Raw genomic sequence first — 110,409 nt, 5'->3', positions numbered from 1 at the left:
GGGGTGAGAACAGCGGCGACGATGAAGGCAACGACAATGAAGTACTTGCGCTTGTCGGCCAGCCACTTGCTTTCGATGATGCCGACACGCACCAGAAGCGTTGTGATCACGGGAAGCTGGAAGACGAGGCCGAAGGAGAAGACCAGCGTCATGATCAGGCTCAGATATTCCGAGACCTTGGGCAGCAGTGAAATCGCCACCTCGCCCTCGCCCGGGCTCTGCTGCATAGCGAGGAAGAACCACATGACCATGGGCGTGAAGAAGAAGTAGACGAGCGAGGCGCCCAGCAGGAAGAGCACCGGCGAGGCAATCAGAAACGGCAGGAAGGCCGCGCGCTCGTTCTTGTAGAGGCCGGGGGCCACGAACTTGTAGATCTGCGAGGCGATCACCGGAAAGGCGATGACCATGGCGCCAAAGGCTGCGACCTTCACCTGGGTGAAAAAGAACTCCTGCGGTGCCGTGTAGATCAGCTCCGCCTTCGTCACGTCGAGACCGGCCCAGACCACCGCCATCTTGTAGGGCACGACCAGCAGGTTGAAGAGCGGCTTGGCAAAATAGAAACAGACGAGGAAGGCGACGAAAAACGCGCCGAGCGCCCAGATCAGCCGGGTGCGCAGCTCGATCAGATGTTCGATCAGCGGCTGCGGCTTGTCGTCGATATCGCCGCTCATGCGCGATCCTCACTCTTCTTCGGGCGCGGCTTGCGCGTGACCGGTGCCGCAGCCTGCGGCTCGGCGACGGGGGCGGCTGGCGACGCCGTCTTGGCAGACGCGGTTTTGGTGGCCGCCGTCTTGGTGGATGGAGCCTTCACGGTTGTCGCCTTCGGCTGGCGGGCCTTGGCTGCCACGGGCACTGGAAGAACCTCGGGGGCCGCAACCACAGCCTTGGACGCGCCGGCCCTCGGCTGCGTCGCTTTCACGGGGGCCGAGACCGGTGCTGCTTCGGTCACGGCCGCCTTCTTCGCTGGCGCCTTGCGGGGCTTGCTCGCAGAGGCGGGCACCGGTGTTACGGACGCGGGCTCCCTTTGCGCTGCCGCTGTCGCTGGCGGAGCAACGGGCGCGAGATCCGGCGGAACCGTGGCTGCTCCTGTCGGCAGATCGGGAAGGATCGAGTTTTCCGTGGGTGCCACACCGGCGGCAGCTGCCGCCATCGACGAGGAGGCGGGCGTCGGATTGTCCATCCGCGTCGCCTTCTGCAGATCGGACTTGATGTCCTGCCCCATCTGGCGAAGCGGGTTCAGCGTTTCGCGGATTGAATTGGTCGGGTTCATCGAGCGCAGGTCGTTGACCGAGTTCTTCAGGTCATCGAGCTCCGCCTCGCGCAGCGCCTCGTCGAACTGCGCTCGAAACTCTCCGGCCGTCTGGCGCAGGCGCTTCGTCATCTTGCCGAAGGCGCGGATCATGGGCGGAAGGTCCTTGGGACCGACCACCACGATCAGGATCACGGCGATCACCAATAGCTCGGTCCAGCCAATATCCAGCATTCCAACGGGCTCCTGATGCCGCGCCGTATCGTCCCCGAGGACGCCTGCGGCCTATCCCATACCAATGAGGGCGGCCCGGAGGGCCACCCTTTCGTCGTTCAACGAATATCGTTTACTTGGTTTCGTCGAGCTTGTGGTCGACGGTCTTGGCCGAAGTCGAGGTCGAGGCAACATCATTGTCATCCTCGTCGCTCATGCCCTTCTTGAAGCTCTTGATGCCCTTGGCGACGTCACCCATCAGTTCGGGGATCTTGCCACGACCGAAGAGAAGCAGGACGATCGCCAGGACGATGATCCAGTGCCAAATGCTAAACGAACCCATGCCTGCCACTCCTTAGATTTTCGTTTCCCCGATGTAGGGGGTTTCCGTTGTCTTTTCAAACACCAAAATATCCTTGGGCTCAACCGCAATCGTTACATCACGGGCGCCCGGCGACAAGATGTCCGCCTTGATCCGTGCACGGACAGGTGTCTCCGTGCCGGGAACGGCAAGATCGAGAAGTTCTACCACGCCGAGGAAGCGCCGCGCGACGATGCGGGCGGGGATCGGACCGCCGGTCTCGCGGACGGACAGGCCCGACAGACGTACGGCCACGGAGACCTCGCAGCCATCGCGCATCCCGGCCGCTTCCGCCCTTCCGAGCGGGGTTTCGACCGCGCCGCCGGACACCCGACCGGCGAACTCGTTGATCTCGGAGAAGAAGGCGGCGGCGAAGATATCGCGCGGCCGGCGATAGAGATCGTCCGAACTGCCGACCTGAACGAGGCGCCCGTCCTTCAGAAGCGCAATGCGGTCCGCCATGCGCATGGCCTCTTCCGCATCATGGGTGACAACCACAGCGGTCGCGCGGGTCTCACGCAAAATTGCAAGCGTGTCAGCCCTGACCGTATCCTTCAGCCGCGAATCAAGGCCGGAGAACGGCTCGTCCATCAGGAGTACGCTCGGCCGGGGAGCCAGTGCCCGGGCAAGCGCCACGCGCTGCTGCTCGCCGCCGGACAGCGCGTGCGGATACTTGTCAGCATAATGCGACAGCCCTACCCGCTCCAGCGCAACTCCAGCCTCGGCGATCGCTTCCTTGGCCGGCAGTGCAGTCAGGCCAAAGCGGACATTGTCGAGCACGCTCATATGGGGAAAGAGGGCGAAATCCTGAAACATCAGACCAATGCCACGCTTCTCCGGCGGCAGGAACCCTGCGGGACCAGCCACTTCCCGGTCGTTGATCACGACACGGCCGCTGGTCTGCGCCTCGATGCCGGCGGCAATGCGCAAGAGGGTCGTCTTTCCCGAGCCGGAGGGGCCGAGCAGGCAGAGCACCTCGCCCGGTTCTGCCGTCAGCGACAGGCCGCGAATTGTTTCCTTGCCGTGATAGCGGTGGCGGATATCCTCGAAGGTGAGACGGGCGGCGAATGTCACGCCCGCCGTCCGCTGACCGTTTCCGTGCCTGGTCTTCGCTGGGTTCATTCCATCGTCCGAGCGGCCGCTTTGCCCTCACCGCGCCGGTCATGCCGGACTTCGAGGGTCCGGAAGGGGCCGGTTACCAGTTAAAAGCTGACCCTATTCCTCTGCTTCACCGCCCGGAGTCAAGAGGCCGAGTTCCTCCAGATCGAGCTGGGTGATCGGGTCCTCCTCCTCTGTCAGGTCATCGGAGCCGAGTGGCATCGGAATATTGAAGTTGGCGGGGATCCGGCCGGAGAGCAGCCCTGCCCCCTTCAACTCTTCCAGGCCCGGTAGATCGCGCAGTTCCTCAAGCCCGAAATGGTCGAGGAAATCCCGGGTCGTGCCGAGCGTCACGGGGCGCCCGGGTGAGCGGCGGCGACCGCGAAAACGCACCCAGCCGGCTTCCATCAACACGTCGAGCGTACCCTTCGATGTCTGGACGCCTCTGATATCCTCGATTTCGGCACGCGTGACCGGCTGGTGATAGGCGATGATCGCCAGCACCTCGAGGGCGGCGCGCGACAGCTTCCTGACCTCTGTCTCGTCCTTGCGAATGGCGAAGGACAGGTCGGCTGCCGTGCGAAAGGCCCAGTGATCATCGACCTGGACGAGGTTCACGCCACGGCCGGCATAGTCATCCTTCAGTTTGTGCAGAATGGCGCGGGCATCGATACCGCGCGGCAGGCGTTCCTCGATGAAACCGGTTGAGACCGGCTGGGCCGAGGCAAAAACCAAAGCTTCGGCGATCCTGAGCGCCTCTCCTTCCAGCCGGGCAAGGACCGCCTCGTCGACGATCGGCTCGTCGTCTTCATTGATCCCGTCATCCATGGGGGCTGCATCAATCTCGCTCATGGCCTTTACTCAACCGCATGGAGCGCTTCGGCCTTCGGGCCGCCGCGCATATAGATCGGCTGGAAGGCGCCCTCCTGACGGATCTCGAGCCGGCCTTCACGAACAAGCTCCAGAGAGGCTGCAAAGGCGCTGGCAATGGCGGTGACCCGGTCTTCGGGCGACGCCAGGAAGCGAATCAGGAACTGGTCGAGTGCGGTCCAGTCGGCGATCTCGCCGATCATTCTGGTCAGGATGCCGCGAGCATCGGCGAGCGACCAGACGCGGCGGCGCTCGATCGTGACCTGGGTGACCGCCTGGCGCTGGCGAAGCGATGCATAGGCCGAGAGCAGGTCGTAAAGGCTTGCCTCGAAGGCGCTGTCGGCGCGGGCCGGCACGTGTTCGGGTGCGCCACGAGCGAAAACGTCGCGGCCGAGCCGGTTGCGGTTTATCAGACGCGAGGCCGCGTCGCGCATGGCCTCCAGACGCTTCAGGCGGAAAGCAAGCGTTGCTGCCATTTCCTCGCCGGAGGGACCATCGTCCTTCGCCTGTTGCGGGATCAGAAGCCGGGATTTCAGATAGGCCAGCCAGGCGGCCATCACCAGATAGTCGGCGGCGAGTTCCAGCCGGATGCGCCGGGCGCTTTCGACGAATTCCAGATATTGCTCCGCCAGCGCCAGAACGGAAATCCGAGCCAGATCGACCTTCTGATTGCGCGCAAGGAACAGCAACAGATCGAGCGGGCCTTCGAAACCGGCGACATCGATCAGAAGCGCGGGGTCACTCGCGGCCCTTTCCTCGGCATTGTCCTGCCAGAGGCTGTCCATCGGCGTCGGCGCCGGCGTCTCGGCATTCGAAGGCCGGTTGATCACCGTTGGATGGACGGGGCCGCGCACCATCAGGCGACCGCCATCAAGCTCTGGAACTCGTCGCGCAGCGCCTGCTCGTCGGCATGGTCGGGTGCGGCAAAAGCGGCTTCCACGGCGTCGGCACGGCTCCGGGCCTTGCCCGACAGTTCCGAAACGGCAGCCGCCACCGCCTGCATCTCGTCCATATGGCCGTGGCAATGCAGGACAATGTCGAGCGCCGCTGCTATGCGGACGGCCCGCTCGCCGATCGTGCCCTGCAATGCGTTCATTGAAATATCGTCCGACATCAGGAGCCCTTCGAAGCCGATGGCCTTGCGGATGATTTCCTCAGTCACGATGCGTGACGTCGAGGCCGGATGATCCGGGTCGATATCCGTATACACGACATGGCAGCTCATGCCCATGAGTTCATTGGCAAGCGCCTTGAACGGAACGAAGTCATGCGTCTCCAGTTCGGCGCGCGGCACCGGGACAACGGGCAGCTCGTGATGGCTGTCAGCCATGCCGCGACCATGGCCTGGAATATGCTTCATGACGGGCAGTACACCGCCTGCCTTCAAGCCATCGGCTGCCGCCTGCCCCATCCGGGCTACAACATGCGGATCGTTGGAATAGGCGCGATTGCCGATCACATTGCTGGCGCCTGCAATCGGCACGTCAAGCACCGGCAGACAGTCGACATTGATGCCGAGGCGATAGAGATCGAAGGCATGCAGGCGCGACATCAGCCAGGCAGCGCGAAGGCCCTTCTCGGCATCGACGTCATAGAGCGCACCAAGTTCGGCGCCCGAGGGATAACGTGGTGCGATCGGCTCGCGAATGCGCTGGACGCGTCCGCCTTCCTGATCGATCAGCACCGGCACCTGCGCACTTCCTCCAACCGTGTCGCGCATTTCCGCAACCAGATCCTTCACCTGTTCGGCCTCGCCGATATTGCGGCCGAAGAGGATGAACCCCCAAGGCCGCTCGTCGCGATAGAAGGCCTTCTCGTCCGCCGTCAGGCGCTGGCCGAGGCAACCGAGGATCATGGCTTTGGATGGGGAACGGGTCTGGGTCATGGGCGAATCATACCGGGGGTGAGAGGAAAGCCGAAGGTGTCGGCGGATGACGGAGGGGGGTCATGCACAAGAAAAAAGGCGGAACACCGGGTTCCGCCTCGTTTTTCTTCAAAGAATGGGTTTCCGCTTACTTGGAGACCAAGCAAGTGCCGCCAGCCGAGCGATACTGTTCGCAGAGCGCAACGGCGGCATCCTTGGTGCCGGCGACGATCCGAACACGGTAATAGATGCCCTTGCCGGGGATGTCGGCCTGACGGATTTCGTAGGGTTTGCCGCCCAGCAGGCCACCGAACTTGGATGACAGGCTGCGATAGCTGCGCTGCGCTTCGGCTTCCGACGGCAGCGATGCGATCTGGATGCCGTAGCTTCCAGCCGGTGCTGCAGCGGGTGCTGCGGCCGGGCTTGCGGCTGCCGTTTGCGTCGGGGCGGCTACCTCAGCCGAAGCAGGCTTGGCCGGACGCAGATTGCCCTGATCGGTCACGGTGCCGACCACATTGACCGGCTGTTCAGCGGGCCGTGTCTTCGGGATCGGCGCAAAGACAGCTGCCGGTGCCGAATTGTCTTCGACCGCTGATGCGGCTGCGATCTCTGCCACCGATTGCGGCGCGGGCTCGGTCGCACCGGGTGCCGGTGTCGTGGTGGCCGCAGCCGTTGGTGCCGGAGGTGTAGCCGGTGCCGAAGCCGCTGGGGTCGCCGCAGCCGTCTCGATCGGCGCGTTCGGGTTGACGACGCGGGTCTCGACCGTCTTCACCGCATCACCAGTTGCCGACGGCACGCTGGGTGCTGCGAGCACAGCCGGGCTTGCTGCCGGGGCCGTCGCGGCAGTGGTCGCGGCTGGCGCCGGCTCGGCCGGTCCGTCCTGCGCCACGAGGGTGCCATCAGGACGAACGATCATGGTGCGCACCTTGCGCGGCGTGATCGTTGCCGGGTCTTCTTCCGCTGCCGCGGTTTCCTGTGGCTGGTTGTCCGGCAGGAGGCGCGGATCTTCGGTTTCGCCGACCGGCGTTGCCGCAGCGTCATTTTCACCTTCGAGGGGCATGGTCTCCGGAATGAGCGTCCGCTGCACCACGTCGACCGGCTCCTCTTCCGAGGAAATCAGGCTCGGCTGCTTCGGATCATCGACACCGTTGCCGGCAACGCGATCATAAACCGCCTTGTCCTGGTTGGGGACCGACTTGCCGCCCGGATCTTCGGGCACAATCTTCACCGGCGTCTTGTCCGCTGCGATGATCTGCGGCTCGCCACCGGTCAGGCTGCCGACTGTGCCATTGCCGAGCCAGGCATAGAGGCCACCGGCACCTGCGAGAAGCAGGAGGACGGCCGTGCCGGTCATCAGATAGGGCTTGATGCGGCGGAAGCGGAAACCCTGGGCCTCGCCGGCAATCTTGATGTGGCCACGGCTTTCCGGATCGGCGGTACGGGCCGAGGTCAGCGAGCTGCGCAGATCCTCTTCCAGCGCCTTCTCGAAAGCATCGAAATCATCGAGCGGCGCAGCGGGTGCACGAGCGACCACCGGTTCGGCAGCGACGCGGCTGGCGCCGAGGGTCCGCACTTGCGGCTGCGGCGGTTGCGCCGGTTCCTCGAAGAGCGTTGCAAGTTCCGCATCGATGTCGATGTCATAATCGGATTGAACGGGTGCTGCCGGGCGGCTTTCGGTGACCGGCACCTCGGGCACGTCGAGCGCACTGACACTTTCGAGATGGTCTTCCTGCTCCGAGATCTCAGACGGATCGAAGCCGAAACCGTCATCGACGGAATAGGCCGGCGGCACATAGGCCTCTGCCTGCGGCGCAATGGCCTGGGGCCGCGGCGCGATCGGCTGCGAACGTACAGGCGCTGCCGGCTGGCTCGCGACAGGGGCATAGCTGCGCGGTTCAGCCGCGAAGCGGACATTCGGCTCGATACGAGGCTCAACTGCGACCGGAGCGACAGGCTCGGACCGCACCGGCTGGGACAGCCATGCGTCGACAGCCGGAGTAGAAACAGCCGCCACATTGATCGCCGGATAGGGCGATGCAGACGGCGCCACGGCGGAAGCGTTGGGAGCTTCGACTGCTACTGCCGGTACCATCGGCGCTGCCGGCTCGACGTCCGACAGGTCGAGGGCAAGATCTAGCTCGTCGAGCTTCAAATCAAAATCATGATCGGCGAAGGGATCGAAGTCCTCATCCTTGGCCTGTACCGTGGGCGCCTTTGCTGCAACCACCGGTGCGGCGGGCGCCGTCACGGGCTCCGGCGTGACATCCAATTCGTCATCCAACGAGAAGTCGGCAGAAAAATCGAAGGCAAAATCCGGCTCTGCGCGGGCAGAAACCTCAGGCGCCGGCTCGGCCTTTGGCTCCAGACGCGAATGCGGCGCGACGCGCTCGGCCTCTGCCGGGAAATCGTCCAGCTCCGGCACGACGATCGGCGGTGCATTGACCTGCGGCTGCCCAAAGGAGAAGGCGCCCGTCGCCCATTCAAAGACTGGCTCCTGGGTGGCTGCCGGAGAATAAGCCGGCTCCACAGCAAGGGGAGCAGACGCAGCGCCGCCGGCAACCGACACGGATTGCGCGGGCGCCGGCATGATCGGTTCGGCCGCTTCGGCGCGGGGCGCGAGTTCCGGTTCGGCACGGCGAGCTGGCTGGACCTGAGCGGAGAAATTGGCGAGCGGAAGCCGCAGGCGCGGCGGCTCGGGCTGAACCACCGGCGCCGGACGGATATCGGCATCGGCCACGGCCAGTTCGAGTTCATCAGCAAGATCGTAGGAAATACGGGCCTCATAGGAAGGCACCGGCTCCGGCGCAGATATCACCGGCTCCTCATACTGCTCGACCTCGAATGCCGAGATCTGCGGGACATAGGTCTCCGCTTCCGGCTCGTCAGCAGGTGTCGCCGCCGGCGCATAGGACGGCATCTCCAGGTGATAGGCAGTCGCCGCCGGCTCGAAACTCGGCTCCTCGCGGAAAGCGGCCGGCGCCGGGGCATCGTTCATCGGCGCCCGCACCACAACCGGCTCGGGCGCGCGCATGTCCGGCGCCGCATGCACGGGCTGCTCATAGCCTTCGAATTCGCGCATCAGCTCGTCTTCGAGATTGAACTCTGCGGACGACATGTCAGGTGCTGGCGGCAGCGACATGACAGGTTCGCGTTTCAGCGGCTGGTCGAACCCGACAATGCGGGCGAGCTCCGCCAACGGATCGTCATCCGCGAAGCCATCGCCCTGCGACCTGATGCTGTTTGCAGCGTGCTGCTGTGCCATACCCTGTTTTCCACTCACTTACGCGACCATACGCCTGCCAGCGCAATGTGGGGAAACGGTGACACGCCTATCGCATTTCATCCGGTGCTTCGGTGCCAGTAATGGCCAGTCCCGACTTCAACACGGAGGCGACAGCATGCACCAGCCCAAGCCTGGCGATGGTTAATTCTCTATGTTTATCGTTAACAAAGCGTAATTCGGGCGAATCCTTGCCCTTGTTCCAGTGCGCATGCAGCGAGCTTGCCAGATCATGCAGGTAAAATGCAAGTCGATGCGGCTCCTGCGACTGGGCAGACGCTTCGATCATTCTGGGATATTCGGCGAGCTTTGCCACCAGCTGCAGCTCCGTCGGGTCCTGAATATGACCCATAACGGCACTGGCGAGATCGATATTGGTTAGATCGAGATCCGGATATACTTCATGCGCCTGACGCAGGATCGACATGCAGCGCGCATGGGCATACTGCACGTAGAAGACCGGATTGTCCTTGGACTGCTCCGTTACCTTGGCGAAATCGAAGTCAAGCGGCTCTGAGCTCTTGCGATAGAGCATCATGAAGCGGACCGAATCACGACCCACTTCTTCCACCACTTCGCGCAGCGTGACGAAATCGCCCGAACGCTTCGACATCTTCACAGGCTCGCCGTCGCGGTAGAGCTTGACAAGCTGGCAGAGCAGCACGGTCAGTTTCGACTTGCCTTCCGACACGGCGCGGTTAACCGCTTCGAGGCGCTTCACATAGCCACCATGGTCGGCGCCGAGCACATAGATCATCTCGGTATAGCCGCGATCGAACTTGTCCTTAAAATAGGCGACGTCGGCGGCGAAATAGGTATAGGAGCCGTCCGACTTCATCAGCGGCCGGTCGATATCGTCACCGACCTCAGTGGAGCGGAACAGCGTCTGCTCGCGATCCTCCCAGTCTTCCGGCAACTGCCCCTTTGGCGGCGGTAGCGTACCGCGATAAACGTGGCCCTTGAAGGTCAGGTCGTTGATCGCCGTGCGGATCTTCGCGGCATTGTTCGCATGCAGCGTGCGCTCGGAGAAGAAGATGTCGTGATGGACGCCAAGGGTCGCCAGATCGTCGCGGATCATCGCCATCATTGCGGCGATTGCCTTTTCCTTGACGGTGGCCAGCATCTCGTCTTCGGGCATGGTCAGAAGCTTCGTGCCGTAGTCGGCCGCGAGGTCCTTCCCAACAGGCACCAGATAATCTCCGGGATAGAGCCCGGCGGGAATCTCGCCGATATCCTCGCCCAGCGCTTCCCGGTAGCGCAGGAAGGCAGAGCGGGCGAGCACGTCGATCTGGGCGCCGGCGTCGTTGATGTAATATTCCTTGCTCACTTCGTATCCGGCAAAACCTAGAAGGTTCGCCAGTGCATCACCGACCACGGCGCCGCGGCAATGGCCGACATGCATCGGGCCGGTCGGATTGGCCGAGACGTATTCGACATTGACCTTGTGGCCGGCACCAACAGACGAGCGACCGAAATCGGTCCCCTGCCTGATCATGGTGGCGAGCAGCTGCTGCCAATAGGCAACCGAGAGGCGGATGTTGATGAAGCCAGGACCGGCGACGCCGACTTCGGCCACGTCCTTGTCCTGCTTCAGCTTCTCGCCGATGATTTCGGCAAGCGCGCGCGGGTTCATGCCCATGCCCTTGGCCAGCACCATGGCGGCATTTGTCGCGGCATCGCCATGGCTCGGATCGCGCGGCGGTTCGACCACGATGCGGCTGAAATCGAGGCTGTCGCGCTTTTCGCGCACGGCCTCGATCTCTTCCAGAGCGGCTTTGATCCGGGTTTCGAAATCGGCGAAGAGGTTCATGGCATATCCCTGCACACGGGCGTGTTTCAGCCTGCGCTCGTTCAGAATTTGTCGGCTGACTAGCGCAATTCGGGAGTCCGGTCAAACAGCTCCCGGTGGGTGCGCACCGCATAGGTGTCGGTCATGCCGGCCAGATAGTCGGCAACATGGCGAGCCTTTTGGCCGTCATTCAGGCCGGAGATATGGTTGACCCAGAAGTGGCTCTTCATCAGCGTCGGGTCGTTCATATAGGCCTTGAACAGATCGGTCAGGATCTCGGCGGCGGCAGCCCGGATGCGCATGATATCAGGGTGGCGATAGATGCGGCTGAACAGCAGCTTCTTGATCGCCTTGTCCGTCTGCGCCATCTCGTCGGAAAAGGTGGCAATCGTCATCGATGCAGCCCGGACATCTTCCACGCTCTGCGGCTCGACGATCTTCAGCCGATCCTGTGCCACGCCAATCACATCTTCAACCATGCGGGTGATCTGCCGGCGCATAATCTCGTGGGTGAAGCGATCCGCATCGAGATGCGGATACCGATCACGCACCTCCTTCATCAGGCCGGCGAGGAACGGCACGTCTTCCAGCATGTCAAAATCGAGATAGCCGGATCGCAGCCCGTCATCGATGTCGTGCGTGTTATAGGCGATATCATCGGCAATGGCCGCGACCTGGGCCTCCAGTCCGGCAAAGCTTGCGAGTTCCAGGTCGTGAATTTCGCAATAATCGAGGATGGGCTGCGGGACCGGCCCGCGCGTCCCCTGCCCGTCCTTGGTCAACAGCGGACCATTGTGCTTGACCAGACCTTCGAGCGCCTCCCATGTCAGGTTCAGGCCGTCGAAATCCGCGTAACGCCGTTCCAGCTTGGTGACGATGCGCAGCGACTGGGCATTGTGGTCGAACCCACCGAAGGGGGCGAGCACCTCCTGCAGCGCATCTTCGCCGGTATGACCGAAAGGCGTGTGGCCGAAGTCGTGGACGAGTGCCACGCCTTCCGCCAGATCCTCGTCGAGCTTCAGCGCACGAGCAAGCGCGCGGCCGATCTGTGCGACTTCGATCGTGTGGGTGAGACGGGTACGATAGTGATCGCCATCCGGCCCGATGAAGACCTGGGTCTTGTGCTTGAGCCGCCGAAAGGCGGTCGTATGAACGATGCGGTCACGGTCGCGCTGGAAATCGGACCGGGTCAGGCTTGCGCCTTCGGCAAAGAGGCGGCCGCGGCTCTTCCACGGGCTGGTCGCGTAGATCGCCCTCTCGCCGGTGCCAAAACCCAGTGCTGCTTGATCGATCGTCATGCGCGTGCCGCTTGCTCCCCATTGACGCAACTCTTGTGCCTTCATACCTATAGCGGACAAAGCCGCAAGGCGATGCGGGTCGCGAACGCCTTTCGACCCGCCCGTCTCAGTAAAAATCGCGCATTTGCGCGACACTGCGGTGATTTGCGCCGAACTTTCCCGTTTTCACCGGGCCTTGAACCCGGCAGGAGGCCGAATGAGCACCGAAACCGTCACCCTTTCCGAAGCGGCTGCGAAGCGAATCGCAGCCATCGTCGCCGCCGATACCGACAAGCAGGCGCTGCGCGTCTCCGTCGAAGGCGGCGGCTGTTCCGGCTTTTCCTACAAGTTCGACCTCGACAAGCAGCCGGCGAGCGACGACATCGTCATCACCCGCGATGGCGCGACTGTCCTCATCGACCCGATGTCGCTCATCTACATGGCCGGCTCCGAAATCGATTTCGTCGACAACCTGCTCGGCCAGTCCTTCCAGATCAAAAACCCCAATGCGGTGGCGAGCTGCGGCTGCGGCACTAGCTTCTCCGTGTGAGTGATGATGAAAATAGCCACCTGGAACATCAACGGCGTCAAGGCGCGCATCGAGAACCTGTGCCAGTGGCTGAAGGACAGTGGGCCCGACATCGTCTGCCTGCAGGAAATCAAGTCGGTCGACGAGGGGTTCCCGCGCCTCGAGATCGAAGCGCTCGGCTATCACATTGAGACGCATGGCCAGAAAGGCTTCAACGGGGTTGCCCTGCTCTCCAAGATCAAGCCGGACGAAGTCAACCGCGGCCTTCCCGGCGACGACACGGACGAACAGGCCCGCTTCATCGAGGGTGTGTTCAGCGTCGAAGGCGGTGTCCTACGCGTCTGCTCGCTCTATCTGCCCAACGGCAATCCGTCTGCCGATCCGGTCAAATATCCTTACAAGCTCGCCTGGATGGCACGCCTCGAAGCCTTTGCGCGCGAGCGCATGGCGCTTGAAGAACCGCTGATCCTTGCCGGCGACTACAACGTCATCCCCGAACCGCATGATGCGAAGGATGCAAGCCAGTGGGTGACCGACGCGCTGTTCCTGCCGCAGACGCGATCTGCCTTCCGCCGGCTGGAAAATCTCGGTTTCATCGACGCGGTGCGCGCCACCACCGACGAAACGCCGCTCTTTTCCTTCTGGGACTATCAGGCCGGCGCCTGGCAGAAGAACAATGGCATCCGCATCGATCACCTGATGTTGTCGCCGGAAGCCTCCGACCGGCTGCGCTCGACAGATATCGAGAAGCAGGTCCGGGCCTGGGAGAAGCCGTCGGACCATGTGCCCGTGGTCGGCTATTTCAACTTCTGACGTCTCGGCCGGCCAGGGCTGACCTGGAAATGCAAAAGGACGCCGCGATGGCGTCCTTTTTCTTGTTAGGTTCTGATTGGAACAGTCCATGAGCCGGTTTCTGCCCGGCTGCCGCACTCAATCACCCTGTTCGTAAACCTTCGGCGCCAGTACCACGGCGACGCGGCGGTCTTCTTCGGAAGCAAGGGAGAAGGCCCGTTCCTGCAGGTCCTGCATCCAGGGACAGTCCTTGGGGCTGCACCGCTCCAGCGCCGCGGTTAGGAATGCGAGACCGCGCACGGTCTGACCTTCTTCGAAAAGCACGTTGCCGAAGACCGACATGGCACCGGCATGGCCGCTCTTGCGGGCCAGGTTCAGCCACTTCTTGGCCTGCTGGACGTTGACGCTTCCGCCCTCGCCCGCCAGGATCATGCGGGCCAGCTGGAACTGCGCCTCCGGCACGCCGAAGGTGGAGGCGACCTGGAAGTAGATCTGGCGCGCCTGAGCGAGATCGGCCTTCACCGGCGTTTCCGGAATGCCCTGGCGATAATAGCGGGCAAGCGACAGTAGCGCGTTGACGAAAAAGCCGGTGTCTTCCGATCCCGGTTCGATGCCCTGGTTGGCGATCTCGGCATAGATCTTGAAGGCTTCGAAGTCGTTCTCGACGACGCCGTCACCGGCGGCATACATGTTGGCCAGTGCCCAGCGCGAGCCAGTATGGCCCTTTTCCGCCGCATAGCGATAGGCTTCCACAGCCTCCTGCTTCTGGCCCTTCTTGTAGGCGTTGAAGCCGAACTTGAAGAGATCGAAGGGGCCAGATTCCTTGCTGACGCCGGCATTGATATCGAAGGCACGCGCGGAAGGGCTAAACGACAGCAACATCGCGGTTGCTGTCAGAAGTAGAGCCGAAGACTTCCAGTCCCTGATGCGCATGGGTGCGTCGTTCTTCCAAGACATGACTGACATCAGAGCACCCGCCCCGCCGCCATGGCCAGACCAAATGCGTCCGATGTGAAGATAACATTCAATCCGTGAACGGACGGTTCATGACCGTGCCCATCACCCCGGCGACCAAAGCGCCGTCGTTGCTTTCCGTTTTGCATGCCAGAGAGAGTAGAACCGATTTCCGGCAAGACTGGGACGCTCAATATTTTCCGCGTCCGCTCGTCTTCCAGAACCACCGACCGCTCCCCGAAAGCGACCGAAACCATTTGTATTCGAACCCTATTTTCGCCCCTGAGGCTCATTCTCAACTCGCACACTACCCGAAGGTCACCCGCCTGAAACAGCGCCCCGCCATCTCTGTAGACGAGAGGTGCTCTCCGTTTGTGGCGGGAAGTGGACAAATTGGGCGCAACCAAGCCTACCCTTCAAGGATAGAGTCTCTGTTGCAGAATCATCACATTCCGGAAAGCTGAAACACGGCATGGGGCAGTTAAACGAAAGAAGCCCGGAAAAACCGGGCTTCCATCAGACTTGTGGCGATCGAAGATCAGAAGGAGATCTTGTAGGAGGCGCTGACGGCATAGGCCCAATCGCCGCCAACGGTGGCATTGAAGTCGGCGCCATCGGACGTCGACTGCTCACCCTCGGTCAGGTAGATAGCTGCGGCACCGAGACGGACCACGCCGGGGCCGGCCTTGATCTGTGTACCGGCGCCAATCGTCCAAGTATCAGTCATGATGTCGGCACCAGTGCCGACGCCGCGGTCCCAGGTCACTGTAACAGCGCCAGATACTGTGTCCGTAAAGGTGTGACCAATGCCGCCCATGATCGTCCAGCCATCACGCCAGAAGAAGTTCTTCTCCGAGTCACCAAGGACGTCGATGGTATAGTTCAGGGTCTGCAAGACACTCCAATCAGTCCATTTGACGGAACCGAAGGCGAGCCAACCCGGAGCGATACCGCTCTGGAGGCTGAGCTCAAGAGACTGAGGCAGAGAGCCGCTACCAACAGACGCGAACTCTGTTCCAACGGGGAACGGGCCAATCGCGACCGCAGATGTAAATTCACCAGAGGCGTCATGGTCGATCTGCGACCGATACATCAGCTCTGCACGGAGAGCATATTCCTTGATCTCGTAAGCTGCGCCGAGACGGTAACCCATGGCACTGTCGTCTTCGAGGTGCAGGGTGCCCAGCGTCTTGGTTTCTGTGTAATCAAAGCTCTGGGTGAACACACCACCAAGAATGTACACGTCGCCCGGACCCGCATCGAAATTCACCGCGCAGGTCCCACCGAATTCGTCAGTCGTAAACTTCGAAGATTCTACGGCGTTTGTCGTTCTGGCCGCGGCAATGTCGGCTAGAATATCTGCAAGCTGCGCATCAGCACCGTATTCCGACTTCGCACCGAACGGCTGCGTGTAGGTCAGAGCGCAAGAAAAATTGTCCGAGGCGCGGAACTTGGCGGCGAAACTGGGAACGCTATAGTTCTGAGTGAAATCCGCATCATCGGTCGAGGCGCCACTGATCGTCTCATATCCGCGCTGCGGCATAACGAAAGTGTAGCCGCCACGGGCAGCCACTTCGCCATCCTCATAAAGGATGTCCGTATCCGCTTCCCCGCGCGAAAAGCCACCTGCATGCGCTCCTCCCACAAAGGCACAAGCAGCGATCAGTCCGAGGGCGGTTGTCTTTTTTAGGTTGTTCGCCATGTCTCTCCCCAATTCAGGCAAAACTGTGATTTGCCATAGTAGACATGTCAGCCCGAATGACAATCGGGTGACGAATGTCACACACGGCTTCCGATGCCGAAATTTTTACGTAATATTTTTGACGAGCACGTCAAAATGCCGCAGCTGTGGATGATTTTTGCTCAGCTTGGCTAAGTTTTAGTCAGGAACGGAATTATCTTCCATCCGCGACCCGCCCTGTTGCGGAGCCGCCACATCGGCAGGCTTCGTCTGAGAAACGCTTGATGGCAGCGTGACGGCACTGTTTCTGTAAAAAAGCTAGCATCTGTATCTACTTATCGTCCGGAATCGATATCCGCCTGGCGCCTTCCCGCTGCCGGCCGCAGCCTCCCCAAAAAGGAGGGTCGGGCGTTGCTGCCCGACCCTTGGAATATCATTCCCGTGAGACTGAAGCTCAGACCGCTTCCAGAACCCGCTTCAGCGCCGTTTCCAGGCTTGCCTTCTGCACTTCCAGTTCCTGGTAACGCTCGCGTTCGGCAGCGACGACCTCCGGATTGGCATTGGCAACGAATTTCTCGTTGTTCAACTTTCCGGCGATCCGGGCCATCTCCTGGTCGACCTTAGCGATCGCCTTTTCGATGCGCGCCTTTTCGGCGTTCAGATCGATCAGGGCGCCGAGCGGCAGGCAGGCCGTCGCTTCGCCGACCACGATCTGGGCGGCGCCCTTCGGTGCGACATCGGCCACGCTGATCGTCTCGACGCGGGCCAGTCGCTTGATCGAGGCTTCGTGACGAGCCAACCGTTCCTGGGTGACGCCATTGGCGCCAACCATGACCAGCGGGGCCACGGCACCCGGGGGCACGTTCATTTCAGAGCGAGCCGAGCGGATGCCGGTCACAAGATCGATCAACCAGTTGATGTCGGCCGCCGAATTGTCGTCGGAGAATCCTGGCGCCGGCCAGTCTGCGTGGCAGAGCAGTTGGTCGCGGCTCGTACCTTCCGACGCCGTATGCGCCCACAGCTCTTCGGTGATGAAGGGCATGAAGGGATGCAGCAGCTTGTAGGTCTCTTCCAGCACATAGGCCGCACAAGCCTGCGCCTCCCTCTTCGCCATCTCGTCCTCGCCCATGAAGACGGGCTTCAGGAGCTCGAGATACCAGTCGCAGAACTGGTTCCAGACGAAGCGGTAGAGCGTGCCGGCCGCATCGTTGAAGCGGTAGCTCTCGATCGCCTCTGTCACGTCGCGCTCGGTCCGGGCGAGCTCCGTCAGTATCCAGCGGTTGATGGCAAGCGATGTCGTTTCCGGCAAGAAGCTCGGGTCGGCCTTCACGCCGTTCATCTCGGCAAACCGCGTCGCGTTCCACAGCTTGGTGCCGAAGTTGCGGTAGCCCGCGATGCGGGCCGGGTCGAGCTTCACGTCCCGGCCCTGGGCCGCCATGATCGCGAGCGTGAAGCGCAGGGCGTCCGCACCATATTCGTCGATCAGGTCCAGCGGGTCGATGACATTGCCCTTCGACTTCGACATCTTCTGGCCGTTCTTGTCGCGAACCAGCGCGTGAACGTAGACCGTGTGGAACGGCTCGACGGGTGTGCCCTCCTCATCCTTCATGAAGTGCAGGCCCATCATCATCATCCGGGCGACCCAGAAGAAGATGATGTCGAAGCCGGTGACGAGCACGTCGGTCTGGTAGTACTTCGCCAGTTCCGGCGTATTGTCCGGCCAGCCAAGCGTCGAGAAGGGCCAGAGCGCCGACGAGAACCATGTGTCGAGCACGTCCTCGTCGCGGGTCAGGATCTCGCCGGGCTGAAAATTCTCAAGCTTTTCCTCGACCCAGGCCTTCCACGGACCTTCATGGGCGATGTAATGCTGGATCGCCGAATGCAGCGCTTCCTCTTCAGTCTTTTCGACGAAAACCTGGCCGTCAGGGCCATACCAGGCCGGAATCTGATGGCCCCACCAGAGCTGGCGCGAAATGCACCAGGGCTCAATGTTTTCCATCCATTCGAAATAGGTCTTTTCCCAGTTCTTCGGCACAAAGTTGGTGCGGCCCTCGCGAACGGAAGCGATCGCCGGTTCGGCCAGCGTCTTGGCGTCCGCAAACCACTGGTCCGTCAGCATCGGCTCGATGACGACGCCGGAGCGGTCGCCGAAGGGCTGCATGATCTTCTTCGATTCGACGTAAGGCACGTCATTGCCTTCCGCGTCTTTCGTGGTGACCGCCAGACCTTCCGCATTGATCGCGTCGACGATCCGCTTGCGGGCTTCATAGCGGTCGAGGCCGCGATACTCTTCCGGCACCAGATTGATGTCGTCGACCTCCGCCTCGTTCGGCAGATGGCCGGACTTGGCGATCTCATGGGCCCGCGCGGCATAGACGGCATAATCCTCGCCGTCGTCACGCATTTTCGCCTGGGTATCCATCAGGCGGTAAAGCGGGATCTTGTTGCGGCGGGCTACCTGATAGTCGTTGAAATCGTGGGCGCCGGTGATCTTGACCGCGCCAGAGCCGAATTTCGGATCCGGATATTCGTCGGTGATGATCGGGATCAGACGGCGATGCTCCTTCGGCCCGACCGGAATCTCGCAAAGCTTGCCGACGATCGGCGCATAGCGCTCATCCGACGGGTGAACAGCAACGGCGCCGTCGCCCAGCATGGTCTCAGGCCGGGTCGTCGCGATCGCGATATAGTTGCGCTCTTCCTGGAAGGTGACGTTGCCGTCCTCGTCCTTCTCGACATAAGTATAGGTCTGGCCGTCCGCGAGCGGATATTTGAAGTGCCACATATGGCCCTCAACTTCCTTGTTCTCGACTTCGAGGTCGGAAATCGCCGTTTCGAACTTCGGGTCCCAGTTGACCAGCCGCTTGCCGCGATAGATCAGGCCTTCCTTGTAGAGCGTGACGAAGACTTCGAGGACAGCCTGAGACAGGCCTTCATCCATGGTGAAGCGTTCGCGCGACCAGTCACAGGAGGCGCCGAGACGCTTCAACTGGTTGAAGATCAGGCCGCCCGATTCTTCCTTCCACTCCCAGACCTTCTCGATGAAGGCTTCGCGGCCCATGTCGCGGCGCGTGACGTTCTGGCCGTTTTCGGCAAGCTTGCGCTCGACGACCATCTGGGTCGCGATACCGGCATGGTCCATGCCCGGCTGCCACAGCACGTCCTTGCCGCGCATGCGCTCGAAGCGGACCATGATGTCCTGCAGCGTGTTGTTCAGCGCGTGGCCCATATGGAGCGAACCGGTCACGTTCGGCGGCGGGATCACGATGGTGAAGGTGTCCTCGCCCGGCTTCGCGTTGGCGCCCGCACGGAAGGCATCAGCCTCCTCCCAGGCTTTCGCGATCTTGGGTTCGACGGCGGCTGAATCATAGGTCTTTTCGAGCATTTTCCGACCGGATTTTCGAGTTCTGGATGTGGCTTGGTAAATAGGACTGACAAAACCAAGTCAATAAAAAAGGCCGCTCTTGCGAGCGGCCCATGATCCCTGAGGATACGTTGATCAGCGTCGCGGGCCGCGGGCGACGCGCTCGATCTCTTCGCGCACGAGGCGTTCGACGAGCGTCGGCAGGTTATCGTCCAGCCAGTCCTTCAGCATCGGGCGCAGCATTTCCTCGGCCATCTCGTCGAGCGAGCGGCGCTCCTGGCCGTCGATCGCAGCGGCGAGATCCGAGAAGGACCGCGAGACGTGCTCGACGGTGGCGGCCGAAATCAGCGCCGTCAGGTCGGTCCCGGTGGAGGCCGTCGCCTGATTTTCCGTCGCCGGTTCTGCAGCCCGATCGGCCGCCAGATGCATGGCGATGGCGTCGAAGGACGGCGCACGCGGCTCCTCGGTGCGGGTCTCGATCCGAACCTGCGGACCGTCTCGACGCTCGGGCTCGATTGCGGGTGCCTGTACCGCCGCCGGCATCGCGACCTGCTCGGGCACGGGCGGTGCAACCTGGCGGGTTTCGGCAACAGCAGGGGCTACCTGCGGTGCATCGGCCGCCGGACGCGAGACCGTCGCCTGAGCCGGTTGGACTTCGATCGAAATCGAGGGGCGCAGTTGTGGGGCGCGCAGTTCCGCCAGACGGGCGGTCATCAGCGGGCTGTCACCGCGCGGCGCAGCTTCCGATGAGGCGCTCGTGGTCGAAGCAGCAGGCGCGCTGGGCATAGGGGCAGAGACGGACACCGTCTGCTGCACCGGCCGTTCGGTGCGTTCGGAGGCCGAGCGGACGCGAGCGGCAAGATCGGCAAGCGAGACGCTACGGGTGATTTCCGGCTGCGGCTGTTGCTGCGGCTGGCTCTCAACGCGCGGCTGCAAAGGAGCGGCGGGCGTGGCTGGACCCGGATCATTGGCGGGGGTGAAGTCCACGCTTTCATAGCTGAAGTCGACCTCGGTCTCGCGGACCAGCGGCGCGCGCCCGGCCTCTTCGGCGTCGTCGGCATCGCTCGCGAAGGTTTCGCCCGAGACCGGGTCATTGCTTTCGATGATCCGGCGGATGGATGCCAGGATCTCTTCCATGGACGGTTCACGCGCTACGCTTGGCTGAGCCATACTAATCCCCGTTGTCCTCAAGATCTTCGGCGACGCTCTTGTCGCCAGCCGATTCGCGGTCACCCTAGGATACGCGCCTGCGGAAAAAAATCACGCAGGCTCCTGCAATTGCCGTGATGCACAGCTTTGTTGGTGGAAAACGCAAGAGGCCCGCACAGAGCGGGCCTCGCGTAGATCATCAAATCATATGTCGCATCAGAAGACGAATTCGGCAGCCTTGCGGAAGCCCGGCAGCGGCTTCACGGAGGTGTTGAAATATTCGGTGAAAGACACCGTGCCGCCGGCCTTGACGTACAGGCGGGCACGCGAGGCGTTACCATATCCGACAACGGCGACCAGACGACCGCCCTCGCGGAGCTGGCCGAGCAGTGCTTCCGGCAGATGTTCGACGGCGCCGTTGACGAAGATGACATCGTAAGGTGCTTCGGCCGGGTAACCGGCTTCGAGGCTTCCGGCGACAACTGCGACATTGTCATAGCCGAGCGACGAGAGCTTTTCCGTTGCGCGCAGAACCAGGGCCTCGTCGGATTCGACCGCCACAACCGAGCCTGCAAGCAACGACAGCAGCGCTGCGGCATAGCCTGCGCCACAGCCGATCTCGAGCACGAGGTCATCCTTGGTGATCGCTGCGAGCTGCAGAAGCTTGGCGAGCGGCGACGGCTCCATGATGTAGCGGGCCGGATTGCCGTTCGCCGCCGGCGCGACCTTCATATCCTCGTCGATATAGGCAAGCGGCTTCAGTTCCGCCGGAACGAATGCTTCGCGGGGCACCGAAAGGAAGGCCGTCAGGACCGAATGGGACGTGACGTCCGTGGTTCTGATCTGGTTGTCCACCATCTTGGTGCGTGCTGCTGCGTAATCCATCATGTCCTGTCGCCCCATTTCGGCCGCTCGGGTTTCTCCCCGTGTCTTAATTGCAGGGCGTTCTGCTTTCAAGTCACGGGTGGGCGTCGAAAACAGATTATCGCGCCCACCCGGCACGAAGCCGTGCCAAAGCTTCAGTCGTCGATCGTGTAGGTGCCCGTTTCGCAGAAGTCGACCTTGTCGCGGACATCTTCGAAGCTGTCGTCCTCGAAGACCAGCCGCAGCTTATAGACACAGGCATCGCTGCCGTCATCGATGGTGAGCTGACGCGACTTTCCGCCAAAAAGCCCCTTCTTGTGCAGGAGTTCAATGCTCTTGCCGCCATCGGCTGGCGAGACAAAAGCCTGGACGACCATGTTGGGGGTCTTGTTCTCGAGCGTGAAGCTCAGCGTCTCGGCAGAAGCGGCAAGCGGTGTAGCGAGAAGCAAGGCGGAGGCGAAAGTGAAAGTGGTGGCGCGCATGGCAGCAATCTCCCCGATTGGATTAGGAGTTCTGACCTGCGCCAGGCCAACTTTACGAGCAAGGGGACCGATCGGCCAGTTTCGGGCGCATCTGGGCCAGACGGCTGATCAGCACAGATTTGGCCGATCGATGCTGTCGACCCATGGCGGAATCGAATGGAGGAACATTCAGTCGCAAACGCGACGATCAGCAAAGACTGCTGACCAATTAAATCTCGATAAGGCTTGGAAAAGATTGGAGGCCTCGCCCGGAATCGAACCGGGGTGCAAGGATTTGCAGTCCTCTGCGTAACCACTCCGCCACGAGGCCGTCCAGGTAGAAAAGAGCGTGTGGTGGCGCGGATTTAGACGCGATCTAAAAAAACCGCAAGAGGCATTTTCGGGAATCGGATGTTTTTCCGGCGGAGAACCCCGCCGGCTATCGGCAAGGCTGGCTGAGAGAAGCTCGCCTCAGCGCCTGCGATCGAGAAGGCGGGTTGCCGCCATGATGCCGGCGGCTTCCGCCAGCTTGGCCGGGTCAGTGACACCCGCCGTATAGAGCCGGATGACAGCCTTGCCGACTGCCTCGCGGTGGCCGTCGCGTTCACTTTCTATGCCGATGGAGCCCACGCCGCGCATCGCCTGTTCCATTACACTAAAATCCTGCGGCGTGAGTATCATCGGGATCTCCGCCGGCTGGAGGTTGGTCATTCCACCTCACTTTTCTCCGGAACGGATCGGCAGGAGCGCCGTTTGGTGTCCCGGTTCGGTGTGATTCTTTTACGCCTCCCGATAAGATTGCGCATTACACTATGACATGTCGGGTGAAATGCGCGGCGCCTCAATCGCTGGCCGGGGGGCGGCGCTGCGCTTTGCGGCGGCTCCACCAGACCGAGGCGCGGCGACGACGACGGCGGACATAAGCCAGATCATGCGAGAGGACGACGAGGCCGAGGGGAACCATCCAGAACCCAAGCACCGGCAGGAAACCGAGGAAACCACCGCCGACCAGCGCCAGGCCGGTTGCGATCCGCCCTGCCTTGGAGCGCGGCACGGGAATTTCGAAGCGGCCGAGGATGAGCCTGCCTCTTGCCGTGTCGATGCGATAACGTCTCTCAGCCAAGGATAAAAACTCCAGCAAATACGGCCTCTCGCGGCATCCCGGCCGCCTGAGGGAGATGGGTGGTCCACATATAAAAACAAGGCGATGACATTTTTTTTGAAAAACCGCTTGGCAAACGGAGCGAGCATCAGTATTACCCCGCTCACACCGCGCCAAGCGGCTGTTCCCTGGTAGCTCAGCGGTAGAGCATTCGACTGTTAATCGACAGGTCGCCGGTTCGAATCCGGCCCGGGGAGCCATCTATTCAAAAAAGGCCTGCGCGGATAACCGCAGCAGGCCTTTTCTTTTCGTCCGCACCTTCCGACACCGCCTTGACCCTCACGAGGGCCAGACTTAGCCTCTTCGAGAGGTCGGAAGGCGGGGTGCGATGGACTGGAAAGGCATGTTCACCGAAGCCCGGGATATCCTGTGGGGCGATGTTCGGCAGAGCCTTTCGCACGTCAATTCCTGGGCCACTCCCATCCTCACCCTGCCTTTTGTTCTGCTCGGGTTCTACAGCCTGAACAACCTGGTCGCGATGGCGATCAGCGGCGTGATTCTCCTCAGCGGCATATCCTGGCTGCGCGTTCAAATCGCAGGACAGATCAGGCCCGGACATTCGATCGCCCTGGTTCTTGAGGCCGCAATCGGTGCGATCCTCTATTTTGGAGCCGGATGGCTTGCGGCAACGCTGGTGGATGCGATCGCCTGACGCCCGAGAGGCGTGGGGTCCGCAGGGCGATGCCGCCGTCGCGAAAGTCGCCTCCCCCTTCCGACGATTCTGTGTGTGTCCGGTCACGCCGTGGTGCGGATCGACCCTCCCGGTGAAACCCCCTCTTCACCTTTGACTGCTATCTCCTTGGATCAACAGAATGGCATTCAGGAGATTAGGCAGATGTGGCTCCAGCTTCATGACGGGGATGGCTTCCCCCTCTTCGTGAACATGGACAATGTGGTGGACTTCCGCTGGTACGAGCGCGAGGGCTATACCTGCCTGCTCACCACCGCCCCCGTCGCCGAAAAGCTGCATCGGCTCTATGTGCGCGAAAATGCCGAGAAGATCATGGCGCTTTTGCGCGCCGAGCAGGAGCGGATGCGGGCCGGAGGTCGAGGCGCTGCCTGATCTTGGCGGCTGTGTTTTTCTGCTGAGAATGCTCTGACACGTCAAAATTGCATGATGCGCGCGTGATCTTTTCGGGCTCTTGCATCGTATGGCTTTGAACAAGCCAACGACAAGAAGAGTGCCCATGCCCGCTGATGCCGCGACCGCCCGCCCGAAAACCGTGCTTTTGTGGTTCCGCAAGGATTTGCGTCTGGCAGACCATGCAGCGCTTGCCACTGCCGTTGACGCTGGGGCCGCCGTCATCCCCGTCTACATCCTCGAACCCCGGGAGGCCGGCACCGGACCGCTGGGAGCCGCGCAGGAATGGTGGCTGCACCATTCGCTTGAGGCTCTATCAACCTCGCTCAAAGAGCGTGGCAGCGATCTTGTCCTGCGCCGTGGGCCGGCGACCGAGGTGCTCAACGCGCTGATCGCCGAAACCGGCGCCGATGCCGTCTTCTGGAACCGCCGCTACGATCCGCCGGGCATCGGCGTGGACAAGGCGATCAAGTCCGACCTGACCGCACGGGGCCTGACGGTCCGCAGCTTTGCCGGCCAGATCCTGCATGAGCCGACCAAACTCAAGACCGGCGCCGGCGGCCATTTCCGCGTCTATACACCGTTCTGGAAGGCGCTGGACGGATCGGGAGAGCCGCCGGAGCCAATCCCCGCGCCCAAGCGCATCCCCTCGCCCGCCTCATGGCCGAAGAGCGAGGCGCTCTCGGACTGGTCGCTGCTGCCCACCAAGCCGAACTGGGCGAAGGGTTTTGCCGATCATTTCCAGCCCGGCGAGGCAGGCGCGCATGCCCGGCTCGAAGCCTTCATCGAGACGGGTCTCAAAGGTTATCGCGAGCGCCGGGACTTTCCTGCGGAACCGCATGTCTCCATGCTCTCGCCACACTTGGCGCAGGGCGAGATTTCGCCGGCCAGCGTCTGGCATGCAACGCGCGGCCTCGACGACGACATCCCGATGGACGATCGCATCCATTTCCGCAAGGAACTCGCCTGGCGCGATTTCTCCTATCACCTGCTGTTCCATTTCCCCTGCCTTTCGGAACGCAACTGGAACCCGAAATTCGACGCCTTTCCCTGGCGCGACGCGCCGGACCTTCTGGAAAAGTGGCAAAAGGGCCAGACCGGCTATCCGATCGTCGATGCCGGCATGCGCCAGCTCTGGCAGACCGGCTTCATGCACAACCGCGTGCGCATGATCACCGCCTCCTTCCTGATCAAGGACCTGCTTGTCGACTGGCGCGAAGGCGAACGATGGTTCCGCGACACCCTCGTCGATGCCGACCCGGCGTCGAATGCCGCCAGCTGGCAATGGGTCGCCGGCTCCGGCGCCGACGCTGCCCCCTTCTTCCGCATCTTCAATCCGGTGAGCCAGGGCGAGAAATTCGACCCGGAGGGCGAATACGTTCGCCGCTTCGTGCCGGAGCTGAAGGACATGCCGGATAAATTCATCCACAAGCCATCGGAGGCGCCACTGACGGTGCTGAAGGAGGCGGGGGTGAGCCTCGGCAAGACCTATCCGCTGCCGATCGTCGATCACGGCAAGGCCAGGGATGCGGCGATGGCGGCGTTTCAGGGATTGCGAGGGGAGTGAGAGTGGGGGCGTGAGCGGTATGTTGAAATCACCCCGCGCATCGCCGAAATGGGCGTGCATCCCCTTCTTAAATCGTCATTGACGATTGTTCGTATCAAAGGCCCCCGAAGCCAAAGAATTCGCAAAGGGGTTTTCTGTTTTGATTGTTCCAAAACGTTGTCCATCAAGACGTTGGCTGTAGTAATCCGGTAGCCAAGGCAATAGCGCGCTCACAATCCCCTCTGTTACCGGCTCGTCCGTAATCGACAAGGTGATCGCGTTCAGCCGATAGCCAGAACCAAAGCTTCCCGATAGATCGCCCGGATCGATACGGCGGACACTGGCGGGGTCATGGATGTCATCGAAGGTCACAAGCAGCGGATAGTTTTTGCGCGCAAGCTCGCGGGTCTGACCAGTGCTCGCCACCATCAGGTCAAGATAAGACCCCATCTCCTTTTTCGACAGCGTTTTCCCCTCTAACTCCGGGAAGAAGGCGGTATAGGCAGTCCACTCGGTATAGCCTTGGAGTAGGGCGAACACATAGCGGCCCTCGCCGAGGTCGACCACAACAGCCTCGCCGGTGACGCCGCCCTGCTGCATGCCGGCCGCATCGCCCACGCCGGTCCATTTCAGCGGAAACGCGATCCGTGCCGATGTCACCGCGCTGCCAATCTTCATCCCCTCCGGCGTCATCACGGACACCGTCAGTTTCTGATTCCACCGCCATTTCGGGGTTTTGAAGAGCATGTCGCAACCGACAAGCGCCAGACACAGAGTCAAAGCCGCAAGAACCCTCAGCATTCCCTCTCCTCACACAACCTTGAGCCGCGTGATTGCAGACTCCCCGGTCAGGCATAAAGATCCGGTGAAGAGAATGCTGAAAACCTGTAACGATCGGCACACTTCCCGGCCCGCCCGCAAACTCCCGCTTGCCCGATCCTCTGCTAAGCATTAAATTGACCACATATAGTCATTTTCAGAGGTGAGCATGTCCAGCATGAGTGTTGCCGATGCCAAGGCAGGATTCGCCAGTCTGGTGGATAATGCCGCCAATGGCGAATTCGTCACGATCACCCGCCACGGCAAGCCAGCCGCCATGCTGGTCAGCGTCGAAGCGGGCGAGGCGGCGAAACGGGCGATGGCGAAGCCGAGGCCGAATTTTGGCGAATTCCTGATGTCCTATCCCGGCCCCGCCGATCTCGACCGCAACCCATCCCCCATGCGGGATGCCGAGCTTGAGTAGCGGGTTTCTCATCGACACCAATATCATCTCGCTCTTTTCGCCTGACCGGAAGCAGGCGCCATCCGAGGCGACGGGGATGTGGTTCCGGGAGCGGGGAGACGCAATCTATCTGTCCACAATCACGCTCGCTGAAATCGAAAAGGGCTTGCGCCGCCTCCATCGTCGCGGCGGCCTTGAGCGGGCCAAGCGATTGAGTGTCTGGCTCGATTCCATCACCGAAACCTTCGGCGACCGCATCCTGCCCGTCGACCCTGTCGTCGCCCGGATCGCCGGCGCACTTGGCGATGTCGCAACGGCCAGCGGCATGCATCCCGGGCTCGGCGACATCCTCGTCGCCGCCACCGCCAAGGCCTATGGGCTGACCGTGATCACCGCCAATCTGAAGCACTTTATGCCTCTGGGCGTGGCCTGTGATTTTCCAGAAGCTCTCAGAACGTAACACTCCCCCGAACGCATTTTCCCTCCCCTCGCCTCACGGCGAAAAGCCATTCCTTGCCTTTGCCTGCCCCTGGGCTGAAAACACCGTTTCATTCCCGCGTCGACCGATTTGCTCGCATAATCTTGTCCAGAAGGACAAAATTGCAGAGCGTTCCGGTTTTCTTCCCCGCGCATTTGGTTCTAGTGTCCGCGTCAGACGAAAAGGCACCTATCATGGCATTTCATCCTTCCGTTCTCGAAGCGATCGGCAATACGCCCCTGATCCGGCTGAAAGGCGCCTCGCAGGCGACAGGCTGCACCATTCTCGGCAAGGCCGAATTCCTCAATCCCGGCCAGTCGGTGAAGGATCGCGCAGCCCTCTTCATCATCCGTGATGCCGAGCGGCGCGGGTTGCTTCGCCCCGGTGGCGTGATCGTCGAGGGCACGGCCGGCAATACCGGCATCGGGCTGACGCTGGTTGCCAAGGCACTCGGCTATCGCACCGTGATCGTCATCCCGGAGACCCAGAGCCAGGAGAAGAAGGACGCGCTGAAACTGCTCGGCGCCGAACTCGTCGAAGTGCCGGCCGTGCCCTACAAGAACCCGAACAACTACGTGAAGATTTCCGGCCGGCTCGCAGCGCAACTCGCAAAGACTGAGCCGAATGGCGCGATCTGGGCCAACCAGTTCGACAACACCGTCAACCGCGACGCCCATATCGAGACGACGGCGAAGGAAATCTTCGAGCAGACCGGCGGCGCCGTCGACGGCTTCATCTGCGCGGTCGGCTCGGGCGGCACACTCGCCGGCACCGGCATCGGCCTTCGCAACCGCAAGCCCGGCGTGAAGATCGGCATCGCCGATCCGGAGGGTGCAGCCCTTTACGAATACTACAAGAACGGCGAGCTCAAATCCTCGGGCTCTTCGATCACCGAGGGCATCGGCCAGGGCCGCATCACGGCCAACCTCGAAGGCTTCAAGCCCGATTACGCCTATCAGATCCCGGACTCGGAAGCGCTGGACATCGTCTTCGATCTCGTCGAGAACGAAGGCCTCTGCCTCGGCGGCTCCTCGGGCATCAACATCGCCGGCGCGATCCGCCTCGCCAAAGATCTCGGCCCCGGCCACACGATCGTGACGATCCTTTGCGACTATGGCAATCGCTACCAGTCCAAGCTCTTCAGCCCGGACTTCCTGCGCTCCAAGAGCCTGCCGGTCCCGGCCTGGCTTGAGAAGCGCGCCGATTTCGATCTGCCCTTCGAGACCGTCTGACATTTTTTGAAAGCACTGCCATGACCACCATCGCCCTCTACCGCGACGATTTCTATCTCTCGACGGCGGAGGCGGTGGTGACATCAGTTCATGAGGACGGCGCGGTCGAACTTGACCAGACCTGCTTTTATGCGGCTTCCGGCGGCCAGCCGGGCGATACCGGCTTCTTCGAGCGGCAAGACGGCAGCCGGATCCAGCTTTCGGAGACGCGCCACGGCGCCACCAAGGATATCATCCTTCATCGCCCAGCCGACGGCGAGCCCCTGCCCCTGGTCGGTGAAACGCTCGTGCTGCATGTCGACTGGGCCCGCCGCTACAAGCTCATGCGCATGCATACCGCCTGCCACCTGCTGTCGGTCGTCTGTTCCTATCCGATCACGGGGGCCGCCGTCGGCGAGGACGAGAGCCGGGTCGATTTCGACATGTCCGAGACGATCGACAAGGATCAGGTGACGGCAGACCTGATGAAGCTCGTCGGCGAAAACCATCCGATTTATCTCCAGTGGATCACCGACGAGGAGCTTGCCGCCAACCCCGGCATCGTCAAGTCGAAGAATGTCCGGCCGCCCGTCGGCCTCGGCCGCGTTAGCCTTGTCTGTATTGGCGAGAACTCCGCCGTTGACAGCCAGCCCTGTGGCGGCACACATGTTTCCGAGACCCAGGAGGTCGGCGCGATTCATATCGCCAAGATCGAAAAGAAGGGCAAGGAGAACCGCCGGTTCCGTATACGCTTTGGAGCCCCGGACCCTTCCCCCTGACAGTAAGGCACGGGAGAACAGCATGTCCGGAGAGAGAAGCCGCTTCGTCGTTTCGGCGGATTGGGTCGAAAAACAACTGGGCGCGCCCGACTTTAAGATCGTCAACGCCTCGTGGTATCTGCCGGCGCAAAACCGCAACGGTGCCGTCGAATATGCCGCCGGCCATATCCCCGGCGCGGTCTTCTTCGATCAGGATGTGATTGCAGACACCACGACCGGCCTTCCCCATTCGCTCCCTTCGCCGTCCTTCTTTGCGCAGGCCGTCGGTCAACTGGGCATTTCCGCTGAGGATACGATCGTCGTCTATGACGGTCCCGGCTTCTTCTCCGCGCCGCGTGTCTGGTGGATGTTCCGGGTCATGGGCGCGCGCCGGGTCTATGTGCTCGATGGCGGCCTGGATGGCTGGAAGGCCGAGGGCCGGCCGCTTGAGACCGATCTGCCGGAGCCGGCGCCCGTTACCTTCGAAGCCCGCTTCGATCGCTCAAAGCTCACCTCCTTCGACCAGATGTCTGCGATTGCCGACACTGGCGAGAAGCAGATTGCCGATGCCCGTCCCGCCGGCCGCTTTACCGGCGAGGAGCCGGAACCGCGCGCCGGCATGCGCTCTGGCCATATGCCGGGTGCGCGCAGCGTGCCTGCCGCCTCGCTGTCGGAAAACGGCCGCCTGAAGGATCTCGCCACCCTGCGCTCGATCTTCACCAATGCCGGCATTGACCTCAACAATCCCGTCGTCACCAGCTGTGGCTCAGGTGTCACCGCCGCCGTCGTGACGCTTGCGCTCGAAAGCCTGGGGCATAGCGACAATTCGCTTTATGACGGCTCCTGGTCGGAGTGGGGTTCAAAGAGCGATACGCCTGTTGTGACGGGCGCTGCCGAGCCAATCGCCTCCAAGGCGACCGCGCCGCTCACCGCCCATGTGACGCGTCTCGAAATGACGTCACCACCGAAGTCCAGCCTGCCGGTGCCGGTCAATATTCAGACGGCGATCATGCGCACGCATGAAATCCCGCTTGCCTTCTACCGCTTCCTGCATCGCCAGGTCGGCGCCCGCTGGCACTGGTACGAGCGGCTGCGCATGACGGACGAACAGTTGAAGGCGATCATCCACCATCCGAAGGTGTCGATCTCGGTGCTTTATGTCGATGGCGCGCCTTGCGGCTTCTACGAGCTGTCGCAGGAAAGCGATGACCTGGTCGAGCTCTCCTATTTCGGCCTGTTCGAACACGGGCTGGGGCTCGGCATCGGCAAGTGGTTCCTGCTGCAGGCGCTTTATTCCGCCTGGACGAGCAATCCGAAGCGGGTCACCGTCACCACCAATTCGCTCGACCATCCGCGCGCGCTGCAGCTCTATCAGCAGTTCGGCTTCTCGCCGGTCGCGACCTATAACGCACTCATCGATCCGATGACCGAACAGGAGCTGATGGCGCTGATGAAGCGGGACGGCTGAGCCGCCCCGCTGATCCCGTTCAGTTCTTCAATTTCAGTTTTACCGTATTGGCGTTGGCCTCGGCTTCCGGCGTTGGCGCGTCGGCCTGTTCCGCCGAAGCGTCGGCCGGGGCGTCCTGGTTGGAGAAGTAGTTGACCATCAGGGCGGCGTGGTAGGCGGCCATCTCGTAGCAATAGGTAATCTCGCGGGTACTCTCCTGCCAGAAGGCATTTTCCGTGCCGCAGGTCTTGCCGGTCACCTTGATGCCGTCGGGAATGTCATAGCCCTCGCCATAGGTCGCCTCAATCGCCTCCAGCACCTGGTTTTCCTGCAGAAGATCGGCGAAAGGCTGCAGGTCAGGATTGTTGGCCGGCTCATAGGTCACGGTGAACTTCGTCTTCTTGGCTTCGTCCTGGTGCTGTTCCAAAAGCCCGAACCAGCTGTCGCGGGTCTTGGCATATTCGCCACCACATTCCTCGCGGCGCTCGGCGGGAAAATCGAGCGAGTCGATAAAGGTCTTGAAATATTCCGGATCGGCGCCCGACATCATGCAGACGATCGAATAGGCGCGCTGGCGGTCGAGACCATGGGTGTCGATGAAGTCGCTCTCCTGCGGCCCCTCGCCCTTCGCCTCGTCGATCAGGAACCAGCCGTCGGCCGCATCCTGCATCGCTGCCTTCAGATCCTCGTCCTCGCTTTCGAGCAGCATGACGGAGGACAGACCGTCGACGGCATCCTCCTCACGCCCCAGAACCGGCAGTCCCAGCTCGGACACCAGCATATGTCCGGATTCGTGGAAGAGGATGAACAGCGCATTGTTGACGATGAACTTCTGCCCCTCCTCGATCTGCTCGGCCGTCAGGTCGGCAGCACGCATGGGCGTGGGCACCACGGCGAGTGCGGTGGTGAGTGAAACGAGAGCGGCCGCAAAAGCGGTCCTGAATGCAGTCATGATCGAGCCCCTAACCCGGTTTGTCATCGCAAGCCTAGCGGAGCGACGGTTTACAAAGAACCACCATTTTTGCGCTTTTCGCCCGGCCCGACGCGCGTCCACACATTGAGACCACCTCGAAGCAACCGGCAAACGAAAGTGGCCCTGCCGCTCTCCCTCCGGTCGCGCCTCGTTTCCAACTGCACGCTTGAACCTCGAACAACAGGAGGTTCAGTTGCAATTCACAGCGGCCGTGCAAATCTGGTTCTGTCGATGGTTCAATAAGGGAGGACAGACATGGACAGACGCAGGTTTCTGGCAGGCATGGGCGCACTACTCGCGATCCCTTCTCTCGGCTTCGCCCAGGACGCGCCGAGCGAGGAGATGATCCTCAGGCGGTTGGATGCGGCGCCGCAGCGCCCGGTGCCGCCGCAAAACAGGGTGACGTTGAACGAGTTCAAGCGCCGGCCGGACTTGCGTCGTGCTGCGCCGTCCATCGATATCCAGGCGATCAACTTCGCCACCGGATCCGCCGAGATTCCGCGCTCCGAATACCGCAAGGTGCTGCAGATCGCCCGCGCCATGGAGCAGATCCTGAGGCGCCGGCGCGGCGTGCGCTTCCTGATCGAAGGCCATACCGATGCGGTCGGCTCGGCCATGTCGAACCAGATCCTCTCGGAGCGCCGGGCAGCGGCACTCCGAATCGTTCTCGTGCGCGAATTCGGCATTCCGCCCCGCCTCCTGGAAACGGTGGGTTATGGGGAGGAATATCTTCTCGTGCCGACGGAAGCGCCGGAATGGCGAAACCGCCGGGTGACGCTCCGCCGGATCGACGATTTCATCCGCTGACATCCAACGGCTCTTGCCCCAGCGGGGACTGGCACCTCCGGTTCCCGCCGGCGCGCATCCGGGCCTTGCCCGATTACCGCACCGGAACATGCCGCCTGGCGTCGCGTTCCCTCCGCTGGAATAATCCGAACGGAGAACCCGATGCTGCAGCCGAACCCGCCGATCCCTTACCGCGCCGATCTTGAGACGCCCGACGCCGACGAACAGGTCGCCATCGACGACATCAAGGAGAGCATGCTCTACATCATCGGAAAGACGCATGAGGATCTCGGCCATGCCCAGCGCAGCGTTCACGCCAAGAGCCATGCGCTTCTCGAAGCCAGTGTCACCGTTCATCCTGATCTGCCGGCCGAATTGCGCCAGGGGATCTTTGCCGAACCGGGCCGCATATATCCGGCGATCGTCCGCATCTCGACCATCCCCGGCGATCCGTTGCGTGACAGCGTCTCCCTGCCACGTGGGCTCGCCATCAAGCTGTTCGACGTCGAGGGCGTACGCCTTCCCGGCAGCGAAGACGATGCCACGCAGGACTTCCTCTTTGCCTCGGCACCAGCCTTTGCTGCCCCCGATGCCGCAGGCTTTGCGAAGAACCTGAAACTGATCTCGCGCACGACCGACCGGGTGGAATGGGCTAAGGGCGCGCTCAGCTGGATTCTGAGGCCCATCGTCAAAGGATTGGAGGCGATGGGCGCCGATGCCGGTGCGCTCAAAGCCATGGGCGGCTATCCCGAAACCCACCCGCTCGGCGAACGCTATTACACCCAGGTGCCGCTGCGCTTCGGCGATTATGTCGCCAAGCTAGACATCGTCCCGCGCTCGGAGAGTTTTCGCGCCTTGACCGATCTCAGGATCGACCTGTCGGAGGGACCCGATATTCTGCGCGAAGAAGTGGCCGGGGTGATGACGCGGTTCGGTGGCGAATGGACCCTGCGCGCCCAGCTCTGTCGCAACCTTGAGACCCAGCCAATCGAGGACGCCTCGGTGGTCTGGCCGGAGGAAGACAGCCCTTACCTGGAGATTGCCACCATCCGCGTTGGGCCGCAAACCTCATGGTCCGAAGGCCGCTCGCGTGCGGTCGACGACGGCCTCACCTTCCGCCCCTGGCGCGGCGTTGAGGTGCACCGGCCGCTCGGCAATGTGATGCGGGCTCGCCGAGAGGTCTATCCGGTGGCGCAGCAGCGCCGGAGCGAACTGATCGGCTGTCCCATGCATGAGCCGAGGACACGACCAGACCTGCCTTGAGGGATCAGCCCCATCTGATCTCTGAATTCAAATAAAAACGGGCCGGCCGATGGGATGGCCGGCCCGGATCGTCCGCGTTACAGAGTACGATTGCGGACCTGACGCAACGTAAGGCGACCGGAGAGTGCGACCTTACGCTACGTTCAGAACGGCCTCCGGCGCATGCGCCGGGTAGCCCAGTGCATCGGCCACCGGTTTGTTGGTGATGCGGCCCTTGTGGACATTGAGGCCATTGCGCAGGTGCCGGTCCTCGGCAATCGCGCGCAGGCCACGATCGGCAAGCGCCAGACCATGCACCAGCGTCGCATTGTTGAGCGCATGCGCCGACGTGATCGGAACGGCACCCGGCATGTTAGCAACGCAGTAATGCACGATCCCATCAACGACATAGGTCGGATCTGAATGGGTCGTGGCATGCGAGGTCTCGAAGCAGCCGCCCTGGTCGATGGCGACGTCGACGATGACGGCCCCCTTCTTCATGCCGGACAGCATTTCGCGGGTGACGAGCTTTGGCGCCGCAGCGCCCGGGATCAGCACAGCGCCGATGACGAGATCGGCGGAGAAGCATTCCTGCTCCAGCGCATCGATGGTCGAATAGAGAGTATGCACGCGGCCAGCGAAGATGTCGTCGAGCTGGCGAAGGCGGGGCAGAGAACGGTCAAGGATGGTGACATCAGCGCCGAGGCCGATGGCCATCTTGGCCGCATGCAGGCCGACCACGCCACCGCCGATGACGGTGACCTTGGCGGGAAGAACGCCCGGCACACCGCCGAGCAGGATGCCGCGGCCGCCATGGGCCTTCTGCAGCGCCGTTGCACCCGCCTGGATCGCGAGGCGTCCAGCGACTTCCGACATCGGCGCCAAGAGCGGCAGGCCGCCACGCTCGTCTGTCACGGTCTCATAAGCAACGGCTGTGACACCGGAGTCGATCAGACCCTTGGTCTGCTCCGGATCGGGGGCGAGATGAAGATAGGTATAGAGGATCTGGCCCTCGCGCAGCTGCACCCATTCGGAGGGCTGCGGCTCCTTGACCTTGACGATCATGTCGGACTTTTCGAACACGTCCTTGGCCGAGGCTGCGATTTTCGCGCCAGCGGCGATATAGGCGTGGTCATCGGCGCCGATGCCGGCGCCCGCACCCGTCTCAATCAGGACATCATGGCCATGCGCCACATATTCCCTGACGGCTCCCGGGGTCAGACCGACACGATATTCATGGTTTTTGATTTCCTTCGGGCAACCGACACGCATGAAGCGTTCCTCTCTTTTATGCGCGGCCTGAGCCGCTTCGTTTCAGATACGGAAATTCAAACATTCCCGGCACAAAATGTCCTTGCAAAGTGACGGCTGCCGCGTGAGACAATTCGCAGCTTCTTGCGTGGAAGCGACCTCAAACGGAGATTTCTGCGAATGGCGGAACTGGATGCCATCGATCGTGCCATTCTGAAAGCCCTGCAGGAGAACGGCCGCATGACCAATGCGGAGCTTGCCGAGAAGGTCGGCCTGTCCCCCTCGGCCTGCTCGCGCCGGCACGACATGCTGGAGAAATCGGGCGTGATCAGCGGCTATCATGCGCGCCTGTCGCACAAGGCGATCGACTACAAGATGATGGTCATCGTCCACATCTCGCTGTCCGGCCAGTTTGCAAAAACGCTGACCGATTTCGAAGCGGCCGTCAAACGCTGTCCGAACGTTTTGGTCTGTTACCTGATGTCCGGCGAATACGACTACATCCTTCGCATCGCGGCCAAGGATCTTGAAGACTACGAGCGCATCCACCGCGACTGGCTGTCGGCGCTGCCGCATGTCGTGAAGATCAATTCGAGCTTTGCGCTGCGGGAAATCATCGAGCGTCCCAATGTGGGGCTCTGACCCGATCCCCGTAGCTTCAGAATTGGCCTCGGCTTGGGCCACAGGGAGTGGCGAACCCACGCCACAGCGCGTCCCCGCCGTTGAAACATGAATCCTGAAAATTCTAATGATTTGTTTTAACGGGATCTAACGCACGGGTTGTAAGGTCTCGTCATTGTTTTCATTAGGACGAACCCATGAGCAACAATCTCGGAATGGATGGTCGCAAGGCGCCGCGCAGCCGCGTGCGCATGGACAGCAAGGTCCGCCATCTGCAGCAGGAAGCCGATGGCCGCGTCATCAACATCTCGCGTACCGGTCTGGCACTCGAACTGGCCAGCAAGCTGCACGCCGCAGCCGGCAGTTCGGTGGTGATCCAAAATGAGGATATCGGGCTTCTCGAGGGCGTGGTGCGCTGGAATTATGGCGGCCGTCTCGGCGTGATGTTCAAGCCGAACAGCAATTCGATCGCCAAGGTCGCAGCCTACTTCCGCAACTTCCACCAGGAAGTCCGGCCGGTTCTCAGCCGCTGAGGCATCACTCGCCACCCCCTCCGTTTAACGGTAAACTGGGGATAGGACCTCCCAATACCTGAAATATGCCGGGGTGATCCACGGCATCTTAATCAACTCGGTCAGGCGCTATTAAGGCGCCGGGCCGAGGTTTTCTGCGTTTCTTTCATTGTTTTTCGATGGAGCGCAGTTTTCATGCTTGCCATTCAACAGACCGCCGACGGTCGTCGGGCCCAGCGCATCCGCTGCCACATCCGGGCCTCCCTGCAATTCCTCACCCAGAAACTCGATTGTCGCATCATCGACATTTCCCGCACGGGAATGGCGGTGCAACTGCATGGCTGGATCGAAGCCAAGCGCGGCAGCACGGTGACGCTGACCTGCGCCGAACTTGGCCACGTCGAATGCAGCGTGCGATGGTATCGCGCGGGCAAGATGGGGCTGGAGTTCGAGCAGACGAGCAATATGGTGGCGCAGATCACCGCCTATTTCCGCAACTTCCACCGCGACCCCAAAAACCTTCGTCCATCGTGACCGTTCTCACGCCAACGTCTCACCCCTGTCATTTTACAGGTGCAACTGTCGAGAAAGCGACCTAACATCGGTCGCTTTCAGCACCTGTCCATCGTCAGGAGACATGTCATGACGTCGTTGGTCGACCTTTATCCTCTTACCCGCCGCTCCTTTCTTGGAGGTCTCACGGCCTCCGCCACGCTGATCGCGCTCCATCCCTTTGCGGCGCGGGCAGCCGGCAATCAGGCACATCTCAGGCTGATGGAAACGACCGACATCCACGTCAACGTGATGCCCTACGACTATTATGCCGACAAGCCGAACGACACGATGGGGCTTGCGCGCACCGCGAGCCTGATCGACGGCATTCGTGCCGAGGCCGGCAATTCGATGCTGATCGACAATGGCGACTTCCTGCAGGGCAATCCGATGGGCGACTACATGGCCTATCAGAAGGGCATGAAGCCCGGCGACGTGCATCCTGTCATCAAGGCGATGAACACGCTCGGCTATGACTGCGGCACGCTGGGAAATCATGAATTCAACTACGGCCTCGAATTCATGTTCAACACGCTCTCCGGCGCGCAATTTCCCTTTGTCTGCGCCAACCTGACCAAGGGCGAGCTCGCTTCGGATCCGAAGCAGGACCAGCTTTATTTCAAGCCCTATCACATCATCGAAAAGCAGATCCGCGACGGCTCGGGCGCGACGAGCCCCATCAAGGTCGGCTTCATCGGCTTCGTGCCGCCGCAGATCATGCTCTGGGATGCGAAGAACCTTGAAGGCAAGGCGCAGACCCGAGACATCCTGCAGGCGGCGCGCGCCTGGGTGCCACAGATGAAAGAGGAAGGTGCGGACATCGTGATTGCACTTTCCCATTCCGGCATCGACGGCCATGGCGAGAGCGAGCGCATGGAAAACGCCTCGCTCTATCTCGCAGGCGTCGAGGGGATCGACGCGATCTTCACCGGGCACCAGCACCTCGTCTTCCCCGGGCCGAAGGACTTCGAAGACGTGCCGGGCGCCGACGCCGTCAAAGGCACACTGCTCGGCAAGCCAGCGGTCATGGCCGGCTTCTGGGGGTCACACATGGGCCTGATCGACCTCTTGCTCGAGAAGGACGGATCGCGCTGGAAGATCATCGACTTCACCTGCGAAGCGCGGCCAATCTATCACCGCGACGACAAGCGCAAGGTGGTGGCCGACACGACCGACAAGGCGGAAGTCGTCGCATCGGTCGCGACCGAGCATCAGGCGACGCTCGATTATGTGCGCACCCCTGTCGGCAAGACCTCGGCGCCGCTCTATTCCTATTTCGCGCTGGTCGCCGACGATCCCTCGGTGCAGATCGTCTCGCTCGCCCAGACCTGGTACATCCGCGACATGCTGAAGGACAGTCCCTACAAGGATCTGGCCGTGCTCTCGGCGGCTGCCCCCTTCAAGGCCGGCGGGCGTGGCGGGGCTGACTATTTCACCGATGTACCGGCCGGCGATATCGCCATCAAGAATGTTGCGGATCTCTATCTCTATCCGAACACGATCCAGGCGGTGGCGATCACCGGCGAGCAGGTGAAGAACTGGCTGGAAATGTCGGCCGGAATCTTCAACACAATCGAGCCAGGTGCCAAGGATGCGGCCCTGATCAACACCGACTTCCCGTCCTATAATTTCGATGTGATCGACGGCGTCACCTATCAGATCGACCTCACCAAACCGCCGCGATTCGACAAGGACGGGAAAGCGGTCAATCCGGACTCGAGCCGTATCGTCAACCTTCAGTTCGCCGGCAAGGCGATCGATCCCGGCCAGACCTTCATCGTCGCAACCAATAATTACCGCGCCGGCGGCGGCGGCAAGTTCCCGGAGATCGACTCGAGCAAGGTGGTCTTCGTCGGCCCCGATACCAACCGCGACATCATCGTGCGCTACATCGTCGACCAGGGCACGATCAATCCGTCAGCCGACGGCAACTGGTCACTCGCCCCCATCCCCGGCACCACCGTCACCTTCGAGACGGGTCCGCGCGCCCGCAACCTGCTGGCCGATTTCAAGGGCGGCAAGATCGAGGATGCCGGCGACGGTGCGGACGGTTTTGCCAAGTTCCGGCTGACGCTCTGACCCTGAGACCTTCTGGCCTTGTTGGGTGATAGGGAATTGATTCAAGGGTTTGAATCGATTCCTTAAATCGCTTCGGCAAGGGGAAAATCCGTAAAGTCGGCGGGGCAGTTCGACAGCTTGTCCTCGAACGCCCTGATCAGCCACATGCCAGCAGGCCCGGGCGGATTGTCCGTCCGACGGATGGCATAGAGATTGTAGGAGCCCTGCTCGTAGGCTGGAAGATCGAGACGGACGATCCGGCCCGAGGCCAGGTCTTCCCGCAGGATCGAGGCAGGCAGCCCGCCCCAGCCAAGGCCACCGCGGATCAGCTGATGTTTGGTCGCCATGTCGCTCACGCGCCAGGTCTTGAAGGACAGGACATTGAAATCGCGGCCGGAGGTCAGATCCGAGGCATCGCTGACGACGATCTGGGTCTCCTCGCGCACGTCCTGCAGCGAGATCGGCCCCTTGCGGAGCGTGAGCGGATGATCGGCAGCCGCTGCCGGCAATAGGAAATTGTGGCCGATGCGGTCGACAATCAGCGTGTCGTCCTGGCGGGCAAGCGCGCCGCCGACGGCGATTGTCGCGCGTCCACTCAGCACGAGTTCCACCAGCCGACCGAGTTCGCCGATTTCAAGACGCAGGGACACGGACGGAAACTGCCGCTGGAAGTCGCGAAGCACCGACAAGAGCGCGCCCGTCGGAACCAACACGCTGACGGCAATCGACAGCTCCGCCTCCAGCCCCTGATGCATGCTGCGCACCTTGGCGCGCATCACCTGCAGATCGCCGACAATGCGGCGGGCGTCGGTGAGCATGGCCCTGCCTTCGTCAGTCAGGCGCGGCTGGCGCGTGCCGGTCCGGTCGAACAGCGATACGCCAAGCTGGCTCTCCAGATTGCCGATCGTGTAGCTGACCACCGACTGGGCGCGATTGAGCAGGCGTGCGGCAGCCGAAAAGCTGCCAGCATCGGCAACGGCCAGAAAGACCTGCAACTGGTCGAGGGTGGGATTGGCATCCATGGCGCGGTGATCATCCATCCAGTTATTCGATATTACCGATCTAGATTATCACAGTTTCATAGATGCGTCGTCGGCCTTAGATGCATGGCAGGCCTGCTCCCAAGGCTCTCCATCATCCGAGGAATTGCACATGTCGTCCATCCTGCTCGTCACCTCCAGCCCGCGCGGCTCGGAATCCCTCTCTAACGCGATTGCAACGGAACTGGCTGAAAAGTTCGCCTCCGCCGGCGGGTCGCTGGTGCGGCGTGACCTCGTCGAAACCCAGCTCGACCATGTCGACGGCACCTTCACCGCCGCGATCCGCAAGCCGGCCGATACCCGCACGGCGGAAGAATCGCAGGCCGTCGCCCTTTCCGACAAGCTCGTCGAAGAGCTGATGGCTGCCGACACGATCGTCATCGGCACCGGCCTCATCAACTTCAACATCTATTCGTCGCTGAAGTCCTGGATCGACCATATCGCCCGCGCCGGCCTCACCTTCACCTACACCGAAAACGGCCCGGTCGGTCTTGCCAAGGGCAAGAAGGCCTATCTGGTGCTCGCCGCCGGCGGGATCTATTCCTCAGGCCCCGGCGCCCCGATGAACCACGCCGAGCCCTATCTCAAGACGGTCCTCGGCTTCCTCGGCATCGAGCTGGTCGAGACGGTTTATGTCGAAGGTGTTGCCTATGGTCCGGAAGCCGCCGAAAAGGCCGTCGCTGCCGCCCATGCCAAGGTTGCCGAGCTGGCGCTCGCTGCGTAATCCACCGCCCGAGGCTTAACGCCCCGGACAGGACGACCGACGGTCAAAACCGCCGCTCGTCTTTTTCGTTTCTGCGTCTCGTCACGCGCGGAAAGCGAGAGCGGGGGTGGTGTCCGCCAGATCCCCTGCCCGTCGCATCAGCCGCTCGCGATGGGCGGCAAGCCCCGCCACCTGCTGCAGTTCCCGCACCAGCGTATTGGTGATCTCCGTCACCGCCTCTGCCGCCGGAAGCGGTCTGCCGAGCAGATAGCCTTGCAGTTCGTCACAGCCGGTTTCGCTCAAGTGCAAGGCCTGTTCAACCGTCTCTACCCCTTCGGCCACCACCCGCATACCGAGCCCACGACCGAGATCGATGATGGTGCGGACAATGGCGTTCGCCGCCTCTTCGGTCCCCAGAGCCGCAACAAAACTGCGATCGATCTTGATGACGTCGAAGGGATAGCGGCTGAGGTAGCTGAGCGACGAGTAGCCGGTGCCGAAATCATCAAGCGCGATTCTGAAGCCGGCGCTCTTCAGATGGGTGAGGATGCTGAGAGCCCGCTCGTCGTCATCAATCAGCACGCTCTCGGTGATCTCGAGCTCGAGCCGATCGGCGGCGATGCCCGATGCGCGAACGATATGGTCGAGATGGCTGAGGAAGTCGGGGTGGCGGAACTGTACGGGTGAAACATTGAGGCTCAGATGCAGTTGACCGGGGCAAAGGCTCGCCAGACGGCAGGCTTCTTGGATCACCCATTCGCCGAGTGCGATGATCTTGCCCGAGACCTCGGCAACGGGAATGAAATCGCCCGGCGACACCATGCCACGCTCGGGATGATTCCAGCGAATGAGCGCCTCATAGCCGACGACGTCACCGCTGCGCGCAGCCACACGCGGCTGCAGGTAGAGTTCGAATTCCTCGCGTTCCAGCCCTCGCTCGATATCGGCCTCCAGGGCCCGGCGCTTTTCGATCAGTTCGTCCATGCCCTTGCGATAGATGCGGAAGGTGCTGCGGCCGGATTTCTTGGCATGATAGAGCGCAACGTCGGCCCGACCAATCAATTCCTCCAGCGTCTGTGCATGGTCGGGGCAGAGCGCGCCCCCGACGCTGACCCCACATTTGATCCGCTCGCCCTGCCCCGTGTCGAAAGGCTTGCGGAATGCCTCGACCAGCCGACGGCTGAAATCCTCGATCTGCGCCTCGAAATGACCATTGGCCAGGATGACGGCGAATTCGTCGCCGCCCAGGCGCGCGGCCATGTCATGCGGACCCAGTTCATGCGTCAGACGCCGCGCGGTCTCGCGGATCACCTCGTCTCCGGCCGGGTGACCGTAGATGTCGTTCACATCCTTGAAGTGGTCAAGATCAACCAGAACCACCGCACAGCCCCAGCCGCGATTGGCGTTATCGACGCGGGCGGCAAGCGTGTCGGTGAAGAGAGCGCGATTGGGCAATCCGGTCAGGGGATCATGCTGACCCATATGACGGATACGGTCTTCGTTTGCCTTGCGCTCGCGCAGATCCACCAGGCAGCTGATGCGGATCTTGCGGCCGCGATACTCGATGTTGCGGCCCCGCGCTTCGACCGGAATGGCGGTGCCATCCGGCTGGACGACGTGCAATTCGCGCGATACACCCGGGGCCGGCGTCAGATCCTGCCTCAGCATCCGGCGTCCCTCCTCGTCGACCAGATCCAAGATCGACATGCCGATCAGTTGCGAAAGCGGGCGCCCGGTCAGCACCTCAAGCTGCTCGTTGCCATCAATGATGACGCCTTCCTCATGCATCACGATCGCTTCGAAGGTCGCGTTTGCAATGGCTGTAACCCGCTCGGATTCCTCCTGATCACGCACCTTGGATTGCAGCTCGCTGCGTTGGCGCTCCTCGTGCTCGATGTTGTCCATCAGCCGATTGAACAGCAGCGTCAACTTCTCCGCCTCGTCGCCGGGATCGACCGGCAGGCGGTCATGCAGGTCGGCATTGCCAGACACCAGTTTGCCGAGCGCGTCCTCGACATGGCCCACGCCAAGGCGGGTCCCGTGCTCGGCGATGTTGAGGCCGATATCCTCGACCTCCGCCGAGACGCGGATGGGTGTGAGCTTGTTCAGCCCCCAGAAGAAGGCATAGCCGAGGCCGAAGGCCCAGTAGAAATTCAACGCCGAGCCGAAAAGCTGGATATAGAGCTGGTCAAACCGGCTTCCCGCCGGAAGCCGATCGGCAGGGGCGAGTAGAGCAAGAGCCAGAGTGCCGGCAACCCCGGCAAAGGCATGCACCGAGATGGCGCCGACCGCATCGTCCACGCGCATGCGCTCCTCGATGAACTGGTTGCCGAAGACGGCAACGGTCGAGCCGAGCCCGCCGACCAGAAGGGCGCCCCCAGGATCGAGGATGTGACATCCGGCGGTCACCGCCACCAGGGCACCCAGCATGCCGCACAGTGCCTTTTCCGGCAGCACCACGCCGTCCTGATAAATGCCGATCGCATAGCCGACACAGGTACCCATGCCGCCGGCAAGCACGGTGTTCAAGATGATCGGGGCGACATCGGCATTGGCCGCCAGCGTCGAGCCGCCGTTGAAGCCGATCCAGCCAAAAAACAGGATCAGCGCCCCCGTGGTCGCGAGAACCGGATTGTGCCCGGCCATGCGGACAGGTTTGCCGTCCGCCGTAAACCGGCCGCGGCGCGGGCCGATGACGAGGCAGGCGGCAAGCGAGATCCAGCCGCCTGTCGCATGCACCACCGTAGAGCCTGCAAAATCGACAAAGCCGAGATTGGCAAGAAACGCCCCGGGATTGGGACCGAGGGCCGCCCCCCAGACCCAGTGGGCGAAGATCGGATAGATCAGGGTGGAGAGCGCGATCGAGCCCCAGACATAGGCGGAGAGCTTCATCCGCTCCGCAACCGCGCCCGAGACGATGGTCGCCGAGGTTCCACAGAACATGACCTGGAAAACGAAGAAGCCCGCCACCCAACTGTCGAGATGACCAAGCAGAAAGAAGTCGGAAGAGAAGCCGAAAGGCAACCAGCTTGACGGGGCGAAGGCGAGCATGAAACCGACAGTGGCAAACCCCACCACGCCGAAGACAAAATCCAGCAGGTTCTTCTGAGCGACGTTGATCGAGTTCTTGGAGCGGACCATGCCGGCCTCAAGCAACAGAAAACCGACCTGCATCATCATCACCATGCCGGCCGCCGCCATCAGCCAGGCGAGATCGGCAGCGTGCGCCGCCACCTGCATCTGATCCTGCGCCGTGACCGGCAAGGCGACGAGCAGTGCTGCGGCGGCCAGAGATATCCGGGAGGAAGATCGGCGGAGGGAGATGAAAATCACTGAAACAACCCGAAACACAATATCGGGATGGATTGTTGCGACGCATCATTAACAATGCGTGAGCGCGATCAGGGAAACCGTCATAAATGCGTCGAAAACAGCGTCAGACGCTGCGCTTTTCCGCCCCGTCGCCAAACAGCGACGGCCCGTTCTGGTCGATGATCTGCTGGGCCTTGCGAAACGTGCCTTCGACAGCGTCATCACGGGACGAGAAAACATCGGCGCGGATAAAGCTGCGCTCAAGGCGCTTGCCATCAACATCGCGTTCGATTCGCCCCGCCAGCCGGTACTGGCTGCCTTCGGCAATCGGTGCGGCATGGATCAGGCAATCCTTGTAGAACAGCGGATCGGCGGCGGCGACCTCGGCGGATTTTGAAGGACCGCCGGTGAAGATGGAGAGAATGCTGGACAGAATGGACATGCGAATTTTCTAGCATGACCGATGCCCAAGCGAAAGCCATGCAAAGCTTCCATCCAGCGACACTCCTGTTAAGCTTCCATCCGGTCTCAAGGGACTGGGGGAATTCCACACATGCGAGCCGCCATGGGATTGTTTGCCGCCGCCGTCATCATCGCAGGTCTCGCTCTGATCGCCGTCTACCGCTGGCCACCCGATCTCGCCCTTGAGCGGAAGATGGGCCTGCCCGCAGAGGTGGACATCACCACCATCTCATCCTTTCTTGCTGGCGAAGAGGCCAAAGCCGGCCCGATCCGAAAGGGGCTTCACAAACAGATTGTCTGGGCAGACCCGCTCCATCCCTCAAGAACCGCGCTTTCCCTGGTCTATGTCCACGGCTTTTCCGCCTCCCCGGCCGAAATGCGCCCCTTGCCCGACATCCTGGCGAAAAGTCTCGGCGCAAATCTCTTCTTCGCCCGTCTGGCGGGTCACGGACTCGACGATCCTGATGCCTTGGGGCAGGCCTCCATCGGCGACTGGACAGCGGCTGTCGAAGAGGCCTTGGATATCGGGCGCCTGCTCGGCGAGCGTGTGATTATCATCGCCACCTCGACCGGCGCGTCGCTCGTGACATGGGCGCTCGCCCGGCCCGGTCTTGCCGACCGCGTCGCCGCCACCGTGCTCCTGTCGCCGAACTACGGTGTCCAGGCCTCCGGCAGTTTCCTGCTCACCGGTCCCTTTGCTGCCGCGATCGCCCATCTTGTCATCGGCGCGCGGCGCGGCTTTGAGCCGGTCAATGAACTTAACGCCCACAACTGGACCACCGACTATCCCGTCGAGGCGCTGATCCCGATGGCTGAAGCCGTGCGGCTTTCCGTCTTCACGCCGGTCGAAGAGATCAAGGTCCCGGCGCTCTTCGTATCATCGGCAAAGGACCTGGTGGTGCGACCGGCTCTGACAGCCGCCATCGCTTCCCGTTGGGGCGGCCCGCATGCCAGCTTCGATCCCGGCATCACCGGCGACGCCAACAATCATGTGATCGCCGGCGACACCTATTCACCGCAGACGACCGAGCCGGTTGCCAAAGCGATCCTCGACTGGATCCACGGTCAAGGCATCTGCTGACATTCCCGCCGACTGATCAGATGATCAGGTTGGCGAGGATCTCGTTATCGGTGATGTCTTCGAAACCCAGGCCCGCCTGATCGAAACGAGCGAAGAGATCGGCAAAGTTCTTGCGATTGCCCGTCTCGATGCCGATCAGGATCGAGCCGAAATTGCGCGCCGACTTCTTCAGATATTCGAAGCGGGCGATATCGTCTTCCGGGCCGAGCAGGTTGAGGAAGTCGCGAAGTGCGCCGGGACGCTGCGGCAGGCGCAGGATGAAGTATTTCTTCAGACCCGAATAGCGCATCGCGCGCTCCTTCACATCGGGCAGACGGTCGAAGTCGAAATTGCCACCCGAGACGACGGCGACGATCGTCTTGCCGGCAATCCTCTCCTCCGGCAGAAGGTCGAGCGCTGCCAGCGACAGGGCGCCGGCCGGCTCCAACACCACACCTTCGACATTCAGCATCTCGGTTATGGTCACGCAGATCGCATTCTCCGGCACGATCATCACCTGATCGGCCCGGAAATGCCTGAGGGCCGCGAAATTGTGGTCGCCGATGCGGGCGACGGCCGCGCCGTCGACGAAATTGTCGACCTTCGGCAGGGTCACAACGGTACCGGCTTCAAGGCTGTGATGCAGACTGGGGGCACCCGCCGGTTCGCAAAACACCATGGAATCGGTCGGCAGCCGCTCTGCCAGATAGCCGGTCATGCCCGATGACAGGCCGCCACCGCCGACCGGCATGACCACCAGATCCGGCGTCACGCCATCCGGCAATTGCTGGACGATTTCGGCCGCGACCGTCGCCTGGCCCTCGATGATATCGGGATGGTCGAAGGGCGGCACCATATAGCCGCCGATCGCCTCGACATGGTCGCGGGCCGCGGCATAGCACTGGTCGAAGATATCGCCGACCAGGCGGATGGTGATGAATTCACCGCCGAAGGTGCGGGTCTTGTCGATCTTCTGCTGCGGAGTCGTTACCGGCATGAAGACCACGCCCTGGACGCCAAAATGGCGGCAGACATAGGCAAAACCCTGGGCATGATTGCCGGCCGAGGCGCAGACGAAGGTGGTGTCCTTGGGGCTGTCGGCGACGATCTTGCGCAGGAAATTGAAGGCGCCGCGGATCTTGTAGGATCGAACAGGCGTCAGATCCTCGCGCTTCAGATAGACGCTCGCGCCGTATCTTGCGCTCAGGTGATCGTTGAACTGCAACGGCGTTTCGGCAAAAAGCCCCCGCATCGCCTGCAGCGCGTCATCGACTTCCTTCGGCGTCACCGCGCCCCTCCGTTGAATTTTAAACCGGCTCCCGCTATGGCATAGGTACCGGGCAGAGACAAAGCTTCTTTGCACTGCCAACCAACGGAAGACATTCCTTGAACGCCACTCTGTTCCGTTCCGTCGTCTACATCGCCGCGCTCTGCGGTCTCTATCTCTCGACGGCCATGCTGATCCCCGCCATGGTGGATCTTTATTACGGTTCCGACGACTGGTCCGTCTTCACGGTCTCGGCAGCGCTCGTCGGCGGCATGTCGCTGACCGCCGCCATGGCGACGCGCGGCCCTCCGCCAGCCTTCAGCAAGCGCATGGGCTTCCTGCTCGTCAACGTGCTCTGGGCCGTGTTCTCCGTGGTCGGCGCCATTCCGCTCTATTTTTCGAACCTCGACCTGACGTTTGCCCAGGCGCTGTTCGAATCGATTTCCGGCATCACCACGACCGGCTCCACCGTGATTTCCGGCCTCGACACCATGTCGCGCGGCATTCTGATGTGGCGGGGTCTGCTCGCCTGGCTCGGCGGCATCGGGATCGTCGCCCTCGGCCTCTTCGTCCTGCCTTTCCTCAGGGTCGGTGGCGTCTCCTTCTTCAAGATGGAATCCTCCGACATCGGCGACAAGCCGTTCGCCCGGATCGCGACCTTCACGCGCGCCTTCATGGCCGTCTATGTCGCGATCACATTTGCCTGCATTGTCGCTTACGACGTCGCCGGGATGAGCCATTTCGATGCGATCGTGCACGCCTTCTCGACGGTAGCGACGGCCGGTTTCGGCAACCACGACACGTCCTTTGCCTATTTCGACAGCCTGACGATCCTCTGGATCTCGACCTTCTTCATGACGCTTTGCAGTCTCCCCTTCTCGATCCTGATCGTGCTGGTGGTGAAGGGACGGCTTGACGCGCTGCGCGACCCGCAGATCCTCGTCTTCCTCGGTTACATCGTTGCCTTTGCTCTCGCCGCCGGGCTTTACAACCATCTGCACAACGGCATTTCCCTGCCGGTTGCTCTCACCCATTCCTTCTTCAACTTCTCCTCGATCCTCTCGACAACAGGCTTTTCCAGCGAAGATTATACCCTCTGGGGGCCGTTTGCGGTCGCCGCCGCCTTCTTCGCGACCTTTATGGGCGGGTGCTCAGGGTCCACCGCCGGCGGCATCAAGGCCTATCGCTTCGTCATCCTGTTCAACATCATCGTTTCCGGGCTGAAGCGGCTGATCTATCCCAATGCGGTCTACTCGGTGCGGTACGGCAACCAGATCGTTGACGCCGACACCCAGCGTGGCGTCTTCCTGTTTTTCAGCGCCTATATCTTCATTTGGGCGATCGGCTCGATGGCCATGGCGCTTGCCGGTTATGAGTTCGCCACGGCCACGTCCTCGGTCATCACGGCGCTCTCAAATGTCGGTCCCGGCATCGGTCCGCTGATCGGCCCGGTCGGCAATTTTACGATGATGCACGATCCGGAACTGCTTATCCTGTCGCTCGCCATGCTGCTTGGCCGCCTGGAAGTCCTGACCATGCTGGTGCTGCTGGTGCCGATCTTCTGGAAATCCTGATCCCCGCCCGCCCTACTTTGCCTCATCCAGCGCCGGCAAGACCGCGTCCGCCATCACGGCCACACCTGGACCTTGACGATCAGGGCCGGATGTTTCCACACTCCTAATAGACGGGGAATGAGGATGAGAATCACATGCGTTTCGACACAGTCATGGGCGGCTGCCTGCGCCATGGTCTCCTGACCGCCTTCGCCGTCTGTCTCTTCGTGCCGCCGCTTCTCGCCGGCCCGCTGCTCGACGCCGCAGCCGAGGCCGAACGCAAGGCTGCCAGCGGCGACCCGGCCGGCGCCTTCGAGGCCATCCATGCCGGCATGGCCCGCTTTACCGCCAATCTGCCGCTTTCGGTGCCGCGCGCGCTGTTCGTCACGGAAACGCCCACCGCCTACCGCGCCTATACCGCGAAGAAAGAGCCGATCTTCGCCAGTGGCGAACCGATCCTCGCCTATGTCGAGGTCCTCGGCCTGCAATGGAAACCAACCGCCGGCGACCTGCAGCAAGCCCATTTCACCGTCGACCTCGAGCTTTCGGACGACAAGGGCAAGACGCTCGCGCTGCAAAAGGAATTCGGCAACTTCACCTTCACCGCCCATTCCCCGGCACAGGAAGTTTATACCCACCTGACCCTCGACGTCGCCGGCGCCCCGCCCGGCACCTATGTCCTGCGCTACACGATCAACGACGTGACCGCCGAGCGCTCCGTGCCCTTCGAGCTGCCGTTCACGCTGGAGGAGAAGAAACCTTGATGTTGATGGTGCGGACGGCGGGGATCGAACCCGCATGACCTAAGGCCGAGAGATTTTAAGTCTCTTGCGTCTACCAGTTTCGCCACGTCCGCATGCGCGCCCTGTTTCATCCAGTTGCGCGCAGGCGTCAAGGGTCGAAACGGGGGACACGGTACGGGACGCATGGCTGGTCGTCAAAAGGGGATGGCATAGTGGCGCGCGGAACGCGGCGCCAAAGGCCACTCATCACCCCGCCCTGGCATCCAGAAACTGCACGCCCACTTCGCGGGGCGTGCGCCAGCGGACTTCGCAGTCGTGCGAGGTGCCGTCTTCGAAGCGCAGGCGGAAATGGGCCGGGATGTCGGCGGTGTTTTCGAAGACGACTTTCGCGCCGCCGGCAGACAGGTTTCGGACCGTGCAGTCGAACGTCGAATAGCCGCCGGAGATAACGGCACGGCCAGCTTTAAAAGCCCGCAATCTGGGTTCTCGGCGTTTTTCATCGGTCTGCACGGCTTCAAGTCCCGTCTGTGTTGACGGTCACATGATCGCACGGCGCGATGAATGCATCCTCAAGCCAAAGCTTCGCATTTTATAGATCGTGAGAGATAACCACGAAAAAGGGCGGAACTGCTCCCGCCCCTTCCTTATGTCCTATGCGAATCGGATCAGGCGAGCTTGGCTGCCAGCTTTGCCACATGGGCGCCCTGGAAACGGGCGGCTTCCAGCTCGATGTCCGAAGGCTGGCGCGAGCCGTCGCCGTCGGTGATCGTCGAGGCGCCGTAGGGCGAACCGCCCTTGACCTGTTCGACACCCATCTGGCCCTGGAAGGCATAGGGCAGGCCGGCATAGACCATGCCGTGGTGCAGGAAAGTCGGGATGAAGCCCATGATGGTGGTTTCCTGGCCGCCATGCTGGGTGGCGGTCGAGGTGAACATCGAGCCGAGCTTGCCGGTCAGCTTGCCCTGGGCCCAGAGGCCGCCGGTCTGGTCCCAGAAGTTGCGCATCTGCGAGGCGACCGTGCCGTAACGGGTGCCAGCGCCGACGATGATCGCGTCATACTGGTCGAGTTCCGACGGCGAGGCGATCTCGGCCTTCTGGTCCATCTTGTAATAGGAGGCCTTGGCAACATCGTCGGGCACCAATTCCGGAACCCGCTTGACGGTGACCTCGGCACCTGCCGACTTTGCGCCTTCGGCCACCGCATAGGCCATGGTTTCGATGTGGCCATATGCGGAATAATAGAGAACCAGTACCTTCGCCATGTCGTATCTCCCTTTGAATATGCGGCCCCGCCGCGCTAATGGATGCGCCAGATGTAGCGCATTCCAGACCGGCGACCAGTCACGGCAGCGGGAACGCAGTGTTCAATCAAACACGGGCTTTACTTCTTCTCGCGGCCAGAAAAGCGTGAAGTGTCGGCCCAGCCCGCCTGCCCCGTTTCACAGGATATTTCCATGACCACCACCATCCAGACCGCTGCCATGCTCGCCATTGGCGACGAACTTTTGTCCGGCCGGACCAAGGACAAGAATATCGGCCATCTCGCCGATCTCCTGACCGTGGCGGGGATCGACCTCAAGGAAGTGCGGATCGTTTCGGACGAAGAGGATGCGATCGTCGAGGCGCTCAATGCCTTGCGCGCAAAATACACCTATGTCTTCACCTCGGGCGGCATTGGCCCGACCCATGACGACATCACGGCCGACGCCGTGTCGAAGGCCTTTGGCGTCCCCTGCCTTCACGATCCCGACGCGATGAAACTGCTGGGCGACATGTATGCCGGTCGTGGCCTCCCCTTCACCGAGGCTCGCCAGCGAATGGCCCGCATGCCGGAAGGCAGCCGCCACATTCCCAATCCGGTTTCCACAGCACCGGGCTTCATCATCGGCAATGTGCATGTCATGGCCGGCGTGCCGCAGGTTTTCCAGGCCATGGTTGCCCATGTCGTGTCGGAGCTGCCTGCCGGTCAGCGGGTCATATCCCGGGCAATTGCCTGCCCCTTCGGCGAAGGCGATATCGGAACGGCTCTCGGCGTAATCCAGAAAACCCATCCGCAAACTTCCATCGGCTCCTATCCCCATTTCGACGGCATCCGCTTCTCGACCGAGCTGATCGTGAGAGCCAGAGATCAGGCGCTGGTCGATGCCGCAGCGGCCGACGTGGACTTGATGATCGAGGCCATTCGCTCGGACAAACAGGCGGCGCTCAGCCGCGATCTCGGCACCGGAGAGGTGGCGTGAGGCGAGCAAACACCGTTCCGGCTTGACCGAGGTCAAGGCGGAACCGCCATATGGAACCCATAGTTATCTCCGGCGGACGCGATTTAAGGGCCGCAGAAGGAGACGATCATGAGTTACCGGACACTTCTCGCCATTTTGGACACACCGAAAAACACCCGCCAGGTCACCGATTTCGCGGTGGCTTTGGCCAACCAGTTTCAGGCGCATGTCATCGGCGCCCATGCGGAGGCGGTTGCCGTCGTGCCGCTGGTCGCGCCGATGGAGATCCCGGATCCGGTGACGGTCCAGGCCCTGCAGGATATGGCGCATCGCGAAACCGAAGAGGTCGAGACGCTGTTTCGCGAAGCGGCGCGGCGGGAAGGCCTGTCCCATGAATGGCGCAGCTTCGTCACGTCGTCGGGCTTCAATTCGGCAGCCCTGGTCGATAGCGCCCGCAGCAGCGATCTGGTCATCGCCGCGCAGGGTGAAAGCGGCCTTCTTTCTGAAGCACGATCGGAGCTTGAAAGCTTTCTCTTCGAAAGCGGTCGCCCCGTACTGCTCATTCCTCACATCCTGACCACACCGCAGCCGATCCGCCGGGTCCTGATTGCCTGGAACGGTTCGCGCGAGGCTGCGCGGGCGACCTTCGACGCCCTGCCCTTCCTGCTCGCGGCCGAAGAGGTCGAGATCTTTTCCGTGGACGCTGCCGAAACAGCGGCCCAGACCGCAGACATGGCCGGCGTCGAAATTGCCGCGACGCTTGCCCGCCACGGCATCAAGGTGTCGGTCAACAGCCAGCAGAAGAGCGGGCTTGCACCCGCCATGGCGATCGAGAACCGCCTGTCGGACGGCTCCATCGACCTGCTGGTGATGGGCGCCTATGGCAACAAGCGCTGGTGGGAAATGCTGTTCGGCGGCGTTACCCGTACGTTGCTCGATTCGATGACGGCACTCACACTGCTGTCGCGGTGACGGGCAGGCCGCGGGTCCCCGCACAAGCTCTTGCCAGAGGCTCGGGATTCCCGCTATGAGCAAGACCAATGACTGGAGCCTGCAAAGGCTAAGGGTTTCGCGCGGTTCAAGCCGCGCGAAACGCGTTTGGGGCGGGCCTTGTGCGCGCCGGCCATGCGGGCTTCGGTTGCAGGCGCCGTCCTCGGCGTGGACATAAACCTTCAAGTCAGCGGAGCCGTTCGCATGTCTCTTCCCGATAAAGCCTTCCCGGTCTCGTGGGACCAGTTTCACCGCGACGCGCGTGCGCTCGCCTGGCGCCTCGCCGGGCTCGGCCAGGAGTTCCGCGCCATCGTCTGCATCACGCGCGGCGGGCTCGTGCCGGCGGCCATCATCTCCCGCGAACTCAACATCCGGCTGATCGAGACGGTCTGCATCGCGTCCTACCACGACTACGTCAACCAGGGTGAACTCAGCCTCTTGAAGGGCATCACCGCCGAGCTGATGACTGATGGTGGCGCCGGCGTGCTCGTCGTCGACGATCTGACCGACACCGGCAAGACGGCGCTGGAGGTCCGCGAGATGATGCCGAAGGCGCATTTCGCCTGTGTTTACGCCAAGCCGAAGGGCGTGCCCACCATCGACACCTTCGTCACCGAGGTTTCTCAGGACACCTGGATCTACTTCCCCTGGGACATGGGTTTCACCTATCAGGAGCCGATCGCCAAGGGATCCAAAGGTTAAAGTCCCCTCCACGCGAGGCTTCAAGCCCCCCCTTCAATGCAGCCCGCTCACACCCGTGAGCGGGCTTTTTTCATGCAATTCCAGAGTGCGCCTCACGCCGCACAGATCGTTTACCCTAACATTGGACAGTATTTTCGCATTTCAGGATATATTAACGCTCCAATATTACCGTCCCCTCATGCGACAGCAGCCTTGAGAGGCTCGTCGGTCATGACTGACTGTATTGCGCGCGCATGGTGTTTCGTCTCTCCAGACCCTGCAAACCGTCGGAAGGTCGTGTCCCGAGATGCTCCGTGTCCTGAACTCCCTGTCCCTGACCTTCAAACTGGCGACGCTGATCGTCGTGATCAACCTGGTGGGGATCGTCGGCCTCGCCACCTATAACTGGGTCGACCAGAGCCGCACCATGCTCGGCCTGTCTCAAGCCAGCTGGGGCAAGGACACCAATCAGTTCGCGTCTCTTGCCGCCGGCGGCGTTAAATGGGGCAAGGCGGACGCCGTTGCCGAAACCTATACTCTCTACCGTGACAATCCGGATCTCGACCTTGTCCAGTTCGCCGCTTTGACGGCAGACCTCAAGATGGTCAACAGCTGGCGCCGCGACGGCGTCGAGGGACTTGCTGCGGACGACGCGATTACTGCCGCGCTCAAAACGCCGCCTGAAGCCCTGGTCTTCGATGAGAGCAATCTCGGATCGGGCGTCGTTTCGGTCATCGCTCCATTGCCACGCGACAAGGCGGGCAAGATCTCCGGCTATGTCTACACAACCTGGTCCGCCCAGAAGATGCAGGCCACGGTGAAGCGCAATGCCATGGTATCGATCGGCGCGCAGACGGCCGTTATTACGGTTGCGATCTTCGCCTTCCTCATCGCCATGCGCAGCCTTGTCGGCACGCCGCTCGGCACGCTCAGCGCCCGCATCTCGGCGCTGCAGGCTGGCGACCTCGAAACACCCGTCGTCTATCAGAAAAACGGCGACGAAATCGGCTTCCTTGCCCGTGCGCTCGAACAGTTCCGCCGCGATGCCATCGCCACCCTTGCCGACCGCCAGCGGGCCGAGGAACAGCAGCGCACCATCGACAGTGAACGGGCTCGCAACACCGAACTCACCGAGGAGAGCGCCCGAACCCAGCGGCTGATCATGGAACGGGTCGGCGATGCGCTTGCCATGCTGGCGCAAGGCAAGCTTGCGGCACAGCTGCAGGATCTCGGTCCGGAATTCACCCAGCTGCGCCAGGATTTCAACGCGATGGTCGAGAGCGTCACGGCAGCGATCAGCTCGATCAAAACGGCATCCATCGCCGTCGAGAACGGCGCCGGCGAACTGGCCGACCAGACCCAGCAACTCGCCAAGCGCACCGAACAGCAGGCGGCGACGCTCGAAGAAACGGCAGCGGCCCTGGACGAAGTCACCGTGACCGTGCAGACCTCGTCACGCAAGGCCGAGCAGGCGGGCCAGATGGTCGGCGAGGCAAAGGCGGAAGCCCGTGAGAGCGCCGAAGTCGTGCGCCGCGCCATCGGTGCCATGGACCGGATCCAGAACTCCTCGTCGCAGATCGGCCAGATCATCGGCGTCATCGACGAAATCGCCTTCCAGACCAACCTCTTGGCGCTCAATGCCGGCGTCGAAGCGGCCCGCGCCGGTGAGGCTGGCAAGGGCTTTGCGGTCGTGGCCCAGGAAGTTCGCGAGCTGGCGCAGCGCTCGGCCAATGCGGCAAAGGAAATCAAGCAACTCGTCGCCGTTTCCAGCACCGAGGTCGCCGGCGGCGTCAGCCTCGTCAACGAAACCGGTGAAGCCTTGCTCAAGATCGAAGGCCGCATCGGCACCATCACCGAAACCATCATGGCCATGGTTGCCTCCTACCGCGAGCAATCCTCGGGCCTGCAGGAAATCAACCAGGCTATCAACGGCATGGACCAGGCGACCCAGCAGAACGCCGCCATGGTCGAGGAGACGTCGGCTGCCTGCCACGAACTGCTGACCCAGAGCCGTGTGCTGCAACAGGCCGCCAACCGCTTCGATCTCGACGGCGCCGGTGAAGAGATGCGCCGCGTCGCCTGAACGTCACTCTCTCACTTACCTCCCATGGAGATCCGGGAGGTTACCCATCGGGTCTCCACCAAAACCAGACATGAGGAAACGTCCGATGAAGCCTATCCTGACCAGCATTCTTGCCCTCGGCGCCATGGCTTTCATGGCCGGCACCAGCCTTGCCGAAGAGGCGCATGTGGCACCGGTTACCGCTTATCTGAAGGAAAATGTCGTGCCGTGGCTCTCCGACCCGGCCGTGATCAGCGCCATCAAGGCGCAGAACGACAAGACGAGCGGCCTCAGCGACGGCGATATCGACGCGCTGGACAAGAAATGGCGCGCCGAAGTCGAAGCTGCCGACAAGCCGATGATCTCGGAAGTGCTCGGCAACGACCTGTCGAAGTTCCTGCAGGAAAAGCAGGCCGGCTCGAATGGCGTCATCTCCGAAATCTTCGTGATGGATGCGAAGGGCCTGAATGTCGGCCAGAGCGACACCACCTCCGACTACTGGCAGGGTGACGAGCCGAAGTTCCAGAAGAGCTTCGGCGCCGGCAAGGAGGCGATCTTCGTGGATGAAGTCGAGAAGGACGAATCCACCCAGGCCCTGCAGTCCCAGGCTTCCGTGACGATCAGCGACGAAAGCGGCACGCCGATCGGCGCCGTCACCGTCGGCATCAACATGGATGCGCTCTGATCCTGAAATCTTCGAAGCTTCCGGCACGTCGCCGAAGCATCACCCACAGATCGGCCGCCTCCGGGCGGCCGTTTTGCGTCAGGGCCAACGCGCTTTCTTTCTCATGCCCCGAGGCAATCCGACAGCTGCCGGTTTTGTGAGGGAACAAATCACCACCGCCAGCCGTATCAAAGCCATGTCCCACCTCCAGACAGGCTGAGATCCATCATGGCTGCATTGCAATCTCCCCCCGCCGCGTCGAACGCCTATCCTTTCTCCGCGATCTTCGTGCCCTTCCCCTTTGTCTGCTTCACGCTGACGCTGCTGACCGACATCATCTACTGGCGAACCTCCAACCTGATGTGGAGCAATTTCTCCGACTGGCTGCTGTTCTTTGGCCTGGTGATGGGGGCGCTCGCCCTGATCGCAGGGCTGATCGACTTCGTGCGCCCCGCCACCCGAGCGCTTCGCCCGTCGCTGGCCGCAGTCCTCGCCTTCATCGCCGTGCTGCTATTGGCGCTCCTCAACAGCTTCATCCATGCCGGTGACGGCTGGACGGCGATCGTTCCCGCAGGGCTCATCGCATCGGCCGTCACGCTGCTCGCGATGATCGCGGCCGCCTATCTCAATGCCGCAACCCGTACCGCCAATGCCTGGAGGATCCCATGACCCCGTCTACACCCCGCAAGTCGACGCGGCTTCATCGTACAGCCCTCGCCTCCACAGCCCTTCTCGCTCTCGCCCTTGCCGGCTGCAGCGACAGTGACGACGATTTCGACACCAGCACGCAGATCGGCGCGGACCCGGCATTGCCGGAGCCCAGCCAGAGCCTCGTGCCCGACCTGAAGGTCGCACCGGTCGTCGGCTGGGGCGAGGATGAAACGCCGACGGCCGCCAATGGCTTCACGGTCACGGCTTACGCCCGCGACCTTTCCAATCCGCGGACGGTCCATACGCTGCCGAACGGCGACGTGCTGGTGGTGCAGAGCAAGGCGCCCCCCGGCAAACCCGTCGAGCGTCCGAAGGACATCATCCGCGGCTTCATCATGAGCATCGCGTCGGGCGGAGGCAGCGGTGAGCCGAAGCCCACCAACCTGATCACGCTGTTGCGCGACAGCGACCGGGACGGCACCGTGGACGAGCGCCACGACCTGCTCAAGGATCTGAACTCGCCCTTCGGCCTCGCCTTTGCCGACAACACGCTCTATGTCGCGGCCGCCGATGCGGTGCTCGCTTATGACTATACGCTCGGCCAGAACGAAATCACGACGCCCCCGCGCGTGGTGAGCCCGCTGCCGGGCGGCCCGATCAACCACCACTGGACGAAGGATTTGGCGCTCAGCCCCGACGGCCGTTTCCTCTATGCTTCGGTCGGCTCCAATTCCAATGCCGGCGAGCGCGGACTGGAAGCGGAAAAGGGTCGGGCGGCGATCTGGCAGATCGACCGCGAGAGCGGCGCCTCGCGCATCTATGCCTCGGGCTTGCGCAATCCGAACGGCCTCACCTTCAATCCCGAAAGCGGCGCACTCTGGACCGTGGTCAACGAGCGTGACGAACTCGGCCCCAATCTCGTGCCCGACTACATGACCTCGGTGAAGGACCGTGCCTTTTACGGCTGGCCCTGGAGCTATTATGGCCAGCATGTCGATCCGCGGCTGCATCCGCCGCGTCCTGACATGGTCGAGCAGGCGATCAAGCCGGACTATGCGCTGTCCAGCCACGTCGCAGCTCTCGGCCTCACCTTCTCCTATGGCATGGGGATGCCGGGTCCTTATGCCAACGGTGCCTTTGTCGGCAATCGTGGCAGCTGGAACCGCGACCATTTCAACGGCTACAAGGTTCTCTTCGTGCCCTTCGAAAATGGCAAGCCATCGGGCAAGCCGCAGGATATCCTCACCGGCTTCCTGAACGGCGAGGAAGAGGCACGCGGCCGCCCCGTCGGCCTCGGCTTTGACGGCACTGGTGCGCTTCTCGTCGCAGACGATGCCGGCAACACGGTCTGGCGCGTCTCCGCAGACGGGGCAACGCCCCCGGCAGAGCCCGTCGGCACCGACCAGATGCCTGAGGGTTCGCCCGTCGCTTCGGCACAAGAGAGAGCTCAACCGGTGTCGAGCGACGGTGCCGGCACTGCGGCGCCAGCGACCGACCCTGCCGCTCCGGCACCGGAAGCCGCCCCGGCCAACACTCCCGGTGCCACGGCTCCGGCAGAAGATCCAGCCGTTGCACCGACCCCGGCCCCGCCAGTCGATCCGGGCAATGGCACACTCGCACCACCCTCGACGACACCGCCGCAGACGGATGTGCCGGCGACGGAACCGGAGGGTGCGGTCCAGGATGCTCAGCCGAGCACACCGGCAAACCCGGCGGCTCCGACCCAGCCATAGCCGACCCAGCCATAAAAGTGCATGATCTGCGCTGAAGACAAAGAAGCCTCTCCGTCACCGGGGAGGCTTCTTCGTTTTCGTTTTCGGCTCGATCAGCCCGGCAGGCGCGCGTCGTAATCGCTCTTGAGCTTCAGCCAGCCATCCCAGAAGGGCGCGGTCTTGCCTCCTGTGACCTTGGCCTTGAGAATATCGAGATGCATGTGCCAGCCGGCCCCGACCATCAGCAGGTTGGCGCGGTCGGAGATCCGCCGATGGGTCACGGTCAGCAAAACCTCGTCGCCTTCGGGCCGCAGGTCGAAACAGACCTCGCCCGTTTCGCCCCAGGTAAAGACCAGCCGCTTGTCCTTCTGCAGTTCCAGCACCCGGCTCTTCATGCGCATTTCCTCGCCGAAACCTTCAGGCCGGTTCCCGGGCGGATCGGTCAGCTCGTCATTGCGCCAGACAAGCTCGAAAGCCGCCCCTGCCTTTTCCTCCATCGCGCCCGAAGCCAGCCATTGCCGCCGCAGGTCGCTGTCGGTCAGGTAGGCCCAGATCCGCGACGCGGGTCCCGGCAACAGCCGCTCGATCACCAAAGTCTGCGGCTCGGTCAGCCGCCCATAAGCATTCACAGCCAGTTTTTCCGTCATCGTCTCTCTCCATCCTTGTCGTCGTTTCGGGAAGGTGCGGCGTCCTGCGCGCGCAGGATCCGCTCGAGGACATCCAGCCGGCCGGTCCAGAAGTGCTCGTAGGCGCTCAGCCACTGGTGGGCACCGGCAAGCGGCCCCGGCTCCAGCCGGCAGAGATGGGTGCGGCCCCTCACCTCGCGCCGGATCAGACCGGCACTCTCCAGCACTTTCACATGCTTGGAAGCAGCCGCCAGCGACATGGCAAATGGCTCTGCCAGTTCACCGATACTGCGCTCGCGCTCAGAGAGAGCCGCCAACATGCGGCGACGGGTTTCGTCGCCCAGCGCGTGAAAGATCGTATCGAGGGGATGTTCACGTAATTCAACCATGTGGTTGAAGATGCATGGCGTCAGATTGATTGTCAACCATTTGGTTGAGCATTTTGCCGCATTCAGGGTGCCGGCTCAGATCACCAGCAGGCCGCCGAGGATGAGAACAAGAAAGACAGTGCCGAGGACGAGTGACCAAGCCGATAGTGCGAAGCCTGGCTTGGCGCCCGATGCCGTCTTCGGCGCATAGTCATTCTGGTCGGGTGCCTGCCGCTGCTCGTCATCCGGATCTATTGCCATACGGTCGTCCTCGCCCTGTCGATCACCTTTCCAAGGTAACCCCTCGGCCAGCACCCGGTTCCGCAGTCGTCGATGTCTCTGGAAGAGGTCAGGGAACCCCGTTCCCTCTCCTCCGTTTCCTCCCCACGAATAGGAGAGGATCCCCATGAACACACGGTCGAAATTTCACCTGTTGGCCCGGGCCGGTTATGGCGCGCGCGGTATAGTTTTCCTGATGGTGGCGGGGCTCGCGCTCTTCTCCAGTTTTGCTGGTGGCAAGGCGGATACGAAGTCGGCGCTCACCGCCATCCTGCAGCAGCCTTTCGGCCGGATCTGGATCGCCTTGATTGGGATCGGGCTTGCCGGTTTTGTCGTCTGGCGGCTTGCGCAGTCGCTCGCCAATGCCGATGGACAGGATGAGGACATGAAGGGCTATGCCATCAGGGCTGCTCTGTTCGGCAGCGCCATCACCTATGCCGGCCTTGCGCTCACCAGTCTCGGCATGGCCTTGCAGATGTCGGGCGGCAGCGGTTCGGGCGGCGAAGAGGGACTTGCCGCCTGGGTCATGGCGCAGCCCTTTGGCCGCTATCTTGCCGGCATCATCGGCATCGGCTTCATCATCGGCGGCGTGGTAACGGCGATGAAGGGCATCAAGCGCAAGTTCGGCCGTTACCTCGACCTCGACGCCGAGAAGAATTCACCGGCCGTGCTGGTCTCGATCTACGGCCTTGTCGCCCGCGGCGCCGTCTTCGGCATCATCGGCGTCTTCTTCGTCTATGCCGCTTTCACAGTCGATCCTCAGCAGGCGGGCGGTATGGCCGATGCGCTGGCCTGGGTGCATGAGCTTCCTTTCGGCGGCATCATTTATTCAATCGTCGCCCTCGGCCTTGCCGCCTTTGGCATCTATAACTTCGTCGAGGCACGCTATCGGCGCATCAATACGCCCGAGGTACGGGACGTCACCCGTCAGCTGCCGCTCGGTCGCTTCAACTGAGGCTTCTGCCGAGATCAACAAAAACGTCGTGCTCTAGAGCAGGTCCTGCGAGGGCACGACGGTGACGCCCGGTCTTGCAGCAAACGTCGCGTCGAGCATCACCCGGGCGATTGCGCCCGGTGGGTTGGCCCGCGCGGAGCGGGGCAGGATCGGCTTCAACAGTGAAAGCACCCTGCCCGCCCATGCCTCGAGCGGGCGAGGCTCTGTCCGAGGCCCGTCGATCAGCCCGGGGCGCACGATCACCGTGCTCTCGAACCCGAGTGCCTCTACATCCCGCTCTGTCTCTCCCTTCACCCGGCTATAGAAGAACAGTGAACTAAGGTCCGCCCCCTTGGCGGAGTTGAGCACGAAAGTCCGCGCGCCGTGGGCCTTTGCCAGCCTGGCGATTTCGACCGGATAGTCGTGATCCACACGATGAAAACGCTCGCGCGACCCGGCCGTCTTGAGCGTGGTGCCGAGCGCGCAGATGACGGCATCCACGGTCCAGAACAATGGATCCTGCGGAAGCGCCTCGAAATCCACAACCGGGGCGGAAAGCCCTGGTCGCTTGGGCAGTGGCCTGCGGGTCGGGGCCGTCACGGATGTCACCCGAGGGTCAGTGAGCGCCAGATCCAGAACGCGGCTGCCGACCAACCCGGTCGCCCCCAGTATCAACAGCTTCATGGCCCTGCACCTCCTCGAGCATTCAGTTTCACTTGCCCCGCACCATGCCGGACCCAGTTCAATGTCGTGGCACATTGCCCGTTCCATCGCCCAAACAAAAGAAGCGCCACATTGCTGTGGCGCTTCTGCTCTTCGCTATTTAGCCAATTCCCGAAGGATCTTATGCCGCCGTGCGGTAACCGGCAGAGCCGGACTGGCCGGCATCCAGCTGGAAGCGGGCGAGCTGGGCCTGGAGCTGGCGGGCTTCGCCGGCCAGAACCTGGCTTGCTGCCGTCGTTTCTTCGACCATGGCCGCGTTCTGCTGGGTCATCTGGTCCATATGGTTGACCGAGGTGTTGATTTCGCCAAGTGCCGCCGACTGTTCTTCGGCTGCGCGGGCAATGGTCACCACGTGGTCGTTGACGCGGTTAACGAGGTCCTCGATCTCCCGCAGCGCATCGCCGGTCGACAGCACCAGCGAGACGCCGCCCTTCACCTCTTCGGCGGAGGTGTTGATCAGCGTCTTGATCTCCTTGGCCGCATTGGCCGAGCGCTGGGCAAGTTCACGCACTTCCTGCGCAACGACGGCGAAACCGCGACCAGCTTCACCGGCACGGGCGGCTTCAACGCCGGCGTTCAATGCCAAGAGGTTGGTCTGGAAGGCGATCTCGTCGATCACGGAAATGATCTGGCTGATCTTGCTCGACGACTGCTCGATCCGGCCCATGGCGTCGATCGCATTGCGCACAATGTCACCTGACTTGCCGGCGCTTTCCTTGGTCTCGCGCACCATGTGCGAGGCTTCGTTGGCGCGCTGGGTCGAGGTCTTGACCGTGGTGGTGATCTCTTCCAGCGCTGCGGCGGTCTCTTCCAGCGAAGCGGCCTGCTGTTCGGTCCGGCGGGCAAGCTGGTTGGCGGCCGAAGACAGTTCGCCGGAATTGCCTGTGATGGTGCCTGCCGCCGTCAGGATGTTCTGCATCGTCTGGCGCAGCACGGCCATGGTCTGGTTGACGTTGCCCTGCAGTTCGGCAAAGGCGCCCTGGAACTGGCCTTCCATCTCATGGGTCAGGTCGGCATCGGCAAGCGCTGCGATCACGCGGCGCACTTCCGTGATGCCGCGATCGACATTCTCGACCAGTTCGTTGACCGAACCTGCAAAACGCTGCAGATCAGCATCCTCATAAGACTTGGAGATACGCTGCGAGAAGTCACCCGCTGCAGCAGCCTTGACGATGACGCTGATGGAGGACTGCAGGTCCTTGCTCTGGGCGGTGAGTGCGGCTTCCTGGGCTTCCATGGCGCGCATCTGCGCTTCATTGGTGCGGAAGACTTCGAGCGCACGGGCCATCTCGCCGATTTCATCTTTGCGCTCGGTGCCGCTGATCTCCTTCGGCAGATGACCGGCGGCCATGTCCGACATCACGGCGGTCAGGCTGCGGATCGGATTGACGATGCCGCGACGCGCCAGCACGAAGCTGATGGCGACGCCCGCAACGATGCAGACGCCAGCGGTCAGGATCTGGACCAGCATGGTGAAGCCGGATGCGGCCAGCGCATTGTCACGCGAGGCCGTCAGCGTCGTTGCCGACAGTGTCGAATATTCCTTCACCGCCGAGGTCACGACCTTCTGGGCGTCGAGCGCCTTGGCGAGTTCGGCCTTCATTACGGCCGGGTCCTTGCCAGCCTCGGAGCCGGCAACGGCCACCATGGCGCGGATCTGGGTGAAATAAGCGTCCAGCGTGCCCTTGATCTTGTCGAGCAGCTGGCTTTCGGTCGCGTTGGCGGTCGAGGCGATCTTCGGCAGACGCGCCAGCATCTCGCCGGCACGCTTGTCGGTCTCGGCGGCAAAGTCTGCGGCCTTCTCCGGGGCCAGCGCCAACTGGTAGGTCATGCGCGAGATGGCGATGATATCGACGCGCAGGTCCATGGCCTCGCGGGCCACCTCTTCGCGGGCGCCTGTGTCTTTCAGAGCCGTGCCGAGGGAGGACAGGCCCTGGGCACCGACGGCAGCAATGGCGGCGGCGGCCACGCCCATCAGGACGACGACGAGGCTCACCTTCTTCAAAATGGATAGATTGGCGATCGACATGAGGGATACTCCTTGCAGTCCCGCCATCCTGGCAGGTGGCCGCTCCGGCCGGGCATGGAGTTCATTCCACACAGTCTGGCACTAAATTAGGAAGGAGATCTTGCGAATTCGTTGCCATTTCTCCGTCAAATAAGAGGGGTTGCTGCACTGCACTGTGACTGAGGCCGGCAGATCATCACAGCGCGATCACTTCCCCTCCCTCTCGCCTCGCGCCTCGTCATCCCCAGCTTTTGTGAGGGATGAAAACAGGCTCTTAGGCCTGCAAATCCGGGTCCGGGACACTATGGATTGTGTGCCAGGTCGAAACGCTAAAATATTCATGACAGCCGCTTGACATCCGACATCCCCTGCCAGCGCTGGCGCCCAGGCGCCGGAAAGACCAGTCATTCCCGTGACTTCGGCATTTTGCCCGTTATCCACAGCAGGCAGCCACAAGATATAGCGTTAACATTTCCTTCACGGACCACCCCTTGACGGAATCAGTTGGTCCGATGTTAATGGATCCTGTTGCGGCGGCGACTGGACCGGGCATTAACGAGGCCGGGTTTCATCAAACATTGTGGCGGCTTTCTGAGAAGTGGAACGACGTTCTGACGACGTCGGCCACGCTAGGATTTCTGTGCGATTTTTGACCGTCAAGCGGGGGTCTTGGATCTGGCGGCAATAAGTTGTTAGTACTATATTTAGTGTTTGCAGCCACCATCTACACCATATACAGGGTGCCGTAGTCTTCGGATGAATCACCCTTCAGACGAACAAATCACTGGCTGCGCGGTTTGACGCGTGCAACCGGACGCCATTTTTCGCGCCTTTTTCGGCGCTTCCAGATCGAGGGACACAGGCAGATGCGCATTGAACGTCGCTTCACCAAACCGGGGCAGTCCGCTTATGCGGAGATCGAGTTCCGCAAGGCCATCAGCGAGATCAAGAACCCCGACGGCTCAATCGTATTTCGTCTTGCCGACATCGACGTGCCCGCTCAGTTCAGCCAGGTGGCGGCGGACATTCTCGCCCAGAAATATTTCCGCAAGGCCGGCGTGCCGAAGATCCTGAAGAAGGTCGAGGAAAACGACGTTCCTTCCTTCCTCTGGCGCTCGGTCGCCGATGAGAAGGCGATGGCCTCGCTGCCCGAGAACGAGCGCTACGGCTCGGAAACCGATGCCCGCCAGGTCTTCGATCGCCTGGCCGGCACCTGGACCTATTGGGGCTGGAAGGGCAAGTACTTCACCTCGGAAGAAGATGCCGCCGCCTTCAAGGACGAGCTCGCCTATATGCTCGCCACCCAGCGCGTCGCACCGAATTCCCCGCAGTGGTTCAACACCGGCCTGCACTGGGCCTATGGCATCGACGGCCCCGGCCAGGGCCATTTCTATGTCGACCCCTTCACCGGTAAGCTCGTCAAGTCGAAGTCGGCCTATGAGCATCCGCAGCCGCATGCCTGCTTCATTCAGTCCGTCGAGGACGACCTCGTCAACGAAGGCGGCATCATGGACCTCTGGGTCCGCGAGGCCCGTCTCTTCAAGTATGGCTCCGGCACCGGCTCCAACTTCTCCTATCTGCGCGGCGAAGGCGAAAAGCTCTCCGGCGGTGGCCGTTCCTCCGGCCTCATGTCCTTCCTCAAGATCGGTGACCGGGCTGCCGGCGCGATCAAGTCCGGCGGCACCACCCGTCGTGCGGCCAAGATGGTCGTCGTCGACATCGACCATCCGGACATCGAAGCCTATATCGACTGGAAGGTGAAGGAAGAGCAGAAGGTTGCCGCCCTCGTCACCGGCTCCAAGATCGTCGCCAAGCACCTCAAGGCGATCATGAAGGCCTGCGTCAACTGCGAGGCCGATAACAACGCCTGCTTCGACCCGAACGAGAACCCTGCCCTCAAGCGCGAAATCCGCGCCGCGAAGAAGGACCAGGTTCCGGAAAACTACATCAAGCGCGTCATCCAGTTCGCCCAGCAGGGCTACAAGGATCTCGAGTTCAAGACCTATGACACCGATTGGGATTCGGAAGCCTATCTCACGGTTTCGGGCCAGAACTCGAACAACTCCGTCTCCCTGAAGGACGATTTTTTGCGCGCCGTCGAGAATGATGGCGACTGGAACCTCACCGCCCGCAAGGACGGCAAGGTCATGAAGACGCTGAAGGCCCGCGACCTCTGGGACAAGATCTCCTATGCCGCCTGGGCATCGGCCGATCCGGGCCTGCACTTCAACACGACGATGAACGACTGGCACACCTCGCCGGCCGCGGGCCCGATCCGCGCCTCGAACCCGTGCTCGGAATACATGTTCCTTGATGATACGGCCTGCAACCTCGCATCGCTGAACCTGCTCCGTTTCAAGGATCAGAAGACCAAGAAGATCGACATCGCCGACTACGAACATGCCGTTCGCCTCTGGACCGTTGTGCTCGAAGTCTCCGTGATGATGGCGCAGTTCCCGTCGCGCCAGATCGCCGAACGCTCCTATGAATACCGCACGCTCGGCCTCGGCTATGCGAACATCGGCGGCCTGCTGATGTCCTCCGGCATCCCCTACGATTCGGCCGAAGGTCGCGCCATCGCCGGTGCGCTCACCGCCATCATGACCGGCGTCTCCTATGCAACGTCAGCCGAAATCGCCTCGGAACTCGGCCCCTTCCCGGGCTTTGCTCCGAACCGTGACAACATGCTGCGCGTCATCCGCAACCATCGCCGCGCCGCCCACGGTCTGTCGGATGGCTATGAAGGCCTCTCCGTCAATCCCGTGCCGCTCGCCCATGCGGATTGCACAGATGTCGCACTTCTCGCACATGCAACCGCTGCCTGGGACAAGGCACTCGAGCTCGGTGAAAAGCATGGCTACCGCAATGCCCAGGTCTCGGTCATCGCCCCGACCGGCACGATCGGTCTCGTCATGGACTGCGACACGACCGGCATCGAGCCCGACTTCGCGCTTGTGAAGTTCAAGAAGCTCGCCGGTGGCGGCTACTTCAAGATCATCAACGCTGCCGTTCCGGAGGCGCTGCGCACGCTTGGCTACTCTGAATCCCAGATCGCCGAGATCGACGCCTATGCCGTCGGCCATGGCAACCTGAACCAGGCGCCGGGCATCAACCCGTCCTCGCTCAAGGCCAAGGGCTTTACCGACGAGAAGATCGAAGCCGTCAACGGCGCGCTGAAGGCTGCCTTCGACATCAAGTTCGTCTTCAACCAGTGGACGCTCGGCGCCGACTTCCTGAAAGAGACCCTCAAGGTCTCCGACGAGCAGCTCGCCGACATGAGCTTCAACCTGCTCGACCACATGGGCTTCTCGAAGAAGGACATCGAGGCCGCCAACATCCATGTCTGCGGTGCGATGACGCTCGAAGGCGCGCCCTTCCTCAAGGCCGAACATCTGCCGGTTTTCGATTGTGCCAACCCGTGCGGCAAGATCGGCAAGCGTTATCTCTCGGTCGAGAGCCACATCCGCATGATGGCGGCCGCCCAGCCGTTCATCTCGGGTGCGATCTCCAAGACGATCAACATGCCGAACGAAGCGACCGTCGAAGATTGCGGTGCCGCCTACATGCTGTCCTGGAAGCTGGCGCTGAAGGCCAACGCGCTCTACCGTGACGGCTCAAAACTCTCCCAGCCGCTCAATGCCTCCCTCATCGAGGACGAGGACCATGAGGACGGCGTCGAGGAACTGCTCCAGCAGCCCGCTGCCGCCCAGGCCGTCACCATCACGGAACGCATCGTCGAGCGCATCGTCGAGCGTGTCGTGCGCGAACAGGAAAAGCTGCCGACCCGCCGCAAGGGTTATACCCAGAAGGCCAAGATCGGTGGTCACACCATCTTCCTGCGCACCGGCGAATATGACGACGGCCGTCTCGGCGAAATCTTCCTTGACATGAACAAGGAAGGCTCTGCCCTCCGCGCCTTCATCAACAACTTCGCCATCTCCGTCTCGCTCGGCCTGCAATATGGCGTTCCGCTCGAGGAATATGTCGACGCCTTCACCTTCACCAAGTTCGAGCCGGCCGGCATGGTCACCGGCAACGACGCGATCAAGAATGCGACGTCGATCCTCGACTACGTCTTCCGCGAGCTGGCGATCTCCTATCTCGGTCGCAGCGATCTGGCCCATGTCGACACCTCCGACTTCTCCACGACCGCGCTTGGCCGTGGCGTCAAGGAAGGCAAGGCGGACGTCGTCTCCAAGGGCCTGACCCGCGGCTACAAGCCGACGCTGGTCTCCAGCCACATGCCGGCTGCGGCCGGCGCAGACCCCAAGGGAGCCGCCACCGCCGCCCCCGCCAAGGCCTCGACCGTCACCGCCTTCTCTGCCGGCGCCACCGCCCGCAAGCTCGAAGTGACGACCGCCGTCGCCACCTCTGAAGTCGTGTCCTTCAAGCGCGACTACGAGGAACGCGCCGTGGAACTGGCCGAGGAGATCGCCGAAGAAGGCCTGTTCTCGGACACGGCAGCCGACGAGGCCGCAAAGGCGAAGGCCGACGCCAAGCAGCTGGAAGCCACCCGCCGCATGCGCTCCATTGCGCAGGGCTATACGGGCAATATGTGCTCGGAATGCCAGAACTTCACGATGGTGCGGAATGGCACTTGCGAGAAGTGCGACACGTGTGGCGCGACGAGTGGGTGCAGCTGATTAGCTGAGAATTGAATGAGATTTCGGCCCGGGGGAAACCTCGGGCCGGAAATCTAGACAGAACAAAACAAGATCGACCAAAAATCGTTGGCTGTAGAAATGACAAAGCCGAAACCTCTCGGTTTCGGCTTTGAGTACCGCGAAAAGGCCGAAGCCCACGCGGGGCCAAGAGACTCAAATCCCAAAGCCAGTCGCATGGAGAAAATAGGGAAGTTGGGTCTCAGAGTCGAGGTAGCTTCGGTGGCCATAAACAGGGAGATCCCCAATGGCTCGAAATGAACGTACCTCGAAGTCTGTTGCATCCACTGCTGGAAAGCTGCTGAGCAACTCAAAAACACCTGCTGCAGTGAAGAAGGTTGCTGCTTCGGCGCTAACGCAGGCGCCGAATAAAAAGAAATGATCTGATTGCCACCTGCAGGTATTAACTTGCGGGTGGCTTCAGTGAAGACTACGGAGTCGTGGCGCCTCACCTCCCCCCATGCGGGGGAGGACGGAAAATCGAAGGCTTAGGCGCGCGCAAGCCGCCTAAACTTCAGATTTTCCAGGAGAGGGGCACAGTTCCGTGGGCGACTGCCTCACCGAGCCCCTCTCTTGCGAAATCTGAGGTTTGGCCCTGATCGGGCATCCGTAGGGCTTGTGTCTGGATCCTCGGGTCAAGCCCGAGGATGACGGAGCATGGGAAGCTGCGGGTATCCTCCTCTAGCGTTTTCATCGCACAAAGCCTGAGGAGAATACCCTTACCCTCCCCCAACGGTCGTCATCCTCGGGCTTGACCCGAGGATCCAGACACAAGCCCTTCAACCACAGCGAGCAGCACCAACTACCCCCGAAACTGTAACATCAACCGATGATGCAAATGCTGCGAGGCGCGGGCGGAGCATGGGAAGCTGCGGGTATCCTCCTCTACCATCTTCATAGCACAAGGCCTGAGGAGAATACCTTCCTCCCCCCCCCCCCAAAGGTCGTCATCCTCGTCCTCGGGTTAAACCCGAGGATCCAGACAAAAGCCCTTCAACGGCAGCGACCGGCACCGAAATCGCCTCACATCAACTCGTAATACAAATCCCGCCAGTCGGGATTGAACCCCTCGATCAACGCGATCTTCCACTGCCGATACCAGCGCTTCAGCGACTTCTCCCGCTGGATCGCCGTACCAATGCTGTCGTGCTCCTCATACCAGACCAATTGCCGGCAGCCATACTTCGAGGCAAATCCCGGCGTCAGCGCCTCGCGATGCTCATAGATCCGCCGCTCCAGATCGGACGTTACGCCGATATAGAGCGTGCCGCGCTTATGGTTGGTGACGATGTAGACATAGCCCGCCATGCGTGCAGTGTGCTTGTGTCTGGATCCTCGGGTCAAGCCCGAGGATGACGACTGCGGTAAGGGGTTGGTATTCTCCTCCTTTGTTTCAGCATGTGTCCTCGTCGGCGGAGGATACCGCCTCGTCCCCGAACTCCGTCATCCTCGGGCTTGACCCGAGGATCCAAACACAAGCCCCATCAGCAGTGCGCCGCCCCTCATCCAGCGCTGCAGCACCACCTTCTTCCCGCTGGGGAGAATCGGGACGCCCCCCCTCAAATCCCGCAGTCGGAGGGGGACGCCCCGCAGCGATTCCTCAACGAAATCAAACCCCGACACATTTTTTCATCCCCCACCGTTTTTCCTCCCATAGACTCAACCCCGTCCCGCCCTCGGATACACCTGACGATGCGATGTCAGGCGAGGCGGGGCCGGCGCCGGGGTTAAGCACTGTCGCAGGTGCAACCCGATCGGAAGGACGTGCCTCAGGGGCACACAGACAAGGCGCCAACGCTGTCGCGAACCATACCAGACGGCGGGGCGAAACAAACGGCGGGGATGAAGGCCTAAGCCGCCAATGGCAAAGGCTTCATCCCCCGGGCGAGGGTCCCGGTCGGAATGGTGCACCATCCGGCGGGAACGTCCCGGGCCACCGGCCAGGCTGAAGCGTCATCTCGTATGATGCCACAGCCGGACCCGCGCCCGGTCAATCCTCGTGATCCTCGGGTCAAGCCCGAGGATCACGAGGACCGTCGCCGCCTTGCCAGAGAGACGCATGCAGCGGGAATAGACGCCGAACGAGGCGCCGGAAGGAGCCACATACATTACTTAGACAGGTTGCTTCTGGCGCCTCGTCCGATCCTCGGGTTTAACCCGAGGAAAGTTTCGCCCCGCCCGGAGGGAGATGATCCCGACCGGCAGCGGAGCTGTGTGCGCAAATCCCTTCCGTGCAAAACCCGATCGCAAAACTTGACTCATGTCGTCATCTATTTATATCGCATTTCCTGAGTGCATTAATCATCTTTTAATGCGCCGGCCGACTGATCGAGGGGACATCGATATGGACATGAACAAGAGAATGGCGGGGCATCGCCTGATGATGCTGGCGGGCATTGCCTGCATGGTGCAGCCGGGTATCGCCCTTGCCCAGGAAGAGGGCACGGTTCTCGACACGATCCAGGTGGAATCGGAGAGTGACGATATCCTCGTGCAGGACGGCTATGTCGCGAAGGCCGACCGCACGGGGACCAAGGTGGATACCCCGCTGATCAAGGTGCCGCAGGCCATCTCCACCGTAACCCAGGACCAGATCGAGGATCAGAAGCCGCGCACGCTGAACGAGGCGCTCGCCTATACGGCCGGTGCCAATCCCAACACCTTCGGCTATGACAGCCGCTATGACGCTTATTACCTGCGCGGCTTCCCGGCCTATTACAACGGTATGTTCCGCGACGGCCTGAGGCAGTTCAACGGTCCATCCGCCTGGCTTCGCGGCGAGCCCTACGGCCTTGAGGGTGTTACGGTGCTGAAGGGCCCCGCCTCGGCGCTCTACGGGGTCAGCGGTCCCGGCGGCATTGTCAACATGGTGACGAAGCGGCCGACGGCGGAGACCTTCCGCGAAGTCGAACTGACCTTGGGACAGGACAACCGCTATCAGGTGGGCGTCGATCTTTCCGGTCCGGTGAGCGCTGAAAACGATTGGCTGCTCTACCGCCTGACGGCGCTCGGTCGCAAGAGCGACACCCATCTCGAAGGCTATCCGGACGACAAATATTATATCGCTCCGGCCTTCACCATCACGCCGGACGAGGACACCAAGCTCACCATCCTCGGCGAATATTCGCGCGCGCTCACCGGCGGCACGGCCGCCTTCTACCAGCCGGTCTACGGCACGCTCACCCACACCTATGGCGGCGATCCGAACTGGAACGATTTCGACCAGAAGCAGGCGCGCATCGGCTACGAGCTTGAGCATCGCCTCAACGAGACGGTCACGCTTCGCCAGAACCTGCGCTACTCCGACGTCGATGCCTCTCTCGAATACAGCGGCCTCTACGGCTCGTCGCCGACGCGCTACTGGGGCTATTACCAGGAGCGGGTGAAGAACCTCGCCCTCGACAACTCCGCCAAGTTCGAATTCGACACCGGCGCGCTCAGCCACACCGCCGTGGCCGGTCTCGACTACAACTGGTCGGATTACGAAGCCTATAGCGGCGTCTCCTACACCACCCTTACCGATCTCAACGCTACGGCCACGCCCTTCGGCGGCAGCCAGCGCATGAACATGGTCGGCGCCTATCTGCATGACCAGATCGACTGGGAGGCGATCAGCCTGTTTGCCAGCGCCCGCTATGACTGGACCTCCACGGATGCGGTGGATTCCGGCTTCACGGCGACGGAGCAGACGGATCACGGCTTCTCCGGCCGGATCGGCCTCTCCTACCGCACGGAGGCCGGGATCACCCCTTACGCGACCTATTCGACCTCGTTCAATCCGAATGTCGGCTTCGTCTATGACGATCCGTCCAGCACGGTGAACCGCGTTGCCGATCCGACCACCGGCCGGCAGAAGGAAATCGGGGTGAAGTATGAGCTGCCGGATGCCAATGCCGTGCTCACCGCCGCCCTCTTCGACATCGAGATGAAGAACGGCATCGTCTTTGACACCTCCGCAGGCGTCAACAAGCAGGTGCAGCGCGACCTGCATTCCCGCGGCCTCGAACTGGAAGCCAATGCCTCGCTCGGCAACGGCTTCAGCCTGATCGCCGCCTATACCTATCAGCAGATGGAGATCGATCGCGGCGCCACCGGCACGGCCGGAAACGAACTGTCGGCCACGCCAAACCACATCGCTTCGCTGTGGGGCCACTATCTGGTCGAGGACGGAGCCCTGGCCGGTCTGGGTGTCGGTGCCGGTCTGCGCTACATCGGCGAAAGCTATGGCGACGACCAGAACAGCTTCACCAATTCGGCCCGCCTGCTGGTCGATGCGTCGCTGTCCTACGATTTCGGCTACAGCAACCCCGATCTGAAGGGTCTTTCCCTTCAGGTGAATGCGAAGAACCTCTTCAACACCGAAAAGGCCATTTGCTCGGCCGGCTATTGCTACTGGGACGAAGGCCGCACAGTCTACGGCAGCCTTCGCTATCGCTTCTGATGGCGGCGCGACAAGCCAGTTCGACGCCGATGCTGATCACCGGCATCGGCGCCCTCTATGTGGGGCAGAGCGTGATCGGCGGCATGACCTGGACGGGACTGCCGGCACTGATGCGCACGGCCGGCGTGTCGCTCGACCAGATCGGGATGGTGTCGCTGATCGCCCTGCCCTGGGTGCTCAAATTCCTGTGGTCGCCGCTCGTCGAGCGCTACCGGCTGCCGGCCAGCGGGCGCAACCGCTCCGGCACGATCATCCTCATTGGCGGGCTCGTGTCGGTCGGCAGCCTTCTCGCCGTCGGCCTGATGGATCCGGCAAGGGCGCTGCCGATCTTCTTGCTGCTGACGCTGGTGGCCTTTGCCGCCGCAACGGTCGATATCGCCTGCGACGGGTTTGCGGTGCAGAGCCTTGCCCAGCACCATCATGGCCTTGCCAATGCGGCGCAGGTCGGCGGCGCCTATCTCGGCTCGGCTATCGGCGGCGGCCTGTTCCTGGCACTGGCCGATCTCTGGGGTTGGCCGGTGGCGACCTGGAGCATGGCGGTCGTGCTTGTTCTGCTCGGCATGCCCTTCCTCCTGTTCGTCTCGCCCCGACTGCCGCACGAGGAGCGCACGCATTCGCCGTCGTTGCGCGCAGCACTGTCGCGGCCCGACCTGCGCCGCGGGCTGGGACTTTCTGCCATTTACGCCTTCTCCCAAAAAGTCGCGCTTGGAATGACGGGGACCTTCCTCGTCGACCAGGGACTGGATCTGGCGACGATCGGTCTCACGAACGGGGTGGGCAGCCTCTTTGTCGGTTTCGGCGTGGCGCTCGCGGCCGGCCTGCTCGTCCGGCGGCTGGGCACGGGCATGGTGATGATCCTCGCGCTCGTGCTGCAGGGCTTGGCTCTGGCGGGCTTTGCGGCTGCATCGTACACGAACGGCTTCCCACATGTTCTGCTGATGACGATGACCGTCTTCAGCGGCTCGGCGGTTCTCGCCCTTGGCTTTGTCGGCCTCTATGCCCAGTTCATGCACTGGTCTGACCCGCGTCAGGCTGGCGTCGACTTCACGCTGTTCCAATGCATGGACGCACTGGTCAGCATCCTTGGCGGCATGGCGGCCGGGCAAATGGCGCATCATCTGGGCTACACGCCCTTCTTTGCCCTTGCGGCCTTCATCGCCTTTGCGGCCGTCCCGGCGGTCGCCGCTCTCGTTCGCATCAGTCCGAAGAAACTCACGACGGAGGAGCCCCGACCAGCATAAGACGCCGCGAGTCCCGACCCTATCGGAACCAATCACGCGGACGCTCGTTAGTTTCATTCGACACCATAGGAGAGAAATTCATGCGCGCCCTCAACCTTATCACACTGCTTCTCGTCATCGTCGGCGGCCTCAACTGGCTGCTCGTCGGCCTTGCCGATTTCGACCTCGTTGCCACCCTGTTCGGTGGCCAGGATACGACGCTTGCCACCATCGTTTACGTGCTGGTCGGCCTGTCGGCCCTTTGGCAGCTGGTTCCGTTCTTCAAGGCCATGTCGGTCGGCGAACCGCGGGCCGAAGCCAATCTCGGCACCCATCGCTAACGGGCAGCTGATCGCTTAAAGACATACTATGGAGCAGGGTCGACAGTGTCGGCCCTGCTTTCATTTGAGTGAACGCATCGTCCCAAAAAAGTCTCCGGTCAGCGCTCTAAGCCGCCCGCCGCCAAACCGTTCCTTAACGGCCGCAGTTATAGACTGATCGACAATGACAGACCGCCTGGAGACGAGGACAAGATGTCCAAACCGACTTTTCGCTTCACTCATTACGACCTGAAGGAACAACGCGCCGGCACGATCATCGAAGTGACGCTATCCGCCGTCAACAATGTGCGACTGATGACGCCGACGAATTTTCAGCGATTCAAGGAAACGCTCGACTTCAAGTTTTTGGGCGGTGTCGCAAAGAAGTCGCCACTCAAGATCGTCATTCCTGAAAACGGCCACTGGCATCTGATCGTCGATATGGAAGGCCATCACGGGCTGGCGGAGAGCAAGGTCAAGATGACGGCGGCTCCGAGCGTTCAGCCGAAGCAGCGGGCCTCCTGAGACCCTTCATCAATAGCACCCGATAAGACAGCCTTGGCCGCAGAAGCTGCGGTTCTCTGCTCACGGTATTTGCGCCAAGCCGAGCGCTCGATGGTCGATTTGGCTTAGGCGGCAGCAGTGCTTGCGTTGGCTGGCACTTCGCGTGCGTCCTGCCGATCTTCCGCGAAGAATACGCGACCACGGCCGCCTTCCTTGGAGGCATAAAGGGCACGGTCGGCGCAGGCCATGATCTGATGCCCCGATACGCCATGGTCGGGCGCAATGGCGACGCCTAGGCTGATGCCGACATCAACGACCGCGCCGTTTGGCACCAGGATGGGGCGCGAGACGGAGGCGATGATCTGCTGGGCAAGCAGCGCCAGACGCGGCCGGTCGTGGAAGCCGGACACCAGAATGACGAACTCGTCGCCGCCCATGCGACCGACTAGGCCGTGCTCTCCGACCGCCTCGCGCAACCGCTCGGCCACCACGCGGATGACAGCATCGCCGGCACCGTGTCCGTGGATATCGTTGACCGCCTTGAACCGGTCGAGGTCACTCGCGATCACGGCGAAGGGGGCGTGAGCAAGGCGCTCGGAAGCGACTGTAAGGGCCCGGTCGAAGCATAGCCGGTTGGCAAGACCCGACAGCGCGTCGCGCAGCGCCAGTTCGCGGTTTTGCCGTTCACTCGCCTCCAGACGGTTCGACAGCCGGCCGATCATGCGGCCGATGATCAGGGTCGCGGCCAGGAGCAGGCTCGACAGCAAGACCACCAGGGGCACGACCAGATGCCAGATTTCCCGACCGGGACGATAGGGCTCCCAGGAGAAGCTGCCGATGGTGCGGGCCTCGATATCCACGGCCGGCACAAGACCGTCGGTGTCGTTGCTGTAGAAGAGCCCGCTGACCTTCAGCTGGGCATTCAGATCGTGAATGAAACCCGCGTCGATCGGTCGGGCCGACACCAGGATGACCGGAGCGCCGGCCGGCAGAACGACCCGATTGTCGTCCGGAACGATTGCCATGGCGCTCGCGATCATCGCCTTGCCGTCAATCTCGATGAAACCATAGGCGGCAATCTCCTCGACATGGGACGCGATGACGGGCCGCTGGCTGTAGCCGCCATCGACCTTGATGCGGTTGGTGTTGTGCCGGGCAATGGCGAGATCCACGAGTGCCAGCAGACTGCTGCCGGGCTCAAGCCAGTTCTCGCCGAATTCGACGTCGTCCTGATAGGCCGCCATCAGAACCCGCCCACCGGGGCCGATCAGGAAGCTGCGGTCATGTCCGAAATCGTTCCACAGCGACGATACGAGCTCGTTTTCGATGAAAGCTGGCCAGAAATCGAGGGTGACGAAGCGGACCGCCCGGTCCCAGCGCGCAAGACCCAGTTGATCTCGAGCCATCAGGTTCTGGCGGTCGCGGATGGCATTCTCAAGAAAGGTGAACTGCTTTTCGACGGCGATAGCGTCGGCCTTTTTCGATGCCACGGCACCGACGAAGAAAAGCGAGAGGGCTGCCAGCGTGATGAGAACGGCCGAAAAGATCCCGCCGAGCGTCCTCAGGCTCACCCGCGGCTCCGCGGCGGGCAATGCCGCTTCGTCAAACAATCCATATCTCTGCGGCATGCGTTTCCTCTGCTTTCCGTCGAAGCAGACTAAAAGCATCCGCTTAAAATCAACTTAATACAAAATGACGATAAGCAAACTGTCAGAACGTGTTAGCCGCTGCCGCGATCGCGCCTGAGCTTCGCCCACCAGTCCAGCCGTTTCTTGATCTCGCGCTCGAAGCCGCGCTCCGGCGGGTCGTAAAAGGTCTTGCGGCCCATCTTCTCCGGGAAATAATCCTGGCCGGAAAAGGCATCGGGTTCGTCGTGGTCGTAGCGATAACCCTCATTATAGCCTTCCGCCTTCATCAGCTTCGTCGGGGCATTGAGGATGTGCTTGGGCGGCAGGAGCGAGCCATATTCCTTGGCGGCGCGCATGGCGGCCTTGTAGGCGACATAGACGCCATTCGATTTCGGGGCGGTGGCGAGATAAACGCAGGCCTGGGCGAGCGCCAGCTCCCCCTCCGGAGAGCCGAGATAATCATAGGCATCCTTGGCGGCATTGCAGATCACGAGCGCCTGCGGGTCAGCCAGGCCGATATCCTCGACCGCCATGCGGACCAGCCGACGGCCGAGATAAAGCGGGTCCTCGCCCGCATCAAACATGCGGCAGAGATAATAGAGGGCCGCATCCGGGTCGGAGCCGCGCACCGCCTTGTGGAGCGCCGAGATCAGATTGTAGTGACCGTCCTGGCCCTTATCGTAGACCGGCGCGCGGCGCTGGACGATGCGGCCCAGGCCCTCGGTGTCGAAGACCTCACCAGGGCGGGCGGCGCGCCAGACCTCTTCGGCCAGCGTCAAAGACGCCCGGCCATCGCCATCGGCCATGCGGATCAAAGCGTGCCGGGCATCGGCATCAAGCGGCAGCGGCTTGCCTTCCGTTTCCTCCGCGCGCTTCAAAAGCGTCTCGATGCTCTCGGCATCATGGCTCTTGAAAGTGAGCACCCTCGCCCGCGACAAAAGAGCGGCGTTCAATTCGAAGCTCGGGTTTTCGGTCGTCGCCCCAACGAGGATGACAGTGCCATCCTCCATGACGGGCAGAAAACTGTCCTGCTGGGCGCGGTTGAAGCGGTGGATCTCGTCGACGAAGAGCAGCGTCTGGCGGCCTTCCATGCGGCGGAGCCGCGCGCTTTCAAAGACCTTCTTCAGATCGGCGACGCCGGAGAAGATCGCCGAGATCTGCTCGAAGGCCAGGCCCGCCTCGCCCGACAGAAGCCGGGCGACGGTGGTCTTGCCGGTACCGGGCGGACCCCAGAAGATCATCGAACCCAGCGAACCCGCCGCGATCATGCGGGCGAGCACGCCGTCCTCGCCGGTCAGGTGTTCCTGGCCGGTGACTTCGGCGAGGTTCTTCGGCCGCAGACGATCGGCGAGCGGACGCCGCTCGGCCATTTCCTTCGACATCTGCGGCGCGAAGAGATCACTCATCGAAAGATCTGCCGAATGCGCTGGCCGTCGCGTTCGATCTCGACGCGCCAGAAGCCGGGATCGCTTTCGGCGATCTTCTTCAGGTCATCGACCGAGGCGATATCCTCGCCATTGACGGCGACGACAATATCTCGCGGCTGGAAGCCGAGGCGGGCGGCGGGCGAGCCCTGGACCACTTCGGTGACAACAACGCCGGTGACTTCCGAGGCCATCTTGAGTTCATAGGCGAGACGCGGCGAAAGATTACCGGCGCGGATGCCGGCAAAGGGGTTGCGCCCCTCTATCAACTGGATGTCGCGCGGCCGGGTTTCGGGGGCGGCCGCCAGCGTCAGCGCGATCGTCTTTTCTTTGCCATCCTCCTGAACTGTGAGTTCAGCCGTCTTGCCGAGACCTGCTGTGGTCAGGCGGTAGCCGAGGGCATCGGGATGTTCGACGGGAATGCCGTTGACGGCGGTCACGACCTGGCCAGGCTTCAGGCCTGCCTTGGCGGCCGGGCCATCTTCGGCGATGCGCACGACGAGCGCGCCGCGCACCGTTTTCAGGCCCAGTGCTTCGGCCACATCCGATGTCACCGGCTCGAAGCTTGCCCCGACATAGGGCTTTTCGAAGCTTGCATCGCCGCGGTCGGCAGCATCGAGGAAAACGCGGACGAGATTGGCAGGGATGGCGAAGCCCACGCCATTGGAGCCGCCGCCACGCGAAAAGATTGCGGTGTTGATGCCGATCAGCTCACCTTTGGTGTTGACCAAAGCGCCGCCGGAATTGCCGGGATTGATCGCGGCATCGGTCTGGATGAAGAAGCCGAAATCCCCTTCCGTGACCTGATTGCGGGCGAGCGCCGAGACGATGCCCGAGGTGACCGTCTGGCCGACACCGAAAGGATTGCCGATGGCAAGCACGAGGTCGCCGACTTCGGTGGCGTCGGAATTGCCAATCGGCAGGGTCGGCATCGTTTCCGGCGCGTCGAATTTCAGCACGGCAAGGTCAAGGCGATCATCCTTGAGCACGACCTTGACCGGATATTCGCGGCCATCGGCCAGCGCCACCTTGATGTCGTCGGCGCCATCGATGACGTGGTTGTTGGTCACGACCGTGCCGTTCGCCTCGACGATCACTCCCGAGCCGAGCGAGGACTGTTTTTCCGTGCGGTTCGGCATGCGCTGGCCGAAAAACTGTTCGAAGAAGGGATCACCGGCAAAGAGATTGGAACGGCTCTGGACGATGCGCTCGGCATAGACATTGACGACGGCGCCGCGCGTCTGCTTGACCAGCGGCGCAAAGGACATCTGCATGTCGAGCTGGCTCTGCGGCACGACCTTGTCCTGGGCAAGCACGGTGGTGCCCGCCAGCGGTGTGGCGGCAACGGTCAAGACAACGGCGAAGGAGAGGATACGGCTGAGACGCGGCATGCAAGAACCCTTCAATGGATCATGGATGTTCTAAACACGGTTCCTGCGTCCTGAAATAGGCAGAAGCAAGGAAGCGTGATCGCAGATGGGGATAAACCTCGGCAGCCTCAAGTCCTGACGATGCCGATGATGCCAGTCATCAGGCCGTGCAGCTCGTCGCGGTAGCCGGTGCGGGCCGATGGGGCTGCCTCGTTGGAGGTCATGGCGACGGTGAGGCCGAGGCTCGGGGTGATGTAGAGCATCTGACCGCCGTAACCCCAGGCATAGTTCACCTGCTCGCCGCCCATCTCTTTCAGGAACCAGGCGTAACCGTAGCCATCGCCGTTGAAGACGGAATTAGTGCGGAGGATCCAGCTTTCGCGGATCCAGTCTTCGGAGATGAGGCGCGTGCCGTCCTCGGTGACGCCGCCGCGCCGATAGAGCTCGCCGAAGGCATGCAGCGAGCGCGGCGTCATGGCCATCTGGTTGCCACCGAGATAATAACCCTGGGGATCGCGGTCCCAGGCGCCAATGCGGAAGCCGTCGAGCGGGCGGAGCCAGTCGCGTGCCAGTGCCAGCGTCGGCTTGCCGGAAACCTTGGTGAGGATCACCGAAAGCAGATGGGTCGAGGCCGTGGAATAGAGCATGCCACCGCCCGGCTCGTCGACGAAATCGGCGGCGAGTGCTGAGCGTGTCCAGTTGCGGCTCGCGACCCAGCGGCCGTAATTTGGACCGGACATGCGATCGAGGCCCGCGCGCATGGACAGGAGATGGCCGATGGTGATCTTCGACAGGCGCGGATCGGGATTCTTGGGGAATTCGGAGCGCAGCACGGTTTCCATCTTCTGATCGACACCGTCGAGCAGGCCCTTGTCGATCGCAATACCAACGAGGGCGGAGACGACGCATTTCGAGGCGGATTTGATGTTCGTGGAGCCATCAAGCGAGTTGTTGCCATAGGCGCGCTCGGCGAGCGGCTCGCCATCGCGGGTGACGATCACGGTTTCCAGCGTGTCGAGCCGGCGGGCCTCGTCAAGCAGCGTGCCGATGCGCTGGCGCGAGATATCGTCCACCTCCGAGGATTGGGCGAAGCTCTTGGCGAGCGGGAAAGCGGGAAGCGCGGCGATCGCGGCAAGGAGCGTTCTTCTGTTCATCCCGTGCAACTTAGGCGCGCCACAAGGAGGATCAAAGCCTCTCGGGCGCTGCCTCACCGCATCGTGAGGAGCTGCCATGCGCACGGCGCACGGAACGTGACGGCGCCCGGGGCGTTCAGCCTCCGTTGCCAAACCAAAACGAGGTCATCATGTCCGATCCCCATGCAGCCGCGACCCGCGCCCTGATCTTCGCGCTGCTTGCCGGCCCCATGCTGGCGGGCGCGCTGCCCGCTCACGCCGCAAGCTTCGACTGCAAGAAGCCGGAACTGGCCGAGGACGAGACCGCGATCTGCCAGACGCTGTCGCTCAACGACATGGACGTGAAGATGGTCACGACGTTTGAGCTGTTGTCCGGGCTGCTGGCCATGGGTGCGCGCGGCGAATTGCAGGACCAGCAGATCGAGTGGCTGGCCAAACGCGGCGAATGCAAGGGTGACGTCGCCTGCCTGACTGCGGCCTATACGGCGCGGATGGCGCAGCTCGCGACCGTGTATGAGGGGGTGCAGCGACCGAAGTGACGGAGAACATATGGTGTGCTAACATCCGAGCATGAAGCAGGTTGAAGCCATATCGCAGCTCAAGCGGCTTGCCCCAACGGTCCGGGCCATGGGGGCAACGGGACTGTATGTTTTCGGCTCGACAGTGCGCGACGAGGCGACACCAACAAGCGACCTCGATCTATTCATCGACTATGATCCAACCGAGAAATTTTCCCTGATCGAACTGATCGGCATCCAGCAGTTCCTGGAGCAGGAACTTTCCATTGCGGTGGACCTGACCACGAGGAACAGCCTGCACCCCATGCTAAGGGGCGATATTGAGCGGTCTGCGCTTCGGGTGTTTTGATGAGCGGACGAAGGGTTGACGCAGTCCTTGCAGAGATCCTGGACGCGATCGAAGGCATACAAAAGTATACCGACGGGATATCTCTGGAAGATTTCAAGCAGGACTGGCTGATTAGGCTGGCCGTGCAACGGGCTCTAGAAATCATCTCCGAAGCATCGCGGCATCTGCCGGATGCCCTACTCTCTTTAGCACCGGACATCCCCTGGAAACAGATTCACGGTATCGGCAATGTGCTGCGCCATGAGTATCACACGATTGCCGACGACGTGATTTGGTCGGTGATCGAGCGGCATCTCAAGCCGCTCAAAGCTGCAGTTCTGAAGATGCTGCGCTCGACCCATGAGGAGCGAAAGTGACGGTGCCGGCACGACCAATGGAAACAGAACGACCTCAACTCTACGGCGCCAATCACAGCGTTTATGTGCGGATCGCGCGTCTTGCCCTTCAGGAAAAAGGCGTCGCGTATGATCTCGTGCCGGTCGACATCTTTGCCGAAGATGGGGTTCCAGCGGCGCATCGGCAGAGGCATCCTTTCGGGAAGATCCCAGCCTTCGAACACGGTGATTTCCGTCTCTATGAGACAGGGGCCATCACCCGCTATGTCGACGAGGCCTTCGACGGGCCGGCGCTTCAGCCTGTCGAGGCGAAAACCCGCGCCCGGATGAACCAGATCATCAGCATTGCGGACGGCTATGTTTATCCGCAGATGGTATGGGGGCTTTATGTCGAGTGCATCGAAAAGTCGAAGCGGGAGGAAGCCCCGGATGAGGCGCGCGTGGAGAATGCGCGCGGCGTTGCCCGGATCACGCTCGACGTGCTTGCCGGAATGCTTTCCGAGCAGCGGTGGATGTGTGGAGACACACTCACGCTGGCGGATCTCTATCTGGCGCCGATGATCGACTATGCGCTGGAGGTGCCGGAGCTGCGCCAGATGTTAGTCGAACACCGCAAACTCGGTGACTGGTGGCAGAGAGTGACGGCGCTGGAGAGTTTTCGGGAGACGCAGTCCTCTTCGTGACGAGCATCTAAGCAACCGCCGGCCCGCTAATTTTCAATTTGCCTAATTATCTTATTTACTCAGCTTCATATAGCGACACCGTCCGCCCCCTCCCCTAGCCAGGTCACAAAAGCCTTGACCGCCGGGCGTTTTGCCGCCGTCGGCGCCACCGTCGCAAAATAGGCGGTGCCGAGGTTAAGCGCGCCGTCGGGCCAGGGTTTCAGGCTGCCGTCGGCGACGAGGGTGTCGGTGATCGAGCGCCAGCCGAGCATCAGGCCGCGTCCGTCAAGCGCTGCCTGCACCGCCTGTACGTAGTTGTCGAAAATGTGGGATGGGCCGCGCGGTTTGGGCAGGTCGCGGCGGGCGAGATAGTCGGTCCAACCTTCCCAGTGGCGCGCCTCGACGGTGCGGACATGGATGAGCGGGCCGGTCTCCAGTCCCTCGCCCTTGGCCATCAGGGTTTCGACCAAAGCCGGGCGACCGACGGGGCAGACGGTTTCGTCGAAGAGGCGGAGCGTCGTGCCATCGGTCCAGGTGCCGCGGCCGTAGCGCAGGACGAGGTCGGTGCCGGGCCACATCTGCGGCAGGTCGGTTGGGGGCACCTGGACATTGACGAAGTAACCCGGATGGCGGGCGTAGAAGTCGCTCAGGCGCGGCATCAGCCAGTGGGTGGCAAGGCCCATGGTGCAGGCGACGGTCAGGCGCTGGTCTTCGAGGCCGGTGCTGGTGCGGATTTCCTCGATCGTGTCGGCGATCAGGTCGAGGCCATCGCGGGTGGCGCGGGCGAGTTGCTGGCCGGTTTCGGTGAGCCTTGCGGGACGCGTGGTGCGGTCGACCAGGGTGGCGCCGACATGGTCTTCCAGGGCCCTCAGCGCCTGGGTGACAGCGGGCTGGGTGACGTTCAAGGCAGTCGCCGCCTCGCGCATCGAGCCGAGCCGGGCGACGGCTTCGAAGGTGGTCAGAAGGCGTAGGGGTGGAAGACGGCTCAACTTAACCTCCAGCTTAACTCAGCATAAGCATAATCACTCTGGTTTCCGCTGGGAAGTCGGATGATGATCATCAAATCAGATCATCTTTTCCGCAGTCCTGACTTAAGGAAATCCGCGATGAATATGCATGTTGCCACAGGTAGCGTCACGCTTGCCGACAAAGGGCTCCACGTTCCACTTTCCGAGGGAAAGCAGTCTTATTTCAACTATTACTGGCTGCGCGACAATTGCCCCTCCTCCTTCGACAGCGCGACGCGCGAGCGCAGCTTCGACATCTTTCATCTGTCGGCAGCACCGCGCGCCGATAGCGCCGAGATCGATGATGGGATGCTGGTGATCCGCTGGGCGGGTGAGAACCATGTGTCGCGCTTTCCGCTGTCGCTACTCTCGCTCTACACCGAAGGCAAACATCGGCCTGATCCGGCCGACCTGCCGCGCAAGGCCTGGTTCAGCGACCATTATCCTGATGTCCCGCGCTTCTCGCAGCCGGAGCTGATGCGGGACGCGAAGAAGGTGGCGGAATGGCTCGAAGCCATGATCGTCGAGGGTCTGACGATCGTGACCGACATGCCCGACAGCAACGAGGGGCTGACCCAGACGGTGAAGCTGATGGGGCATGTGCGTCCGACGTTTTTCGGCGAATATTTTGATGTGAAGACGCATATCAACCCGACCAACACCGCTTACACCGCCAAGGCGCTGGAGCTGCACACCGACACACCAGCCGAGGAACATGCGCCGGGCATCCAGTTCCTGCATTGCCGGGCGAACACCGTCGAAGGCGGCATGAGCATCTATTCGGACGGCGTAGCGGTCGCCAATGCTTTCAGGGAGATCGATCCGGAGGGGTTCAAGCTCTTGTCGGAAATCGATATTCCGTTCTTCTGCGAGCATGACACCTACGACATGCGCTCGCGGCAGCGGGTGATCGAGCTCGACAAACATGGCGAGGTGTCGGGCTTGACGATCAGCCAGCACATGGCGGATCTCTTCGACCTGCCGCAGACCGTGCTCGATGACTATTATCCGGCCTTCTGCCGTTTTGGCAAAATGCTGCAGGACGACAAATTCATGATGCGCTTCCTGATGAAGGCGGGCGAGTGCATGGTGTTCGACAATCACCGCATCGTGCATGGGCGCATGGCCTATTCGGCAACCAGCGGCGACCGCTATCTGCGCGGCTGTTATGCCGACCGGGAGGAGATGCGCTCGACCTATCGCGCGCTGACGACGGAAGGACGGTTCAAGGCATGAATATCGCAGCTTCCGGAAACGACATGCTCGATGATGCAGCGCTGACTGCGCTGCGTCAGGATCTGGCGGCGGCCTTCCGGCTTTGCCATCGCTTCGGCTGGAGTGAGTCGGTCGGCAATCATTTCAGCGCTGCGGTCTCCGCCAATGGGCGGAAATTCCTGCTCAACCCGCGCTGGCAGCATTTTGCCACGGTGAAGGCGAGCGACCTGCTGCTGCTCGATGCTGACGATCCCGATGTCATGAACCGGCCCAATGCGCCGGATCCGTCCGCCTGGACCGTGCATGGCACGTTGCATCGGATGCTGCCGGAGGCGCGTGTGATCCTGCATTGCCATTCGCCTTATGCGGTGGCGCTGTCGTGCCTCAAGGACCCGACGCTTTTGCCGCTCGACAACAACACGGCGCGGTTCTTCGGGCGGATCGGTTATGACCTCGACTTCGGCGGGATTGCGGACGCGGCGGAAGAAGGCGAGCGGCTGGCGGAGATGATCCGTGGCAAGGCGGTGCTGGTGATGGGCAATCACGGCGTGTCGGTTGCCGGCGAGACGGTGGCGGATGCCTTCGAGGATCTCTACTTCTTCGAGAAGGCGGCGCAGACGATGGTACTGGCCCTTTCGACCGGCAAGCCGCTGGCGGTGCTGTCGGACGAGATCGCGCAGGGCACGTCGGACGGATGGATTCCGTATCGCGGCATGGCGGAGAAGCATTTTGCGTACCTGAAGTCGTGCCTCGACAAGGAAGATCCGTCTTACCGGGATTGATGCACCCTGCCCCGGTAGGCCGGCTCACGCTGAGTGCCGACGATGATCCGAGGCGGTGCACATCCGAGTTCGTCATGCTCGGCCTTGTGCCGAGCATCTACCGCGTTCACCGTCTTCGCTCGGCAGACCCTCGGGACAAGCCCGAGGGTGACGGATGCGGAGAAAGGCGGAATGGCCAGCCGGCGGGCTTGACGATGGAGTGATCAAGCCTCAGCCGCGCCCATCCGGATATTCGGCAGGGCCCTTGATCTCGATCGTGTTGCCGAAGGGGTCCTGCACATAGAAGGAATGGCCCATGCCGCGGGCGCCGCCATGCATCGCTTCGCGGTTTATGGTCACGTTGTGGCGGGCGAGATGGGCGCGCAGTTCCTCATGGTCGAAGGGGCCGGTGGCGATGCAGATGTGGTCGACGTTGCGGCCGCCTGCGACCGGTGGCGCTGCCTTGTGGCCACCAGGATGGGTGATGTCCCACAGCACGATCAGGGCTGCGCCGCACCAGACCTGCTCCATGCCGAGCGCGGGATAGGAATAGCCGGGGCGGCAGCCGAGGACCTCGTGATAGAAACGGAGCGCCTTTTCCATGTCGTCGACGATGAAGACGACGTGGTCGATGCCGACGAGGCTGAAGGGTACGGTCATCGCTGTTCCTTGAAGAAGGACTTCAGGGCAAGAGGGACTTCGGGGCGGCATCGAGGGGATTAAGTGCCCTCAAGGCTGCAAGGCGGCGAGCCGGGAGCTTGAGCAGAAGGCGGATGACCGCCTCCTGCACTGATGGAGCACGTTTATTCCGGCAGGACGCGCACGGCGCCCTTGTCGGCGGACGAGGCAAAGGCAGCATAGGCCTTGAGCGCCGTCGTGACGTTGCGCTTGCGCTTTTCGGCAGGGAACCAGCCCTTTGCATCCTGCTCGGCGCGGCGACGTTCCAGTTCGGCCGGGTCGACAACGAGGTTGATCGTACGGTTGGGGATGTCGATGTCGATCAGGTCGCCTTCGCGGACGAGACCGATGGCGCCGCCCTGGGCTGCTTCCGGCGAGGCATGGCCGATCGAGAGGCCCGAGGTGCCGCCGGAGAAACGGCCGTCGGTGATCAGCGCGCAGACCTTGCCGAGGCCCTTCGACTTCAGATAGCTCGTCGGATAGAGCATTTCCTGCATGCCCGGGCCGCCCTTCGGGCCTTCGTAGCGGATGACGACAACATCGCCCGCGACGATGTGGTTGGACAGGATCGCCTTTACGGCGGCGTCCTGGCTTTCGAAGACGCGGGCGGGGCCCTTGAACTTCAGGATCGATTCATCGACGCCGGCCGTCTTCACGATGCAGCCGTCGAGCGCGATGTTGCCCTTGAGGACCGCGAGACCGCCATCCTTGGAGAAGGGATGTTCAACCGAGCGGATGACACCGGTTTCGCCGTCGGTGTCGAGATCGTCCCAGCGCGAGGCCTGGGAGAAGGCTTGAGTGGTGCGGACGCCACCGGGTGCGGCCTTGAAGAATTCGCGCACGGTTTCGGAATTGGTGCGGGTGATGTCCCAGCGGTCGATGGCATGGCCAAGCGTTTCGGCATGCACGGTCGGGCAATCGCGGTTGATCAGGCCACCACGGTCGAGCTCGCCGAGGATGCGCATGATGCCGCCGGCGCGGTGGACGTCTTCCATATGCACGTCCTGCTTGGCAGGCGCGACCTTGGAAAGGCAGGGCACGCGGCGCGACAGGCGGTCAATATCGTCCATGGTGAAATCGATCTCGCCCTCATGGGCGGCCGCCAGGATGTGCAGGACCGTATTGGTCGAGCCGCCCATGGCGATGTCGAGGGCCATGGCGTTTTCGAAGGCGGCCTTCGAGGCGATATTGCGCGGAAGCACGCTCTCGTCGTCCTGCTCGTAGTAACGACGGGCGAGATCGACGATCAGGTGACCGGCCTCGACGAAGAGGCGCTTGCGGTCGGCGTGGGTGGCGAGCGTCGAGCCGTTGCCGGGCAGCGACAGGCCGAGTGCTTCGGTCAGGCAGTTCATCGAATTGGCGGTAAACATGCCGGAGCAGGAGCCGCAGGTCGGACAGGCGGCCTTTTCGATTTCGTCGACATCGGCGTCGGAGATCTTGTCGTCGGCGGCCGCCACCATGGCGTCGACCAGGTCGAGTGCGACCTTGCGGCCCTGCAGGATCGCCTTGCCGGCTTCCATCGGACCACCGGAGACGAAGACCGCGGGGATGTTGAGGCGCATGGCGGCCGAGAGCATGCCGGGCGTGATCTTGTCGCAGTTCGAAATGCAGACCATGGCATCGGCGCAATGGGCGTTGACCATGTATTCGACCGAGTCGGAGATGATCTCGCGCGACGGCAGCGAATAGAGCATGCCGTCATGGCCCATGGCGATGCCGTCATCGACGGCGATCGTGTTGAATTCCTTGGCAACACCGCCGGCGGCTTCGATTTCGCGGGCAACAAGCTGGCCCAAGTCCTTCAGGTGGACGTGGCCGGGCACAAACTGGGTGAAGGAATTGACGACCGCGATGATCGGCTTGCCGAAATCGCCATCCTTCATGCCGGTGGCGCGCCAGAGGCCGCGCGCACCCGCCATGTTGCGGCCGTGGGTGGTGGTTCTCGAACGATAGACTGGCATGGGTGTTACCTCGGTGATGGTTCTGACCCGCAGACAAACGCCCAGTGGCGCTCAGCGCGCGGAGTCCTTTTTGGAAAGGATCTAAGCCAAGGCAGCGAGCCTGTCACTAGCAGCTTCCCTGAATTCGGTACGGTTTGGCCGGGTTCGACCCGCAGAACCGATCGCATTTGAGTGATCGCATTAAGCCCGACGCAAGACCTGTCACCTATCTTTAACGGCGAGAAGGAGGCGTCATGATGACACGGAAACCCGCCCGCGTGCTGTTGCTCAAGGATGCCCGGCAGAAATTGGCCGGCCCACCGCCGCCGCCCCGTTCCCAGAGGCGGCCGACCGACTTCATTCCCTTGCGGCTGGCGACCATCCTGTTCCTCGGCGGGATCGGCATCTATTCGGGTCTCATCCCGGCGCCACGACTGGCTCCTGCCACCATCCTCGCAGATGCCGCCGGCCTGATCGACTTCTCCACCACCGGCTCAGTATCTTCGAGGGCCGAACCGATCAGCGCGACATTCTCGATCTGCGCCTCGGCGACCCGCATCAACTGCGTCGTCGACGGCGATACGTTCTGGTACCGGGGGGAGAAATACCGGATCTCCGACATCAACACGCCTGAAATCAGCCAGCCGGCCTGCGAACGGGAACGGCAGCTTGGGCATCAGGCGCAGGTGGCGCTGCTTGAGACGTTGAACGGCGAAGGCCTGACGCTCGAGCAGCAGGAGCGGCGAGATACCGACAAGTATGGCCGCAAGCTGCGCGTGGTGATGCAGGACGGGCAGTCGATCGGCAACACCTTGATTGCCCAGGGGCTTGCGCATCGCTGGGAAGGGCACAAGCTGAGCTGGTGCGATTAACGTCAGTCGCGCCGGAGCGGGATTTCTTACAGATCAAGTCCTGTCAGAGCCTACACGAAATTGTTCCTGCACGACTTCTTTTCCCGGCAGTGAAACTCTGTTTTCCTGCGGTCCGTCTCCTATGTCATATGGAAGGCATTCCGGAGCTTTACGAGGTCGACCATGTCCCGCTACCGCCCTACCCCCATCGCCGAAAGCGCCATCACGCCGAAGTCGCTTTATCTGCGCCGCCGCGAGTTCATCGGAGCCGCCGCCGGAGGGCTTGCGGCGGCCGCGGCACTGCCCTCGATGGCGGGCGCCGCCCAGCTGACCGTGCCGCTCACCGCCAAGCCCAGCGCCTATAAGGTGGACGACAAGCTGACCTCGAAGGAGGATGTGACGAGCTACAACAATTTCTACGAGTTCGGCACGGGCAAGGAAGATCCGGCCAAGAATGCCGGCTCGCTCAACACCCGCCCGTGGACGATCGAAGTGGGTGGCATGGTGGCAAAGCCCCAGGTCATCGACATCGAGACGATCCTGAAAGAGTTTCCGATGGAGGAGCGCGTGTACCGCATGCGCTGCGTCGAGGCGTGGTCGATGGTGATCCCCTGGATCGGCTTCCCGATCTCCGCGCTGCTCGATCGGGTCGAACCGCTGGGCTCGGCGAAATATGTCGCCTTCGAAACGCTTGTGCGGCCGGAGGAAATGCAGGGACAGGCCGGCATCTTCCAGTCGCTGAACTGGCCCTATGTTGAGGGCCTCAGGCTCGACGAAGCGCGTCATCCGCTGGCGATCCTGGCGACCGGGCTTTACGGGGAGACGCTGCCGAACCAGAACGGCGCGCCGATCCGGCTCGTCGTTCCCTGGAAATATGGCTTCAAGGGCATCAAGTCGATCGTCAAGATTACACTGACCGACAAGGAGCCGCCATCGACCTGGAACCAGTTGCAGGCGTCGGAATACGGCTTCTATGCCAATGTCAATCCGGCCGTCGACCATCCGCGCTGGAGCCAGGCGACGGAGCGGCGGATCGGCGAGGCCGACGGGCTATTCGGCGGGGCGCGCATCGATACGCTGCCGTTCAACGGTTATGCCGACGAGGTCGCCGGGCTTTATGCCGGCATGGATCTGACGAAGTTCTACTGATGGCCACGCTCGCATTCCCTGCCCTGCCCGCCCGCTACAAGCCGGCCTCGATCTGGGCGCTTTATGCGGTCGGACTGACGCCCGGGCTCTATGCCTTCTACCTCGGCATTTTCGGCGGGCTTGGGGCCGATCCTGTCCGCGCCTTCGAGCATCTCCTCGGGCTCTGGGCGCTCAGGTTTCTCTGTCTGGGGCTTGCTGTCACGCCGTTGCGCGATCTCTTCGGCATGAACCTAATTAGCTACAGGCGTGCACTCGGACTTCTCGCCTTCTACTATGTGCTGGCGCATTTCACCGTCTATCTGACGCTTGATCGGGGGCTGATCTTCTCGTCGATTGCCGGCGACATCCTGAAGCGGCCCTATATCATGCTGGGCATGGCCGGGCTTTTGATGCTGATCCCGCTCGCTGTCACGTCGAACAGAGCCTCGATCCGGCGGTTGGGGCCGCGATGGAACAAGCTGCACAAGCTGGTTTATCCGGTGCTGATCGTGGCGGTGCTGCATTATGCGCTGTCGTTGAAGGTGATTTCGGCGGAGCCGGCCTTCTACATCGTGGTGGCGATCGTGCTGCTCGGTTACCGGCTGGTGCGGCCACGCATCATGGAGCGGCGGCGGGCTAAGCGCGGCATGGCGCCAGCGCGCTGAGTGTTTGAGGTTGGGGCGGGAGAGCGTCCTGCCCAAAGATAAGACGTATCACGACAACCAAGGGAGTGGTTTTCATGCGCATGACCTATGGGAAGAGACTGGCAGCGGCGACCCTTGCCGCCTGCATGACCTTGGCAGCCGGGATGGCGCAGGCGATCGAGGTCAGGCCCTTCGAGGCATCAGCCTTTGAAGCGGCAAAATCGGCGGGCAAGCCCGTTGTGGTGGACGTGACCGCGAGCTGGTGCAGCACCTGTCAGGCGCAGCAGCGGATCATGGCGGAACTGGCGAAGAAGCCGGAATTTTCCGATGTGCTGGTGCTGCAGGTCGATGTCGACACGCAGAAGGACGAGATGCGCAGCCTGGGCGCCCAGAGCCGCTCGACGCTGATTGCCTTTGACGGGGCAAACGAGACGCAGCGGACCGTGGGCGATACCAATCCGCAATCCGTCGAGGCGCTGTTTGCCTCTACGCTCAAGCGGTGAGACGATGCTGAGCAGCGGGGTCTTAGCCTTGCTCGCGGGCGTGCTGTCGCTGCTCAATCCCTGCACGCTGCCGCTGGTGCCGATTGTGCTTGCCTCTGCTGTCGAACGGCATCGCTACGGGCCGCTGGCTCTTGCGACCGGCTTATGCCTGTCTTTCGTGACAATCGGGCTGTTCGTGGCGCTGATCGGCTTTTCGATCGGGCTCGACTTTACGATTTTCCGTACCTTCGGCGGAATGCTTTTGATCGGACTTGGACTGCTGCTGCTCGTTCCCGCAGCACAAGCGCGATTTGCGCTGGCGGCAGGCCCCGTCGCCAACTGGTCAGGGCAACGCCTGGGCGGATTCAATGACAGCGGGCTGAAAGGTCAGTTTCTCGTTGGCCTGCTGCTTGGGGCAGTGTGGAGCCCTTGCGTCGGGCCGACACTCGGCGCCGCCTCGCTCTTGGCGGCGCGGGGCGAGAACCTGGGCCAGGTGGTGATTGCCATGCTCGCCTTCGGGATCGGAGCAGCGCTACCGCTGATCCTGATCGGGAGCCTGTCGAAGGCGGCGATCCAGCGGATGCGGGGTCAGCTATTGACGATCGGGCAGCGTGGCAAGGCGTTGTTCGGGGTGCTGCTGCTCGTGACGGGGCTGCTGGTGGTGAGCGGGCTCGACAAGCGGGTGGAGACGGTGCTCGTCGAGCTCTCGCCGGTCTGGTTGACGGATCTGACGACGCGGTATTGAGCGGCCGCCAAATCACGCAAGCGCAAGACAAATTTTTTTCACCAACGCGTGTCGAATTGCGCTTTACTCGTTCGTTAGGGAGGCAGGGATCGCCGGTGCGGCCCTTGAACGAGAGGAGATACGACATGCGCGTGATGGTGATGGTGAAGGCGACCGAGGACAGCGAAGAGGGCGTGCTGCCGTCCGCCGAGCTTCTCGAAGCCATGGGCAAATTCAACGAAGAGCTGGTGGCGGCCGGTGTAATGCTGTCGGGCGATGGCTTGAAGCCGTCGAAGCTCGGCAAGCGGATCGCCTTCGATGGCGACAGCCGGCGGGTGATCGACGGGCCGTTTGCCGAAACTCGCGAACTGGTCGCTGGCTATTGGATCTGGGAAGTCAAAGACATGGACGAGGCGGTGGCCTGGGTGAAGCGCTGCCCGAACCCGATGCCAGGGCCGAGCGAAATCGAGATCCGCAGCTTTTACGAGATGGAGGACTTTGCCGAAGTGGTTTCGCCGGAGGGGCATGCGAGCCATGCCCGGGCTGCAGAAGGCCTGGCCGCACGACAGAACAGCAAGGATTGAGGCGGCTCATGAGCAAGATGATCTTCATCAACCTGCCGGTGACCGATCTCGAGGCTTCGACGCGCTTCTATGAGGCGCTGGGCGCGACGCGCAATCCGCATTTTTCCAACGAGAATGCGGCCTGCATGATGCTGACGGATACGATCGGCGTGATGATCCTCACCCATGCCTATTACGGCAACTTCACCCGGCGACCGATCGCCGATGCCAGGGCGACGAGCCAGGTGCTGCTGGCACTGACCGTTGGCGAGCGGGCGGAGGTGGATCGGGTGCTGGAGGCGGCCACCGCCAGCGGTGGACGGGCCGATCCGAACCCGGCACAGGATCACGGCTCGATGTTCAGCCGGTCGGTGGAGGATCCGGATGGGCATGTCTGGGAGATCTTCTGGATGGATCCGGCCGCCGTGCCGGGCGACAGCTCGACTGTCGACGCCTGAGACAATGTCCGTCGTTGACCCGGTTGGCAACCTGTCCATACTTTCGACCATGACACGGGATGGACAAAGGCAGGCCGGCGCTTCCGCCGCAAACGGCGAGAGCCTGCAGGTTGCGGCGCGGGATATCGAGACGATCTTTCGCCTGGAGCGGGTCCGGCTGATTGCCGGGCTCGCGCGGCATGTCGGCGACATCAGCCTGGCGGAGGATCTGGCGCAGGAAGCGCTGCTCGCAGCCCTTGGCGTCTGGCCCCGGACGGGAACGCCGCCCAATCCCGGCGGCTGGCTGATGACAACGGCGAAACGTCGGGCTGTCGACCTCTGGCGGCGGCGGCGGATGATGGCGCGGCACGAGGCGGCGCTCACGCATGATATCGAGACCGATCGCCGCGATGCCCATGCGGCGATCGAGGCGCGGCTCGACGACGCGATCGGGGACGAGAGGCTGTCGCTGATTTTTACCGCCTGCCATCCCCTGCTCTCGCGCGACCAGCGCACGGCGCTAACATTGAAGATCATCGCCGGTTTAACGACCGAGGAGATCGCGCGGGCTTTCTTGACCCAAGACACCACGGTGGCGCAGCGGATCGTCAGGGCCAAGAAGATCCTGCGCGATGCCGACGTCGCGTTCGAGGTGCCGCTTGGGGAGGACCGCGCGGCGCGCCTCGGTTCGGTGCTGGAGGTGATCTATCTCATCTTCAACGAGGGATATGCGGCAAGTCGGGGCGAGGATCTGATCCGGCCGCAGCTTTGCCAGGAGGCGATGCGGCTGGGGCGCATTCTGGTCGGGCTCGCGCCGGAAGAAGCAGAGGCACATGGGCTGTTGGCATTGATGGAGCTGCAGGCCTCCCGCTTCAAGGCACGGGTGGCGGCCGACGGGCGGGCGCTGACGCTGGAAACGCAGAACCGGGGGCTTTGGGACCGGCTGCTGATCCAGCGCGGGCTGGCGGGGCTGGCGGTCGTGAGGCGGCTCAAGAGTGAGGATGGCGTCTATGCGCTGCAGGCGGCGCTGGCGGCGGTGCATGCACGGGCCACGACGTTTGCGGACACCGACTGGGCCCTCAGCGCTTCGCTTTATGACCGGCTTCTGGCGCTGACGCCCTCGCCCGTTGTCGCGCTCAACCGGGCAGTTGCCCATGCCATGGCGTTCGGGCCGGAGATGGGGTTACGTCTGCTGGAGGAGATTGCGGACGCGCCGCAGCTGGCGGACTATCCGCCCTATCACGCGGCGAAAGGAGATTTCCTGTTTCGGCTGGGACGGATGGCGGAGGCGCGGAGTGCGTTCGAGCAGGCGGCCCTGCTTAGCGGCAATGACGCGGAGCGGGCGTTTCTGCTCGGGCGGGTTCAGGCTTGCAAATAGAGCCCCATGGAAAATGGAAACACCCGGCGGTGAAGGCCGGGTGCACATCCGTTCTATGGTCCGAAGATCAGAACTGCTTCCTGAACAGCAGCCGATCGAGCGAGAGATAACCGCCGCCGAAGGCTGCGAAGAGAAAGGCGCCGCCGGTCCAGAAGAGCGAGGCGAGTTCAGCCTTGGACTGGACCTGATGCAGGAAGGTGTGGCCGCCATCGACAAGCCGTGTCAGCGCTTCCGGCGTGAAGAATTCGCTGCCGGCCTTCAGCGCATCGATGCCGGCCGGGGTGAGGAATGCATCGCCATAGGGGTGGCTCATGTGGAAATAGAGGGTGATCGCCAGCATGATACCGTTGGCGAGCGCTGCTGGCCTCGTGAAGAGACCGAGCGCGATCAGGAGGCCGCCCAAGACCTGCAGGACGGCCAAGGTCGGCGACCAGAGCCAGCCGGGATAGAAGCCGAGCTTTTCGATGAAGCCGACCTGGGCGAAGGGCGCCAAGATTTTTGGCCAGCCTTCGATGACCAGCATGCCGCCGACGGCAAGGCGGAAAATGCTCCAAGCCATGGGCTGGGCGATGCGGTCATAAAAGCCGGATAGCGGCGGGATGATGAGCTTGTCTCTGTCGTTGCTGAAAATGGATGCGTCAACCATTGGGAACCTCGCTTAAATCGATATATCGATGGATTGAGGTTAGCGCTGACAGGGAAAATGGACTTGACGTGGATCAACCGGGAGGTGGCCGTCTTTGCGAGGTCGCGCAACTTTTTGTGTGTCTGCCGCTGAGTGGTCGGAGGGGCGCAAATGGATCTTGGTGGACCGCACGGCCTCTCCCCTTCATGTCAGGCTCAACCTCCTGAAGGGCTCGCTGCTATCCGGTCGGAGAGCCCGGGTATGCTACGACCGGTTGCCGCACCGCCCTCTCTCAGCCGATTGTGGATTGCGGTTGCGGCAGTGGCGGCCTGGCCGAAGGCGACGGCCAGTTGGTTGAGCGAGTGGACGACATCGCCGGCTGCATAGATGCCTCTTCTCGAGGTTTCCTGATGCCCGTCCACCGTGATGTGGCCGAGATCGTCGAGAGCGATGCCGAGACTTTCACCCAGCTGCGAGCGGATCGAGCAGCCGAGGGCCGGATAGACGCTGTCGAATACTTCGCGCTCCCCCTGCTCGGTCGTTACCTCGAAGCCAGCATCGGACAGCCGCATACTTGCGACACCTGACAGGACTGGGAATGCACCAGCCTCGCCGTTCCCCTTTCCCTCCTCCCGCAGCCTTGCGGGATCGTCTGCGATGATGGTGACGTCATCGGTAAAGGCCTTGAGGAAATTTGCTTCTCGCAAGGCGTGGCTTCCAGACCCGAGCACGCCCACACGGCGGCCGATGACCTCGTAGCCATCGCAGACCGGACAGAGACGGATGATGCCACGGGCAATGGCTTCTTCCACATTCGGCATGCGCGGGATGTGGTCGACCACGCCGGTTGCGAGCAGAATGTGGCGCGCGGTCAAACCTCGGTCATTGAGGATGACCGCGAAGCCTGAAGCCTCGCTACCTTCGATGTGTTCGACCCGGGCGTTGTGCAGTGGCACCTCGTAATGCTGGGCCTGCGCCCGCAGACGATCAAGCAGTTCCAAGCCGCTGATGCCATCGGGAAAGCCGGGGCAATTGTGCGTGCGCGGGATCCAGAGCGCCCTGCTCTCCCCGGCATCGACAACGAGTACGCTCCGCCGGAAACGAGCGAGGTAGGTTGCCGCCACAAGGCCGGCCGGACCACCGCCGATGATGATGCAATCGTAACTGTCTCTGTTGGCTGTGGCCGTCATGAAGTCTCCTGTATCGCCGTTTGGCAAACATTAGGAGAGGCTGGTTGTTCCATTTCCGGCGGAACGACTGGCCAGCGGCTCGCAGTCTTGCGGCCGGATCAAGAAACGCGGACAAACAACGCAAAAAGCCGGGTGATTGCTCACCCGGCTTTTCAAATCCTTCCCTTACGGGAGGGAACTTATGCAGCTTCAGCTTCGGCTTCAGCGGCGACGCGGGCCTTGTCGGCTGCGCCCTTGGCGTCGACGTCGCGTTCAACGAACTCGATGACGGCCATGGCGGCGTTGTCGCCCTGGCGGAAACCGGCCTTCATGATGCGCAGGTAGCCGCCGTTGCGGGTGGCATAGCGCGTCGCGATGGCGTCGAACAGCTTGGCAACAACGGACACGTCGCGGATCTGCGAGATCGCCTGGCGGCGAGCATGCAGGTCGCCGCGCTTGCCGAGGGTGACGAGCTTTTCGACGATCGGGCGAATTTCCTTCGCCTTCGGCAGGGTGGTGACGATCTGCTCATGCAGGATGAGCGAAGCCGCCATGTTGGCGAACATCGCCTTACGGTGGCTGGCGGTACGGTTCAGCTTGCGGCCGGCTTTCTGGTGGCGCATGGCTATTCTCCTTTAAGTGCAGGCTCTGTCTCAGAGGCTGCCGTTTCCTGACACATACGGGCATGCGCCCGCAGTTTGACGGGGAAAGGCAGGCTTAGAGGCTGCCTTCACTGTTATTAATACTGATCTTCGTAACGCTTCGCGAGATCTTCGATGTTCTCGGGCGGCCATGCCGGTACTTCCATACCGAGGTGCAGGCCCATGGAAGCGAGAACTTCCTTGATTTCGTTCAGCGACTTGCGACCAAAGTTCGGCGTGCGCAGCATTTCGGCTTCGGTCTTCTGGATCAGATCGCCGATGTACACGATGTTGTCGTTCTTCAGGCAGTTTGCCGAGCGGACAGACAATTCGAGTTCGTCGACCTTCTTGAGCAGAGCCGGGTTGAAGGCGAGTTCGGTGACCGACTCTTCTTCGACTTCCTTCTGCGGCTCGTCGAAGTTGACGAAGACGCCGAGCTGGTCCTGGAGAATGCGGGCTGCGAAAGCAACTGCATCTTCACCGGTGACCGAGCCATCGGTTTCGATGGTCATCAGCAGCTTGTCGTAGTCGAGAACCTGTCCTTCGCGGGTGTTTTCCACCTTGTAGGACACCTTCTTGACCGGCGAGTAGAGGCTGTCGACCGGGATCAGGCCGATAGGAGCATCTTCCGCGCGGTTACGCTCAGCCGGGACATAGCCCTTGCCGTTGTTGACCGTGAACTCCATGCGGATCTCGGCACCTTCGTCGAGGGTGCAGATGACATGGTTGGGGTTCAGGATCTCAATGTCGCCAACAGTTTGGATGTCACCGGCGGTAACAACGCCCGGACCCTGCTTGCGGACAACCATGCGCTTGGCATCGTCGCCGTCCATCTTGATGGCGATTTCCTTGATGTTCAGGACGATGTCAGTGACATCTTCGCGAACGCCCGGGATAGACGAGAACTCGTGCAGAACGCCGTCGATCTGGACAGCGGTAACCGCTGCGCCCCGAAGCGACGACAGGAGAACGCGACGCAGAGCGTTTCCGAGCGTCAGGCCGAAGCCACGCTCAAGCGGCTCGGCGACGAGGGTCGCCTTGGTGCGGCCGGAGGAGGAAAATTCCACCTTGTTCGGCTTGATCAGTTCCTGCCAATTCTTCTGAATCATGATTTTACCTTCCGTTCGCCATCACCATTCAATCGTGACGGCCGAATATGAGAAGCACCGGGAAGGCAAACCGCCTGCCCGGCAAGACGAAGAATGATTAGACGCGACGCTTCTTGCGCGGACGGCAGCCATTGTGCGGGATCGGGGTCACGTCGCGGATGGACGTGATCATGAAGCCGGCAGCCTGGAGGGCGCGCAGAGCGGATTCACGACCCGAACCGGGGCCGCAGACTTCCACTTCCAGCGACTTCATGCCGTGTTCCTGGGCCTTCTTGGCGCAGTCTTCAGCGGCGATCTGGGCAGCGAACGGGGTCGACTTACGCGAACCCTTGAAGCCCTTGGCACCAGCAGACGACCAGGCAATTGCGTTGCCCTGTGCGTCGGTGATGGTGATCATCGTGTTGTTGAAGGTCGAGTTGACGTGAGCAACGCCCGACGAGATGTTTTTGCGTTCGCGACGGCGGACGCGTGTGGCTTCCTTGGCCATGGTCTTCCTTTCAGTTGATCTAAACACCGCCGTAATGCCAGCGGCTACACCAATCGAGGCAATAGGATGAAGGCGGTGGGCACCAGGTTACCCTGACGCCCACCGCCCTTTTCCGACTGTCTCGAAAAATTACTTCTTCTTACCAGCGATCGCCTTCGCCGGACCCTTGCGGGTGCGGGCGTTGGTGTGCGTGCGCTGACCACGGACCGGCAGGCCGCGGCGATGACGCAGGCCACGGTAGCAGCCGAGGTCCATCAGACGCTTGATGTTCATCGCGGTGTCGCGACGAAGATCGCCTTCGACCTGGTAGTCGCGGTCGATGGTTTCGCGGATAGCCAGAACTTCGGCGTCGGTCAGCTGGTGTACGCGCTTTTCAGCGGGCAGGCCGACCTTTTCCATGATTTCCTGTGCAAACTTCGGTCCGATCCCGTGAATATAGGTCAGCGCAATAACAACGCGCTTCGCAGTCGGGATGTTGACGCCAGCGATACGTGCCACGCCTATTCTCCTTGCTTCCAGTTGCCATCCGGCAAGTGGTGTCTCGTTACACGGCCCGAATGAGCCGCAATTACAAATCGGGTTCTCAACACGTCAAAACGATCGAACCCGGTCTTCCGTCTCAGGAAGAACGCGCCGATCGCAGTCATGTCGCGAGTTGGCGCGGTCTTTAGCGGAATCGGTCGACAAAAGCAACCGATGCCACGAAGATTCTTGGAACCGCCCGGGTCAGACCCGGGCGAGAATGGCTTCGATCTCGGCCGTGACGGCATCAATCTCGCCCATGCCGTCGACCGAATGCAGCTTACCCTTGGCGTGGTAATAGCCGATCAGCGGCGAGGTTTCCTTGTAGTAGGCCTGGAGGCGGGTCCGGACCGTCTCCCTGTTATCGTCGGGACGGCGCTTGAAATGCGTCGAGCCGCACTTGTCGCAGACCCCTTCCACCTTCGGCTTCAGGTTTTCGTCGTGATAGCCGGCGCCGCAGTTAGCGCAGGTGTAACGACCAGCGATTCGATCGGCGAGGACCTCGTCATCGACCCGGATCTCGATCACGGCCGACAGGTCGAGGTTCTTGCCCGACAGCATGGCCTCGGTCGCATCGGCCTGAACCAGCGTGCGCGGGAAGCCGTCGAGGATGAAGCCGTTGGCGCAATCAGGCGCATCGATGCGTTCGGACACGATGGCGATGACGATATCGTCGGACACCAGCTTGCCGGCGTCCATGACCGCCTTGGCGCGCTTGCCGACCTCCGTGCCGGCGGAAACCGCGGCACGAAGCATGTCACCGGTGGAGAGCTGCGGGATGCCGTGCTTCTCCACGATCCGCTGGGCCTGGGTCCCCTTGCCCGCGCCCGGCGGTCCTAACAGAATCAGTCTCATCGTCCCCTCTTTCCTCCACGCAGCTTCGACTTCTTGATCAGGCCTTCATATTGCTGGGCGATCAGATGTCCCTGGATCTGTGCTACAGTATCAAGGGTGACGCTGACAACAATCAAAAGCGACGTACCACCAAGGGCTAATGGGATGCCGGTGCGTGCGATGAGGAGTTCGGGAAGAATGCAGACGAAGACGAGATAGATCGCGCCGATGACCGTGATGCGGGTCAGGACGTAATCGATGTATTCGGCGGTGCGGTCACCGGGGCGGATGCCGGGGATGAAGCCGCCATGCTTTTTCAGGTTGTCGGCCGTGTCCTTCGGATTGAAGACGATGGCCGTGTAGAAGAAGGCGAAGAAGGCGATCAGGGCGGCATACATCAGCATGTAGACCGGCTGCCCATGGCTGAGCGAGGCGATGATCGTGGTGGCCCAGGCGGGCATCTGTGCGCCACCGGCAAAGCCTGCGGCAGTCGCGGGCAGCAGCAGCAGCGAGGATGCGAAGATTGCCGGGATAACGCCCGAGGTATTGAGCTTCAGCGGCAGGTGCGAGGTATCGCCCTGGAACATGCGGTTGCCGACCTGGCGCTTCGGATACTGGATCAGAAGGCGGCGCTGCGCACGCTCGACGAAGACGATCAGGCCGATGACGCCGATGGCGACGACGATGACGGCGAGAATCAGCAGGGTCGAGATGGCGCCGGTGCGGCCGAGTTCGAGCGTGTGGGCGATCGCGGTCGGAAGACCTGCTGCGATGCCGGCGAAGATGATCAGCGAAATACCATTGCCGATGCCGCGCGAGGTGATCTGCTCACCGAGCCACATCAAGAACATGGTGCCGCCGAGCAGCGTGAGAACAGTAGAAATCTTGAAGAAGATGCCCGGGTCGACAACGATGCCCTGGCCAGACTCCAGACCGACGGCGATGCCGTAGGCCTGCAGCGCGCCGAGCAGAACGGTGCCGTAGCGGGTATACTGGTTGATGATCTTGCGGCCCTGCTCGCCCTCTTTCTTGAGGTTCTCAAGCGCGGGGACGACCGAGGTCATCAGCTGCACGATGATCGAAGCGGAGATGTAAGGCATGATGCCGAGGGCGAAAATCGCCATGCGCTGGACAGCGCCGCCGGCAAACATGTTGAAGAGGCCGAGGATGCCGCCGGACTGGCCCTGGAAGGCCGCCGCATAGGCTTCGGGATTGAGGCCAGGCAGCGGAATATGCGTGCCGAGGCGATAGACCAGCAATGCGGCCAGGGTGAACCACAGGCGCTTCTTCAGATCTTCCGCCTTGGCGAAAGTCGAGAAGTTGAGGTTCGAGGCCAGTTGTTCCGCTGCAGAAGCCATGAAATTCTCCGCAAACCTTGACCGGCGCGACTTCCGCGACCGTAGGCTGTTCGTTCAAACTGTTTTTCAGAAAACAGGGCGCGGGGAGAAGTTGGCGAGCAACCGCATGCCTCACACCCTTGTTTTCCAGATGACCCGGAAGACGAAACGACGTCCATTCCGTCCTGGGATCGTGAGGCTCACATATGGGAGCAAAATCGCCCGGTGTGAAGCACCCCGGGCGATCGGTTCGTCACTTATTCAGCGGCTTCTGCGGCAGCTGCGAGCAGCTTGGCCGAACCGCCGGCCTTTTCGATCTTCTCGACGGCAGCCTTAGAGGCGCCGGCGACTTCGACCGAGATCTTGGCCTTGAGTTCACCACCCGACAGGATGCGAACGCCGTCCTTCGGACGACGGATCACACCGGCAGCCTTGAGAGCTGCTGCGTCGATCGTCGACTTGGCGTCGAGCTTGCCAGCATCGATCGCGGTCTGGATACGGCCGAGCGATACGGTGACGTATTCAGATGCGAAGATGTTGTTGAAGCCGCGCTTCGGCAGGCGACGATAGATCGGCATCTGGCCGCCTTCGAAGCCGTTGATTGCAACGCCGGAACGAGCCTTCTGACCCTTCACACCGCGACCACCGGTCTTGCCCTTGCCGGAACCAATACCGCGACCTACGCGGATACGGTCCTTCGACGAGCCTTCGTTGTCTTTGATTTTATTCAGTTTCATGATGACTTCCCCCGTCTCACTTCTCGTCGACGACGCGAACGAGATGCTGGACAGCACGGATCATGCCACGAACGGAAGGCGTATCTTCCAGGGTGCGGACCCGGTGCATCTTGTTGAGGCCCAGACCGACCAGCGTTGCGCGCTGGACTGCCGGACGGCGAATGGGCGAACCGATCTGCTCGATCGTGATCGTCTTTGCTTCAGTCTTCTTCGTAGCCTTGGCCATGGATCAGACTCCTCTTATTCTTCAGCAGCGTTGCCAGAGGCAGCGCGGCGAGCCTGGAGGGTAGCATACTTCAGGCCACGCTGAGCAGCGATGTCCTTCGGATGAACCTGAGACTTCAGGGCGTCGAACGTGGCGCGAACCATGTTGTAAGGGTTCGACGAACCGGTCGACTTGGCGACGACGTCGTGCATGCCGAGCGTTTCGAACACGGCGCGCATCGGACCACCAGCGATGATACCGGTACCGGCCTTGGCGGCGCGAAGGAGAACCTTGCCGGCGCCATGACGACCGTTGACGTCGTGGTGCAGGGTACGACCGTCACGCAGCGGAACGAAGATCAGTTCGCGCTTGGCGGCTTCGGTTGCCTTGCGGATGGCTTCCGGCACTTCACGTGCCTTGCCATGACCGAAGCCAACGCGACCCTTCTGGTCGCCGACGACGACGAGGGCTGCGAAGCCGAAGCGACGGCCGCCCTTAACTACCTTAGCGACGCGATTGATGGCGACCAGCTTGTCGACAAATTCGCTATCGCGCTCTTCACGGTTCTGGCGATCATCGCGCGAACCACGCTTCTCTTGTGCCATTGTCCTTTTCCTTTTTCTTTTCCGGGTGCAATCGGCAGATTACGCAAAGTTCCACCCTGCCCTCTCGGGTCAAGGTGGAATCCGGTGTGACCGGCGTTAAAGCCGGAAATCCGCCCGGACGCAAGCCCGGGCGGAAACTCGATTAGAAGGAGAGACCACCTTCGCGGGCGGCTTCTGCCAGGGCCTTGATGCGGCCGTGGTAGATGTAGGCGCCACGATCGAAGACAACTTCCTTGACGCCAGCCTTGGTTGCGCGCTCGGCAACCAGCTTGCCGACGGCAGCTGCTGCTGCGGTGTCGGCGCCGGTCTTGAGCTCGGCCTTCAGGCCACCATCGAGCGTCGAGGCAGCCGCAAGGGTCTTGCCAGCGACGTCGTCGATGATCTGAGCGTAGATGTTCTTCGAAGAGCGATGTACCGACAGACGCGGACGGCCATTGGCCACCGCCTTGATCTGACGCCGTACGCGGTTCGCACGGCGAACAAGTGCTTCTTTTCTGCTTGCCATTTCGCGCGATCCTTACTTCTTCTTGCCTTCTTTGCGGACGATCCGCTCTTCGGCATACTTGACGCCCTTGCCCTTGTAGGGCTCCGGACCGCGGTATTCGCGGATCTCGGCGGCGACCTGACCGACCTGCTGCTTGTTGATGCCGGACACGATGATTTCGGTCGGCTTCGGAACAGCAATGGTGATGCCAACGGGCGGCTCATAGACGACGTCATGGCTGAAACCGAGGGCCAGCTGCAGGTTCTTGCCCTGCAGCGACGCGCGGTAACCAACGCCGTTGATTTCGAGCTTGCGCTCGTAACCGTCCTTGACACCCTTCAGGATGTTTTCGACCATGGTGCGGGACATGCCCCACTTGGAACGAGCATCCTTGGAGTCGTTGATCGGCAGGACGACAACAGCGTTGTCTTCGAGCTTCACAGAGATTTCGTCATTAGCGACGAATACGAGTTCACCCTTCGGGCCCTTGACGGAGACCTTCTGGCCTTCGACAGTGGCGGTCACGCCAGCCGGAACCGGAACGGGCTTTTTACCGATACGAGACATAGTTTTTATCCTGTCTGTTCGCTATGGAGTTCCTCTGCGCTGTCTTAGAAGACAGAGCAGAGAACCTCACCACCAACGTTCTGTTCGCGAGCCTGGTGATCGGCCATCACACCCTTCGGAGTCGAAAGGATGGTGATGCCGAGGCCGTTCGCGACCTGCGGGATGGACTTAACCGAGACATAAACTCGGCGGCCCGGCTTGGAGACACGGCCGATTTCGCGAATGACCGAAGCACCTTCGTAGTACTTCAGCTCGATCGTGAGCTCGGACTTGCCATTGCCGTAATCGACCTGGCTGTAGCCGCGGATGTAACCTTCGGCCTGCAGAACGTCGAGAACGCGGGCGCGCAGGTTCGAGGCCGGAGTGTTAACCGAGCTCTTGCGGCGTGCGGCGCCATTGCGGATGCGGGTGAGCATATCGCCCAACGGATCAGTCATCGTCATTTGCGCGTCTCCTTACCAGCTCGACTTGACAATACCCGGCACCTTGCCGGAATTGCCGAGGTCGCGGAGTGCGATACGGGACATGCCGAGCTTGCGATAGAACGCACGCGGACGGCCGGTCACTTCGCAACGGTTGCGGACACGGGTCTTGGAACCATCGCGCGGCAGATCTGCCAGCTTCAAGGTTGCCTTGAACCGTTCTTCAATCGAGAGCGACTGGTTCATAATGATCGCCTTCAGCGCGGCCCGCTTAGCGGCGTGCTGACCGACCAACTTGCGGCGGCGCTTGTTCTTTTCAACTGCGCTTGTCTTCGCCATATGGAAGTTCCTCTTCTACGCTCGTCGTTACGGTTACGTGCGGAACGGGAAGTTGAACTCTTTCAGAAGAGCCCGAGCTTCGTCGTCCGTGTTTGCCGTCGTGCAAACGATGATGTCCATGCCCCACATCTGATCAACCTTGTCGTAGTTGATCTCAGGGAACACAATGTGCTCCTTGATGCCCATGGCGAAGTTGCCACGGCCGTCAAAGCTTTTCGGGTTCAGGCCCCGGAAGTCGCGAACGCGCGGAAGCGCGATGTTGATCAGACGGTCCAGGAATTCGTACATCCGTGCGCCGCGCAGGGTAACCTTTGCGCCGATCGGCATGTTTTCACGGACCTTGAAGCCGGCGATCGAGTTGCGCGCCTTCGTGATGACCGGCTTCTGGCCGGCGATCGCTGCGAGGTCGGCAGCAGCAACAGAAGGCTTCTTGGAATCGGCAGTCGCCTCACCCACGCCCATGTTGATGACGATCTTGTCGAGCTTCGGGATCTGCATCTCGTTCGAGAACGAGAACTGTTCCTGCAGCGCTGCACGGATGCGCGTTACATACTCGGTCTTGAGCCGCGGCTCATACTTTGCCTCAGCCATCGATGACATCTCCCGAACGCTTGGCCACACGCACCTTCTTGCCGTCTACGACCTGGAAGCCAACGCGGGTCGGCTTGCCATCCTTGCCGACGATGGCAATGTTGGACAGGTGAATGGATGCTTCCTTGTTGATGATGCCGGCTTCCTGCGTCTGAGACTGACGCTGATGGCGCTTCACCATGTTGATACCACGCACGAGTGCGCGATCTTCCTTCGGCATGACCTGGAGGACTTCGCCAGTGCGGCCCTTGTCCTTGCCGGAGAGTACGACGACGTTGTCGCCCTTGCGGATCTTGTTCATCGCTTCCCGCTCCCTTACAGTACTTCTGGAGCCAGCGAGATGATCTTCATGTGGTTCTTGGCGCGAAGTTCGCGCGGAACCGGTCCGAAGATACGGGTGCCGATCGGCTCTTTCTTGTTGTCGATAAGAACAGCAGCGTTGTTATCGAATCTGATGACGCTGCCGTCAGCGCGACGGATGTCCTTGGCGGTGCGAACGACAACCGCCTTCATCACATCGCCCTTCTTGACGCGGCCGCGCGGGATCGCTTCCTTGATCGAGACGACGATAATGTCGCCGACCGAAGCGTACTTGCGCTTGGAGCCGCCCAGCACCTTGATGCACATGACACGACGTGCGCCGGAATTATCCGCGACGTCGAGGTTAGTCTGCATCTGAATCATGTCAGGTCGCCTTCTTGTTGTAACCCGAACGGTTGGGCATACGCCCCCTATTCCGGCTTATGATAAATTTCGAGAGTGCGCGGGAAGATAAATACAGGGTGGTTTCCCATACGGGACCTTCCGTGCGCTCAAAGCAAAAGGAACGCCCGTAACGGGGCGTTCCCAGCCAGTGGCCTGCTTCATACAAGATTCTGCGCAAGGTGCAAGCCCCCGCGCAGAAACTCGTCAAATTAAGCCTGGGCGGAGATAACCGTCCAGCACTTGTCCTTGGAGATCGGTGCGCATTCCTCGATGGAAACGACGTCACCGGTCTTGTACTGGTTGTTTTCGTCATGGGCCTTGTACTTCTTCGACCGGCGGACGGTCTTCTGAAGCAAGGGATGTGCGAATCGACGCTCAACGCGAACAACGACAGTCTTGTCGTTCTTGTCGCTGACAACTACGCCCTGCAGAATGCGTTTCGGCATATTCTTCTGGTCCTTAGGCCTTGGCTTCTGCCGCCTTCTGGCGGGCAATGGTTTTTACGCGTGCGATGTCACGACGAACTTCCTGGATGCGGGAAGACTTTTCCAGCTGGCCGGTGGCCTTCTGGAAACGCAGGTTGAACTGCTCCTTCTTCAGCTTCGCAAGCTCATCATTCAGCTGATCGGCGCTCATGGCGCGGACGTCTGCGGCTTTCATGGGCTCAATCCTCACTCTGCAATGCGCTGTACGAAGCGCGTCTTGACCGAGAGCTTGGCCGAACCGAGACGGAGCGCTTCGCGAGCGATCTCCTCGGACACACCGTCGATCTCGAACATCATTCGGCCGGGCTTGACCTTGCAAGCCCAGTATTCGACCGAACCCTTACCCTTACCCATACGAACTTCGGTCGGCTTTGCCGTGACCGGAACGTCAGGGAATACGCGGATCCATACACGGCCCGCACGCTTCATGTAGCGGGTGATGGCGCGACGGGCTGCTTCGATTTCGCGAGCATTCACGCGGTTGGGTTCGAGAGACTTCAGGCCGAATTCGCCGAATGCCAGATCAAAACCGCCCTTGGCGACGCCCTTGATGCGCCCCTTGAACTGCTTGCGGTACTTTGTACGCTTTGGCTGCAACATTTTCTTACTTCTCCGAGCTTATCTTTCGCCAGCGTTCAATCAAGCGTTCTCGCGGCGACGGTCGCCACGATCACCGCGTTCACGGCTTGCCGGACCCTGGGCATCGCCCTCGAGTGCACGACGCTCAGACGCCATCGGATCATGCTCAAGGATTTCGCCCTTGAAGATCCAGACCTTGACGCCGCAGATGCCGTAAGCGGTTTCAGCTTCAGACGTGCCGTAGTCGATGTCGGCGCGCAGCGTGTGAAGCGGAACGCGACCTTCGCGGTACCATTCGGTACGTGCGATTTCGGCACCACCGAGACGGCCGGCGCAGGTGATCTTGATGCCTTCGGCACCGAGACGCATGGCCGACTGTACGGCGCGCTTCATGGCGCGACGGAAAGCGATACGACGCTCGAGCTGCTGGGTGATCGACTGAGCAACGAGTGTTGCGTCGATTTCCGGCTTGCGCACTTCAACGATGTTGAGGTGCGTTTCCGAGTTGGTCATCGTCGAGATCTTCTTGCGAAGCTTCTCGATGTCTGCACCCTTCTTGCCGATGATCAGACCCGGACGAGCCGAGTGGATCGTGACGCGGCACTTCTTGTGCGGACGCTCGATGACGACCTTGGCGATGCCGGCCTGCTTGAGCTCTTCCATCAGGTAGGCGCGGATCTTCAGGTCTTCGTGCAGCAGCTTGCTGTACTCGGCATTGTCCGCAAACCAGCGGCTATCCCAAGTGCGGTTGATGCCCAGGCGAAAACCTGTCGGATTGATTTTCTGACCCATTATGCGGCCTCCCCTTTGGCTTCGACTTCGCGCACGACGATCGTCAGGTGCGAGAACGGCTTTTCGATGCGCGATGCGCGGCCGCGGCCACGAGCGTGGAAACGCTTCATGGTGATCGACTTGCCAACATAGGCTTCGGCGACGATCAGCTGATCGACGTCGAGGTCATGGTTGTTCTCAGCGTTTGCGATTGCCGATTCCAGGGTCTTCTTGACCGTGCCGGCAATGCGCTTGCGGGAGAATTCGAGATCAGCGAGAGCGCGCTCGACCTTCTTGCCGCGGATGAGCGCGGCAACCAGGTTGAGCTTCTGGGGGCTGACGCGGATCGTGCGCGCAATGGCTTGCGCCTCGTTGTCCTTCAGCCGGCGTTCGGCTTTTGCCTTGCCCATCGTTACTTCCTCTTCGCCTTCTTGTCCGCACCGTGACCGTAATAGGTCCGGGTCGGAGCGAATTCACCAAACTTGTGGCCGACCATGTCTTCATTGACAGAGACGGGCACATGCTTCGAGCCGTTGTAGACGCCGAAAGTGAGACCGACGAACTGCGGCAGGATGGTGGAGCGACGGCTCCACATCTTGATCACTTCGCTACGACCGCCTTCACGAACCTTCTCAGCCTTCTTGAGAAGATAGCCGTCAACGAACGGGCCTTTCCATACTGAACGAGCCATTTCTGACTACCTCTCTTACTTCTTCTTCAGGTGGCGCGAGCGCATGATGAACTTGTCGGTCGACTTGTTCGAACGAGTCCGCTTACCCTTGGTGGGCTTACCCCACGGGGAGACCGGGTGACGACCACCCGACGTGCGGCCTTCACCACCACCGTGGGGGTGGTCGACCGGGTTCATGACGACACCGCGGTTATGCGGGGTCTTGCCGCGCCAGCGGGTACGACCCGCCTTGCCATCATTGATGTTGCCGTGGTCCGGGTTGGAAACGGCGCCGACGGTGGCCAGGCAGGAGCCCGGGACCAAACGCTGTTCGCCGGAGTTCAGGCGAAGGATTGCCATGCCGGCATCGCGGCCGACCAGCTGAACATAGGTGCCTGCAGAGCGAGCGATCTGACCACCCTTGCCCGGCTTCATTTCCACGTTGTGGATGATGGAGCCGACCGGGATGTACTGCAGCGGCATCGCGTTGCCGGGCTTTACGTCGACAGCCTTCTCAGAAGCGCCCACCTTGTCGCCGACAGCGAGACGCTGCGGAGCCAGGATGTAGGCCTGTTCGCCATCAGCATAGGTGATGAGGGCGATGAAGGCGGTGCGGTTCGGGTCGTATTCCAGACGTTCTACGGTGCCTTCGACGTCGAACTTGCGACGCTTGAAGTCAACGAGACGGTAGGTACGCTTGTGACCACCACCGATGAAGCGAGCCGTGATGCGGCCGAGGTTGTTACGACCACCGCTCTTGGACAGACCTTCCGTCAGCGCCTTGACCGGCTTGCCCTTCCAGAGGCCCGAGCGGTCGACGATGACCAGCTGACGCTGGCTCGGGGTCGTCGGATTATAGCTTTTCAATGCCATTGTTCTTGTTCCCTACCTCAGACGCCCGTCGACACGTCGATGGACTGACCTTCAGCGAGCGTAACGATCGCCTTCTTGACGTCCTTCTGCTTGCCGATGAAGCCGCGGAAACGCTTTGTCTTGCCCTTGCGGAGCAGCGTATTGACGGCGGTGACCTTGACGCCGAAGAGAGCTTCGACAGCAGCCTTGATTTCCGGCTTGCTGGCGCCCTTGGCGACGTTGAAGACGACCTGGTTGTTCTCGGACACCATGGTCGACTTTTCCGTGATCGACGGAGATACGATCACGTCGTAGTGGCGAAGATCAGTCATTTGAACCGCTCCTCCAGAGCTTCAACCGCAGCCTTGGAAAGCACCAGCTTGCCGCGACGCAGAATGTCATAAACGTTGATGCCCTGAACCGGCAGAACATCGATGTTCGGGATGTTTGCGGCAGCGAGCTTGAAGTTGCTGTCGATTTCGGCGCCGCCGATCACGAGAGCATTGGTGAGGCCGAGCGAGGCGAAGGTGCCGACCAGGGTCTTGGTCTTGGCTTCGGCAGCAACCAGATTATCAACGATGATCAGGTCTTCCGACTTCAGCTTTGCCGACAGGGCGTGACGCAGAGCAAGTGCACGAACCTTCTTCGGCAGGTCATGGGCGTGGCTGCGAACAACCGGGCCATGAGCCTTACCACCGCCGCGGAACTGCGGGGCGCGAGCCGAATGGTGACGAGCACGACCGGTGCCCTTCTGCTTGTACATCTTCGCACCGGTGCGCGAGACTTCAGCGCGGGTCTTGCTCTTGTGCGTGCCCTGGCGCTTCTTGGCCAGCTGGTAACGAACCATGCGGGCAATGATGTCTTCACGAGGCTCAAGGCCGAAGATTTCGTCAGACAGAGAAACCTTGCCGGCGTCCGTGCCCGAGAGGGTCTTGACGTTCAATTCCATGTGCTTGGCTCCCTTACTTCGACGACTTGACGGCGTCGCGGACGATGATCCAGGAACCCTTGGAACCGGGCACTGCGCCCTTTACCAGGATGAGACCGCGATCTTCATCAGTCGAAACGACTTCGAGGTTCTGGGTGGTGACGCGGGTCTGGCCCATGTGACCAGCCATGCGCTTGCCCTTCCAAACGCGGCCCGGATCCTGGTTGGAACCGGTCGAACCGTGCGAACGGTGCGAGACGGAAACACCGTGGGTCGCGCGCAGACCACCGAAGTTGTGGCGCTTCATAGCACCGGCAAAACCCTTACCGATGGTGGTACCCGTCACGTCAACGAGCTGGCCAGCCGCAAAATGGCTTGCCGTCAGCTGGGCGCCGACGTCGATGAGATTATCTTCAGATACGCGGAATTCAACAAGCTTGGCCTTGGGCTCAACGCTTGCTGCTGCGAAGTGACCACGAAGGCCCTTCGTCGTGTTCTTGACCTTCGACGTACCGGCACCGAGCTGAAGCGCAACGTAGCCGTTCTTGTCGGCCGTGCGCTGAGCGACGACCTGTACGTTATCCAGACGCAGAACTGTAACCGGGACATGTTCGCCAGCGTCGTTATAGACGCGGGTCATACCCACTTTCTGTGCAATCACACCTGAACGCATTGGTTCATTCCTCTTGAGAGTCGCGGACGGGATCTCGCGATCCTGACCTTTCCTCTTTGTTTAAGGATTCCACTCCGGCCCTTCCGAACCTTCGGGTTTCCCGTTTCGAGAAGTCGTTGGCAGGTCTTGCCACGTACCTTCCTTGTTATTTCGGCTCTCGCCGGAATTCCTTCTTAGAGCTTGATCTCGACGTCAACGCCGGCAGCCAGGTCGAGCTTCATCAGCGCGTCCACGGTCTGGGGGGTCGGATCAACGATATCGAGCAGGCGCTTATGCGTGCGCATTTCAAACTGTTCGCGGCTCTTCTTGTCGACGTGAGGCGAACGGTTGACGGTAAATTTTTCAATGCGTGTCGGGAGCGGAACCGGGCCGCGGACGCTGGCACCGGTGCGCTTTGCCGTCTGCACGATTTCGCGCGTGGAGGCATCGAGAACCCGGTGATCAAACGCCTTCAGGCGGATGCGGATATTCTGGCCGTTCATTCGACTTGTCCTTGTTTCTTTTCTTGCGTCCCGCATACGCAGAGACAGTGAATTACCATGACTGGCCGGCCCCAAATTTTCAAAAATCACAGGGATCAAAACGCCCCCTGTCACTCTTCTATTCTTAAGGAGCCCTGCCGAACTCGACCCGTCACCAGGCCTTAAATCTTGCAGCGCTGCGAATCCCTGGTGCAAACCACCTGACGATTCTGATCGTGGCCGGCGACATACACCGCAAACGGCCTCTCGTCAATCGGTCACACCGACCGAAATGACGAGCTCTGCTTTCGCTGCATCACTGGCTTGCGCCGGTTGCAGCTAGAAATGCGAAGCGGCCTCGGACCGGAGCCCGAGGCCGCTTCCAGCAATCGATTACTCGATGATCGAGGCAACGATACCGGCGCCGACGGTGCGGCCGCCTTCGCGGATCGCGAAGCGCAGCTTTTCTTCCATCGCGATCGGAAC

Annotated in this window: 118 protein-coding genes, 3 tRNA genes and 1 pseudogene (1 of these 122 only partly in view); 50 read left to right on the top strand and 72 right to left on the bottom strand. The window is 61.8% G+C overall.

Annotation, left to right across the window (positions count from 1 at the left end):
• From tatC to ASE36_RS18150, 10 genes are all read right to left on the bottom strand, one after another.
• Positions 1-671, bottom strand: the 5' portion of a protein-coding gene (gene tatC, locus ASE36_RS18195; protein WP_062283199.1) for a twin-arginine translocase subunit TatC. Its footprint begins 139 nt before the window's first position; 671 of the gene's 810 nt are visible here — the first part of the coding sequence; it begins with the start codon at positions 669-671; its stop codon lies beyond the left edge, outside the window.
• Entirely contained in the window at positions 668-1,483 is an 816-nt protein-coding gene (gene tatB, locus ASE36_RS18190; protein WP_062283195.1) for a Sec-independent protein translocase protein TatB, read from the bottom strand. Before tatB ends, tatC begins: the two co-directional genes overlap by 4 nt.
• Positions 1,484-1,595: 112 nt before the next feature.
• Positions 1,596-1,805 (bottom strand): twin-arginine translocase TatA/TatE family subunit, encoded by a 210-nt coding sequence (locus tag ASE36_RS18185; protein WP_062283192.1) that lies wholly within the window; start codon positions 1,803-1,805, stop codon positions 1,596-1,598.
• Positions 1,806-1,817: 12 nt separating this feature from the next.
• Positions 1,818-2,945 (bottom strand): ABC transporter ATP-binding protein, encoded by a 1,128-nt coding sequence (locus ASE36_RS18180; RefSeq protein ID WP_062283189.1) that lies wholly within the window; start codon positions 2,943-2,945, stop codon positions 1,818-1,820.
• Between the two features lie 93 nt (positions 2,946-3,038).
• Positions 3,039-3,773 (bottom strand): SMC-Scp complex subunit ScpB, encoded by a 735-nt coding sequence (scpB, locus tag ASE36_RS18175; protein WP_062283185.1) that lies wholly within the window; start codon positions 3,771-3,773, stop codon positions 3,039-3,041.
• A 5-nt stretch (positions 3,774-3,778) separates the two neighbouring features.
• A complete protein-coding gene (locus tag ASE36_RS18170; protein WP_062283182.1) occupies positions 3,779-4,648 on the bottom strand; it encodes a segregation and condensation protein A in 870 nt (289 codons plus the stop codon).
• A complete protein-coding gene (nagZ, locus tag ASE36_RS18165) occupies positions 4,648-5,676 on the bottom strand; it encodes a beta-N-acetylhexosaminidase (protein WP_062283179.1) in 1,029 nt (342 codons plus the stop codon). Before nagZ ends, ASE36_RS18170 begins: the two co-directional genes overlap by 1 nt.
• Positions 5,677-5,803: 127 nt before the next feature.
• Positions 5,804-8,917, bottom strand: coding sequence for an SPOR domain-containing protein (locus tag ASE36_RS18160; protein ID WP_062283176.1), 3,114 nt, complete (start codon positions 8,915-8,917; stop codon positions 5,804-5,806).
• Between the two features lie 67 nt (positions 8,918-8,984).
• Positions 8,985-10,745, bottom strand: a complete 1,761-nt coding sequence (gene argS / locus ASE36_RS18155; protein ID WP_062283173.1) for an arginine--tRNA ligase — start codon at positions 10,743-10,745, stop codon at positions 8,985-8,987.
• A gap of 59 nt (positions 10,746-10,804) precedes the next feature.
• Positions 10,805-12,022 carry a deoxyguanosinetriphosphate triphosphohydrolase gene (locus tag ASE36_RS18150; RefSeq protein WP_062283169.1) on the bottom strand — a complete coding sequence of 406 codons (1,218 nt, stop codon included), beginning with the start codon at positions 12,020-12,022 and terminating at the stop codon, positions 10,805-10,807.
• Positions 12,023-12,218: 196 nt separating this feature from the next.
• On the opposite strand from ASE36_RS18150, the gene erpA reads away from it, so the two are divergent.
• Positions 12,219-12,551 (top strand): iron-sulfur cluster insertion protein ErpA, encoded by a 333-nt coding sequence (gene erpA / locus ASE36_RS18145; protein WP_062283166.1) that lies wholly within the window; start codon positions 12,219-12,221, stop codon positions 12,549-12,551.
• 6 nt (positions 12,552-12,557) lie between these two features.
• A complete protein-coding gene (xth, locus tag ASE36_RS18140) occupies positions 12,558-13,343 on the top strand; it encodes an exodeoxyribonuclease III (RefSeq protein ID WP_062283162.1) in 786 nt (261 codons plus the stop codon).
• A gap of 117 nt (positions 13,344-13,460) precedes the next feature.
• Here the strand turns inward: xth and exoR are convergent, their stop codons facing one another.
• Complete coding sequence (exoR, locus tag ASE36_RS18135) at positions 13,461-14,204, bottom strand: exopolysaccharide production regulator ExoR (RefSeq protein WP_062283862.1); 744 nt, start codon at positions 14,202-14,204, stop codon at positions 13,461-13,463.
• Positions 14,205-14,368: 164 nt separating this feature from the next.
• Here exoR and ASE36_RS22645 point away from each other — a divergent pair, with 164 nt between their 5' ends.
• Positions 14,369-14,740, top strand: coding sequence for a hypothetical protein (locus ASE36_RS22645; RefSeq protein WP_156378711.1), 372 nt, complete (start codon positions 14,369-14,371; stop codon positions 14,738-14,740).
• A gap of 74 nt (positions 14,741-14,814) precedes the next feature.
• Here the strand turns inward: ASE36_RS22645 and ASE36_RS18130 are convergent, their stop codons facing one another.
• The 8 genes from ASE36_RS18130 to ASE36_RS18095 form a co-directional block, all read right to left on the bottom strand.
• A complete protein-coding gene (locus tag ASE36_RS18130; RefSeq protein ID WP_062283158.1) occupies positions 14,815-15,978 on the bottom strand; it encodes an OmpP1/FadL family transporter in 1,164 nt (387 codons plus the stop codon).
• Between the two features lie 433 nt (positions 15,979-16,411).
• Entirely contained in the window at positions 16,412-19,342 is a 2,931-nt protein-coding gene (locus tag ASE36_RS18125) for a valine--tRNA ligase (RefSeq protein ID WP_062283154.1), read from the bottom strand.
• A gap of 114 nt (positions 19,343-19,456) precedes the next feature.
• Entirely contained in the window at positions 19,457-20,491 is a 1,035-nt protein-coding gene (locus ASE36_RS18120; protein WP_082511207.1) for a PopZ family protein, read from the bottom strand.
• Between the two features lie 195 nt (positions 20,492-20,686).
• Complete coding sequence (locus ASE36_RS18115) at positions 20,687-21,358, bottom strand: protein-L-isoaspartate O-methyltransferase family protein (protein ID WP_413813668.1); 672 nt, start codon at positions 21,356-21,358, stop codon at positions 20,687-20,689.
• Between the two features lie 131 nt (positions 21,359-21,489).
• Positions 21,490-21,816 carry a hypothetical protein gene (locus ASE36_RS18110; RefSeq protein WP_062283146.1) on the bottom strand — a complete coding sequence of 109 codons (327 nt, stop codon included), beginning with the start codon at positions 21,814-21,816 and terminating at the stop codon, positions 21,490-21,492.
• A gap of 236 nt (positions 21,817-22,052) precedes the next feature.
• Positions 22,053-22,126: transfer RNA gene (locus ASE36_RS18105), tRNA-Cys, on the bottom strand.
• 140 nt (positions 22,127-22,266) lie between these two features.
• Positions 22,267-22,506 (bottom strand): hypothetical protein, encoded by a 240-nt coding sequence (locus ASE36_RS18100; RefSeq protein WP_062283143.1) that lies wholly within the window; start codon positions 22,504-22,506, stop codon positions 22,267-22,269.
• A 130-nt stretch (positions 22,507-22,636) separates the two neighbouring features.
• Positions 22,637-22,918 (bottom strand): hypothetical protein, encoded by a 282-nt coding sequence (locus ASE36_RS18095; protein WP_156378710.1) that lies wholly within the window; start codon positions 22,916-22,918, stop codon positions 22,637-22,639.
• Between the two features lie 164 nt (positions 22,919-23,082).
• On the opposite strand from ASE36_RS18095, the gene ASE36_RS18090 reads away from it, so the two are divergent.
• The 4 genes from ASE36_RS18090 (at position 23,083) to ASE36_RS18075 (ending at position 25,605) form a co-directional block, all read left to right on the top strand.
• A tRNA-Asn gene (locus tag ASE36_RS18090) sits at positions 23,083-23,157 on the top strand.
• Between the two features lie 143 nt (positions 23,158-23,300).
• Positions 23,301-23,609 (top strand): hypothetical protein, encoded by a 309-nt coding sequence (locus ASE36_RS18085; protein ID WP_156378709.1) that lies wholly within the window; start codon positions 23,301-23,303, stop codon positions 23,607-23,609.
• Positions 23,610-23,792: 183 nt separating this feature from the next.
• On the top strand, positions 23,793-24,020 hold the full coding sequence (locus ASE36_RS18080) for a hypothetical protein (RefSeq protein ID WP_062283137.1): 228 nt from the start codon (positions 23,793-23,795) through the stop codon (positions 24,018-24,020).
• A gap of 124 nt (positions 24,021-24,144) precedes the next feature.
• Positions 24,145-25,605, top strand: coding sequence for a cryptochrome/photolyase family protein (locus ASE36_RS18075; protein ID WP_062283133.1), 1,461 nt, complete (start codon positions 24,145-24,147; stop codon positions 25,603-25,605).
• A gap of 75 nt (positions 25,606-25,680) precedes the next feature.
• Here the strand turns inward: ASE36_RS18075 and ASE36_RS18070 are convergent, their stop codons facing one another.
• Positions 25,681-26,385 carry a hypothetical protein gene (locus tag ASE36_RS18070; protein ID WP_062283130.1) on the bottom strand — a complete coding sequence of 235 codons (705 nt, stop codon included), beginning with the start codon at positions 26,383-26,385 and terminating at the stop codon, positions 25,681-25,683.
• 187 nt (positions 26,386-26,572) lie between these two features.
• Between ASE36_RS18070 and ASE36_RS18065 the strand changes: the two genes are divergently transcribed.
• The 5 genes from ASE36_RS18065 to sseA all read left to right on the top strand — a co-directional run bounded on the left by ASE36_RS18065 (position 26,573) and on the right by sseA (position 30,721).
• Positions 26,573-26,827, top strand: a complete 255-nt coding sequence (locus ASE36_RS18065) for a type II toxin-antitoxin system Phd/YefM family antitoxin (RefSeq protein ID WP_062283127.1) — start codon at positions 26,573-26,575, stop codon at positions 26,825-26,827.
• The gene (locus tag ASE36_RS18060; protein WP_244474800.1) at positions 26,820-27,266 is read left to right on the top strand and encodes a type II toxin-antitoxin system VapC family toxin; all 447 of its coding nucleotides are present in this window, start codon (positions 26,820-26,822) and stop codon (positions 27,264-27,266) included. Before ASE36_RS18065 ends, ASE36_RS18060 begins: the two co-directional genes overlap by 8 nt.
• Positions 27,267-27,478: 212 nt before the next feature.
• On the top strand, positions 27,479-28,516 hold the full coding sequence (locus tag ASE36_RS18055) for a cysteine synthase A (protein ID WP_062283122.1): 1,038 nt from the start codon (positions 27,479-27,481) through the stop codon (positions 28,514-28,516).
• A gap of 20 nt (positions 28,517-28,536) precedes the next feature.
• Positions 28,537-29,274, top strand: coding sequence for an alanyl-tRNA editing protein (locus tag ASE36_RS18050; RefSeq protein WP_062283119.1), 738 nt, complete (start codon positions 28,537-28,539; stop codon positions 29,272-29,274).
• A 22-nt stretch (positions 29,275-29,296) separates the two neighbouring features.
• On the top strand, positions 29,297-30,721 hold the full coding sequence (gene sseA / locus ASE36_RS18045) for a 3-mercaptopyruvate sulfurtransferase (RefSeq protein ID WP_062283116.1): 1,425 nt from the start codon (positions 29,297-29,299) through the stop codon (positions 30,719-30,721).
• 19 nt (positions 30,722-30,740) lie between these two features.
• Here the strand turns inward: sseA and ASE36_RS18040 are convergent, their stop codons facing one another.
• Entirely contained in the window at positions 30,741-31,652 is a 912-nt protein-coding gene (locus ASE36_RS18040) for a DUF4344 domain-containing metallopeptidase (protein ID WP_082511205.1), read from the bottom strand.
• Between the two features lie 276 nt (positions 31,653-31,928).
• Between ASE36_RS18040 and ASE36_RS18035 the strand changes: the two genes are divergently transcribed.
• Both ASE36_RS18035 and ASE36_RS18030 read left to right on the top strand, forming a co-directional pair.
• On the top strand, positions 31,929-32,480 hold the full coding sequence (locus tag ASE36_RS18035; RefSeq protein WP_062283113.1) for an OmpA family protein: 552 nt from the start codon (positions 31,929-31,931) through the stop codon (positions 32,478-32,480).
• 141 nt (positions 32,481-32,621) lie between these two features.
• Entirely contained in the window at positions 32,622-33,722 is a 1,101-nt protein-coding gene (locus tag ASE36_RS18030) for a catalase family protein (protein WP_062283110.1), read from the top strand.
• Between the two features lie 132 nt (positions 33,723-33,854).
• Here the strand turns inward: ASE36_RS18030 and ald are convergent, their stop codons facing one another.
• Complete coding sequence (gene ald / locus ASE36_RS18025; RefSeq protein WP_062283108.1) at positions 33,855-34,973, bottom strand: alanine dehydrogenase; 1,119 nt, start codon at positions 34,971-34,973, stop codon at positions 33,855-33,857.
• 159 nt (positions 34,974-35,132) lie between these two features.
• Between ald and ASE36_RS18020 the strand changes: the two genes are divergently transcribed.
• From ASE36_RS18020 to ASE36_RS18005, 4 genes are all read left to right on the top strand, one after another.
• A complete protein-coding gene (locus tag ASE36_RS18020) occupies positions 35,133-35,594 on the top strand; it encodes an Lrp/AsnC family transcriptional regulator (RefSeq protein ID WP_062283104.1) in 462 nt (153 codons plus the stop codon).
• Positions 35,595-35,770: 176 nt separating this feature from the next.
• Complete coding sequence (locus ASE36_RS18015; protein WP_062283100.1) at positions 35,771-36,106, top strand: PilZ domain-containing protein; 336 nt, start codon at positions 35,771-35,773, stop codon at positions 36,104-36,106.
• 174 nt (positions 36,107-36,280) lie between these two features.
• Positions 36,281-36,619, top strand: coding sequence for a PilZ domain-containing protein (locus tag ASE36_RS18010; RefSeq protein ID WP_062283098.1), 339 nt, complete (start codon positions 36,281-36,283; stop codon positions 36,617-36,619).
• Between the two features lie 108 nt (positions 36,620-36,727).
• A complete protein-coding gene (locus ASE36_RS18005; protein WP_062283094.1) occupies positions 36,728-38,716 on the top strand; it encodes a bifunctional 2',3'-cyclic-nucleotide 2'-phosphodiesterase/3'-nucleotidase in 1,989 nt (662 codons plus the stop codon).
• Between the two features lie 62 nt (positions 38,717-38,778).
• Here ASE36_RS18005 and ASE36_RS18000 read toward each other — a convergent pair whose 3' ends face one another.
• Positions 38,779-39,717: a LysR family transcriptional regulator gene (locus tag ASE36_RS18000; RefSeq protein WP_062283851.1), complete on the bottom strand. Its 939-nt coding sequence runs from the start codon at positions 39,715-39,717 to the stop codon at positions 38,779-38,781.
• 130 nt (positions 39,718-39,847) lie between these two features.
• On the opposite strand from ASE36_RS18000, the gene ASE36_RS17995 reads away from it, so the two are divergent.
• Positions 39,848-40,459 (top strand): FMN-dependent NADH-azoreductase, encoded by a 612-nt coding sequence (locus tag ASE36_RS17995; RefSeq protein WP_062283091.1) that lies wholly within the window; start codon positions 39,848-39,850, stop codon positions 40,457-40,459.
• Positions 40,460-40,540: 81 nt separating this feature from the next.
• On the opposite strand, the gene amt is transcribed toward ASE36_RS17995, so the two are convergent.
• Together amt and ASE36_RS17985 are read right to left on the bottom strand one after the other, a co-directional pair.
• Positions 40,541-43,771, bottom strand: coding sequence for an ammonium transporter (amt, locus tag ASE36_RS17990; RefSeq protein WP_244474799.1), 3,231 nt, complete (start codon positions 43,769-43,771; stop codon positions 40,541-40,543).
• Positions 43,772-43,874: 103 nt separating this feature from the next.
• Positions 43,875-44,192 carry an HlyU family transcriptional regulator gene (locus ASE36_RS17985; protein ID WP_062283087.1) on the bottom strand — a complete coding sequence of 106 codons (318 nt, stop codon included), beginning with the start codon at positions 44,190-44,192 and terminating at the stop codon, positions 43,875-43,877.
• A gap of 111 nt (positions 44,193-44,303) precedes the next feature.
• On the opposite strand from ASE36_RS17985, the gene ASE36_RS17980 reads away from it, so the two are divergent.
• Entirely contained in the window at positions 44,304-45,293 is a 990-nt protein-coding gene (locus ASE36_RS17980) for an alpha/beta hydrolase (RefSeq protein ID WP_062283084.1), read from the top strand.
• 16 nt (positions 45,294-45,309) lie between these two features.
• Here the strand turns inward: ASE36_RS17980 and ilvA are convergent, their stop codons facing one another.
• A complete protein-coding gene (gene ilvA / locus ASE36_RS17975; protein ID WP_244474804.1) occupies positions 45,310-46,524 on the bottom strand; it encodes a threonine ammonia-lyase in 1,215 nt (404 codons plus the stop codon).
• Between the two features lie 134 nt (positions 46,525-46,658).
• Here ilvA and ASE36_RS17970 point away from each other — a divergent pair, with 134 nt between their 5' ends.
• A complete protein-coding gene (locus ASE36_RS17970) occupies positions 46,659-48,113 on the top strand; it encodes a TrkH family potassium uptake protein (protein ID WP_062283077.1) in 1,455 nt (484 codons plus the stop codon).
• Positions 48,114-48,247: 134 nt separating this feature from the next.
• Positions 48,248-48,856: a hypothetical protein gene (locus tag ASE36_RS17965; RefSeq protein WP_244474798.1), complete on the top strand. Its 609-nt coding sequence runs from the start codon at positions 48,248-48,250 to the stop codon at positions 48,854-48,856.
• A 6-nt stretch (positions 48,857-48,862) separates the two neighbouring features.
• On the opposite strand, the gene ASE36_RS17960 is transcribed toward ASE36_RS17965, so the two are convergent.
• From ASE36_RS17960 to wrbA, 3 genes are all read right to left on the bottom strand, one after another.
• Positions 48,863-48,948 (bottom strand) — tRNA-Leu (locus tag ASE36_RS17960).
• 133 nt (positions 48,949-49,081) lie between these two features.
• Positions 49,082-49,345, bottom strand: a complete 264-nt coding sequence (locus tag ASE36_RS17955) for a PilZ domain-containing protein (RefSeq protein WP_062283074.1) — start codon at positions 49,343-49,345, stop codon at positions 49,082-49,084.
• A 155-nt stretch (positions 49,346-49,500) separates the two neighbouring features.
• Positions 49,501-50,097: an NAD(P)H:quinone oxidoreductase type IV gene (wrbA, locus tag ASE36_RS17950; protein ID WP_062283070.1), complete on the bottom strand. Its 597-nt coding sequence runs from the start codon at positions 50,095-50,097 to the stop codon at positions 49,501-49,503.
• Between the two features lie 192 nt (positions 50,098-50,289).
• Here wrbA and ASE36_RS17945 point away from each other — a divergent pair, with 192 nt between their 5' ends.
• The 7 genes from ASE36_RS17945 (at position 50,290) to ASE36_RS17910 (ending at position 57,835) form a co-directional block, all read left to right on the top strand.
• Entirely contained in the window at positions 50,290-51,075 is a 786-nt protein-coding gene (locus ASE36_RS17945; protein WP_062283067.1) for a competence/damage-inducible protein A, read from the top strand.
• Between the two features lie 108 nt (positions 51,076-51,183).
• On the top strand, positions 51,184-52,026 hold the full coding sequence (locus ASE36_RS17940; RefSeq protein ID WP_062283064.1) for a universal stress protein: 843 nt from the start codon (positions 51,184-51,186) through the stop codon (positions 52,024-52,026).
• A gap of 222 nt (positions 52,027-52,248) precedes the next feature.
• Positions 52,249-52,746, top strand: coding sequence for a xanthine phosphoribosyltransferase (gene gpt, locus ASE36_RS17935; protein WP_062283838.1), 498 nt, complete (start codon positions 52,249-52,251; stop codon positions 52,744-52,746).
• Between the two features lie 286 nt (positions 52,747-53,032).
• Entirely contained in the window at positions 53,033-54,808 is a 1,776-nt protein-coding gene (locus ASE36_RS17930; RefSeq protein WP_062283061.1) for a methyl-accepting chemotaxis protein, read from the top strand.
• 85 nt (positions 54,809-54,893) lie between these two features.
• A complete protein-coding gene (locus ASE36_RS17925) occupies positions 54,894-55,472 on the top strand; it encodes a hypothetical protein (RefSeq protein WP_062283058.1) in 579 nt (192 codons plus the stop codon).
• A gap of 207 nt (positions 55,473-55,679) precedes the next feature.
• Positions 55,680-56,120: a DUF2231 domain-containing protein gene (locus ASE36_RS17915; protein ID WP_062283051.1), complete on the top strand. Its 441-nt coding sequence runs from the start codon at positions 55,680-55,682 to the stop codon at positions 56,118-56,120.
• Positions 56,117-57,835: a PQQ-dependent sugar dehydrogenase gene (locus ASE36_RS17910; protein WP_062283049.1), complete on the top strand. Its 1,719-nt coding sequence runs from the start codon at positions 56,117-56,119 to the stop codon at positions 57,833-57,835. Before ASE36_RS17915 ends, ASE36_RS17910 begins: the two co-directional genes overlap by 4 nt.
• Positions 57,836-57,927: 92 nt before the next feature.
• Here the strand turns inward: ASE36_RS17910 and ASE36_RS17905 are convergent, their stop codons facing one another.
• From ASE36_RS17905 to ASE36_RS22640, 3 genes are all read right to left on the bottom strand, one after another.
• Entirely contained in the window at positions 57,928-58,461 is a 534-nt protein-coding gene (locus ASE36_RS17905) for an SRPBCC family protein (protein WP_062283045.1), read from the bottom strand.
• On the bottom strand, positions 58,458-58,829 hold the full coding sequence (locus ASE36_RS17900) for an ArsR/SmtB family transcription factor (protein ID WP_062283834.1): 372 nt from the start codon (positions 58,827-58,829) through the stop codon (positions 58,458-58,460). The genes ASE36_RS17905 and ASE36_RS17900 overlap by 4 nt, the downstream gene beginning before the upstream one ends.
• A gap of 75 nt (positions 58,830-58,904) precedes the next feature.
• Entirely contained in the window at positions 58,905-59,069 is a 165-nt protein-coding gene (locus ASE36_RS22640) for a hypothetical protein (protein WP_156378708.1), read from the bottom strand.
• Positions 59,070-59,214: 145 nt separating this feature from the next.
• Between ASE36_RS22640 and ASE36_RS17895 the strand changes: the two genes are divergently transcribed.
• Complete coding sequence (locus tag ASE36_RS17895) at positions 59,215-60,042, top strand: DUF1206 domain-containing protein (RefSeq protein WP_062283042.1); 828 nt, start codon at positions 59,215-59,217, stop codon at positions 60,040-60,042.
• Positions 60,043-60,075: 33 nt separating this feature from the next.
• Here the strand turns inward: ASE36_RS17895 and ASE36_RS17890 are convergent, their stop codons facing one another.
• Both ASE36_RS17890 and ASE36_RS17885 read right to left on the bottom strand, forming a co-directional pair.
• A complete protein-coding gene (locus ASE36_RS17890) occupies positions 60,076-60,705 on the bottom strand; it encodes an NAD(P)H-binding protein (protein WP_062283039.1) in 630 nt (209 codons plus the stop codon).
• A gap of 160 nt (positions 60,706-60,865) precedes the next feature.
• Entirely contained in the window at positions 60,866-62,773 is a 1,908-nt protein-coding gene (locus ASE36_RS17885; RefSeq protein ID WP_062283035.1) for a methyl-accepting chemotaxis protein, read from the bottom strand.
• A gap of 845 nt (positions 62,774-63,618) precedes the next feature.
• On the opposite strand from ASE36_RS17885, the gene ASE36_RS17880 reads away from it, so the two are divergent.
• Together ASE36_RS17880 and ASE36_RS23165 are read left to right on the top strand one after the other, a co-directional pair.
• On the top strand, positions 63,619-67,395 hold the full coding sequence (locus ASE36_RS17880; protein WP_062283830.1) for a vitamin B12-dependent ribonucleotide reductase: 3,777 nt from the start codon (positions 63,619-63,621) through the stop codon (positions 67,393-67,395).
• Between the two features lie 265 nt (positions 67,396-67,660).
• Positions 67,661-67,795 (top strand): hypothetical protein, encoded by a 135-nt coding sequence (locus tag ASE36_RS23165; RefSeq protein WP_274533382.1) that lies wholly within the window; start codon positions 67,661-67,663, stop codon positions 67,793-67,795.
• A 641-nt stretch (positions 67,796-68,436) separates the two neighbouring features.
• Here the strand turns inward: ASE36_RS23165 and ASE36_RS17865 are convergent.
• Positions 68,437-68,721 (bottom strand): GIY-YIG nuclease family protein, encoded by a 285-nt coding sequence (locus tag ASE36_RS17865; protein WP_062283028.1) that lies wholly within the window; start codon positions 68,719-68,721, stop codon positions 68,437-68,439.
• Between the two features lie 1,042 nt (positions 68,722-69,763).
• On the opposite strand from ASE36_RS17865, the gene ASE36_RS17855 reads away from it, so the two are divergent.
• The 4 genes from ASE36_RS17855 (at position 69,764) to ASE36_RS17840 (ending at position 73,919) form a co-directional block, all read left to right on the top strand.
• On the top strand, positions 69,764-71,854 hold the full coding sequence (locus ASE36_RS17855; RefSeq protein ID WP_244474796.1) for a TonB-dependent siderophore receptor: 2,091 nt from the start codon (positions 69,764-69,766) through the stop codon (positions 71,852-71,854).
• On the top strand, positions 71,854-73,095 hold the full coding sequence (locus tag ASE36_RS17850; protein WP_062283021.1) for an MFS transporter: 1,242 nt from the start codon (positions 71,854-71,856) through the stop codon (positions 73,093-73,095). Before ASE36_RS17855 ends, ASE36_RS17850 begins: the two co-directional genes overlap by 1 nt.
• An 80-nt stretch (positions 73,096-73,175) precedes the next feature.
• On the top strand, positions 73,176-73,415 hold the full coding sequence (locus ASE36_RS17845) for a DUF378 domain-containing protein (RefSeq protein ID WP_062283017.1): 240 nt from the start codon (positions 73,176-73,178) through the stop codon (positions 73,413-73,415).
• Between the two features lie 192 nt (positions 73,416-73,607).
• On the top strand, positions 73,608-73,919 hold the full coding sequence (locus ASE36_RS17840; RefSeq protein WP_062283013.1) for a DUF1883 domain-containing protein: 312 nt from the start codon (positions 73,608-73,610) through the stop codon (positions 73,917-73,919).
• Between the two features lie 104 nt (positions 73,920-74,023).
• On the opposite strand, the gene ASE36_RS17835 is transcribed toward ASE36_RS17840, so the two are convergent.
• The 4 genes from ASE36_RS17835 to ASE36_RS17820 all read right to left on the bottom strand — a co-directional run bounded on the left by ASE36_RS17835 (position 74,024) and on the right by ASE36_RS17820 (position 79,474).
• On the bottom strand, positions 74,024-75,469 hold the full coding sequence (locus ASE36_RS17835) for a diguanylate cyclase domain-containing protein (RefSeq protein WP_162244229.1): 1,446 nt from the start codon (positions 75,467-75,469) through the stop codon (positions 74,024-74,026).
• 149 nt (positions 75,470-75,618) lie between these two features.
• Complete coding sequence (locus ASE36_RS17830) at positions 75,619-76,932, bottom strand: replication-associated recombination protein A (protein WP_062283008.1); 1,314 nt, start codon at positions 76,930-76,932, stop codon at positions 75,619-75,621.
• On the bottom strand, positions 76,929-78,341 hold the full coding sequence (locus ASE36_RS17825; protein WP_062283005.1) for a DegQ family serine endoprotease: 1,413 nt from the start codon (positions 78,339-78,341) through the stop codon (positions 76,929-76,931). The genes ASE36_RS17830 and ASE36_RS17825 overlap by 4 nt, the downstream gene beginning before the upstream one ends.
• Positions 78,342-78,448: 107 nt before the next feature.
• A complete protein-coding gene (locus ASE36_RS17820; protein WP_062283002.1) occupies positions 78,449-79,474 on the bottom strand; it encodes a serine hydrolase domain-containing protein in 1,026 nt (341 codons plus the stop codon).
• Positions 79,475-79,623: 149 nt separating this feature from the next.
• Between ASE36_RS17820 and ASE36_RS17815 the strand changes: the two genes are divergently transcribed.
• The 4 genes from ASE36_RS17815 to ASE36_RS17800 are packed head-to-tail and all read left to right on the top strand — an operon-like array spanning position 79,624 to position 81,338.
• Positions 79,624-79,992, top strand: a complete 369-nt coding sequence (locus tag ASE36_RS17815; RefSeq protein ID WP_062282999.1) for a lysozyme inhibitor LprI family protein — start codon at positions 79,624-79,626, stop codon at positions 79,990-79,992.
• Positions 79,993-80,023: 31 nt separating this feature from the next.
• On the top strand, positions 80,024-80,320 hold the full coding sequence (locus ASE36_RS17810; protein ID WP_062282996.1) for a nucleotidyltransferase family protein: 297 nt from the start codon (positions 80,024-80,026) through the stop codon (positions 80,318-80,320).
• Entirely contained in the window at positions 80,320-80,676 is a 357-nt protein-coding gene (locus ASE36_RS17805) for a DUF86 domain-containing protein (protein ID WP_062282993.1), read from the top strand. Before ASE36_RS17810 ends, ASE36_RS17805 begins: the two co-directional genes overlap by 1 nt.
• A gap of 17 nt (positions 80,677-80,693) precedes the next feature.
• Positions 80,694-81,338 carry a glutathione S-transferase family protein gene (locus ASE36_RS17800; RefSeq protein WP_062282989.1) on the top strand — a complete coding sequence of 215 codons (645 nt, stop codon included), beginning with the start codon at positions 80,694-80,696 and terminating at the stop codon, positions 81,336-81,338.
• Positions 81,339-81,403: 65 nt separating this feature from the next.
• On the opposite strand, the gene ASE36_RS17795 is transcribed toward ASE36_RS17800, so the two are convergent.
• Positions 81,404-82,306 (bottom strand): LysR family transcriptional regulator, encoded by a 903-nt coding sequence (locus ASE36_RS17795; RefSeq protein WP_062282984.1) that lies wholly within the window; start codon positions 82,304-82,306, stop codon positions 81,404-81,406.
• Positions 82,307-82,423: 117 nt separating this feature from the next.
• Here ASE36_RS17795 and ASE36_RS17790 point away from each other — a divergent pair, with 117 nt between their 5' ends.
• Complete coding sequence (locus ASE36_RS17790; protein WP_062282980.1) at positions 82,424-83,560, top strand: TauD/TfdA family dioxygenase; 1,137 nt, start codon at positions 82,424-82,426, stop codon at positions 83,558-83,560.
• Complete coding sequence (locus tag ASE36_RS17785) at positions 83,557-84,321, top strand: class II aldolase/adducin family protein (RefSeq protein WP_062282976.1); 765 nt, start codon at positions 83,557-83,559, stop codon at positions 84,319-84,321. The genes ASE36_RS17790 and ASE36_RS17785 overlap by 4 nt, the downstream gene beginning before the upstream one ends.
• Before the next feature lie 210 nt (positions 84,322-84,531).
• On the opposite strand, the gene ASE36_RS17775 is transcribed toward ASE36_RS17785, so the two are convergent.
• Positions 84,532-84,960 carry a VOC family protein gene (locus tag ASE36_RS17775; protein WP_062282969.1) on the bottom strand — a complete coding sequence of 143 codons (429 nt, stop codon included), beginning with the start codon at positions 84,958-84,960 and terminating at the stop codon, positions 84,532-84,534.
• A 143-nt stretch (positions 84,961-85,103) separates the two neighbouring features.
• Positions 85,104-86,939: a dihydroxy-acid dehydratase gene (gene ilvD / locus ASE36_RS17770; RefSeq protein ID WP_062282966.1), complete on the bottom strand. Its 1,836-nt coding sequence runs from the start codon at positions 86,937-86,939 to the stop codon at positions 85,104-85,106.
• A 233-nt stretch (positions 86,940-87,172) separates the two neighbouring features.
• Between ilvD and ASE36_RS17765 the strand changes: the two genes are divergently transcribed.
• The 8 genes from ASE36_RS17765 to ASE36_RS17730 all read left to right on the top strand — a co-directional run bounded on the left by ASE36_RS17765 (position 87,173) and on the right by ASE36_RS17730 (position 93,125).
• On the top strand, positions 87,173-87,790 hold the full coding sequence (locus tag ASE36_RS17765; RefSeq protein WP_244484380.1) for a thermonuclease family protein: 618 nt from the start codon (positions 87,173-87,175) through the stop codon (positions 87,788-87,790).
• A 162-nt stretch (positions 87,791-87,952) separates the two neighbouring features.
• On the top strand, positions 87,953-88,918 hold the full coding sequence (gene msrP / locus ASE36_RS17760) for a protein-methionine-sulfoxide reductase catalytic subunit MsrP (RefSeq protein WP_062282963.1): 966 nt from the start codon (positions 87,953-87,955) through the stop codon (positions 88,916-88,918).
• Positions 88,918-89,562 (top strand): protein-methionine-sulfoxide reductase heme-binding subunit MsrQ, encoded by a 645-nt coding sequence (gene msrQ, locus ASE36_RS17755; RefSeq protein ID WP_062282958.1) that lies wholly within the window; start codon positions 88,918-88,920, stop codon positions 89,560-89,562. Before msrP ends, msrQ begins: the two co-directional genes overlap by 1 nt.
• A gap of 74 nt (positions 89,563-89,636) precedes the next feature.
• On the top strand, positions 89,637-90,044 hold the full coding sequence (locus ASE36_RS17750; protein WP_156378707.1) for a thioredoxin family protein: 408 nt from the start codon (positions 89,637-89,639) through the stop codon (positions 90,042-90,044).
• A gap of 4 nt (positions 90,045-90,048) precedes the next feature.
• Positions 90,049-90,768 carry a cytochrome c biogenesis CcdA family protein gene (locus tag ASE36_RS17745; protein ID WP_062282953.1) on the top strand — a complete coding sequence of 240 codons (720 nt, stop codon included), beginning with the start codon at positions 90,049-90,051 and terminating at the stop codon, positions 90,766-90,768.
• A gap of 125 nt (positions 90,769-90,893) precedes the next feature.
• Positions 90,894-91,331: a YciI family protein gene (locus ASE36_RS17740; RefSeq protein WP_062282949.1), complete on the top strand. Its 438-nt coding sequence runs from the start codon at positions 90,894-90,896 to the stop codon at positions 91,329-91,331.
• An 8-nt stretch (positions 91,332-91,339) separates the two neighbouring features.
• Entirely contained in the window at positions 91,340-91,768 is a 429-nt protein-coding gene (locus ASE36_RS17735; RefSeq protein WP_062282945.1) for a VOC family protein, read from the top strand.
• A gap of 4 nt (positions 91,769-91,772) precedes the next feature.
• Positions 91,773-93,125, top strand: coding sequence for an RNA polymerase sigma factor (locus ASE36_RS17730; RefSeq protein WP_244474794.1), 1,353 nt, complete (start codon positions 91,773-91,775; stop codon positions 93,123-93,125).
• A 67-nt stretch (positions 93,126-93,192) separates the two neighbouring features.
• On the opposite strand, the gene ASE36_RS17725 is transcribed toward ASE36_RS17730, so the two are convergent.
• The 30 genes and pseudogenes from ASE36_RS17725 to ASE36_RS22290 all read right to left on the bottom strand — a co-directional run.
• Positions 93,193-93,771: a DoxX family protein gene (locus ASE36_RS17725; protein ID WP_062282941.1), complete on the bottom strand. Its 579-nt coding sequence runs from the start codon at positions 93,769-93,771 to the stop codon at positions 93,193-93,195.
• Positions 93,772-93,965: 194 nt separating this feature from the next.
• Positions 93,966-94,940: an NAD(P)/FAD-dependent oxidoreductase gene (locus ASE36_RS17720; protein ID WP_082511201.1), complete on the bottom strand. Its 975-nt coding sequence runs from the start codon at positions 94,938-94,940 to the stop codon at positions 93,966-93,968.
• 179 nt (positions 94,941-95,119) lie between these two features.
• Positions 95,120-95,542: a 50S ribosomal protein L17 gene (gene rplQ, locus ASE36_RS17715; RefSeq protein ID WP_062282936.1), complete on the bottom strand. Its 423-nt coding sequence runs from the start codon at positions 95,540-95,542 to the stop codon at positions 95,120-95,122.
• A gap of 116 nt (positions 95,543-95,658) precedes the next feature.
• A complete protein-coding gene (locus ASE36_RS17710; protein WP_062282933.1) occupies positions 95,659-96,669 on the bottom strand; it encodes a DNA-directed RNA polymerase subunit alpha in 1,011 nt (336 codons plus the stop codon).
• 97 nt (positions 96,670-96,766) lie between these two features.
• Positions 96,767-97,156: a 30S ribosomal protein S11 gene (gene rpsK / locus ASE36_RS17705; RefSeq protein WP_015915761.1), complete on the bottom strand. Its 390-nt coding sequence runs from the start codon at positions 97,154-97,156 to the stop codon at positions 96,767-96,769.
• A 129-nt stretch (positions 97,157-97,285) separates the two neighbouring features.
• Positions 97,286-97,654 carry a 30S ribosomal protein S13 gene (gene rpsM / locus ASE36_RS17700; RefSeq protein ID WP_062282930.1) on the bottom strand — a complete coding sequence of 123 codons (369 nt, stop codon included), beginning with the start codon at positions 97,652-97,654 and terminating at the stop codon, positions 97,286-97,288.
• Between the two features lie 228 nt (positions 97,655-97,882).
• Positions 97,883-98,533, bottom strand: coding sequence for an adenylate kinase (locus ASE36_RS17695; protein ID WP_062282927.1), 651 nt, complete (start codon positions 98,531-98,533; stop codon positions 97,883-97,885).
• Positions 98,530-99,870, bottom strand: a complete 1,341-nt coding sequence (secY, locus tag ASE36_RS17690; RefSeq protein ID WP_062282924.1) for a preprotein translocase subunit SecY — start codon at positions 99,868-99,870, stop codon at positions 98,530-98,532. The genes ASE36_RS17695 and secY overlap by 4 nt, the downstream gene beginning before the upstream one ends.
• A gap of 236 nt (positions 99,871-100,106) precedes the next feature.
• Positions 100,107-100,586 (bottom strand): 50S ribosomal protein L15, encoded by a 480-nt coding sequence (gene rplO / locus ASE36_RS17685; protein ID WP_062282921.1) that lies wholly within the window; start codon positions 100,584-100,586, stop codon positions 100,107-100,109.
• A gap of 16 nt (positions 100,587-100,602) precedes the next feature.
• Complete coding sequence (rpmD, locus tag ASE36_RS17680) at positions 100,603-100,812, bottom strand: 50S ribosomal protein L30 (RefSeq protein WP_062282918.1); 210 nt, start codon at positions 100,810-100,812, stop codon at positions 100,603-100,605.
• 14 nt (positions 100,813-100,826) lie between these two features.
• Entirely contained in the window at positions 100,827-101,396 is a 570-nt protein-coding gene (gene rpsE / locus ASE36_RS17675; RefSeq protein ID WP_062282915.1) for a 30S ribosomal protein S5, read from the bottom strand.
• A 142-nt stretch (positions 101,397-101,538) separates the two neighbouring features.
• Positions 101,539-101,901, bottom strand: a complete 363-nt coding sequence (rplR, locus tag ASE36_RS17670) for a 50S ribosomal protein L18 (protein ID WP_062282912.1) — start codon at positions 101,899-101,901, stop codon at positions 101,539-101,541.
• 12 nt (positions 101,902-101,913) lie between these two features.
• Positions 101,914-102,447, bottom strand: a complete 534-nt coding sequence (rplF, locus tag ASE36_RS17665) for a 50S ribosomal protein L6 (RefSeq protein WP_062282909.1) — start codon at positions 102,445-102,447, stop codon at positions 101,914-101,916.
• A 44-nt stretch (positions 102,448-102,491) separates the two neighbouring features.
• Positions 102,492-102,890, bottom strand: coding sequence for a 30S ribosomal protein S8 (rpsH, locus tag ASE36_RS17660; protein WP_062282905.1), 399 nt, complete (start codon positions 102,888-102,890; stop codon positions 102,492-102,494).
• 12 nt (positions 102,891-102,902) lie between these two features.
• Entirely contained in the window at positions 102,903-103,208 is a 306-nt protein-coding gene (gene rpsN / locus ASE36_RS17655) for a 30S ribosomal protein S14 (protein WP_062282902.1), read from the bottom strand.
• A gap of 33 nt (positions 103,209-103,241) precedes the next feature.
• Positions 103,242-103,799: a 50S ribosomal protein L5 gene (rplE, locus tag ASE36_RS17650; protein WP_062282899.1), complete on the bottom strand. Its 558-nt coding sequence runs from the start codon at positions 103,797-103,799 to the stop codon at positions 103,242-103,244.
• A complete protein-coding gene (rplX, locus tag ASE36_RS17645; protein WP_062282896.1) occupies positions 103,792-104,100 on the bottom strand; it encodes a 50S ribosomal protein L24 in 309 nt (102 codons plus the stop codon). The genes rplE and rplX overlap by 8 nt, the downstream gene beginning before the upstream one ends.
• A 14-nt stretch (positions 104,101-104,114) precedes the next feature.
• Positions 104,115-104,483: a 50S ribosomal protein L14 gene (rplN, locus tag ASE36_RS17640; RefSeq protein WP_003495199.1), complete on the bottom strand. Its 369-nt coding sequence runs from the start codon at positions 104,481-104,483 to the stop codon at positions 104,115-104,117.
• Positions 104,484-104,713: 230 nt separating this feature from the next.
• On the bottom strand, positions 104,714-104,950 hold the full coding sequence (gene rpsQ, locus ASE36_RS17635; RefSeq protein WP_062282893.1) for a 30S ribosomal protein S17: 237 nt from the start codon (positions 104,948-104,950) through the stop codon (positions 104,714-104,716).
• A 13-nt stretch (positions 104,951-104,963) separates the two neighbouring features.
• Entirely contained in the window at positions 104,964-105,164 is a 201-nt protein-coding gene (gene rpmC, locus ASE36_RS17630) for a 50S ribosomal protein L29 (protein ID WP_028735898.1), read from the bottom strand.
• A gap of 11 nt (positions 105,165-105,175) precedes the next feature.
• Positions 105,176-105,589 (bottom strand): 50S ribosomal protein L16, encoded by a 414-nt coding sequence (rplP, locus tag ASE36_RS17625; RefSeq protein WP_009109534.1) that lies wholly within the window; start codon positions 105,587-105,589, stop codon positions 105,176-105,178.
• Positions 105,590-105,628: 39 nt separating this feature from the next.
• Positions 105,629-106,360: a 30S ribosomal protein S3 gene (gene rpsC / locus ASE36_RS17620; protein WP_062282891.1), complete on the bottom strand. Its 732-nt coding sequence runs from the start codon at positions 106,358-106,360 to the stop codon at positions 105,629-105,631.
• Positions 106,360-106,749: a 50S ribosomal protein L22 gene (rplV, locus tag ASE36_RS17615; RefSeq protein ID WP_062282888.1), complete on the bottom strand. Its 390-nt coding sequence runs from the start codon at positions 106,747-106,749 to the stop codon at positions 106,360-106,362. Before rplV ends, rpsC begins: the two co-directional genes overlap by 1 nt.
• A gap of 2 nt (positions 106,750-106,751) precedes the next feature.
• Positions 106,752-107,030 (bottom strand): 30S ribosomal protein S19, encoded by a 279-nt coding sequence (rpsS, locus tag ASE36_RS17610; RefSeq protein WP_062282885.1) that lies wholly within the window; start codon positions 107,028-107,030, stop codon positions 106,752-106,754.
• A 15-nt stretch (positions 107,031-107,045) separates the two neighbouring features.
• Positions 107,046-107,882, bottom strand: coding sequence for a 50S ribosomal protein L2 (gene rplB / locus ASE36_RS17605; protein WP_062282882.1), 837 nt, complete (start codon positions 107,880-107,882; stop codon positions 107,046-107,048).
• Positions 107,883-107,899: 17 nt separating this feature from the next.
• Complete coding sequence (locus tag ASE36_RS17600) at positions 107,900-108,193, bottom strand: 50S ribosomal protein L23 (RefSeq protein WP_062282880.1); 294 nt, start codon at positions 108,191-108,193, stop codon at positions 107,900-107,902.
• Complete coding sequence (gene rplD / locus ASE36_RS17595; protein WP_062282877.1) at positions 108,190-108,810, bottom strand: 50S ribosomal protein L4; 621 nt, start codon at positions 108,808-108,810, stop codon at positions 108,190-108,192. The genes ASE36_RS17600 and rplD overlap by 4 nt, the downstream gene beginning before the upstream one ends.
• A gap of 13 nt (positions 108,811-108,823) precedes the next feature.
• Positions 108,824-109,462, bottom strand: coding sequence for a 50S ribosomal protein L3 (gene rplC, locus ASE36_RS17590; protein ID WP_062282874.1), 639 nt, complete (start codon positions 109,460-109,462; stop codon positions 108,824-108,826).
• Positions 109,463-109,635: 173 nt separating this feature from the next.
• Positions 109,636-109,944 carry a 30S ribosomal protein S10 gene (gene rpsJ, locus ASE36_RS17585; protein ID WP_009109911.1) on the bottom strand — a complete coding sequence of 103 codons (309 nt, stop codon included), beginning with the start codon at positions 109,942-109,944 and terminating at the stop codon, positions 109,636-109,638.
• A gap of 372 nt (positions 109,945-110,316) precedes the next feature.
• Positions 110,317-110,409: pseudogene (locus ASE36_RS22290) on the bottom strand (elongation factor Tu); the annotation flags it as partial.

Source organism: Rhizobium sp. Root274 (genome assembly GCF_001429245.1).
Taxonomy (GTDB): Bacteria; Pseudomonadota; Alphaproteobacteria; order Rhizobiales; family Rhizobiaceae; genus Allorhizobium.
This window is presented reverse-complemented; position numbering and strand designations above follow the sequence as displayed.

Bases quoted from the DNA above. Each gene is read 5' to 3' on its own strand.
- ASE36_RS18110 (WP_062283146.1), bottom strand. From the start codon at position 21,816: ATGCGCGCCACCACTTTCACTTTCGCCTCCGCCTTGCTTCTCGCTACA.
- ASE36_RS17735 (WP_062282945.1), top strand. From the start codon at position 91,340: ATGAGCAAGATGATCTTCATCAACCTGCCGGTGACCGATCTCGAGGCT.
- argS (WP_062283173.1), bottom strand. From the start codon at position 10,745: ATGAACCTCTTCGCCGATTTCGAAACCCGGATCAAAGCCGCTCTGGAA.
- ASE36_RS17810 (WP_062282996.1), top strand. From the start codon at position 80,024: ATGAAGCAGGTTGAAGCCATATCGCAGCTCAAGCGGCTTGCCCCAACG.
- tatB (WP_062283195.1), bottom strand. From the start codon at position 1,483: ATGCTGGATATTGGCTGGACCGAGCTATTGGTGATCGCCGTGATCCTG.
- scpB (WP_062283185.1), bottom strand. From the start codon at position 3,773: ATGAGCGAGATTGATGCAGCCCCCATGGATGACGGGATCAATGAAGAC.
- ASE36_RS17900 (WP_062283834.1), bottom strand. From the start codon at position 58,829: ATGGTTGAATTACGTGAACATCCCCTCGATACGATCTTTCACGCGCTG.
- ASE36_RS17890 (WP_062283039.1), bottom strand. From the start codon at position 60,705: ATGAAGCTGTTGATACTGGGGGCGACCGGGTTGGTCGGCAGCCGCGTT.
- ASE36_RS18160 (WP_062283176.1), bottom strand. From the start codon at position 8,917: ATGGCACAGCAGCACGCTGCAAACAGCATCAGGTCGCAGGGCGATGGC.
- ASE36_RS18185 (WP_062283192.1), bottom strand. From the start codon at position 1,805: ATGGGTTCGTTTAGCATTTGGCACTGGATCATCGTCCTGGCGATCGTC.
- ASE36_RS18170 (WP_062283182.1), bottom strand. From the start codon at position 4,648: ATGGTGCGCGGCCCCGTCCATCCAACGGTGATCAACCGGCCTTCGAAT.
- ASE36_RS18020 (WP_062283104.1), top strand. From the start codon at position 35,133: ATGGCGGAACTGGATGCCATCGATCGTGCCATTCTGAAAGCCCTGCAG.
- ASE36_RS18080 (WP_062283137.1), top strand. From the start codon at position 23,793: ATGTGGCTCCAGCTTCATGACGGGGATGGCTTCCCCCTCTTCGTGAAC.
- ASE36_RS17945 (WP_062283067.1), top strand. From the start codon at position 50,290: ATGACCACCACCATCCAGACCGCTGCCATGCTCGCCATTGGCGACGAA.
- ASE36_RS22645 (WP_156378711.1), top strand. From the start codon at position 14,369: ATGACCGTGCCCATCACCCCGGCGACCAAAGCGCCGTCGTTGCTTTCC.
- ASE36_RS17925 (WP_062283058.1), top strand. From the start codon at position 54,894: ATGAAGCCTATCCTGACCAGCATTCTTGCCCTCGGCGCCATGGCTTTC.
- ASE36_RS17830 (WP_062283008.1), bottom strand. From the start codon at position 76,932: ATGAGTGATCTCTTCGCGCCGCAGATGTCGAAGGAAATGGCCGAGCGG.
- ASE36_RS18015 (WP_062283100.1), top strand. From the start codon at position 35,771: ATGAGCAACAATCTCGGAATGGATGGTCGCAAGGCGCCGCGCAGCCGC.
- rpsK (WP_015915761.1), bottom strand. From the start codon at position 97,156: ATGGCCAAGGAAGCCACACGCGTCCGCCGTCGCGAACGCAAAAACATC.
- ASE36_RS17985 (WP_062283087.1), bottom strand. From the start codon at position 44,192: ATGTCCATTCTGTCCAGCATTCTCTCCATCTTCACCGGCGGTCCTTCA.
- ASE36_RS17740 (WP_062282949.1), top strand. From the start codon at position 90,894: ATGCGCGTGATGGTGATGGTGAAGGCGACCGAGGACAGCGAAGAGGGC.
- ASE36_RS18180 (WP_062283189.1), bottom strand. From the start codon at position 2,945: ATGAACCCAGCGAAGACCAGGCACGGAAACGGTCAGCGGACGGCGGGC.
- ASE36_RS17880 (WP_062283830.1), top strand. From the start codon at position 63,619: ATGCGCATTGAACGTCGCTTCACCAAACCGGGGCAGTCCGCTTATGCG.
- ilvD (WP_062282966.1), bottom strand. From the start codon at position 86,939: ATGCCAGTCTATCGTTCGAGAACCACCACCCACGGCCGCAACATGGCG.
- ASE36_RS18125 (WP_062283154.1), bottom strand. From the start codon at position 19,342: ATGCTCGAAAAGACCTATGATTCAGCCGCCGTCGAACCCAAGATCGCG.
- ASE36_RS18035 (WP_062283113.1), top strand. From the start codon at position 31,929: ATGGACAGACGCAGGTTTCTGGCAGGCATGGGCGCACTACTCGCGATC.
- ASE36_RS17745 (WP_062282953.1), top strand. From the start codon at position 90,049: ATGCTGAGCAGCGGGGTCTTAGCCTTGCTCGCGGGCGTGCTGTCGCTG.
- ASE36_RS18130 (WP_062283158.1), bottom strand. From the start codon at position 15,978: ATGGCGAACAACCTAAAAAAGACAACCGCCCTCGGACTGATCGCTGCT.
- ASE36_RS18030 (WP_062283110.1), top strand. From the start codon at position 32,622: ATGCTGCAGCCGAACCCGCCGATCCCTTACCGCGCCGATCTTGAGACG.
- msrP (WP_062282963.1), top strand. From the start codon at position 87,953: ATGTCCCGCTACCGCCCTACCCCCATCGCCGAAAGCGCCATCACGCCG.
- ASE36_RS18050 (WP_062283119.1), top strand. From the start codon at position 28,537: ATGACCACCATCGCCCTCTACCGCGACGATTTCTATCTCTCGACGGCG.
- ilvA (WP_244474804.1), bottom strand. From the start codon at position 46,524: ATGCGGGGGCTTTTTGCCGAAACGCCGTTGCAGTTCAACGATCACCTG.
- rpsJ (WP_009109911.1), bottom strand. From the start codon at position 109,944: ATGAACGGCCAGAATATCCGCATCCGCCTGAAGGCGTTTGATCACCGG.
- ASE36_RS18075 (WP_062283133.1), top strand. From the start codon at position 24,145: ATGCCCGCTGATGCCGCGACCGCCCGCCCGAAAACCGTGCTTTTGTGG.
- ASE36_RS17850 (WP_062283021.1), top strand. From the start codon at position 71,854: ATGGCGGCGCGACAAGCCAGTTCGACGCCGATGCTGATCACCGGCATC.
- ASE36_RS17825 (WP_062283005.1), bottom strand. From the start codon at position 78,341: ATGCCGCGTCTCAGCCGTATCCTCTCCTTCGCCGTTGTCTTGACCGTT.
- ASE36_RS17725 (WP_062282941.1), bottom strand. From the start codon at position 93,771: ATGGTTGACGCATCCATTTTCAGCAACGACAGAGACAAGCTCATCATC.
- ASE36_RS18055 (WP_062283122.1), top strand. From the start codon at position 27,479: ATGGCATTTCATCCTTCCGTTCTCGAAGCGATCGGCAATACGCCCCTG.
- rplQ (WP_062282936.1), bottom strand. From the start codon at position 95,542: ATGCGCCACCAGAAAGCCGGCCGCAAGCTGAACCGTACCGCCAGCCAC.
- ASE36_RS17730 (WP_244474794.1), top strand. From the start codon at position 91,773: ATGTCCGTCGTTGACCCGGTTGGCAACCTGTCCATACTTTCGACCATG.
- secY (WP_062282924.1), bottom strand. From the start codon at position 99,870: ATGGCTTCTGCAGCGGAACAACTGGCCTCGAACCTCAACTTCTCGACT.
- msrQ (WP_062282958.1), top strand. From the start codon at position 88,918: ATGGCCACGCTCGCATTCCCTGCCCTGCCCGCCCGCTACAAGCCGGCC.
- rplN (WP_003495199.1), bottom strand. From the start codon at position 104,483: ATGATTCAGATGCAGACTAACCTCGACGTCGCGGATAATTCCGGCGCA.
- ASE36_RS17750 (WP_156378707.1), top strand. From the start codon at position 89,637: ATGCGCATGACCTATGGGAAGAGACTGGCAGCGGCGACCCTTGCCGCC.
- rpsN (WP_062282902.1), bottom strand. From the start codon at position 103,208: ATGGCGAAGACAAGCGCAGTTGAAAAGAACAAGCGCCGCCGCAAGTTG.
- ASE36_RS17785 (WP_062282976.1), top strand. From the start codon at position 83,557: ATGAATATCGCAGCTTCCGGAAACGACATGCTCGATGATGCAGCGCTG.
- ASE36_RS18120 (WP_082511207.1), bottom strand. From the start codon at position 20,491: ATGGCTCAGCCAAGCGTAGCGCGTGAACCGTCCATGGAAGAGATCCTG.
- ASE36_RS18010 (WP_062283098.1), top strand. From the start codon at position 36,281: ATGCTTGCCATTCAACAGACCGCCGACGGTCGTCGGGCCCAGCGCATC.
- ASE36_RS17600 (WP_062282880.1), bottom strand. From the start codon at position 108,193: ATGACTGATCTTCGCCACTACGACGTGATCGTATCTCCGTCGATCACG.
- nagZ (WP_062283179.1), bottom strand. From the start codon at position 5,676: ATGACCCAGACCCGTTCCCCATCCAAAGCCATGATCCTCGGTTGCCTC.
- wrbA (WP_062283070.1), bottom strand. From the start codon at position 50,097: ATGGCGAAGGTACTGGTTCTCTATTATTCCGCATATGGCCACATCGAA.
- rplX (WP_062282896.1), bottom strand. From the start codon at position 104,100: ATGAACAAGATCCGCAAGGGCGACAACGTCGTCGTACTCTCCGGCAAG.
- ASE36_RS17720 (WP_082511201.1), bottom strand. From the start codon at position 94,940: ATGACGGCCACAGCCAACAGAGACAGTTACGATTGCATCATCATCGGC.
- ASE36_RS18040 (WP_082511205.1), bottom strand. From the start codon at position 31,652: ATGACTGCATTCAGGACCGCTTTTGCGGCCGCTCTCGTTTCACTCACC.
- ASE36_RS17710 (WP_062282933.1), bottom strand. From the start codon at position 96,669: ATGATTCAGAAGAATTGGCAGGAACTGATCAAGCCGAACAAGGTGGAA.
- rpmD (WP_062282918.1), bottom strand. From the start codon at position 100,812: ATGGCCAAGGCTACGAAGAAGACTGAAGCAAAGACGATCACGATCGAG.
- ASE36_RS17840 (WP_062283013.1), top strand. From the start codon at position 73,608: ATGTCCAAACCGACTTTTCGCTTCACTCATTACGACCTGAAGGAACAA.
- rplV (WP_062282888.1), bottom strand. From the start codon at position 106,749: ATGGGCAAGGCAAAAGCCGAACGCCGGCTGAAGGACAACGAGGCGCAA.
- ASE36_RS18000 (WP_062283851.1), bottom strand. From the start codon at position 39,717: ATGGATGCCAATCCCACCCTCGACCAGTTGCAGGTCTTTCTGGCCGTT.
- ASE36_RS17995 (WP_062283091.1), top strand. From the start codon at position 39,848: ATGTCGTCCATCCTGCTCGTCACCTCCAGCCCGCGCGGCTCGGAATCC.
- ald (WP_062283108.1), bottom strand. From the start codon at position 34,973: ATGCGTGTCGGTTGCCCGAAGGAAATCAAAAACCATGAATATCGTGTC.
- rplO (WP_062282921.1), bottom strand. From the start codon at position 100,586: ATGAAACTGAATAAAATCAAAGACAACGAAGGCTCGTCGAAGGACCGT.
- ASE36_RS18100 (WP_062283143.1), bottom strand. From the start codon at position 22,506: ATGACCAACCTCCAGCCGGCGGAGATCCCGATGATACTCACGCCGCAG.
- ASE36_RS17915 (WP_062283051.1), top strand. From the start codon at position 55,680: ATGGCTGCATTGCAATCTCCCCCCGCCGCGTCGAACGCCTATCCTTTC.
- ASE36_RS17790 (WP_062282980.1), top strand. From the start codon at position 82,424: ATGAATATGCATGTTGCCACAGGTAGCGTCACGCTTGCCGACAAAGGG.
- ASE36_RS18005 (WP_062283094.1), top strand. From the start codon at position 36,728: ATGACGTCGTTGGTCGACCTTTATCCTCTTACCCGCCGCTCCTTTCTT.
- exoR (WP_062283862.1), bottom strand. From the start codon at position 14,204: ATGTTGCTGTCGTTTAGCCCTTCCGCGCGTGCCTTCGATATCAATGCC.
- rpsH (WP_062282905.1), bottom strand. From the start codon at position 102,890: ATGACGATGACTGATCCGTTGGGCGATATGCTCACCCGCATCCGCAAT.
- ASE36_RS17895 (WP_062283042.1), top strand. From the start codon at position 59,215: ATGAACACACGGTCGAAATTTCACCTGTTGGCCCGGGCCGGTTATGGC.
- ASE36_RS17865 (WP_062283028.1), bottom strand. From the start codon at position 68,721: ATGGCGGGCTATGTCTACATCGTCACCAACCATAAGCGCGGCACGCTC.
- ASE36_RS17965 (WP_244474798.1), top strand. From the start codon at position 48,248: ATGCGTTTCGACACAGTCATGGGCGGCTGCCTGCGCCATGGTCTCCTG.
- ASE36_RS17845 (WP_062283017.1), top strand. From the start codon at position 73,176: ATGCGCGCCCTCAACCTTATCACACTGCTTCTCGTCATCGTCGGCGGC.
- ASE36_RS22640 (WP_156378708.1), bottom strand. From the start codon at position 59,069: ATGGCAATAGATCCGGATGACGAGCAGCGGCAGGCACCCGACCAGAAT.
- ASE36_RS17855 (WP_244474796.1), top strand. From the start codon at position 69,764: ATGAACAAGAGAATGGCGGGGCATCGCCTGATGATGCTGGCGGGCATT.
- ASE36_RS17940 (WP_062283064.1), top strand. From the start codon at position 51,184: ATGAGTTACCGGACACTTCTCGCCATTTTGGACACACCGAAAAACACC.
- ASE36_RS23165 (WP_274533382.1), top strand. From the start codon at position 67,661: ATGGCTCGAAATGAACGTACCTCGAAGTCTGTTGCATCCACTGCTGGA.
- rpsS (WP_062282885.1), bottom strand. From the start codon at position 107,030: ATGGCTCGTTCAGTATGGAAAGGCCCGTTCGTTGACGGCTATCTTCTC.
- ASE36_RS17980 (WP_062283084.1), top strand. From the start codon at position 44,304: ATGCGAGCCGCCATGGGATTGTTTGCCGCCGCCGTCATCATCGCAGGT.
- ASE36_RS17805 (WP_062282993.1), top strand. From the start codon at position 80,320: ATGAGCGGACGAAGGGTTGACGCAGTCCTTGCAGAGATCCTGGACGCG.
- rpsC (WP_062282891.1), bottom strand. From the start codon at position 106,360: ATGGGTCAGAAAATCAATCCGACAGGTTTTCGCCTGGGCATCAACCGC.
- rplE (WP_062282899.1), bottom strand. From the start codon at position 103,799: ATGGCTGAGGCAAAGTATGAGCCGCGGCTCAAGACCGAGTATGTAACG.
- ASE36_RS17800 (WP_062282989.1), top strand. From the start codon at position 80,694: ATGGAAACAGAACGACCTCAACTCTACGGCGCCAATCACAGCGTTTAT.
- ASE36_RS17820 (WP_062283002.1), bottom strand. From the start codon at position 79,474: ATGAACAGAAGAACGCTCCTTGCCGCGATCGCCGCGCTTCCCGCTTTC.
- ASE36_RS17765 (WP_244484380.1), top strand. From the start codon at position 87,173: ATGATGACACGGAAACCCGCCCGCGTGCTGTTGCTCAAGGATGCCCGG.
- rpsE (WP_062282915.1), bottom strand. From the start codon at position 101,396: ATGGCACAAGAGAAGCGTGGTTCGCGCGATGATCGCCAGAACCGTGAA.
- sseA (WP_062283116.1), top strand. From the start codon at position 29,297: ATGTCCGGAGAGAGAAGCCGCTTCGTCGTTTCGGCGGATTGGGTCGAA.
- rplR (WP_062282912.1), bottom strand. From the start codon at position 101,901: ATGGCAAGCAGAAAAGAAGCACTTGTTCGCCGTGCGAACCGCGTACGG.
- ASE36_RS18065 (WP_062283127.1), top strand. From the start codon at position 26,573: ATGTCCAGCATGAGTGTTGCCGATGCCAAGGCAGGATTCGCCAGTCTG.
- rpmC (WP_028735898.1), bottom strand. From the start codon at position 105,164: ATGAAAGCCGCAGACGTCCGCGCCATGAGCGCCGATCAGCTGAATGAT.
- rplD (WP_062282877.1), bottom strand. From the start codon at position 108,810: ATGGAATTGAACGTCAAGACCCTCTCGGGCACGGACGCCGGCAAGGTT.
- rpsQ (WP_062282893.1), bottom strand. From the start codon at position 104,950: ATGCCGAAACGCATTCTGCAGGGCGTAGTTGTCAGCGACAAGAACGAC.
- rplF (WP_062282909.1), bottom strand. From the start codon at position 102,447: ATGTCTCGTATCGGTAAAAAGCCCGTTCCGGTTCCGGCTGGCGTGACC.
- rplC (WP_062282874.1), bottom strand. From the start codon at position 109,462: ATGCGTTCAGGTGTGATTGCACAGAAAGTGGGTATGACCCGCGTCTAT.
- rplB (WP_062282882.1), bottom strand. From the start codon at position 107,882: ATGGCATTGAAAAGCTATAATCCGACGACCCCGAGCCAGCGTCAGCTG.
- ASE36_RS18150 (WP_062283169.1), bottom strand. From the start codon at position 12,022: ATGACGATCGATCAAGCAGCACTGGGTTTTGGCACCGGCGAGAGGGCG.
- gpt (WP_062283838.1), top strand. From the start codon at position 52,249: ATGTCTCTTCCCGATAAAGCCTTCCCGGTCTCGTGGGACCAGTTTCAC.
- ASE36_RS17905 (WP_062283045.1), bottom strand. From the start codon at position 58,461: ATGACGGAAAAACTGGCTGTGAATGCTTATGGGCGGCTGACCGAGCCG.
- ASE36_RS18085 (WP_156378709.1), top strand. From the start codon at position 23,301: ATGTTCACCGAAGCCCGGGATATCCTGTGGGGCGATGTTCGGCAGAGC.
- ASE36_RS18070 (WP_062283130.1), bottom strand. From the start codon at position 26,385: ATGCTGAGGGTTCTTGCGGCTTTGACTCTGTGTCTGGCGCTTGTCGGT.
- ASE36_RS17775 (WP_062282969.1), bottom strand. From the start codon at position 84,960: ATGACCGTACCCTTCAGCCTCGTCGGCATCGACCACGTCGTCTTCATC.
- ASE36_RS18115 (WP_413813668.1), bottom strand. From the start codon at position 21,358: ATGATGGATTACGCAGCAGCACGCACCAAGATGGTGGACAACCAGATC.
- ASE36_RS17695 (WP_062282927.1), bottom strand. From the start codon at position 98,533: ATGAGACTGATTCTGTTAGGACCGCCGGGCGCGGGCAAGGGGACCCAG.
- ASE36_RS17910 (WP_062283049.1), top strand. From the start codon at position 56,117: ATGACCCCGTCTACACCCCGCAAGTCGACGCGGCTTCATCGTACAGCC.
- ASE36_RS17815 (WP_062282999.1), top strand. From the start codon at position 79,624: ATGTCCGATCCCCATGCAGCCGCGACCCGCGCCCTGATCTTCGCGCTG.
- ASE36_RS17930 (WP_062283061.1), top strand. From the start codon at position 53,033: ATGCTCCGTGTCCTGAACTCCCTGTCCCTGACCTTCAAACTGGCGACG.
- ASE36_RS17885 (WP_062283035.1), bottom strand. From the start codon at position 62,773: ATGTCGATCGCCAATCTATCCATTTTGAAGAAGGTGAGCCTCGTCGTC.
- erpA (WP_062283166.1), top strand. From the start codon at position 12,219: ATGAGCACCGAAACCGTCACCCTTTCCGAAGCGGCTGCGAAGCGAATC.
- xth (WP_062283162.1), top strand. From the start codon at position 12,558: ATGAAAATAGCCACCTGGAACATCAACGGCGTCAAGGCGCGCATCGAG.
- rplP (WP_009109534.1), bottom strand. From the start codon at position 105,589: ATGTTGCAGCCAAAGCGTACAAAGTACCGCAAGCAGTTCAAGGGGCGC.